98 protein-coding genes, 3 tRNA genes and 5 pseudogenes (2 of these 106 only partly in view) are annotated in these 115,343 nt (G+C 54.8%); 48 read left to right on the top strand and 58 right to left on the bottom strand.

The features are described from left to right. Positions 1-452: the 3' end of a purine nucleoside transporter PunC gene (gene punC, locus H7R56_RS11125; protein ID WP_106926756.1), read on the top strand. It extends 742 nt beyond the left edge of the window; the window shows 452 of its 1,194 coding nt (coding positions 743-1,194); its start codon lies beyond the left edge, outside the window; the stop codon is at positions 450-452. Positions 453-751: 299 nt separating this feature from the next. Beyond that, positions 752-1,900 carry a cyclopropane fatty acyl phospholipid synthase gene (gene cfa / locus H7R56_RS11120; RefSeq protein WP_106926754.1) on the top strand — a complete coding sequence of 383 codons (1,149 nt, stop codon included), beginning with the start codon at positions 752-754 and terminating at the stop codon, positions 1,898-1,900. Positions 1,901-1,942: 42 nt separating this feature from the next. Here the strand turns inward: cfa and H7R56_RS11115 are convergent, their stop codons facing one another. Continuing rightward, positions 1,943-2,578 carry a riboflavin synthase subunit alpha gene (locus tag H7R56_RS11115; RefSeq protein ID WP_106926752.1) on the bottom strand — a complete coding sequence of 212 codons (636 nt, stop codon included), beginning with the start codon at positions 2,576-2,578 and terminating at the stop codon, positions 1,943-1,945. A gap of 251 nt (positions 2,579-2,829) precedes the next feature. On the opposite strand from H7R56_RS11115, the gene mdtK reads away from it, so the two are divergent. Next, positions 2,830-4,203 (top strand): MdtK family multidrug efflux MATE transporter, encoded by a 1,374-nt coding sequence (mdtK, locus tag H7R56_RS11110; RefSeq protein ID WP_106926750.1) that lies wholly within the window; start codon positions 2,830-2,832, stop codon positions 4,201-4,203. A 46-nt stretch (positions 4,204-4,249) separates the two neighbouring features. Here the strand turns inward: mdtK and zinT are convergent, their stop codons facing one another. After that, positions 4,250-4,879, bottom strand: a complete 630-nt coding sequence (zinT, locus tag H7R56_RS11105; protein WP_106927047.1) for a metal-binding protein ZinT — start codon at positions 4,877-4,879, stop codon at positions 4,250-4,252. 298 nt (positions 4,880-5,177) lie between these two features. Between zinT and H7R56_RS11100 the strand changes: the two genes are divergently transcribed. From H7R56_RS11100 to H7R56_RS11090, 3 genes are all read left to right on the top strand, one after another. Next, positions 5,178-5,254: transfer RNA gene (locus H7R56_RS11100), tRNA-Val, on the top strand. A 4-nt stretch (positions 5,255-5,258) separates the two neighbouring features. Beyond that, positions 5,259-5,335: transfer RNA gene (locus H7R56_RS11095), tRNA-Val, on the top strand. 4 nt (positions 5,336-5,339) lie between these two features. Continuing rightward, positions 5,340-5,416, top strand: a tRNA-Val gene (locus H7R56_RS11090). Positions 5,417-5,462: 46 nt separating this feature from the next. On the opposite strand, the gene H7R56_RS11085 is transcribed toward H7R56_RS11090, so the two are convergent. The 5 genes from H7R56_RS11085 to H7R56_RS11065 form a co-directional block, all read right to left on the bottom strand. Then, a complete protein-coding gene (locus H7R56_RS11085; RefSeq protein ID WP_106926748.1) occupies positions 5,463-5,783 on the bottom strand; it encodes a putative quinol monooxygenase in 321 nt (106 codons plus the stop codon). Between the two features lie 124 nt (positions 5,784-5,907). Then, positions 5,908-6,228: a thiosulfate sulfurtransferase PspE gene (gene pspE, locus H7R56_RS11080; RefSeq protein ID WP_374956743.1), complete on the bottom strand. Its 321-nt coding sequence runs from the start codon at positions 6,226-6,228 to the stop codon at positions 5,908-5,910. A gap of 124 nt (positions 6,229-6,352) precedes the next feature. Continuing rightward, positions 6,353-6,775: a cupin domain-containing protein gene (locus H7R56_RS11075; RefSeq protein WP_106926744.1), complete on the bottom strand. Its 423-nt coding sequence runs from the start codon at positions 6,773-6,775 to the stop codon at positions 6,353-6,355. Then, complete coding sequence (locus H7R56_RS11070) at positions 6,775-7,416, bottom strand: carboxymuconolactone decarboxylase family protein (RefSeq protein ID WP_106926742.1); 642 nt, start codon at positions 7,414-7,416, stop codon at positions 6,775-6,777. Before H7R56_RS11070 ends, H7R56_RS11075 begins: the two co-directional genes overlap by 1 nt. A 221-nt stretch (positions 7,417-7,637) precedes the next feature. Beyond that, the gene (locus tag H7R56_RS11065) at positions 7,638-7,844 is read right to left on the bottom strand and encodes a glycogen synthesis protein GlgS (RefSeq protein ID WP_106926740.1); all 207 of its coding nucleotides are present in this window, start codon (positions 7,842-7,844) and stop codon (positions 7,638-7,640) included. A gap of 250 nt (positions 7,845-8,094) precedes the next feature. Between H7R56_RS11065 and H7R56_RS11060 the strand changes: the two genes are divergently transcribed. After that, the gene (locus H7R56_RS11060; RefSeq protein ID WP_106926738.1) at positions 8,095-8,235 is read left to right on the top strand and encodes a hypothetical protein; all 141 of its coding nucleotides are present in this window, start codon (positions 8,095-8,097) and stop codon (positions 8,233-8,235) included. Positions 8,236-8,267: 32 nt separating this feature from the next. Here H7R56_RS11060 and H7R56_RS11055 read toward each other — a convergent pair whose 3' ends face one another. The 7 genes and pseudogenes from H7R56_RS11055 to H7R56_RS11025 all read right to left on the bottom strand — a co-directional run bounded on the left by H7R56_RS11055 (position 8,268) and on the right by H7R56_RS11025 (position 14,902). Then, on the bottom strand, positions 8,268-9,140 hold the full coding sequence (locus H7R56_RS11055; RefSeq protein WP_106926736.1) for an oxygenase MpaB family protein: 873 nt from the start codon (positions 9,138-9,140) through the stop codon (positions 8,268-8,270). A 17-nt stretch (positions 9,141-9,157) separates the two neighbouring features. Next, positions 9,158-10,033 (bottom strand): NAD(P)-dependent oxidoreductase, encoded by an 876-nt coding sequence (locus H7R56_RS11050; protein WP_106926735.1) that lies wholly within the window; start codon positions 10,031-10,033, stop codon positions 9,158-9,160. A gap of 117 nt (positions 10,034-10,150) precedes the next feature. After that, positions 10,151-11,084, bottom strand: a pseudogene (locus H7R56_RS11045) (MurR/RpiR family transcriptional regulator). Beyond that, positions 11,050-12,000 (bottom strand): ABC transporter substrate-binding protein, encoded by a 951-nt coding sequence (locus H7R56_RS11040; protein ID WP_181357995.1) that lies wholly within the window; start codon positions 11,998-12,000, stop codon positions 11,050-11,052. Before H7R56_RS11040 ends, H7R56_RS11045 begins: the two are co-directional and overlap by 35 nt. 6 nt (positions 12,001-12,006) lie before the next feature. Beyond that, positions 12,007-13,059 (bottom strand): FecCD family ABC transporter permease, encoded by a 1,053-nt coding sequence (locus tag H7R56_RS11035; protein ID WP_106926730.1) that lies wholly within the window; start codon positions 13,057-13,059, stop codon positions 12,007-12,009. Next, the gene (locus H7R56_RS11030; RefSeq protein WP_106926728.1) at positions 13,056-14,081 is read right to left on the bottom strand and encodes a FecCD family ABC transporter permease; all 1,026 of its coding nucleotides are present in this window, start codon (positions 14,079-14,081) and stop codon (positions 13,056-13,058) included. Before H7R56_RS11030 ends, H7R56_RS11035 begins: the two co-directional genes overlap by 4 nt. Then, a complete protein-coding gene (locus tag H7R56_RS11025) occupies positions 14,081-14,902 on the bottom strand; it encodes an ABC transporter ATP-binding protein (RefSeq protein WP_106926726.1) in 822 nt (273 codons plus the stop codon). The genes H7R56_RS11030 and H7R56_RS11025 overlap by 1 nt, the downstream gene beginning before the upstream one ends. A gap of 514 nt (positions 14,903-15,416) precedes the next feature. Here H7R56_RS11025 and H7R56_RS11020 point away from each other — a divergent pair. Further along, on the top strand, positions 15,417-17,498 hold the full coding sequence (locus H7R56_RS11020; RefSeq protein WP_223878935.1) for a TonB-dependent siderophore receptor: 2,082 nt from the start codon (positions 15,417-15,419) through the stop codon (positions 17,496-17,498). Between the two features lie 142 nt (positions 17,499-17,640). Beyond that, positions 17,641-18,600 carry a L,D-transpeptidase LdtC gene (gene ldtC, locus H7R56_RS11015; protein ID WP_106926722.1) on the top strand — a complete coding sequence of 320 codons (960 nt, stop codon included), beginning with the start codon at positions 17,641-17,643 and terminating at the stop codon, positions 18,598-18,600. A gap of 90 nt (positions 18,601-18,690) precedes the next feature. Here the strand turns inward: ldtC and bhsA are convergent, their stop codons facing one another. Further along, positions 18,691-18,948, bottom strand: coding sequence for a multiple stress resistance protein BhsA (bhsA, locus tag H7R56_RS11010; protein ID WP_106926720.1), 258 nt, complete (start codon positions 18,946-18,948; stop codon positions 18,691-18,693). Between the two features lie 245 nt (positions 18,949-19,193). Here bhsA and H7R56_RS11005 point away from each other — a divergent pair, with 245 nt between their 5' ends. Next, a complete protein-coding gene (locus tag H7R56_RS11005) occupies positions 19,194-19,829 on the top strand; it encodes a TetR/AcrR family transcriptional regulator (protein ID WP_182928660.1) in 636 nt (211 codons plus the stop codon). Between the two features lie 54 nt (positions 19,830-19,883). Here H7R56_RS11005 and H7R56_RS11000 read toward each other — a convergent pair whose 3' ends face one another. The 11 genes from H7R56_RS11000 to H7R56_RS10950 all read right to left on the bottom strand — a co-directional run bounded on the left by H7R56_RS11000 (position 19,884) and on the right by H7R56_RS10950 (position 29,372). Beyond that, positions 19,884-20,420 carry a glycine zipper 2TM domain-containing protein gene (locus H7R56_RS11000; protein WP_106926716.1) on the bottom strand — a complete coding sequence of 179 codons (537 nt, stop codon included), beginning with the start codon at positions 20,418-20,420 and terminating at the stop codon, positions 19,884-19,886. 262 nt (positions 20,421-20,682) lie between these two features. Then, positions 20,683-21,987, bottom strand: coding sequence for an NAD(P)/FAD-dependent oxidoreductase (locus H7R56_RS10995; protein WP_106926714.1), 1,305 nt, complete (start codon positions 21,985-21,987; stop codon positions 20,683-20,685). A 273-nt stretch (positions 21,988-22,260) separates the two neighbouring features. Beyond that, positions 22,261-22,803, bottom strand: a complete 543-nt coding sequence (gene ycfP / locus H7R56_RS10990) for an alpha/beta hydrolase YcfP (protein ID WP_106926712.1) — start codon at positions 22,801-22,803, stop codon at positions 22,261-22,263. A 38-nt stretch (positions 22,804-22,841) separates the two neighbouring features. Then, entirely contained in the window at positions 22,842-23,855 is a 1,014-nt protein-coding gene (gene nagZ, locus H7R56_RS10985; RefSeq protein WP_182928659.1) for a beta-N-acetylhexosaminidase, read from the bottom strand. Then, on the bottom strand, positions 23,855-24,697 hold the full coding sequence (thiK, locus tag H7R56_RS10980; RefSeq protein ID WP_106926708.1) for a thiamine kinase: 843 nt from the start codon (positions 24,695-24,697) through the stop codon (positions 23,855-23,857). Before thiK ends, nagZ begins: the two co-directional genes overlap by 1 nt. Then, positions 24,678-25,316 carry a penicillin-binding protein activator LpoB gene (lpoB, locus tag H7R56_RS10975; protein ID WP_181358000.1) on the bottom strand — a complete coding sequence of 213 codons (639 nt, stop codon included), beginning with the start codon at positions 25,314-25,316 and terminating at the stop codon, positions 24,678-24,680. The genes thiK and lpoB overlap by 20 nt, the downstream gene beginning before the upstream one ends. A gap of 22 nt (positions 25,317-25,338) precedes the next feature. Next, the gene (locus H7R56_RS10970; RefSeq protein WP_106926704.1) at positions 25,339-25,713 is read right to left on the bottom strand and encodes a YcfL family putative periplasmic lipoprotein; all 375 of its coding nucleotides are present in this window, start codon (positions 25,711-25,713) and stop codon (positions 25,339-25,341) included. A gap of 3 nt (positions 25,714-25,716) precedes the next feature. Next, positions 25,717-26,073 (bottom strand): purine nucleoside phosphoramidase, encoded by a 357-nt coding sequence (gene hinT, locus H7R56_RS10965; RefSeq protein ID WP_106926702.1) that lies wholly within the window; start codon positions 26,071-26,073, stop codon positions 25,717-25,719. A gap of 133 nt (positions 26,074-26,206) precedes the next feature. Further along, positions 26,207-26,521 carry a YdbL family probable chaperone protein gene (locus tag H7R56_RS10960; protein WP_223878932.1) on the bottom strand — a complete coding sequence of 105 codons (315 nt, stop codon included), beginning with the start codon at positions 26,519-26,521 and terminating at the stop codon, positions 26,207-26,209. 20 nt (positions 26,522-26,541) lie between these two features. Then, positions 26,542-26,733 (bottom strand): YnbE family lipoprotein, encoded by a 192-nt coding sequence (locus H7R56_RS10955; protein ID WP_106926698.1) that lies wholly within the window; start codon positions 26,731-26,733, stop codon positions 26,542-26,544. After that, on the bottom strand, positions 26,730-29,372 hold the full coding sequence (locus H7R56_RS10950) for a YdbH family protein (protein ID WP_106926696.1): 2,643 nt from the start codon (positions 29,370-29,372) through the stop codon (positions 26,730-26,732). The genes H7R56_RS10955 and H7R56_RS10950 overlap by 4 nt, the downstream gene beginning before the upstream one ends. A gap of 309 nt (positions 29,373-29,681) precedes the next feature. Here H7R56_RS10950 and H7R56_RS10945 point away from each other — a divergent pair, with 309 nt between their 5' ends. Both H7R56_RS10945 and hslJ read left to right on the top strand, forming a co-directional pair. Further along, positions 29,682-30,671: a 2-hydroxyacid dehydrogenase gene (locus H7R56_RS10945; protein WP_106926694.1), complete on the top strand. Its 990-nt coding sequence runs from the start codon at positions 29,682-29,684 to the stop codon at positions 30,669-30,671. A 125-nt stretch (positions 30,672-30,796) separates the two neighbouring features. Beyond that, a complete protein-coding gene (gene hslJ, locus H7R56_RS10940) occupies positions 30,797-31,237 on the top strand; it encodes a heat shock protein HslJ (protein ID WP_106926692.1) in 441 nt (146 codons plus the stop codon). A gap of 3 nt (positions 31,238-31,240) precedes the next feature. On the opposite strand, the gene H7R56_RS10935 is transcribed toward hslJ, so the two are convergent. Then, positions 31,241-31,507 (bottom strand): putative hemolysin, encoded by a 267-nt coding sequence (locus tag H7R56_RS10935; protein WP_106926690.1) that lies wholly within the window; start codon positions 31,505-31,507, stop codon positions 31,241-31,243. A gap of 308 nt (positions 31,508-31,815) precedes the next feature. On the opposite strand from H7R56_RS10935, the gene nifJ reads away from it, so the two are divergent. Both nifJ and ompC read left to right on the top strand, forming a co-directional pair. Continuing rightward, on the top strand, positions 31,816-35,343 hold the full coding sequence (nifJ, locus tag H7R56_RS10930) for a pyruvate:ferredoxin (flavodoxin) oxidoreductase (RefSeq protein ID WP_106926688.1): 3,528 nt from the start codon (positions 31,816-31,818) through the stop codon (positions 35,341-35,343). 353 nt (positions 35,344-35,696) lie between these two features. Then, entirely contained in the window at positions 35,697-36,842 is a 1,146-nt protein-coding gene (gene ompC, locus H7R56_RS10925) for a porin OmpC (protein ID WP_106926686.1), read from the top strand. Between the two features lie 154 nt (positions 36,843-36,996). Here the strand turns inward: ompC and H7R56_RS10920 are convergent, their stop codons facing one another. From H7R56_RS10920 to H7R56_RS10910, 3 genes are read right to left on the bottom strand one after another with little or no spacing between them, the layout of a single operon-like run. Beyond that, positions 36,997-37,281 (bottom strand): heavy-metal-associated domain-containing protein, encoded by a 285-nt coding sequence (locus H7R56_RS10920; protein ID WP_106926684.1) that lies wholly within the window; start codon positions 37,279-37,281, stop codon positions 36,997-36,999. After that, positions 37,278-37,634, bottom strand: coding sequence for a hypothetical protein (locus H7R56_RS10915; RefSeq protein WP_106926682.1), 357 nt, complete (start codon positions 37,632-37,634; stop codon positions 37,278-37,280). Before H7R56_RS10915 ends, H7R56_RS10920 begins: the two co-directional genes overlap by 4 nt. After that, the gene (locus H7R56_RS10910; protein ID WP_106926680.1) at positions 37,612-38,757 is read right to left on the bottom strand and encodes a transglutaminase-like domain-containing protein; all 1,146 of its coding nucleotides are present in this window, start codon (positions 38,755-38,757) and stop codon (positions 37,612-37,614) included. The genes H7R56_RS10915 and H7R56_RS10910 overlap by 23 nt, the downstream gene beginning before the upstream one ends. A 502-nt stretch (positions 38,758-39,259) precedes the next feature. Between H7R56_RS10910 and H7R56_RS10905 the strand changes: the two genes are divergently transcribed. Next, a complete protein-coding gene (locus H7R56_RS10905) occupies positions 39,260-40,960 on the top strand; it encodes a penicillin-binding transpeptidase domain-containing protein (protein ID WP_374956741.1) in 1,701 nt (566 codons plus the stop codon). Positions 40,961-41,102: 142 nt separating this feature from the next. Here the strand turns inward: H7R56_RS10905 and kdsA are convergent, their stop codons facing one another. The 6 genes from kdsA to hemA are packed head-to-tail and all read right to left on the bottom strand — an operon-like array spanning position 41,103 to position 46,436. Continuing rightward, on the bottom strand, positions 41,103-41,957 hold the full coding sequence (gene kdsA, locus H7R56_RS10900) for a 3-deoxy-8-phosphooctulonate synthase (RefSeq protein WP_106926676.1): 855 nt from the start codon (positions 41,955-41,957) through the stop codon (positions 41,103-41,105). A gap of 51 nt (positions 41,958-42,008) precedes the next feature. Next, positions 42,009-42,818: an invasion regulator SirB1 gene (gene sirB1, locus H7R56_RS10895; protein ID WP_106926674.1), complete on the bottom strand. Its 810-nt coding sequence runs from the start codon at positions 42,816-42,818 to the stop codon at positions 42,009-42,011. Between the two features lie 3 nt (positions 42,819-42,821). Continuing rightward, positions 42,822-43,214: an invasion regulator SirB2 gene (sirB2, locus tag H7R56_RS10890; RefSeq protein ID WP_106926672.1), complete on the bottom strand. Its 393-nt coding sequence runs from the start codon at positions 43,212-43,214 to the stop codon at positions 42,822-42,824. After that, a complete protein-coding gene (prmC, locus tag H7R56_RS10885) occupies positions 43,211-44,062 on the bottom strand; it encodes a peptide chain release factor N(5)-glutamine methyltransferase (RefSeq protein WP_182928692.1) in 852 nt (283 codons plus the stop codon). Before prmC ends, sirB2 begins: the two co-directional genes overlap by 4 nt. Then, entirely contained in the window at positions 44,062-45,144 is a 1,083-nt protein-coding gene (prfA, locus tag H7R56_RS10880) for a peptide chain release factor 1 (RefSeq protein WP_035891560.1), read from the bottom strand. Before prfA ends, prmC begins: the two co-directional genes overlap by 1 nt. Positions 45,145-45,179: 35 nt before the next feature. Next, on the bottom strand, positions 45,180-46,436 hold the full coding sequence (gene hemA, locus H7R56_RS10875) for a glutamyl-tRNA reductase (RefSeq protein WP_106926668.1): 1,257 nt from the start codon (positions 46,434-46,436) through the stop codon (positions 45,180-45,182). 206 nt (positions 46,437-46,642) lie between these two features. Here hemA and lolB point away from each other — a divergent pair, with 206 nt between their 5' ends. From lolB to dauA, 4 genes are all read left to right on the top strand, one after another. Continuing rightward, on the top strand, positions 46,643-47,260 hold the full coding sequence (gene lolB, locus H7R56_RS10870) for a lipoprotein insertase outer membrane protein LolB (protein ID WP_106926666.1): 618 nt from the start codon (positions 46,643-46,645) through the stop codon (positions 47,258-47,260). Further along, a complete protein-coding gene (ispE, locus tag H7R56_RS10865; RefSeq protein WP_181357998.1) occupies positions 47,260-48,108 on the top strand; it encodes a 4-(cytidine 5'-diphospho)-2-C-methyl-D-erythritol kinase in 849 nt (282 codons plus the stop codon). Before lolB ends, ispE begins: the two co-directional genes overlap by 1 nt. 205 nt (positions 48,109-48,313) lie before the next feature. Continuing rightward, positions 48,314-49,261, top strand: coding sequence for a ribose-phosphate diphosphokinase (gene prs, locus H7R56_RS10860; protein WP_003856663.1), 948 nt, complete (start codon positions 48,314-48,316; stop codon positions 49,259-49,261). Positions 49,262-49,384: 123 nt separating this feature from the next. Beyond that, entirely contained in the window at positions 49,385-51,067 is a 1,683-nt protein-coding gene (gene dauA, locus H7R56_RS10855; protein ID WP_106926663.1) for a C4-dicarboxylic acid transporter DauA, read from the top strand. 120 nt (positions 51,068-51,187) lie between these two features. Here the strand turns inward: dauA and H7R56_RS10850 are convergent, their stop codons facing one another. Both H7R56_RS10850 and H7R56_RS10845 read right to left on the bottom strand, forming a co-directional pair. Next, positions 51,188-52,651, bottom strand: coding sequence for a pyridoxal phosphate-dependent decarboxylase family protein (locus H7R56_RS10850; protein WP_106926661.1), 1,464 nt, complete (start codon positions 52,649-52,651; stop codon positions 51,188-51,190). A gap of 15 nt (positions 52,652-52,666) precedes the next feature. After that, positions 52,667-54,052 (bottom strand): diaminobutyrate--2-oxoglutarate transaminase, encoded by a 1,386-nt coding sequence (locus H7R56_RS10845; protein ID WP_106926659.1) that lies wholly within the window; start codon positions 54,050-54,052, stop codon positions 52,667-52,669. A gap of 613 nt (positions 54,053-54,665) precedes the next feature. Between H7R56_RS10845 and lysC the strand changes: the two genes are divergently transcribed. Continuing rightward, positions 54,666-56,030 (top strand): lysine-sensitive aspartokinase 3, encoded by a 1,365-nt coding sequence (lysC, locus tag H7R56_RS10840; protein ID WP_106926657.1) that lies wholly within the window; start codon positions 54,666-54,668, stop codon positions 56,028-56,030. Positions 56,031-56,110: 80 nt separating this feature from the next. Here lysC and ychH read toward each other — a convergent pair whose 3' ends face one another. Further along, positions 56,111-56,395 carry a stress-induced protein YchH gene (gene ychH / locus H7R56_RS10835; protein WP_106926655.1) on the bottom strand — a complete coding sequence of 95 codons (285 nt, stop codon included), beginning with the start codon at positions 56,393-56,395 and terminating at the stop codon, positions 56,111-56,113. Positions 56,396-56,674: 279 nt separating this feature from the next. On the opposite strand from ychH, the gene pth reads away from it, so the two are divergent. The 5 genes from pth (at position 56,675) to H7R56_RS10810 (ending at position 61,340) form a co-directional block, all read left to right on the top strand. After that, entirely contained in the window at positions 56,675-57,259 is a 585-nt protein-coding gene (pth, locus tag H7R56_RS10830) for an aminoacyl-tRNA hydrolase (RefSeq protein ID WP_106926653.1), read from the top strand. A gap of 115 nt (positions 57,260-57,374) precedes the next feature. Beyond that, entirely contained in the window at positions 57,375-58,469 is a 1,095-nt protein-coding gene (ychF, locus tag H7R56_RS10825; protein ID WP_106926651.1) for a redox-regulated ATPase YchF, read from the top strand. Between the two features lie 588 nt (positions 58,470-59,057). After that, positions 59,058-59,315, top strand: a complete 258-nt coding sequence (locus H7R56_RS10820) for a YjhX family toxin (protein ID WP_106926649.1) — start codon at positions 59,058-59,060, stop codon at positions 59,313-59,315. A gap of 7 nt (positions 59,316-59,322) precedes the next feature. Further along, a complete protein-coding gene (locus H7R56_RS10815) occupies positions 59,323-60,963 on the top strand; it encodes a class I SAM-dependent methyltransferase (RefSeq protein WP_106926647.1) in 1,641 nt (546 codons plus the stop codon). Positions 60,964-61,088: 125 nt separating this feature from the next. Then, positions 61,089-61,340 (top strand): zinc ribbon domain-containing protein, encoded by a 252-nt coding sequence (locus tag H7R56_RS10810; protein WP_106926645.1) that lies wholly within the window; start codon positions 61,089-61,091, stop codon positions 61,338-61,340. Positions 61,341-61,458: 118 nt separating this feature from the next. Here the strand turns inward: H7R56_RS10810 and H7R56_RS10805 are convergent, their stop codons facing one another. Next, positions 61,459-62,445, bottom strand: coding sequence for an aldo/keto reductase (locus H7R56_RS10805; RefSeq protein ID WP_106926643.1), 987 nt, complete (start codon positions 62,443-62,445; stop codon positions 61,459-61,461). Positions 62,446-62,462: 17 nt separating this feature from the next. Then, positions 62,463-63,047 carry an NAD(P)H-binding protein gene (locus H7R56_RS10800; protein WP_106926641.1) on the bottom strand — a complete coding sequence of 195 codons (585 nt, stop codon included), beginning with the start codon at positions 63,045-63,047 and terminating at the stop codon, positions 62,463-62,465. 244 nt (positions 63,048-63,291) lie between these two features. Between H7R56_RS10800 and H7R56_RS10795 the strand changes: the two genes are divergently transcribed. The 7 genes from H7R56_RS10795 (at position 63,292) to H7R56_RS10765 (ending at position 71,887) form a co-directional block, all read left to right on the top strand. Beyond that, positions 63,292-64,485 carry a multidrug effflux MFS transporter gene (locus tag H7R56_RS10795; RefSeq protein ID WP_182928657.1) on the top strand — a complete coding sequence of 398 codons (1,194 nt, stop codon included), beginning with the start codon at positions 63,292-63,294 and terminating at the stop codon, positions 64,483-64,485. Positions 64,486-64,705: 220 nt separating this feature from the next. Beyond that, positions 64,706-65,557, top strand: coding sequence for an aldo/keto reductase (locus tag H7R56_RS10790; RefSeq protein ID WP_106926637.1), 852 nt, complete (start codon positions 64,706-64,708; stop codon positions 65,555-65,557). An 11-nt stretch (positions 65,558-65,568) separates the two neighbouring features. Continuing rightward, positions 65,569-66,615, top strand: a complete 1,047-nt coding sequence (locus H7R56_RS10785; RefSeq protein WP_374956742.1) for an NAD(P)-dependent alcohol dehydrogenase — start codon at positions 65,569-65,571, stop codon at positions 66,613-66,615. A 268-nt stretch (positions 66,616-66,883) separates the two neighbouring features. Further along, a complete protein-coding gene (locus H7R56_RS10780) occupies positions 66,884-67,138 on the top strand; it encodes a YdgH/BhsA/McbA family protein (protein ID WP_106926633.1) in 255 nt (84 codons plus the stop codon). A gap of 68 nt (positions 67,139-67,206) precedes the next feature. Continuing rightward, on the top strand, positions 67,207-67,548 hold the full coding sequence (locus H7R56_RS10775; protein ID WP_106926631.1) for a helix-turn-helix domain-containing protein: 342 nt from the start codon (positions 67,207-67,209) through the stop codon (positions 67,546-67,548). 28 nt (positions 67,549-67,576) lie between these two features. After that, on the top strand, positions 67,577-68,746 hold the full coding sequence (locus H7R56_RS10770) for an efflux RND transporter periplasmic adaptor subunit (protein WP_106927043.1): 1,170 nt from the start codon (positions 67,577-67,579) through the stop codon (positions 68,744-68,746). Between the two features lie 6 nt (positions 68,747-68,752). Beyond that, positions 68,753-71,887, top strand: coding sequence for an efflux RND transporter permease subunit (locus tag H7R56_RS10765; RefSeq protein ID WP_106926629.1), 3,135 nt, complete (start codon positions 68,753-68,755; stop codon positions 71,885-71,887). Between the two features lie 35 nt (positions 71,888-71,922). Here H7R56_RS10765 and H7R56_RS10760 read toward each other — a convergent pair whose 3' ends face one another. Then, on the bottom strand, positions 71,923-72,816 hold the full coding sequence (locus H7R56_RS10760; protein ID WP_106926627.1) for a LysR family transcriptional regulator: 894 nt from the start codon (positions 72,814-72,816) through the stop codon (positions 71,923-71,925). A gap of 141 nt (positions 72,817-72,957) precedes the next feature. On the opposite strand from H7R56_RS10760, the gene H7R56_RS10755 reads away from it, so the two are divergent. Continuing rightward, the gene (locus H7R56_RS10755) at positions 72,958-73,728 is read left to right on the top strand and encodes an SDR family oxidoreductase (protein ID WP_106926625.1); all 771 of its coding nucleotides are present in this window, start codon (positions 72,958-72,960) and stop codon (positions 73,726-73,728) included. 173 nt (positions 73,729-73,901) lie between these two features. Here the strand turns inward: H7R56_RS10755 and H7R56_RS10750 are convergent, their stop codons facing one another. Together H7R56_RS10750 and H7R56_RS10745 are read right to left on the bottom strand one after the other, a co-directional pair. Continuing rightward, a complete protein-coding gene (locus H7R56_RS10750) occupies positions 73,902-74,732 on the bottom strand; it encodes an SDR family oxidoreductase (protein ID WP_106926623.1) in 831 nt (276 codons plus the stop codon). Positions 74,733-74,889: 157 nt separating this feature from the next. Then, positions 74,890-75,267 (bottom strand): DapH/DapD/GlmU-related protein, encoded by a 378-nt coding sequence (locus H7R56_RS10745; RefSeq protein ID WP_106927041.1) that lies wholly within the window; start codon positions 75,265-75,267, stop codon positions 74,890-74,892. 72 nt (positions 75,268-75,339) lie between these two features. Between H7R56_RS10745 and H7R56_RS10740 the strand changes: the two genes are divergently transcribed. The 9 genes and pseudogenes from H7R56_RS10740 (at position 75,340) to H7R56_RS10700 (ending at position 85,409) form a co-directional block, all read left to right on the top strand. Beyond that, positions 75,340-76,037 (top strand): IS1 family transposase gene (locus tag H7R56_RS10740; protein ID WP_227674736.1). Its coding sequence is split into 2 segments (ribosomal slippage): positions 75,340-75,589 and positions 75,589-76,037, totalling 699 coding nucleotides; the frame shifts between segments, so codons are not numbered across the junction. Positions 76,038-76,382: 345 nt separating this feature from the next. After that, positions 76,383-77,288, top strand: coding sequence for a LysR family transcriptional regulator (locus H7R56_RS10735; protein WP_106931125.1), 906 nt, complete (start codon positions 76,383-76,385; stop codon positions 77,286-77,288). Positions 77,289-77,382: 94 nt separating this feature from the next. After that, positions 77,383-77,595 (top strand): annotated as a pseudogene (locus H7R56_RS10730) (transposase); the annotation flags it as partial. Between the two features lie 784 nt (positions 77,596-78,379). Then, positions 78,380-79,405 carry an IS630 family transposase gene (locus H7R56_RS10725; protein ID WP_182928691.1) on the top strand — a complete coding sequence of 342 codons (1,026 nt, stop codon included), beginning with the start codon at positions 78,380-78,382 and terminating at the stop codon, positions 79,403-79,405. Positions 79,406-79,461: 56 nt separating this feature from the next. Next, positions 79,462-79,998, top strand: a complete 537-nt coding sequence (locus H7R56_RS10720; protein WP_106930214.1) for a fimbrial protein — start codon at positions 79,462-79,464, stop codon at positions 79,996-79,998. Between the two features lie 54 nt (positions 79,999-80,052). Beyond that, positions 80,053-80,808 (top strand): fimbria/pilus periplasmic chaperone, encoded by a 756-nt coding sequence (locus H7R56_RS10715; protein ID WP_106930217.1) that lies wholly within the window; start codon positions 80,053-80,055, stop codon positions 80,806-80,808. Next, on the top strand, positions 80,789-83,368 hold the full coding sequence (locus H7R56_RS10710; protein ID WP_227674735.1) for a fimbrial outer membrane usher protein: 2,580 nt from the start codon (positions 80,789-80,791) through the stop codon (positions 83,366-83,368). Before H7R56_RS10715 ends, H7R56_RS10710 begins: the two co-directional genes overlap by 20 nt. Positions 83,369-83,374: 6 nt before the next feature. Beyond that, positions 83,375-84,709, top strand: a complete 1,335-nt coding sequence (gene stbD / locus H7R56_RS10705) for a fimbrial usher protein StbD (RefSeq protein WP_106930219.1) — start codon at positions 83,375-83,377, stop codon at positions 84,707-84,709. A 61-nt stretch (positions 84,710-84,770) separates the two neighbouring features. After that, positions 84,771-85,409 (top strand): fimbria/pilus periplasmic chaperone, encoded by a 639-nt coding sequence (locus H7R56_RS10700; RefSeq protein ID WP_181358043.1) that lies wholly within the window; start codon positions 84,771-84,773, stop codon positions 85,407-85,409. Positions 85,410-85,468: 59 nt separating this feature from the next. Here the strand turns inward: H7R56_RS10700 and H7R56_RS10695 are convergent. The 9 genes and pseudogenes from H7R56_RS10695 to H7R56_RS10660 all read right to left on the bottom strand — a co-directional run. After that, a pseudogene (locus H7R56_RS10695) lies at positions 85,469-85,567 on the bottom strand (transposase); the annotation flags it as partial. 66 nt (positions 85,568-85,633) lie between these two features. Further along, positions 85,634-85,867, bottom strand: a pseudogene (locus H7R56_RS28050) (hypothetical protein); the annotation flags it as partial. Continuing rightward, on the bottom strand, positions 85,861-86,115 hold the full coding sequence (locus H7R56_RS10690) for a hypothetical protein (RefSeq protein WP_106930227.1): 255 nt from the start codon (positions 86,113-86,115) through the stop codon (positions 85,861-85,863). The pseudogene H7R56_RS28050 and the gene H7R56_RS10690, both read right to left, overlap by 7 nt. Then, positions 86,112-86,795 carry a hypothetical protein gene (locus tag H7R56_RS10685; protein ID WP_146145739.1) on the bottom strand — a complete coding sequence of 228 codons (684 nt, stop codon included), beginning with the start codon at positions 86,793-86,795 and terminating at the stop codon, positions 86,112-86,114. Before H7R56_RS10685 ends, H7R56_RS10690 begins: the two co-directional genes overlap by 4 nt. Before the next feature lie 384 nt (positions 86,796-87,179). Further along, positions 87,180-87,557 (bottom strand): CDI toxin immunity protein, encoded by a 378-nt coding sequence (locus H7R56_RS10680; RefSeq protein WP_181358044.1) that lies wholly within the window; start codon positions 87,555-87,557, stop codon positions 87,180-87,182. 5 nt (positions 87,558-87,562) lie between these two features. Then, positions 87,563-87,943, bottom strand: a pseudogene (locus H7R56_RS28045) (hypothetical protein); the annotation flags it as partial. Between the two features lie 617 nt (positions 87,944-88,560). Continuing rightward, the gene (locus H7R56_RS10670) at positions 88,561-88,992 is read right to left on the bottom strand and encodes a hypothetical protein (protein ID WP_106930235.1); all 432 of its coding nucleotides are present in this window, start codon (positions 88,990-88,992) and stop codon (positions 88,561-88,563) included. Continuing rightward, positions 88,992-98,900: a hemagglutinin repeat-containing protein gene (locus tag H7R56_RS10665; RefSeq protein WP_182928656.1), complete on the bottom strand. Its 9,909-nt coding sequence runs from the start codon at positions 98,898-98,900 to the stop codon at positions 88,992-88,994. The genes H7R56_RS10670 and H7R56_RS10665 overlap by 1 nt, the downstream gene beginning before the upstream one ends. A gap of 12 nt (positions 98,901-98,912) precedes the next feature. After that, positions 98,913-100,571 (bottom strand): ShlB/FhaC/HecB family hemolysin secretion/activation protein, encoded by a 1,659-nt coding sequence (locus H7R56_RS10660; protein WP_106930239.1) that lies wholly within the window; start codon positions 100,569-100,571, stop codon positions 98,913-98,915. Between the two features lie 497 nt (positions 100,572-101,068). Between H7R56_RS10660 and H7R56_RS10655 the strand changes: the two genes are divergently transcribed. Then, positions 101,069-102,301: an MFS transporter gene (locus tag H7R56_RS10655; protein WP_106930241.1), complete on the top strand. Its 1,233-nt coding sequence runs from the start codon at positions 101,069-101,071 to the stop codon at positions 102,299-102,301. On the opposite strand, the gene H7R56_RS10650 is transcribed toward H7R56_RS10655, so the two are convergent. The 4 genes from H7R56_RS10650 to fdnG form a co-directional block, all read right to left on the bottom strand. Then, a complete protein-coding gene (locus tag H7R56_RS10650) occupies positions 102,261-102,920 on the bottom strand; it encodes an ECs1377 family protein (RefSeq protein WP_106930244.1) in 660 nt (219 codons plus the stop codon). The two genes, H7R56_RS10655 and H7R56_RS10650, sit on opposite strands and share 41 nt — an antisense overlap. A 162-nt stretch (positions 102,921-103,082) precedes the next feature. Beyond that, positions 103,083-103,739: a formate dehydrogenase-N subunit gamma gene (gene fdnI, locus H7R56_RS10645; RefSeq protein ID WP_182928655.1), complete on the bottom strand. Its 657-nt coding sequence runs from the start codon at positions 103,737-103,739 to the stop codon at positions 103,083-103,085. After that, positions 103,732-104,619, bottom strand: a complete 888-nt coding sequence (gene fdxH / locus H7R56_RS10640; RefSeq protein WP_106930250.1) for a formate dehydrogenase subunit beta — start codon at positions 104,617-104,619, stop codon at positions 103,732-103,734. The genes fdnI and fdxH overlap by 8 nt, the downstream gene beginning before the upstream one ends. 11 nt (positions 104,620-104,630) lie before the next feature. Continuing rightward, positions 104,631-107,684, bottom strand: a complete 3,054-nt coding sequence (gene fdnG / locus H7R56_RS10635) for a formate dehydrogenase-N subunit alpha (protein WP_106930253.1) — start codon at positions 107,682-107,684, stop codon at positions 104,631-104,633. A gap of 349 nt (positions 107,685-108,033) precedes the next feature. Between fdnG and H7R56_RS10630 the strand changes: the two genes are divergently transcribed. The 5 genes from H7R56_RS10630 (at position 108,034) to H7R56_RS10610 (ending at position 115,173) form a co-directional block, all read left to right on the top strand. After that, positions 108,034-109,536 (top strand): lipase family protein, encoded by a 1,503-nt coding sequence (locus tag H7R56_RS10630; RefSeq protein WP_106930256.1) that lies wholly within the window; start codon positions 108,034-108,036, stop codon positions 109,534-109,536. A 140-nt stretch (positions 109,537-109,676) separates the two neighbouring features. Further along, positions 109,677-110,753 (top strand): LacI family DNA-binding transcriptional regulator, encoded by a 1,077-nt coding sequence (locus H7R56_RS10625; RefSeq protein ID WP_106930258.1) that lies wholly within the window; start codon positions 109,677-109,679, stop codon positions 110,751-110,753. Between the two features lie 145 nt (positions 110,754-110,898). Then, on the top strand, positions 110,899-113,970 hold the full coding sequence (locus tag H7R56_RS10620; protein ID WP_106930261.1) for a beta-galactosidase: 3,072 nt from the start codon (positions 110,899-110,901) through the stop codon (positions 113,968-113,970). Between the two features lie 140 nt (positions 113,971-114,110). Further along, positions 114,111-114,851 carry an AzlC family ABC transporter permease gene (locus H7R56_RS10615; protein ID WP_106930265.1) on the top strand — a complete coding sequence of 247 codons (741 nt, stop codon included), beginning with the start codon at positions 114,111-114,113 and terminating at the stop codon, positions 114,849-114,851. Between the two features lies 1 nt (position 114,852). Then, entirely contained in the window at positions 114,853-115,173 is a 321-nt protein-coding gene (locus tag H7R56_RS10610) for an AzlD domain-containing protein (protein ID WP_106930267.1), read from the top strand. Positions 115,174-115,195: 22 nt separating this feature from the next. On the opposite strand, the gene H7R56_RS10605 is transcribed toward H7R56_RS10610, so the two are convergent. Further along, positions 115,196-115,343 carry the 3' end of an MFS transporter gene (locus H7R56_RS10605; protein WP_106930269.1) on the bottom strand. The gene runs 1,049 nt beyond the window's last position, so 148 of the gene's 1,197 nt are visible here — the last part of the coding sequence; the start codon falls outside the window, past its right edge; it ends in the stop codon at positions 115,196-115,198.

The raw sequence follows: 115,343 nt of genomic DNA, 5'->3' as shown, positions 1-115,343 counted from the left end.
CAATCGCGTTCCTGATTGGTGGCTACGGTTGTCGCGCCGCACTGCAAAAATGGCAGGGTTCACAGCTGCTGCCATGGCTGCTTGTCGGGTTCGCACTGAGCGTCGTGGGAACCTGGGCCGTCGGCCTGGCCCGGGATGTGTCGCTGAGCGCACTGCTGATTCCGTTCTGCGTGATGGCCACCGCTAACGGCGCTATCTATCCGATCGTCGTGGCACAGGCGCTGAAGCCGTTCCCACAGGCCACCGGTCGCGCGGCGGCGTTGCAAAATACGCTTCAGCTCGGTCTGTGCTTCCTGGCCAGCCTGGCGGTATCGACACTGATTGCGACTCCGCTGCTTACCACTACCAGCGTGATGCTGGTAACCGTAGTGCTGGCCGGTATCGGTTACGGCATGCAGCGCGCCGCCCGTCGCGCCGAACGCCAGGCTGACGCCGCTGCGTCCCACGTCTGAATATTCCTCGCATCAATACCTCCATAAATGATTAGGGCGCTAAGTTTTTTTGTTGAATCAAGGCACTTAGCGTCCTATACTGGATCGGCATCACATAATTAGTATACATTGAACTTATTATGCGGGAGCAGGACGGCTTCCCCTTAAACCACGGATTGGCTTTCGGCAAGGGGTTCTTCCCTTCCTCTGTGCTACGTCGGATAGCAGGCTCACGAATTTTTCGTGACATTTCTCACAAACCAGAAAAAAGCGTCTACGCTGTTTTAAGGTTCTGATCATCAGGTCGGGATGGAGAAGCTATGAGCTCATCGTGTATAGAAGAAGTAAGCGTACCGGATGACGACTGGTATCGTATCGTTAGCGAGCTGCTAAACCGAGCAGGCATTGAAATTAACGGCAATGCCTCCTGCGATATTCAGGTTAAAAATCCGCGTCTTTTTAAACGAGTTTTACAGGAAGGTTCGCTGGGTCTTGGCGAAAGCTATATGGACGGTTGGTGGGAATGCGATCGTCTGGATATCTTCTTCGACAAGGTACTGCGCGCCGGACTTGAAAACCAACTCCCCCATCATTTCAAAGATACGCTGCGCGTGGCCGGTGCGCGTTTGTTTAACCTCCAGAGCCGCAGACGCGCCTGGCAGGTGGGCAAAGAGCACTACGACCTCGGCAACGATCTCTTTAGCCGCATGCTCGACCCTTTCATGCAATACTCCTGCGGCTACTGGAAAGAGGCTGAAAACCTCGAGCAAGCCCAGCAGGCCAAGCTTGAGCTTATCTGCCAGAAGCTGCAGCTGGCGCCGGGAATGCGCGTGCTGGATATCGGCTGCGGATGGGGTGGCCTGGCAGCCTATATGGCGAAAAACTACGGCGTGACCGTCAAGGGCGTCACCATTTCCGCTGAACAGCAGAAGATGGCGCAGGCGCGTTGTGAAGGGCTGGACGTTGAGATTTTGCTCCAGGACTACCGCGACTTAAACGATCAGTTCGACCGCATCGTGTCCGTCGGCATGTTTGAGCACGTTGGGCCAAAAAACTACGACACCTATTTCTCCGTCGTTGACCGCAATCTCAAGCCCGATGGGTTGTTTTTACTGCACACCATTGGTTCGAAAAGAACCGACAACAATGTCGATCCGTGGATCAACAAATACATCTTTCCGAATGGCTGTTTACCGTCCGTGCGCCAGATTGCCGTCGCCAGCGAACCACACTTCGTGATGGAAGACTGGCACAACTTTGGTGCCGACTACGATACCACGCTCATGGCCTGGCATAGCCGTTTCCTCGCCAGCTGGCCGGAAATCGCCGACAATTATTCTGAACGATTCAAACGCATGTTCAGCTACTATCTTAACGCCTGTGCGGGAGCCTTCCGTGCGCGTGATATTCAGCTGTGGCAGGTTATGTTCTCCCGTGGGGTTGAACAAGGTCTGCGCGTCGCGCGGTAATCCGGCATTGACGCCTGCGCCACCCGGCGCAGGCGTTTTCCGTTATTCTGCTACCGCCTGCGCGGCAGCCTCTTTCGCGGCCATCACGCGTTCAACGGTATCCACTACCGCCTGCGTTTGCGGATCGATCTCGATATTCACGCGGTCACCCAGACGTTTTTTTCCCAGCGTCGTGCGCTCCAGCGTCTCTGGAATCAGGTGCACGCAAAAACGCGTCGCCGTGACTTCACCTACCGTCAGGCTAATACCGTCGATGCCGATAAATCCTTTGTAGAGGATATATTTCATCAGCGACGGGTCCTGGATTTTAAACCAAATCTGTTTGTTGTTTTCAGACGTCAGAATTTTAGCCACTTCCGCAGTGGTCATAATATGACCCGACATCAAATGGCCGCCAATTTCGTCGCTGAACTTCGCCGCGCGCTCAACGTTAACGACGTCACCAACCTTCACATCGCCAAGGTTGGTAATACGCAGCGTCTCTTTCATCAGATCGAAGCTAATCTGGTCGCCGTTGATTTCCGTGACCGTTAAGCAACAGCCGTTGTGTGCAACCGAAGCCCCGGTTTCCAACCCGGCCAGCATAGATTCTGGCAGCGCTACTACGTGGGTGCGGAAGTTCGGTTTCTCATCAATAGACACGATTTTTGCCGTGCCCTGCACAATACCCGTGAACATATCGTCAACTCCTATTAATCATCGTGCCGGCATCGCTACCGGTTCATCTGCTACGCACAATAGCAGTTGATAAAACAGGTTGCCACCTTCCGCGCCGCTCCCCCCTTTTTTTGACTAGATTAATAGCAAATCCCCGCTACAATATCGGAGCAATTCCTCTATTTATTCTTCTTGCTGCCGGTTAAGGCGGCTTATCTGTCTCCCGTACACGGCGTACGGCGAGAATAAATAACAACAATACAGGTGTTCACGTGCAGAAGTACTTTAGCGAAGCGCGTCAGTTATTAGCTCTGGCTATCCCGGTTATCCTTGCGCAGGTAGCACAAACGGCCATGGGGTTCGTTGATACGGTGATGGCCGGCGGTTACAGCGCCACCGATATGGCCGCCGTGGCGATCGGCACGTCTATCTGGCTACCCGCCATTCTTTTCGGCCACGGCCTCCTGCTGGCGCTGACGCCGGTTATCGCCCAGCTTAACGGCTCCGGCCGACGCGACCGCGTCGCGCTTCAGGTTCGCCAGGGGTTCTGGCTGGCCGGTTTTGTCTCGCTGCTGATCATGGTTGTCCTGTGGAATGCGGGCCATATTATCCGCGCCATGCATAACATTGACCCGGCGCTGGCCGACAAAGCCGTTGGTTATCTGCGTGCGCTGCTGTGGGGCGCGCCGGGCTATCTCTGCTTCCAGGTAGCACGTAACCAGTGTGAAGGGCTGGCGAAAACCAAGCCCGGCATGGTCATGGGCTTTATCGGCCTGCTGGTGAACATTCCGGTGAACTATATCTTTATTTACGGGCATTTTGGGATGCCGGAACTCGGCGGCGTTGGCTGCGGTGTGGCAACCGCCTCGGTTTATTGGGTGATGTTCTTCAGCATGCTGTACTACGTCCGCCACGCAGGCTCGATGCGAGATATTCGTCACCACGCGCGTTTTAGCGGCCCGGACCTCACCATTCTGAAGCGGCTGACCACTCTGGGGCTGCCGATTGCGCTGGCGCTGTTCTTCGAAGTGACGCTGTTCGCGGTTGTCGCACTGCTGGTCTCTCCGCTGGGGATCGTGGATGTCGCTGGCCATCAGATTGCGCTCAACTTCAGCTCGCTGATGTTCGTTCTGCCGATGTCGCTGGCGGCAGCGGTGACGATTCGCGTAGGCTTCCGTCTGGGCCAGGGTTCAACGCCCGACGCACAGGTTTCTGCCCGCACCGGCCTGGGCGTCGGCGTATGCATGGCCGTCTGTACGGCAGTATTCACGACGCTGATGCGGACCCATATCGCCCTGCTCTATAACGATAACCCGGAAGTGGTGACGCTGGCGGCACAGCTGATGCTGCTGGCAGCGCTGTATCAAATCTCCGACTCCATTCAGGTGATTGGCAGCGGAATTTTGCGCGGTTATAAAGATACTCGCTCCATCTTCTTTATCACCTTTATTGCCTACTGGGTGCTGGGCCTGCCGTGCGGCTATGTGCTCGCGCTGACCGATCTGGTGGTTGAGCGCATGGGTCCGGCGGGTTTCTGGTGGGGCTTCATTATTGGTCTGACCTCGGCCGCAATCATGATGATGCTCAGAATGCGTTTCCTTCAGCGTCAGCCTGCGGCGGTTATTTTACAACGCGCGGCACGCTAATTGCCCCGCCCGCGCCGCCGTGAACCCACGCGGCGCGGGCCGTACCTTAGTGGTGCAGCATCTCTTCTACAACCTGCTTGCTGGTGAGCTGGTACGGATAGTACGTCGGCCAGTTATCCATCTCAGCCAGCAGCGCTTCCTGCGACTGGTTGCCCATAAAGATATGGAAATGTGCGGATTTACGCGGCGCGATCGTGTGATCGCTGAACTGCACGTATTTCGGCGCAGCGCTTTTGGCATCCTGACACTCAAACAAATAGCGCACCCCTTTTTTGCCTGACGCGTAGGTTAACACCTTGTGCCCGGCATAGCGGTACTGGCAGGCGCTGACCTTGTCACCTACGTGAAACTCCATGACGCCGTTTTCAATGCCAATCATGTTCACGTCCGTCGCGTAACCTTTACGGTAATACTCTTTAATCTGCGCGAACGTTTTGCTGTGGTCTTTTTGCGCTTTCTGGCGGAAAACCGGATCGAGCTCGCCGGACAGCAGCAGCGCATTCACCGACTCCCACACGCCGTCCCAGTCCTCAAGCGGGCGATCCTTCACGTCGCTGACGTCAAAAATGCCTTCTGCTGCCTTCTGCTCTTTTTCCGACAACGGCTTGCCGTGATCGTGATGTCCATGGGCCCATGTTTGCCCGCTCATCAGCAGCGCGCCCATCGCTAGCGCCATTTTTCCCAGATGCTTCACTCGCCTCTTCCTTCTGTGATATTGACAGGATGCAAAACGTTATAACATTACATTTCCATTTTCAACCATCGATGACAAAAATGGCCGGCAGCGGCAGGAGTGATAAAAAGCGTCAAAAGTGGGGGGAATAAAAGCCAGCGAGATCAACGTATTTTGTAAAGCGAAGAAAAATGCGTCAGAGATGGGCAAAAGTTCTCCAGTCGCGTGAAATCACACATTTTCCACTTGCCACAACCCGCCGCTGCCGCTAATATTCGTCCCCGTTGCCGCAAGCAACAATGCGTTCGTAGCTCAGTTGGTTAGAGCACCACCTTGACATGGTGGGGGTCGTTGGTTCGAGTCCAATCGAACGCACCATTATGCGTTTATAGCTCAGTTGGTTAGAGCACCACCTTGACATGGTGGGGGTCGTTGGTTCGAGTCCAATTAAACGCACCATTACGCGTTCGTAGCTCAGTTGGTTAGAGCACCACCTTGACATGGTGGGGGTCGTTGGTTCGAGTCCAATCGAACGCACCATATCCTCTCGATATGGCGCCTCTCTCTTCTCTTATGTATCACATCATCACGGCAGCTTTGTTAAGCGCTGTACGCTGATGCCGTCCAGCTTTCCATCCAGCGTTGCCAGAAAATCATCATGGTACGGCATTGCGACGTGCTTTTTCAGATCATCCTCTGATTTCCAGCGCTCGATAAACACGAACGATACCCTGCCCTCGTTCGCCAGCTCACGCACGTCGGGAATGGCCTTACTTTCATGAAGATCGTACTGCAGGCACCCCGCCTCCTGGTGCGTCAGCGGTACCATGGCCTGCGCGGCTTGTCTGATGGTGTCGATATATTCCGGACGGGGGGTGAGAGTGGCAACAATCTTGACTTCGCTCATGTGAGATCCTTCGTGCATTAATGACTACCCCGAGCGGCTTCACGCGGAAACCACCCGGGGACCTGAATTATTCAGGCTAGCAACGGAGTCTCATTTTCGCCAACCCTCGGCTAGCGAACGGCGATTACTTCACCAGCGTTTGTTTTTTCTCAACGTCTTTCAGGCCACCCTCATTGATGGCGTTCTTGTAGCCCATTTTTTGCAGCAGCGTTTCTGCTTTACCCGACTGGTTGCCGGTATTGCAGTACAGGTACAGCGTATCGTTTTTGTCCTGCGTCACTTCGCCAATTCGCGCCGCCAGCTGCTTAAGCGGAATATTCACCGCGCCCTGAACATGCGTTTCCTGATACTGTTCTGGCGTGCGTACATCAATCCAATGCTCAGCGGCCCAGGTCGCGGTAGAGGCCAGCATAACGGTACCGGCAAGCAGGATATTTTTAAGCAGTCGAAGCTGTTTAGACATGATATTTCCTCAAATTAAACGTCACGTCAGATTATAGCCCTCTGATTTATAGGGGATAGCCATCATTCGCGGTAAAAAGGTGACCTGAGTCATGTATCATGACCATTCAGCTCCATGCAAGCCTAGGGCAGCTTGCGTATTCGTCGTCACTCACCGCTTCAAGCCACTCATTTGAGGCTCCCGGCGCCGGGACTTCAACCGCGATATGGGCAAACCAACTATCGTGCGCCGCGCCGTGCCAGTGTTTGGTACCGGCAGGAATATTCACCACATCGCCCGCCTTCAGCTCACGTGCCGCTTCACCCCACGCCTGATACCAGCCCCGCCCACCGGTCACCAGCAAAATCTGCCCGCCCTGATGATGAATGTGCCAGAAGTTACGACAGCCGGGTTCAAACGCTACGTTGCCAATCGTCACTCCCTCACGGGACAGCATGGTCAGGTAGCTGGTTCCGGTGAAATATTGCGCGTAGGCTTCATTTTTTTCACCGCGCGGGAAGGCGCTATTACCATCAAACGGTGTGTTCATCACTGCTCCTGTTGATTAAGAAATTGTTCAAGCACCGCACGCGCGTTTTCAGCCATGGCGGGCAAACATTTTTCTGCCAGTACCGCGATAAACGTCCGCAGTTGCTCCACCGTAATGCCATTATGACGGCTGATGGCGTAGTGACTTTTCAACTGACTTTCCGCCCCTTGAATGGCCGCCAGCGCCGCGATAGTCGCCAGTTCGCGAGTAGGCCAGTCCAGCACATCGCGCTGGAAGATATCGCCAAACAGATGCGCCTTCAGATAAACGTCTATTGCGGGTGCAAAGTCGAACAGCGGCCCGCTAACCGGCTGCCCGACCAGCCGGGTCTGATTATCCGTTCCCGCAACAAGGCTGTTCCAGCCCTCCGGCGGCAGCGTGGCGCTTTTGCCCTCGTCGTCCACCTTCCCCTGCCGTTTGCGCGCGTCCACAACCGACATAAAACAGCCCAATGCATTCAGGCTGCGTGGAAAACCGCAATAGGCGTAGAGCTGAACCAGCACGTCTTTAATTTCATTAATCGTTAAGCCTGCATCAAGCCCTGCATTTAGCGCCTGATCGAGTTTGTCCATCGCGCCGCAGGCGGTAAATGCTGCAATCGGGATTAGCGCCTGCTGGCGAGCGTTCAGTAAGGTGTGCATGTTATGGTCTCCGAAACGGAGCCGTCGCCCCGTCTGAATGTGTGGATGCGAGAATTATAGCGAGCGACGACGATGGCGATTAGCGGGGTAAATCAGAACTGGCCTATGAATAAATTTCATCAATCATGCGGGACGGCAGGAGGGTAAAAAACGAACAGCGCATAACGTCAAGCCCAGGCCCTCAGATACCAATAAAAACGGGCCATTCGGCCCGCTAATGATTAACACACTTCCAGCGCCCGCGTACGGGCCCTCTCAGCCTGCTTTCGGTAATGTTCATACCTTGCACAAAACCAGGCTTTCTGCTGCGCGTTCATGTTGCCCGTTACGGCGCTGATGTCGATGGGATGGCCCAACGCGTGCATATGAGCAAAGCTGCGGGCCAAAAAATCAAAATTGGTTAATGCCTGTGGGTCCTGTTTCTGCATTGCATATCCCTCCGAACTGGTTCATTTTTTAAGGTTATATGCTTTCCTGTTTCCAGTATTCGCCTGTTATCGATATCACTTTGAACAATGCGTGCGCATTCCAGTCGCGCTACGTCACATTTTGACCAAGAGTTCGGCAAAAGAGACAGTTCGTGCTGAATAGACGGTCGGCGGCTGTCTGAGTGGGTACATCAATCAACATTTTTGCAATATACTGTGACAAGTGTAGAACAGAGTGAGTACATGACGAATGGAAATTGATCTCGACAATCTGGTTTTTGATGGATTAGACGAAGCGCAGGAACGTAATGCGGAGCGTCTGGACGATGCGGATAAGAAAGCGCAGGCGATTATCGCCGATGACGACTGCGGCGACGCCTGCAAAATCTGATAAAAAAACCGGCACCCCGTGCCGGTTTTTTATTATCCCTCTCGCTGCATTCGTCGCATCGCGCAGTGGTAGGCACCATTGCGAACCGAACGCCGCAGGATGGCGGCAATCAAACGCACACCGCCGCGTACCGCACGCCGTTCGATCGGGCTCAGCCGTAAATCCAGCATGTCTTGCGCCCAGCCGGGCAGCAGATCGATTCCCGCCTTGATGAAAATCACCCCGGCGGGCTGCGCCAACCGGCCGGGCAGTCGCGTCGTCATGAGCACCCTCGCCACCTCACGCGTCCGTTCGTCGCAGCGCAGCTGTGGGCGCATTCGCGCCAGATAGTCCGCCACCGCGTCCGGCGTCTTCGGCACGTTTCGCGCGCCCAGCCGCTCGGCGATGCTGGCCGATTCGATAAAATACTGGGCCTGTCGCGCAGGACTCACCACCGTACGCCGATAGCGCAGGTGCGAGGCCATAAACGAACGGCATTCCGCAACGTGCACCCAGGTCAGTAAGTCCGGGTCGTTAGCCGCATACGGCGTACCATCGTTATCTACGCCGTTAATTCGCGCGTGAATCGCGTTGACTTTGGCAATCAATCGCTCGGCGTCTGGCTCGGTCGCAAACGTTGTTGCGGAAATGAACTGGCTGGTACGCCGCAGGCGACCGAAAATATCGTCACGAAATGACGAATGATCCCAAACGCCTGCCAGCGCCAAGGGGTGCAGCATTTGCAGCAGCAACGCGCTGATGCCACCGCACAGCATGGAGGTAAAATCGCCGTGCACCGGCCAGATGGCCGACTGCGGGCCAAACAGTCCCGGATCGCCGATAGGATGCTCGAAGTCTATTTCTTTCAACGCCATCCCCGTCAGGCCCAGTACCTGCTGCTCAATACGCTGACGTAGCCACTCCATTGCCCCCTCCCCGCACGTTAGATTTGACGCGCGTTATCAAGCCACGCGTACACCGCCGCCAGATCCTGCTCGGCCAGCCCGCCCTGCGCTGCGTTCTCCCACAGTGTGGCAATATCGCTCATCATCGGCATCGTGCCTTGCGGCGCGTTTGCCAGCGCCAGACGCGCATCCTTCAGCGCATGCTGTAGCTGCATCTGCGGGGTATAGTCGTTCTCGCGGATCATCGCCAGCTTCCCTTTCACGTACGGTGCTGCCAGCGGGCCGCCTTCCAGCGTTTCCCAAAGCTTGTCCGCCGTGAAGCCAAACTGTTTTGCCAGCTGCATGCTTTCCGCCACGCCCTGCATCATGGCAATCAGCCAGGCGTTGATCACCAGCTTCATTTTCTGGCTGTTTCCCACTTCACCGTACCACTGTGTCCCGCGAGAAATCGCGTCAAACACCTGCTGCGCTGCCTCGGCGCGGGTGCGATCGCCGCTGGCCATCACCAGGATCTGCGCATTTTCAGCCGGGGCTTTAGTACCGGATACCGGCGCATCGAGATAGAGCATATCCGGGCGCAGCGCGTGAAGCTGCGCGACCGCATTCGCGGTTTCCTGAATCCCGATAGTCCCCATCTGGCAGAAAGTCGCCCCCTGCTGGCAGGACGGGGCTACGGCGCGGATCAGCGACTGCGTCGCATCGCCGTCGGTCAGCATGGCGATAACTACCTGCGCATCGGCGACCGCCAGCGCGGGGTCATTACACAGCTGTAACCCTGCGTGCTTGAGGTCCTCGCCACGGCCTGGCGTGCGGTTCCAGCCGTATACCGTGAAGCCTTTTTTTAGCAGATTGGTCGCAAATGCGTGCCCCATTGCGCCCAATCCCAGAACCGCTACCGCGGGCAGTGCCTTCATTTCTCTCTCCTCACATGCTCGGTCGTTTTTTGTAGCCTGATGATTTTCCGGTCATAATGCAACCGGTTAGTCCATCATAGTGTCCGCCGTTGAGGTCTGGCATTAGCGAGGGTTGCGCTATTCGCTTTTTCGCCCACCGGATTTGCCGATGGCTTTGTGAAGATCGTTAATGCGTTTCATGGAGCGTAGCGTGCGCTGCGAAGCCGTCGACGCGACCGACAGCACCAGCATCTCCAGGCACACCATCACCGTCCCGTGCAACGGCACACGGCCGTTTTCACCACGTGGAACATGGATGACCACCTGAGACATTTCGCTAAACCGCGAGTCGGTTGCCTGGGTCAACAAAATCGTCGGAATACCCAAACGTGCGGCCTCGCGCAGGGTCGTCAGCCCTTCACGGTGCGGAGACTTTTGCCCCATCATAATCAGCACATCGCCACGCTGTAGTGAAATTAACTGTTCAGCCAGGCTAAATCCGGTGCGATTAAGGACATACGACGGCAGGCCGATACGGTTGAACATTCGCGCGGTATAGTCGGTGAGAATACCCGATGCCCCAATGCCAAACAGCGCAACCTGACGGGCGTCGCTCAGCAGCGCGACGGCGCGAGCGATAGCCGCACGGTTATCCGGTGTGGCCAGTACTTCACAGGCGCGCAGGTGTCCTTCCAGGACAAAATCAATGCTGGCGCTGACGTCGCTGGTTAGCGTCGCCACGGTAGAGGCCATTTTTTCTGATGACGTGATGGTCGGGCCAAACCAGTGCTGCATCGTTTGCTTAAGGTCACGTAGCCCGGCGAAGCCTAGCGCCTGAATGGCGCGCACCACCGTCGCATCTGAGGTTTGCGTCGCCGCTGCAATCTCCATTGCCGTGTGGTCAAGCACCGCTTCGCGGTTATCGTCAATCCAGTGCGCCACGGCTAATAGCCGTGGCGACAGCTGTGCCGCCCGGTTGCGCAGGCGCTCGCCGAACAAATCTACCCGTTTTTTTTCCTTACGCTGCACGCTCTGGCTCATTTGCCCTCCGAGGCAAGCGGTCTTCCGGCAATCTGGGACTGCACCTGCGCCACCAGCAGGCTCAACGCCGCATACGAGTTGGAGATAACTTCATCGCGCGGCAGCAGGACATAGTGCCCGGTACGGCAGGCGCGCATAAAATCGCACCAGCCCGGCATCACTTTTTCCATCTCATTGAGCTCATCCTGCGGTTTACCGCCGGTGTCGGAGCGCCAGGTGGCAAAGACAAAATCCGCGTCCAGATCCGGCATTTGTTCAGCGCTAACGTCGATTCGCTGTCCGTCGGGAATGCGTTCGATCAACGGCGGGAAATGAAAGCCGGCATCGCGCAGGACGCGGCCCAGTGAGTGGTATGAATGATGTACGGTCACTTTGCCATTATTGGCTTGAATGACCGATACGCTGATATTTTGCGTATCCACGGTCTGCTTGAGCTGCGCAATCTGCGTCTGATAGCGGTGGTCAAGCACCGCCAGCCGCGCCTGAGTGCCGGTAAGCTGCGCCAGTTTGCTGTAGATTCGCGGCGCACTGCCCAATAAATGGTCAATACTGACCGTGGGGGCTATTTTTGCCAACTGCTCTATCGGCACATTGCGGTTAGGCTCGGTGATAATCAGGTCAGGCTTTGCCGCCGCCACGGCCTCAAGATCGATATCAGCGGTGCCAATGAACGCGATGTCGCTATTCTCAAAATCCACGCCGGTGAGTTCGGCGCTGGCGCGCAGATAATGGCTACCGTCCGGCCGCGTACGCCCGTGGCTGGCAACCGGCGGCACGCCGAGTTCAATCAGCGGAATGGTAATATCGAGATCGTGCATCGATACAATGCGTTTCGGGTGCTCAGGCACCTGCACCACCCGCCCCAGATCGTCAGTAAATGCCTGCGTTTGCGCGCCAGCAACGGCGCTTATCAGCCACAAAATGGGCAATAACCCTCGAATGGTCATGGATCCTCACAAAGCGTCGCGGCGACGCCACAGCAGTAAAATAAAGAACGGACAGCCGATCAGGGAAATAATGATCCCCGCCGGAATTTGCAGCGGCGCAAACGCCAGGCGCCCAAGGGTATCGGTGAGCAACACCAGCAGTGCGCCAATCAGCGCACTGCCGGAAAGCAGCGCAACCTGCCCCCCGCGCAGTAAGAAGCGCGCCATATGCGGCGCCATCAGTCCGACAAATCCCAGGCTACCGACGCAGGATACGCTCGCCGCCGTCAGCAGCACCGGCGCGAAAAAGCGCAGCAGGGTCAGGCGCGAAAGGCGCACGCCCAGACTGCTGGCAACCGAATTGCCCAGCATCGCCACATCTGCAGCCCGCGCAGTCAGATACAGAATCACGACCGCAGGCAACGCCCACGCGACGGCCACAGCAAGCAGCGGCCAGGTCGCGGCGTGCAGGCTGCCGGCAAGCCAGGTCATCGCCGTCTGGACATCACGTATATCTGCGGTGGTGACAAACAGCCCCATCGCCGCCGACAGCGCCCATGACACGCCAATACCAATCAAAATAAAGCGCGGCCGTGAAAGATCCCGCGCCAGCACAATCACCAGCAGCGCCACCAGGACACCACCGACCATCCCCACCAACGGCCGCCAGGCCAGGCTTAGCGACGGGAAAACGAGGATCAGCGTCAGCACCACAACGCTGGTGCCTTCTTTTACGCCGATAAGCCCAGGGTCGGCCAGACCGTTACGGGCCATCGACTGCATCGCAGCGCCGGCCAGCCCCAGCATACCGCCGCAGAAAATCGCCATCAGCAGGCGCGGCAGGCGGATATCCCGCACGATATAAAGCTGCTGAGCGTTAAGCGACTGGGGATAAAACAACGCTCGCCCTATGTCGCTGGTAGGGATCGGTAACGAACCGCGCGTTACCCCATAGAGCAACAACAGCGCAATCATCACCGCCAGCAGTGCGCTAATTTTTAATAGCCTTGGGCGTAACAAAACCCGCCAGGGGCCTAGCATCAACGGGCGGAAGCCCGCTTTGGTCACCGCGCGCGTCATTTGAAATACCTCACGGCAATAGCGATAAACACCGGAGCCCCGATCAATGCGGTCATCACCCCCGTGGCGAGCTCCTGCGGGGCCAGCAGCCAGCGGGCAAGAATATCGGCCAGCAGCAGCAGCAGCGCGCCGGTCGGTAGCGCCAGCAACAGCCCAACGCGCACATCCTGCCCGGCCCAGCGACGAATCACATGTGGCACAACCAGCCCAATAAATCCGATCGGCCCGGCGATTGACACCGATGCGCCGCACAGCAGCGCAATCGCCACGACGCCCAGTAGCCGGGTCCGCGCCACCGACACGCCCAGCCCGCTGGCAACGCGGTCGCCCAACGCCAGAATATTCAGCCGCGGCGTCAGGCACGCCGCCATCAGCACACCCAATAGTGCCGGGAGGCAGGCCAGCTGTAGCGAGGGAAAATTCATACCGGCTAAATCACCGGCGAGCCAGGTGCGCATCGCCTGGAGCGTCTGCTCATCCAGGATCAAAATAGAGGCCGTTATCGCTGAAGCAAACGCCGATAGCGCCACGCCGCAGAGGGTTATTTTCATGGCCGTCGCCCCCGCGCGTCCGGCGCAGGCCAGCAGCATGACCAGACCAAACAGGGCCGCCGCCCCGCCCGCTGCTGCCAGCGGGCGGCTGATACCCCAGTCGCTAAACGACACCCCTGCCGCCGAGCAGGCCACCACCGCCAGCGTGGCACCGGCGTTCAGGCCGAGGATATGCGGCTCACCTAAAGGATTGCGAATAACGGTTTGTAGCAACAGACCCGCCGCGCCAAGCGACGCGCCGGTGAGCAGCGCCGCCAGCAGTCGGGTTAATCGCAGGCTGACAATAATGCGATGGTCAAAATTACGCGGATCGTAGTGGAATAAGGCCTCCACCACGACGCGCGGCGCAATCATCCGCGCGCCAAGGCCAAGATGGATAATCGCCGCCGCGCACAACAGCGCACCAAGCAGCATCAATGCCGAGAACGGACGGAAAGAACGCGGTCGCGCCAGCATGCTTTGCTCCGACATCAGGACAACGCCGAACGCGCGCAAAACGGCATAAACAACGGTTTGCCGGTCTGCGGGTTATGCAACATCTGCACGTCAACGTCGAACACCTGTTTGATCAGCGTCGGCGTGCACGTTTGCTGCTCATCAATCACGCCCGCAATACGCCCCTGCTTCATAAACACCAGCGTATCGGCGTAGTTAACGGCAAAATTGAGATCGTGCAGTACGGTAATGACCGTGCGCCCATGTTCGCGGGTCAGTTGCTGAAGGAGTTCAAGGATCTCCACCTGGTAGCGCAGATCGAGCCAGGTGGTTGGCTCATCCAGTAAAATGGTAGGGGTTTGCTGCGCCAGGGCCATAGCAATCCAGCAGCGCTGACGCTGGCCGCCGGAAAGACTGTCTACCGCCAGATGCGCATATTCCAGCGTCCCGGTCAGCCGAAGCGCCTCTTCCACCGCCAGCTCGTCCTGCTCTGACCACTGACGAATCAGCCCCTGCCAGGGATAGCGACCACGCGACACCAGTTCAAATACCGTCAAACCTTCCGGGGTCAGCGGCGACTGCGGCAGCAGCCCCAACTGGCGTGCGACCTGCTTTGTCGGTTGCTGATGAATATCGCGACCATCAAGACGTACACAGCCGCCCAGCGGCTTGAGCATGCGCGCAATCGTATTCAGTAAGGTGGACTTACCCGACCCGTTAGCCCCTGCCAGCACCGTCATTTTACCGACGGGCAGCGTCAGGCTGATGTTATCGACAATTCGCTGATTACCGTATCCTGCGCACAGGGATTCCAGCACAATCCCGCTTTCCTGCGGGGTATCTTGCCGCTGAGGCATATTTCGTTCTCTCCGGCCGCAACGACGTGATATCGTTTCGCACTTTAAATAAATCTCATTCTCTTTTGATCATGCAATGACGTAATGTAGTAGTCAAGCTCGCTACATTACCACTTTGCTTCATAAGGTTTTCGAGCGCCGCCGCGTTCCGCCAGACACATCATGAACAATAAAAATATAAATATTCAAATAGTTAAAACAGACCGCCTCGTTACTCTCGCCCCTGAAAGCCTGCGTTACCTGTGTCTTATAAATTTATTCCTCCATGCATTTACTACTACATTTCGTCATGTTTGAATGATTCTCATTACATATCCGGAACGTTTATAACGCTTGTGAACGGATAGATTTTGCGATTCAGGGCAATGATTTTTATACAATTTGTCTGCCGTCCATCGGCAGATTTTTTATGGGAAACAGAGAGATGACACAGTTATCCCCGACGTTCACGGGAACTACCGGGCGCGCACTTTTTTCACTGCTTTTTCTGGGGGCGGTCGCGTCCCCTTCGCTGATGGCGGCGGAAGCACAGCCGCAGGGTGACGCGGCAAAAAAAGAAGAATCCATGACGGTGGTCGGCGCGACCGCGCAGGCAGATCGGGACGTGACGGACGGCTACCAGCCGCTCAGCAGCTCGACGGCCACGTTGACCTCAATGCCTATGCTCGATATTCCGCAGGTGGTGAATACCGTCAGCGATCGGGTACTGGCCGATCAGCATGCCACTTCACTCGATGAAGCGCTGTATAACGTCGCCAACGTTGTGCAAACCAATACCCTCGGCGGCACCCAGGATGCCTTCACCCGTCGCGGCTTTGGCGCAAACCGCGACGGTTCGATTATGACCAACGGCCTACGTACCGTATTGCCGCGCAGTTTTAATGCCGCGACGTCGCGTGTTGAAGTGTTGAAAGGACCCGCCTCGACGCTGTATGGCATACTCGATCCCGGCGGGCTGATTAATGTTGTCACCAAACGCCCGGAACGTACCTTTTCGGGTGATATTTCCGCCACCTCCAGCAGCTTCGGCGGCGGTACCGGACAGATTGACGTCACCGGGCCTATCGACGGTACCCGTCTGACCTATCGCCTGGTTGGTGAATACCAGAATGAAGATTACTGGCGCAGCTTTGGTCAGTCGCGTAGCAGCTTTATTGCCCCTTCCCTGACCTGGTTTGGCGATGACGCCACGGTTAACCTGTCGTGGTCCCACCGGAACTACAATACGCCTTTCGATCGCGGCACAATTTTTGACCTGAATACCGGTCAGGCGGTTAACGTACCGAGTAAAGAACGCTTCGACGAACCGTTTAACATTACCGACGGCAATTCTGACCTCGCGCAGTTGAACGCGGAGTACCGTCTCAATAGCCAATGGACCGCGCGTTTCGACTACAGCTTCAGCCAGGATATGTACAGCGACAACCAGGCGCGCGTGATGGCCTATGACGCCAAAACCGGCGACCTGACCCGCCGCGTCGACGCCACGCAGGGTTCAACCCAGCGCATGCATGCCACGCGGGCAGATTTACAAGGAAACGTGGTGATCGGTGGCTTCTATAATGAGCTGCTCACCGGCATCGCCTATGAGAATTATGACCTGCTGCGCACGGATATGATCCGCTGTAAGAATGTTAAAAAGAGCCTTAATATCTACAATCCGGTGTACGGTACGCTGGATAAATGCACCACCGTGTCGGCTGCCGACAGCGATCAGCGTATTCAGCAGGAAACCTACGCCACCTATTTACAGGACGCGTTATATCTGACGGATAAATGGATTGCGGTCGCGGGCGTGCGCTACCAGTACTACACCCAGTATGCGGGCAAAGGCCGTCCGTTCCAGGCAAATACCGACAGCCAGGATGAAAAACTGACGCCGAAATTCGGCCTGGTGTACAAACTGTCGCCGCAGGTCTCGCTATTCGGTAACGTCGCGCAGTCGTTTATGCCGCAGTCCTCTATTGCCAGCTACATTGGCGATCTGCCGCCGGAAGAAGCAACCTCCTACGAAGTCGGCGCCAAGTTCGACCTCTTCGACGGTGTAACGTCGAACGTGACCTTCTTTGATATCCACAAACGCAACGTGCTGTATACCGAAACCATCGGTGATGAAACCTACGCGAAAACCGCCGGGAAAGTCCGCTCACGGGGGATTGAAGTTGACGTTGCCGGTTCATTGACCGACAACCTGAATATTATCGGCAGCTATGGCTACACCGACGCGAAGGTTCTGGAAGATCCGGACTATGCGGGTAAGCCGCTGCCGAACGTGCCGCGCCATACCGGTTCGCTATTCCTGACCTATGACATTCACAACGTCTACGACAGCAATACCTTAACCGTAGGCGGCGGTGGTCACGCTCTGAGCCGCCGTTCCGGCACCAACGGCGCGGACTACTACTTACCGGGTTATGCCGTCGCGGACGTTTTCGCCGCGTACAAAATGAAGCTGCAATATCCGGTCACCTTGCAGGTTAACGTTAAGAACCTGTTTAACAAGACCTACTACACCTCGTCAATTGCCAGCAATAACCTGGGTAACCAGATTGGCGACCCGCGTGAAGTGCAGTTTACGGTGAAAATGTCCTTCTGATCCTGCCGCCCGGGGCCAGCGTACGTGCAGGCTTCGGGCTTTACATACTCTTTCAATCCATCGTCACTTCCCTACAGTATCCTTACGCATAATAGCCACTTTAACTTTTGGACAACATTTGTGACTTTGAGGGATTAGCGCGATGCGACACACACTGCAACTTTCACGCTGGCTGGCCGGGATTGTGCTTGCCGTCAGCGTTGCGCTGCCGGTCAGCGCCAACACCTGGCCGCTGCCGCCGCCGGGTAGCCGCCTGGTGGGTGAAAACCGCTTCCACGTCGTCGAAAACAACGGCGGTTCACTGGAAGCCATTGCGAAAAAATATAACGTCGGTTTCCTGGCGCTGCTGCAGGCCAATCCAGGCGTTGACCCTTACGTACCGCGTCCCGGCAGCGTGCTGACCATCCCGCTGCAGACGCTGCTGCCGGATGTACCGCGTGAAGGCATTGTGCTTAACCTCGCCGAGCTACGGCTGTATTACTATCCGCCGGGCAGCAATACCGTCACCGTTTACCCTATTGGCATCGGTCAGCTTGGCGGCACCACGGTGACACCGACCATGGTCACCACCGTCTCCGATAAACGCGCCAATCCGACCTGGACGCCGACGGCCAACATCCGCGCACGCTACCGCGCGCAGGGCATCGAGCTGCCTGCTGTCATGCCGGCCGGGCCAGACAACCCGATGGGCCATCACGCCATTCGTCTGGCGGCCTACGGCGGTGTGTACCTGCTGCACGGCACCAATGCCGATTTCGGCATTGGTATGCGCGTGAGCTCCGGCTGTATTCGCCTGCGCGATAACGACATTAAAGCGTTGTACGATAAGGTGTCCCCGGGCACTAAAGTGAACATTATTAATACGCCGATCAAAGCGTCTATTGAGCCAAACGGCGTGCATCTGGTCGAGGTCCACCAGCCGTTGTCTGAGCATATTGATGACGATCCGAAAACGCTGCCGATTGTGCTGAATGCCAGCATGCAGGCGTTTAGCCAAAGCGCGGGTACCGATGCGGAAGTGATGAATAAAGTCATGACCGTGCGTTCCGGTATGCCGGTCGATGTGACCCGCCATCACGGCGTCACGCAGCAAAATATGTAGAAAAAACGCTGAAAAGTAAAAGGCCCTGAGCGGGATACGCTCAGGGCCTTTTTTATTGCAGTGACATAAGCATTATGAGGGTTTTAACGCTTATTTATAGATTACCGCAGTGCCGTGGAGGGAGTTCGGACCGCTAACAGAGGTGATGCGGAAAGATTTCGCACCCATTTCGTCAGCTTTCTGCGCTAATTCTTGTTCCAGGGATGCCAGGTTCGGGCCTGCGGACGCGGCAATGTTGCCGACTTTATGCTGGTCTGCCGGAGTGGATTGCACTTCAACAGCGGCAAAACTTGCAAATGACAGAGAGCTCAGTACAGCGGCGATGGCCAGGGTTTTTACGTTTTTCATGATTGTTACCTTGCAGATGAATTTTGTAGGTCAGACGTTATTAACTTAACGATCGATAAGATAATAATAATGAGATCCAGGTCACACGTCAACGTATTTTTATAACGACCGTTTATTTATTATAAATTCATATATTTTTCATACAAATATGATGAATTCGTATTTCTCGGCGGAAGCGCTAGCCCCCGTCGCAGATTATTTTTATAATGACCGTTCACTAATCACCGACTGAGGTAGGCGGCACGATGACAACTGACACGCAAGGTTGCGCGAAAAAAGGCCGTGGGCGACCTAAAGTATTCGACCGGGAAGCGGCGCTTGATAAAGCGATGACGCTATTCTGGCAGTATGGTTACGAAGCAACATCCCTCTCCGACCTTGTCGAGGCTACGGGGGCAAAGGCACCGACGCTGTACGCTGAATTTGTGAATAAAGAGGGGCTGTTCCGCGCCGTTCTCGATCACTATATCAGCCGCTTTGCATCGAAGAATGAAGCCTGTCTGTTTTGCGAAGAACAGACGCTCATTGAAGCGTTACGCAACTATTTCACCGCTGTCGCAACCTGCTTTACCAGCAAGGACACGCCGGCGGGCTGCTTTACGATTAACACGTCGGCGGCCCTGGCAGCGTCTTCTAAAGAGATCGCGAAGACTATCAAGTCACGCCACGCGGTACAGGAGCAGACGCTGAGCCAGTTCCTGCAGCTGCGGCAAGCGCGCGGGGAAATCCCGGCAGAGAAAAACGTCGCCGAACTGGCGCTGTTCCTGGGCTGTATTTTACAGGGCATGTCAATCAGCGCTCGCGAAGGGGCAAGCTTTGAAACGCTGATGCAAATTACGGAAACCACCCTGCGTCTGTGGCCGCAGATGATTACCGCATAAAAAAACGCCCCGCAGTCGGGGAGACGACGGGGCGAATCGCACACTCATGCTTTTTTAGGCTTTATTCAGTACCAGCTGGCCGTTGCTGTCCAGCGGGATCTGGCTACCAGGCTGTTTATCCATGCGGATTTTTCCCTGCTGGTCGCCGATTTTATAAGTCACATCATAGCCGAGCGTCTTCTCAGACTTGTCATACACCGTCTTACAACGCTGCTCGGTGGTGGTGTAGGTATCGTTGTTCTGCATCGCACCCTGCACCTGATTACCGGCATAGCCGCCGCCCAGCGCACCGACGACGGTGGCAACGTCTTTACCTCGCCCGCCGCCGAACTGATGACCAATGACACCGCCTGCCACCGCGCCCAGCACTGAGCCAGCGATACGATTTTCATCCTGGACCGCACGACGGTGGGTGACCGTCACGTTGCGGCACTCTTTACGCGGGTTTTTTACGGTTTCCTTGATGGGCGTAGCGGAGATCACCTGCGCATACTGCGGGCCGCGATCGAAGACATTCATACTCGCCACGGCAGCCACCCCAAGCGCGGCGGCGACGCCAATACCCATACCCGCCAACATTGATTTATTCACGGGACATCCTCCTTTGTTGCTATTGGTAACAATTGTGCAACTTAAGGTAAATGACCGCTATCAGACAAAAGCCCAAAAGCAGGATTTTCTCTGGAGAAAGAGGTGTTTGAGAGAATTCTGAAGGCCAACGAGAGGATAAACACGGGTAACGATTTGAAACCTGGAAAGCGTGGCACCATCAGGCTACGTTGGCATGCATTGCCGAATAGCGCTGTGCCAATCCGGCCTGCACGCATCAGAACATGCAGGCCGGGTGCAGAGATTAGTGCAGCTTCAGACGCGGGCGAATGACGCGGTTGATACTTCCCACCAGCATCATCAGACCGGTTTTGCAGTAACCGTGCAGCGCAATCTGGTGCATACGATACAGCGAGATATACACCATACGGGCAATACGCCCTTCTACCATCATTGAGCCGCGCATCAGGTTGCCCATCAGGCTGCCAACGGTCGAGTAGTTGGACAGTGACACCAGAGAGCCGTGATCCTTATAGGTGTACGGCTTCAGCTCTTTACCTTTCATCTGCGCCAGAATGTTATTCAGCGCACAGGTTGCCATCTGGTGTGCAGCCTGGGCGCGCGGCGGCACAAAGCCCCCTTCAGGACGCGCGCAGGATGCGCAGTCGCCGATCGCATAGATATCCGGGTCGCGGGTGGTTTGCAGCGTCGGCTCCACCACCAGCTGATTAATGCGGTTGGTTTCCAGCCCGCCGATCTCTTTCATAAAGTCCGGCGCTTTGATGCCTGCCGCCCACACCATCAGATCGGCCTGAATATATTCGCCGTCTTTGGTGTGCAAACCGCCCTGGTCAGCGCTGGTCACCATCGTTTGGGTCAGTACGCGCACGCCCATTTTAGTCAGTTCGCTGTGCGCTGCGCCGGAAATGCGCGGCGGCAGCGCGGGCAGAATGCGTTCGCCGGCTTCCACCAGCGTGACGTTCAGCGCTTCATTGCTCAGGCCTTTATAGCCGTAGCTGTGCAGCTGTTTCACCGCGTTGTGCAGCTCAGCCGACAGCTCAACGCCGGTCGCCCCGCCGCCGACAATCGCAATGTTGACCTTGCCATTCGCGCCAAGGTTAGCCGAATATTTCAGGAACAGGTTCAGCATTTCCTGGTGGAAACGACGCGCCTGATGCGGGTTATCGAGGAAGATACAGTGCTCTTTCACGCCCGGGGTGTTGAAATCGTTCGAGGTGCTGCCCAGCGCCATCACCAGCGTGTCATACGCCAGCTTACGCTCCGGCACCAGCAGCTCGCCTTTTTCATCGCGCAGCTCGGCCAGCGTAATGGTTTTTGCTTCGCGGTTGATGTCCATCACCGAACCCAGCTGGAACTGGAAATGATGATTACGCGCATGCGCCAGATAGCTCAGCGCATCTACGCCTTCGTCGAGCGAACCGGTCGCCACTTCGTGCAGCAGCGGCTTCCACAGGTGGCTATGGTTACGGTCTACCAGCGTAATTTTCGCTTTTTTACCGCGGCCAAGTTTGTGCCCCAGCTGAGTCGCCAGTTCCAGGCCGCCAGCGCCGCCACCTACAATTACAATTTTCTTCATTGGCGTAGTCACGAGACCCCCTTAAAATTTATTAACCAATTGTTAATTAAAAGTTATAAATATAGCCTTTAATTAACAACAAGTTACTAACAAGAAACCATTCAGCTGCAATGAGAATAACATGAATGGTGCATTGGTCATACCAAAATTGATGTGTATCAAGTTTTATCGCGCAGAAGTTGAACGAACGGCGGCTAAGCCCGCAAAAAACGCCCGTGCCAGGTTAAAAATTAACAAAAAAAAGCCCCGGCGACTCGACGACGCCGGGGCTTTTCCGATCCGCGTTTAACCTAACGTTTTAAACGCTTTGATTCGCTGCAGGTGCGGCGAGATATTCTTGAACTTATGGCCCTGCTGTTCGTCCCAGATGATCTCGTAGTAATGATGCAGCATGTCAGCTGAACGCTGGCTATCCAGCGCGTCATCATGACGAGAGAGAATGGCCAGGCAACGATCGCGGTTTTTCTCACGGAAGTTATTGACGCACTTAGTGGCAATATCCACGTACTCTTCCGGGCGATCTATCTTGCCGTCCATGTTCTCGTTGGGGAACAGATTCGGGTTAAACATCACCTGGCGAATATCACACAGGAAACCGATACGTTCGGCCCAATAACCACCCAGCCCCACGCCGCAAATCAGCGGACGCTCATCGGCGTTCAGCTGCAGCATTTTGTCCACTTCTTTAAGCAGATGCTGCATGTCATGCTTCGGATGCCGCGTGCTGTAGCTGATCAACCGTACATCCGGGTCGATAAACTGCAGCTGCAGCACTTTTTCATGGTTACCAGGGCTATTCGAGTCAAAACCGTGTAAATAGATAATCATCGCGTCCTCACCACACCATTACTCCCACACCGGGAGGGTTAATGACCAGCCTTCACATCCTGCCAGCGTTCATGGAGTTGTTCCAACTGAGCGCTAACCGTTTTCCAGCGGGCGGAGTCCATCAGTTCCTGACGGCTAAATGAACCTTTATGATACAACTTCGTAACACGCTCTGCGTTGATCGGTGACAGGTTATCCAGCACGCTCACCGCACCTTTACGATTATTGCAGACGAGGATCATATCGCAACCGGCATCGAGCGACGCCTGGCCGCGCTCGGCGTAGCTCCCCATAATTGCCGCGCCTTCCATCGACAGATCGTCAGAGAAAATAGCGCCGTTGAACCCCAGCTCGCCGCGCAGTACGGTTTGCAGCCAATGGGCGGAACCGCTGGCTGGACGCGGATCGACCGCATCATAAATAACGTGCGCCGGCATAATCGCGTCCAGCGCATTCTCGGTAATTAACGTCCTGAACACCGCCATATCTTTTGCACGGATGTCCGCTTCCGGACGAGGATCGTGCGGCGTCTCTTTGTGCGAGTCGGCGGTGACCGCGCCGTGGCCCGGGAAATGTTTACCGGTGGTTTTCATACCGGCACTGTGCATACCGTCAATAAAATGGCGTGCCATCGCCAGCGCCTTTTGCGGGTCTTCATGATAGGAGCGCTCGCCGATGGCGGTGCAAATGTGCCCAACGTCCAGCACCGGCGCGAAGCTGATATCAATATCCATGGCGATCATTTCGCTGGCCATCAACCAGCCCGCCTCGGCCGCCATGCGCCCCCCTTGCTCTTCGCCCAGAACGGCGGCAAAAGACTGCGCGGCCGGCAGGCGGGTGAAACCTTCACGGAAGCGCTGCACGCGGCCGCCTTCCTGATCCACGGCCACCACCAGATGGTTACGCGACGCGCTGCGAATCTGGCGTACCAGCTCACGTAGCTGCGCCGGATCGTGATAGTTACGGGTAAACAGAATTAAGCCACCCACCAGCGGGTGCGCCAGAATCTCACGTTCTTCGGCATCCAGCTCGTAGCCTTCCACATCCAACATTACTGGCCCCACACGGCCTCCTTATCATTCTTAAGCTGCTGCCAGGTTTTATTGGCCAGCGTGATAAATTGTTCGTCACCGGTCCGCTGCCAGCGACACTCGAACCAGCCCGCCATCAGCATCAGTACCCATGGTCGCCAGCGCATTGTCTGACGCCAAAGCCGTTCCGGCGGTATTCTCGCCAGCATGGCGTAGGCCTGCACCAACTGAAGACGCTGTTGATTGTCCTTCGTCCACACGGCCGCCAGCTCCAGGGCAACATCACCGTCACCGGCGTATTCCCAGTCGATCAGACGTAAACCGTCTACCGTGTGCACAATATTGCCCGCGTGGACATCCATATGCAGCGGCGCCAGCCGTAACGGGCGCGGCTCCCCCTGCTGACGCAGGCGCTGCAAACAGCGAAGCCAGCGCGGGGTTCGTCGCGACGGGCTACACTGCTGCCAGTACTGCTCAAGCAGCGGCAACAAAGCGAGCCGCCAGCCGAATCGGCGCTGCTGGTGTAAATCATACAGGAGAGTGGCCAGCGGTCGAGGCGCCGGGAGCACGCTTTTGATCTCTCCGGCTAAAAAATCGACCGCCATCCAGCCGGGTGTATAAAAGATAGGCTTTGGCGCCAGCGTCGACGGTAGCTGACGCAGCGCATGATACTGGCGAAGGAATTCGCTTTCCGGCGCATCGGGCGCGTGATGCTGGCGTAGCACCAGCCGCCTTTCGCCGCATTGCAGAATACAGCTGCTGCCGCTCAGCCCTGAGGTTTCAGGGCTGGCGACGACGTGATAATGCGGAAATTCGCGTGACAACAGCGCGTCACGCGAGAGCTTACTGTTGCGCAACCGCACCCTTACCTGACCAGACGATTTCACCGCTTTGCACCAGCATCAGCTGCATTTGCAGCGTCGGCGCATTGACGTTGCCGGTGGCGTTGGTATACAGCACATACTGGGCGCCGACGTTGCGGGCAATCCCCATCGCTTTACTGCGCGAACCCAGGCTATCCTGCGGCGACAGGCCCAGCTGTTGTTTCGCTACCGCCAGCTGCTGCGCAGAGACCAGCGTGAACTTGCCGTTCCCCGCCAGCGCATTACGCAGCGCGGTGGTGGCTTCGCCCGCGTTCAGCGAACCGTTGGTGCGGTTGTTGACGCTATCGACCAGCAGAATGCTGCCCGCGTTAACGCCGCCGGTTTGCAGCATTTTTGCGACCAGCGGCTGCGTTGCGCCGTTCCAGTCGTAATGACGCACACGCGGCGTAGGCTGCGCTGGCGTTTCTCCGCCGTGCTCAATCGGCCCCGGCTGCTGCGGAATCGTCGGCACCGTCGGTACCGTTGGCACCGGCTGCTGCGGCTCAACAGGCTGCTGTGGCTGCTGCGGATTCGCCGTCTCTACCGGTGCAGGCTGTTGACGTACCGTACACCCGGCAAGCACGATTGCCAGCGAAGCAATCAACGCATAGCGACCCAATTTACTCATTCCTGTTTACCCCTCAGAGATAAAGATGCAGTCGGGCTTTATGCGCCCCCAAACCGTTAGCCGTCCCGTACAGGGTGACCGAGCCCATCGCGGGGATCGTCACGCTGCGCGGCGCCTCCAGCGGGTGCATTTCCAGCCCTCTGGCGTCATACCAATAAAAACGATAATGAACGGTGACCGGCTCTCGCCTTTCATTGAACAGCTTTGCACTGGCGGTGGCCTGAATGTCCGACAGCGTCAGTTCAGGCTGTTCTGCGCTGATCCCGGCGGCCAGAACGTTGGACTCCATCACCAGCGTCTGCTGTTCACCGACGGCGATTTCCGGGCGTGAATGACACCCGGATAGCAGCGCCGTAGCCAGCAAAAGAACCAGACATGCCGATTTCATAAGTTAGCCTTTATGTGCCAGCATCGGCCCCAGCGGGCGCCCGCCCAGCAGGTGCATATGAATGTGGTAAACTTCCTGGCCGCCGTGACGGTTGCAGTTCATGATCAGGCGGTAGCCATCTTCGGCAATCCCTTCATCCTGCGCAATTTTGGCCGCCACCGTGACCATCCGCCCCAGCGTTTGCTCATGCTCCGCGCTAACGTCATTAGTGGTGGCAATCAGCGTATTTGGCACAATCAGAATGTGGGTTGGGGCCTGCGGAGAGATATCACGAAAAGCGGTCACCAGTTCATCCTGATACACCATGTCCGACGGGATTTCCCGACGAATAATTTTGCTGAAAATGGTTTCTTCTGCCATAACGAATTCCTTTATTATTGTCCTATGCCGTCGGTAAAAGCGTGGCCGACAAACAGGTTAGATGCCAGGATTATGAGCGAGTTACAGCCCTTCTTTCAACCGGAATAGACTTTTTCTTATCCCTGCCAGTATGTTACTTGCGCACCCACTGACCGTTAATCCCCTGCACATATTCCCCAGGCTGCGCTTTTTCAATCAGTTTTTTTCCAGCGAGCCGCGCCACGTCCTGCGGCGGCAGGTTATGACTTTGCGCAAGCTGCTGATAACTCTCACTACGGGCCTGATTAATCTTTTTCACCAGCGCCAGCGTTTCACTGTCCTGCGCGATCGGCGCCAGATAGCCGCCCTGCGTTTCGCCTACCCGCCCCTGTGTGCGGGCGTCCGACAGCGTTAATGCCATCGCCTGCGCGCCGATCAGGCCCCCCAGCAAAACCGCGATTATACGCATTTGTCTTATCATCACCGGCCTCAGAATAGATCGCTACGCGATTTGAGCAGATCCTCAACGTCCTTATCGGCCTTGATGCGGATTTCATGCTCAATCTTGACGTTCATATTGATGGTAATCGGCTCTTTCGGCGCCGCCACCTCTATACGCGGTACACAGCCCGATAGCAATGCCGTTGCCGCGACGGCCAGCATGGCGATGGATAATTTCATTGTTGCTCCTTACATTCCTTGCCGCTACGACACGGCACCCCGGGAAGGGTCGCGTGTTGCTCAAGCCATGACTGAAGTTTGTCGCCAAAGCGCAGGCTTCGCCACAAATCAAAAACATTCTCCTGGTGCGTATAGTTGAGCTGCACCGTACTGCGTTTTTCATCCACCACCCCGGTACCGGTAACCGTGGCCTGAAGCGATAACTGTCCCAGACTATCGAGGTTAATGCGCGTCCACGAGCGTGAGATTTCCAGGTAGCGCAGCCAGTTGATGGCGGCGCCAGCGGCGATGTTGTCCGCAGCAACCGCATCGGCAGTGTCTTTATCAAGCCGGAGGGTCATCGGGCCCGGGTTATGCAGCCAGCCGTCTTTAATAATCCACTGACTGTCGTTCAGCCACAGCGGCAGCGCGCCATCGACCGCTCCGGACATTGCAAACTGTTTCGGGTTAACCGCGCTCACCAGTTCACTGGTCGAAATATGCTGTAAACGCAGCAGCGCCGCATCATGCTGCGGCAACCGCAGCTGCTGCATCGTCACCTTGCCGCCAAGCACATCAACGCTGACGTCGCTCAGCTGCAATGGCGATGCTTCGCTCCACGGCCAGGTGCCCTGAAGGTCGGCGGTCACGTTACGTGCGGTCACCTGGTTAACAATTTCGGCGATACGCAGCGAAACCGGACGTCGCGTCCCCAACTGCCAGACGCCCGACTTCAGACGGAACGGCAGCACAAAATCAACGCCATTAATTTCGTTATCCGGCATCCACGCGCTGCCGCTGCGCAGCACGCCGTGGCCGCCTGCTTCAAAGCCTTGGCCAGCGGCGGCGGAAAAGGCGACCTGTGCGTACAGCGACCCTTCGCGTAGCTTCATTTTCCAGTCCGGCGGCACCAGCGGCTGGAATACCGTCAGCGACTGCTTGGGCCACCACGCCTGGCCGCGCAGACGCTCACCGTCCCAGCGCCCGGTTACGCGCACCGGGCCGATAGCCTGCGCCTTGAGGTCACCTTTAAACTGAAAGAATGTGGGATCGCGCCCTTCCACGCTGAAGGTTAACGCCGAGGCTGGCAGTACGCTGCCGCCGGTAAAACGGGTTTCGCTGGCGTCCAGCGCCAATGCGCCGGTAAAGGACGGATGCTGTTCATTGCGGATCCAGTGAATCGGCTGCTCCAGCTTCAGGCGCGGCTTATCAATAGTCATGGTGCCGTACTGGAGCTTATCAAAACCGGTCGATAACGTATTGAGGACAATCGCGCTGTCGCGCCACTCTCCGGTGCCGGTCACATCCCACCGAGCCTGCATCGGAGTGAAATGACCGTCGCCCCAGTAGCGCCACTGCCAGGTGCCTTTATCCGGCATAAAGTTGTCGGCCTGCCCATCAAGGTGCAGCACAAAATCCCCTGTCTGCTGCTCGTGGGCACGAAGGATCGCCTGCAGGCGGCCATCAATCCCCTGAGTGGAGATTTTCACCCCCGCCAGCGGCCAGCGCACGTCGTCAATATTGAGCGCATCAATCACTCGCCCGCGTGAACGCAGCAGTGCCCCGGGCTGGAACGCCAGCACCGGCGTCATCAGCGGGCCGCTGAGATGTGCGGGCAGTTTGGCGTAGAAAATCAGATCGCCCTGCTTGGCTTCCCCCACCAGCTGAAGCGGCATGTCGCTGTTGTCCATACTGAGCACGCCGGGCCCCATGTTCAACACCGCCACGCCTTTGCCGGCATCGCCGGAGGTGAGCACGCTAAGACGACCGCTTACCTGCGTCTTATCTACCCCCTGCTGCCAGTTTTCCAGCTTCACGCCTACGCGCCCGCTCAGCGGAATACCGGCCTGATAAGGCCAGTTCCAGCGGCCATCGCTGATGGTGAGCCGTTGTTCGGTTAAGGTCCACGGCAAATCGACCAGCGGATCGTCTTCACCGCGGGCCATCATCACCAGTTGACCTTGATTACCGTCCCAGTTGAGCTCGGCGTCAACCGGAGACGGCACCTGAGGCACCTGAAACGTCGACTCGAGATGCCCTTTGATCGGTAAGCTATCCGGCACCAGCGGCAGCGTAAATTCCCCCAGCAGCTTTACCGGCGGTTCCCCGTCAAGCAGGCTAGCGCGAAACTCGCTGACCGTCAGCGCCTGCCCGTGCAGGCGGGCACGCAGTGCGACCTGCTCGCCCTCATACGCGATGTCCTGGCGCTGCGGGGTGAGCGAAGACGTTAGCTTGCCCTGCCATTTTTGCCACGGCGAAATGCTGAGCGAATCAATCGTCAGCCAGGTGTTGGGCAGCATTGACTGCCACTCCGCCAGCGTGCGCGGCGCACCGGGCACGGCATCGTTTTGCGGCAGTTTAGTAAAGCAGAGTGAGTTGAGGTTGACCGCCGCGGCGTGCAGTCGCCAGCGGCTTGGGTGTGACAGGGTCACTTCTTTGAGCGTCGCCAGTTCGCAGTCGCCTACCAGATAGCGAAGATCGGGAATGCGTAGCGCCGAGCGGGTCAGCCGCGGGCTTTCATTAAAGGCAATGCGCGTTCCGGCCGGAAGCCAGATGCCCACCAGCGTAGGAACCCAGTACCCCAACGTCATCACCAGCGTGAGCGGCAGCAGTACTAAAAGCAGGAGTAGCGCAATGATGGCTTTATATTTACCCTTCATGGGTGCAGTCATATCCAGATTGAAAAAGCAGTCATGCCTGGCCGCACAGCGGGCGGTCCAAAGGCGCATATTGTGTCATGTCAGACCAGATAGTGAAACCGCTGTGATGGATTAAGCGTAGCTGCTGCATAATAAAATGTGAGGAATTTCAGTTGATTCTGATTGAGATTACCTCTACGCGCCCCCATTTAAACGACCTATACTCATGCGTATATCTTTACGTATCCTTAGCATTCAAAACATTTTTATATTTTGTAAGATTTTTTGAATTATGCTAACTTGACTCTAAAATCATTGGAGAAAAGTCTCATGAAAATCGCCGTTTACAGTACAAAGCAGTACGATAAAAAGTATCTGCAAAATGTTAATCAGGCATATGGATTTGAGCTTGAGTTTTTTGATTTCCTGTTAACGGAGAAAACCGCCAAAACGGCCCATGGCTGTGAAGCGGTGTGTATTTTCGTTAACGATGACGGTAGCCGTCCGGTGCTGGAAGAGTTAAAAGCCAACGGCGTGAAGTACATTGCGCTGCGCTGCGCGGGCTTCAACAACGTCGATCTCGACGCGGCGAAAGAGCTGGGGCTGCGCGTGGTGCGCGTGCCGGCCTATGACCCGGAAGCCGTTGCCGAACACGCTATCGGCCTGATGATGACCCTGAACCGCCGCATTCACCGCGCCTATCAGCGCACCCGCGATGCCAACTTCTCACTGGAAGGGCTGACCGGTTTCACCATGTTCGGTAAAACCGCTGGCGTGATCGGCACCGGGAAGATCGGCGTTGCCGCCCTGCGTATTCTCAAAGGTTTCGGCATGCGCCTGCTGGCCTTTGACCCGTATCCAAGCGCTGCCGCGCTTGAACTGGGCGTGGAGTATGTCGACCTGCCGACGCTGTTTGCCGAGTCGGACATTATTTCACTGCACTGCCCGCTGACGCCGGAGAACTACCACCTGCTGAACGCCAGCGCATTTGAGAAAATGAAGAACGGCGTGATGATTGTTAACACCAGTCGTGGCGCCCTGATTGACTCCCAGGCGGCGATTGAGGCCCTGAAAACGCAGAAAATCGGCGCGCTGGGGATGGACGTCTATGAAAATGAACGCGATCTGTTCTTTGAAGATAAGTCGAATGACGTGATTCAGGATGACGTATTCCGTCGTCTTTCCGCCTGTCACAACGTGCTGTTTACCGGCCACCAGGCGTTCCTGACTGCGGAAGCCTTGACCAGCATCTCAGAAACCACGCTGCAAAACCTGCAGCAAATCGACACCGGCGCTGATTGCCCTAACGCTATCGCCTGATGTCCACCGCTCCCCGGCAACAACGGCCGGGGAGCATTTTCGGATAAGCCCCACAGACACGCCCCGCGTTAAAGTTAGACTTCAATATATTCACCAAACCAATAATTCAGAAGAAGTACTGTGCCATGAAGAACCTGTTTTTCCTGCTGGCGGCGGCCGCCCTTCTCTCAGGCTGCGTTTACAACAGCAAAATGTCGACCAACGGCGAGAGCCTTGCGCATCATCGCTTTGTGTTAGAAAGCGTGAACGGTAAGGCGGTCAGCAGCCATAGCGCTCCACTCGAGCTGAGCTTTGGCGAAAGACAGCCGATTCTGGAGCGGATTTATATTTCAGGCAGTATGTGCAACGGTTTTTCCGGCACCGCGACGTTACATAAAGGCGAGCTGAAGGCCACCGATCTGGCGATGACCCGAAAACTGTGCAGCGACCCACAGCTTAATTCGCTGGACGGAACGCTGAGCACCATGTTGCGCCAGGGCGCGCAGGTTGATTTAACCGAGCAGCAGCTGACCCTCGCCACGGCAGACCAGACGCTGATTTATCGCCTGGCCGATTTAGTGCATTAACGCTTAGTAATTACCGCAGGTGCCAACGGCAAGCGACTGTTCGCTGCAGCGTTTGCCGTTTGGCAGCGCGCACATACCGATACTGGAGCCGTCCAGCTGGCGCGCGGCAGAAAGTGAGCCGCCAATCATCGCGCAGTTGGCTTCACCAGTGCTGGACATCGCCGCTCTGATTCCCGGCGTAACGTGTGCGGCAGTCGCCTGCTGAACGGGCTCACTGCTGCACGCAGATAATAATAGCGCCGCACACCCCACTAAAAACGCAGCTCGCATCTCTTCTCTCCGTATTGCAAAAATAAGAACAAACCTAAGCATCATAGGCAGCGCGAGCCGCTCCGTCGAGAGACGAAGTGCGCATTTATGCGCTGTAGAAACATTTTCTGGCAATTTTGTGGCGAAAATCATTCGCCTCATTGATATCGACGCCCCCTTAGGACACAAAAGCAAAAATGATTCAGCCCGAGGTTTGCTAGACTTTCCTTAACATCATCCTCAAGAGCGATGTGTCAATGACGAACAATTTCCCGGTTGGCGGCGCTCCCGCGGACCACTTTTTTGCGCAATGTAAGGTGTCATAATCCATGATCACAATTGATGGTAATGGCGCGGTCGCCTCGGTGGCGTTCCGTACCAGCGAAGTCATCGCCATTTATCCGATCACGCCAAGCTCAACCATGGCTGAACAGGCTGACGCCTGGGCGGGCAACGGGCTTAAGAACGTCTGGGGCGACGTGCCGCGCGTGGTCGAGATGCAGTCGGAGGCAGGCGCGATTGCCGCCGTACACGGGGCGCTACAAACGGGTGCCCTGTCAACGTCCTTTACCTCATCGCAGGGCCTCCTGCTGATGATCCCCACGCTGTATAAGCTCGCCGGACAGCTGACGCCTTTTGTGTTGCACGTTGCAGCACGTACCGTCGCCACCCACGCGCTGTCGATTTTTGGCGACCATTCTGATGTCATGGCCGTACGCCAGACCGGCTGTGCGATGCTGTGCGCCAGCAGCGTGCAGGAAGCGCAGGACTTTGCGCTGATTGCCCATATCGCTACGCTGAAAAGCCGCGTACCGTTTATTCACTTCTTTGATGGTTTCCGCACCTCACACGAGATCAACAAGATCGTGCCGTTGGCCGACGATACGATTCGCAGCCTGTTACCGCAGGAAGACATCACCGCTCACCGCGCCCGCGCCCTCAATCCTGAACACCCGGTTATCCGCGGTACCTCGGCAAACCCGGACACTTATTTCCAGTCTCGTGAAGCCACTAACCCGTGGTACAACGCGGTTTACGACCACGTTGAGCAGGCGATGGATGATTTTGCCGATGCCACCGGCCGGCGTTACAAACCGTTCGAATACTACGGTCATCCGCAGGCTGAACGCGTCATTGTGATTATGGGGTCAGCGATTGGTACCTGCGAGGAAGTGGTAGATGAACTGCTGAGCCGCGGTGAGAAGGTCGGCGTACTGAAAGTTCGCCTGTATCGCCCGTTCTCCGCAGCGCACCTTCTGCAGGCGCTACCGGAAAGCGTGCGCAGCGTGGCGGTCCTCGATCGCACTAAAGAGCCGGGGGCTCAGGCCGAACCGCTGTATCTCGACGTCATGACCGCGCTAGCGGAAGCCTTTAACCAGGGCGAGCGCGAAACGCTGCCGCGCGTGATTGGCGGCCGCTACGGGCTCTCTTCAAAAGAGTTCGGCCCGGACTGCGTGCTGTCTATTTTCAACGAATTGACGGCGGCCAAGCCGAAGCCACGCTTCACCGTCGGTATCTACGATGACGTAACCCATCTCTCCTTGCCGCAGGTAGAAAACACTTTACCGTCGCGCGCACGTCTGGAAGCGCTGTTCTACGGACTGGGCAGCGACGGCAGCGTCTCTGCGACCAAAAACAACATTAAGATTATCGGTAACTCCACGCCATGGTTTGCGCAAGGGTACTTCGTCTATGACTCCAAAAAGGCGGGCGGCCTGACGGTCTCTCACCTGCGCGTCAGCGACGAGCCGATCCGTTCTGCCTATCTGGTGGCACAGGCCGATTTTGTCGGCTGCCATCAGCTGCAGTTTATCGATAAATACCAGATGGCCGAGCGCCTGAAGCCCGGCGGTATTTTCCTGCTCAATACGCCCTACAGCGCCGATGAAGTCTGGGCGCGCTTGCCGCAGGAAGTGCAGGCCGTACTGAACCAGAAACAGGCGCGCTTCTACGTGATCAATGCGGCGAAAATCGCCCGTGAATGCGGCCTGGCGGCGCGAATTAATACCGTTATGCAGATGGCCTTCTTCCACCTCACGCAGATTCTGCCGGGCGATAGCGCGCTAATGGAGTTGCAAAACGCCATTGCCAAAAGCTACAGCAGCAAAGGTCAGGATCTGGTTGAGCGTAACTGGCAGGCGCTGGCGCTGGCCCGTGAATCGCTGTTTGAGGTTCCGCTACAGCAGGTTAACGCCAGCAGCCCTAATCGCCCGCCGGTGGTCTCCGACGCCGCTCCGGACTTTGTCAAAACGGTCACCGCGGCGATGCTGGCCGGTCTTGGCGACGCGCTGCCGGTATCTGCCCTGCCGCCGGATGGTACCTGGCCTGTCGGCACCACCCGCTGGGAAAAACGCAACATTGCCGAAGAGATTCCTATCTGGAAAGAAGATCTTTGCACCCAGTGTAACCACTGCGTTGCCGCCTGCCCGCACTCGGCCATCCGCGCGAAGGTGGTGTCGCCGGAAGCCATGGATAACGCCCCGGCCTCCCTACACTCTCTCGACGTGAAGTCGCGCGACATGCGCGGTCAGAAATATGTCTTACAGGTGGCGCCAGAGGACTGCACCGGCTGTAATCTGTGCGTTGAAGTCTGTCCGGCAAAAGACCGACAGAATCCGGATATCAAAGCCATCAACATGATGTCGCGTCTGGAACACGTAGAAGAAGAGAAAGTGAACTATGACTTCTTCCTCGAACTGCCGGAAATCGACCGCAGCAAGCTGGAGCGCATTGATATTCGTACCTCCCAGCTTATCACTCCGCTGTTTGAATACTCCGGCGCCTGCTCCGGCTGCGGCGAAACGCCGTATATCAAACTGCTGACTCAGCTATACGGCGACCGTATGCTGATTGCCAACGCCACCGGCTGTTCTTCCATTTACGGTGGTAACCTGCCTTCGACGCCGTACACCACCGATGCTAACGGCCGCGGGCCGGCGTGGGCTAACTCCCTGTTTGAAGACAACGCCGAGTTTGGCCTGGGCTTCCGCTTAACGGTCGATCAACATCGTCAGCGCGTGATGCGCCTGCTGGACGGTTTTGCCGAGCATATTCCGGCAGAACTCAACGACGCGCTGCACGCGGATGCAACGCCAGAAGTGCGTCGTGAGCAGGTTGCCGCCTTACGCAGCGCGCTTAGCGGCGTAGAAGGCGCCGAAGAGCTGCTGACCGATGCGGACGCATTGGTTGAGAAATCCATCTGGCTTATTGGCGGCGACGGCTGGGCCTACGACATCGGTTTCGGCGGTCTGGACCATGTCATGAGTCTGACCGAAAACGTCAATATTCTGGTGCTTGATACCCAGTGTTATTCCAACACCGGCGGGCAAGCCTCAAAAGCGACCCCGCTCGGCGCGGTCACCAAATTTGGTGAGCACGGCAAGCGCAAGGCGCGTAAGGATTTGGGCGTCAGCATGATGATGTACGGTCATGTGTACGTGGCGCAAATTTCGCTCGGCGCACAGCTTAACCAGACGGTGAAAGCTATCCAGGAAGCGGAGTCCTACCCGGGGCCATCGATTATCATCGCCTATAGCCCATGCGAGGAGCACGGTTACGATCTGGCGCTCAGCCACGATCAGATGCGTCAGCTCACCGCGACCGGATTCTGGCCGCTGTTCCGCTTTGACCCGCGTCGCGCCGATGAAGGCAAGATTCCGCTGGCGCTGGACTCACGTCCGCCGTCAGACGCGCTGGCCGAAACGCTGATGAACGAGCAGCGTTTCCGTCGCCTGAACAGCCAGCAGCCAGAGGTGGCAGAGCAGCTGTGGAAAGACGCTGCAGAGGATCTGCAAAAACGCTACGACTTCCTTGCCATGATGGCCGGAAAAGCGGAAAAACCAGCGCCACAGGAATAACCGCTCTAAGGTCATTCTGAAACCATAAAAAAGCCCGAATAGTTATTCGGGCTTGTCATTTAAGATAACGAATAAGAATAATGACACACGGCAACATAAATAAATCACGGAAGAATAAAGGCATATAACGGCCGCAACTTACGTTATATATCGTTACTTGTATAATTTTAAATTTGTATATATTTTGATAAATCATTCACCAAAATTATTACCATTTCAATTGACTCACCTCCTTTAGATTTTACTTATCGCGTTACAAATATTATTTACCCTCTCGAATTTTTCTCTATTAGCATGGCCATACTTCCTGTATCGGGAAGCGCACAAATAAAAATACTAAAGGAATATACTCAATGAACAGAAAAGTACTGGCCCTCATCATTCCTGCCCTGCTCACCGTAGGCGCAGCCCATGCCGCAGAAGTTTATAATAAAGACGGCAATAAATTAGACATCTACGGCAAGGTAGATGGTCTGCATTATTTTTCTAATAATTCCGGCTCTGATGGCGATCAGAGCTATGTTCGTTTCGGTTTCAAGGGCGAAACACAAATTAACGAGATGCTGACCGGTTACGGCCAGTGGGAATACAACGTTCAGGCCAATACCGAAGAAAGCGATACGGGCAACGCGTGGACCCGTCTGGGATTCGCGGGCCTGCGCTTCGGTAATTACGGCTCATTCGACTACGGTCGTAACTATGGCGTATTGTACGACGTTGAAGGCTGGACCGACATGCTGCCAGAGTTCGGCGGCGACACTTACACCAACGCGGATAACTTTATGACTGGCCGCGCCAACGGCGTAGCGACTTATCGCAACAACGACTTCTTCGGTCTGGTCGACGGTCTGAACTTTGCTCTGCAGTATCAGGGTAAAAATGAAAACCAGGGTGGCGAAGGCGACAATAGCTATGGCACAAACAACCGTTCTGACGGCAATGTCCGTAAAGACAACGGTGACGGCTTCGGTCTGTCCACCTCTTACAATCTGGGGATGGGCGTGAGCGCTTCGGCCGCGTACGCGACTTCCGATCGTACTAACGCGCAGAAAACAGATACCACTGCCGATGGCGATAAAGCAGACGCATGGACCGTCGCTCTGAAATACGACGCCAATAACCTTTACCTTGCATCTATGTATTCAGAAACGCGTAATATGACGCCATACGGTGATGATAACGGCGTGGCCAACAAAACGCAGAACATTGAAGTTACCGCACAATACCAGTTCGATTTTGGTCTGCGCCCGGCAATCTCTTATCTGCAATCTAAAGGTAAGGATTTATACACCGGCAACAACAATGTAAAAGCAAACGCAGTCGGCGACAAAGACCTGGTGAAATACCTGGATCTGGGCGCGACTTATTACTTTAATAAGAATATGTCCACCTACGTGGATTATAAAATCAACCTGCTTGACGGCAACGATACCTTCTATCAGGAAAACGGTATCAACACCGATAACGTTGTCGCGATGGGTCTGGTTTACCAGTTCTAAGACGATATAAGAACCCGCCGCTAATGCCGATCGGTCAGGAACGGTAGGCCGGATAAGGCGTTTTACGCCGCCATCCGGCAATCAGCGCGCAGTGTGCCGGATGCTAATCCGGCCTGCGCAAGCATGACGGTCATTGCCGGCGGGTTTTCTTTATTTACTGCACCACGCTTTCGCCGTGGATTTCCCCTTTGAATCCGGTTTTAGCAATGGCCGCTAATAGCCGCTGATTATCAAAGTTTTCGGGCACCACCACCTGCGCCTGACGCGTTTTCAGCGAAGCCTTAGCCTTAATAACGCCCTCGGTACTGCGCAAAGCCTGGTTAATGGAAATCACACACAGCGGGCAGTTCATTTCGCCAACATCAATGGTGACCAGCTTATCGGCCGCCCAGCCAAACGGCGTAAACATCAGCAGCGCCAGACAAATCGCTTTTTTCATTCCATCCACTCCCAGACCCAGGGCAAAACGTAAGGATAAGTGATTAACGCCAGCACCAGCGGCACCGCCAGCCAGTACAACCACACCAGCACCCGACGGCTTACCACGTTCACGCATACCGGCTTAGCCGACAGATGCAAGCGCCAGAACCCGCGCGCCATCAGCCCCAGAGCGACGATCACCATCGGAATCTGTAGCCACGAGGCACCGGGAATACCCACCAGCCCCGCCGCCGATATGCCAAACACCAGATACAACAGCGGCCCGATGCAGCACAGCGTTGATGCGCCGGCGGCGATCACCGCCGCCAGCAGCGTCAGCAGCCCGCCCTTAATGCTGTTCGACGCTGACATAATCGTAACTAAAGGCGGCCGGATCGTAGAAGTTCAGCGGATCGCCATCCACTTCGGCGTAAGGGTAGCCCAGATTGTTCACGTCGCCCTGCTCTGCGGCAGGTGACAGCGCGAAATCCCGCGCGTGGTTAAAGCCGACCCAGTTCATTTCCCAGTTACCAAACAGGTAATCGTTCACTGCCGTCACCGCCGGATCGCCGTTCTCTTTTTTCTCCGTCAAACGCATTTTGGTCACATCCGCCGGATCTGCGGGCATCCAGCCAAAACCAGCCAGCCAGAACATGGCGCGGCAGTGTTGACCACCGCTGATTTTGGCCACACCTTTATCGTCGGCGCTGCCGAAGGCTTTCGTCGAGTAGCCGTTCAGCTTACGGCTGGCACCTAAGCGGATGCCGAACATTTCACGCGCCGGAATGCCGACCGCGCGGCACAGCGCCACAAACACCGAGTTGATATCGGTACATTTGCCGCCCAGCTTGTTGGTTTTGAGAATTTCGCCGACGTCGCCGGTGCCGCAGCCAATCACCGCATCATCACGATGCATATGGGTGCTCACCCAGTTGTGAATCAGACGCGCCTGCTTGAGCGGCGCTTTTTCATCGGCAATAATTTTCAGCGCAGTCTCTTTCACCAGGCCATCAACCGGAATGTGCGGCGTGGCCAGCAGGAAAGGCTTGATCTCGTCGGGGATCACGGCGCCGGCGACCGGCAGCTGCCAATCAGCCAGGCGATTGTCTTTCAGCACCTCCCAGTCGCGCGTTTCAATGTCCATTTCGACTTTGATATCCAGCGCCCCGTCAGATGATGGCCAGGTCACAAACAGCACTTTCGCACCATAGCGATTATTAGCATTTAACGTCGCGCTCTGGTAATTACCGCTGAAAGAGAGGTTCAGCAGCTGCTGGAAGGCGGTATCTTCTGGGATAGGGATCCACAAATTCACCTTGCCAGAAGAACCTTGCGGGGCCTTCAGGCTATAGGTTTGCGTCATCACAAAACGGCGGTATTTGCCGGAAGAAGAGACGGCAGGCTGCGCTTTCGCTTCAGTTTTGGCAAAAACCGGACTGACCAGACCCAGCGTGGACAGGGCCGCAGCGCCTTTCAGGAAGTTACGCCTTTGCATTGTGTATCCTTCATCACCAGAAAAAGCTGGCGCTTCACCCCGCACCTGCGGAGGCTGGGCGCTATTATGCGGCCATGTATTCAGCACGACAATGGATATGAGGATGCAAACGGCATCATCGGTTAAAATCACGCCCCGCCTGCGTAATGTTATAACAACTCGAAAAAGATGAGCAAACCTGCGGATGGCTCCTATAATATTCAGCCAGCATGAAGTAAATAACGGAAAAGCACGCTCACCGAAATTCAACCCCAGGTAAATTTATTGGCACACGCTTGCGTAATTTCTCATCAATTATTGTTAATCAGCTCACCGGCAATACGCCATTAGCGCTGAAATAATATGTTAACTTAATGGCTTGTTATCAATGACGTTACCTGTAAACTGTTTCACGAGTTCGCCTGACAATGGGTTTTAAATTGCATCGTGGCAGCCGTTGATAAATCACGACTGGCGGCAATTGATTATAAAAAATAAAAATTCATGTGGTTTTATGTTACAAATGAAAAGAAAATCAACAGAAAAGCAAAATAAAGACTCATTTATTACGTCTCGTTACACAATAATCTGTCTTGGTATTCTTGGCTGCCTCGGCGTTTTACTGGTAAGGGTCGCCGATCTGCAGTTTCTGAACCACCCGATGCTGGCAAAAGAGGCGGATCAGCGCTCGCTGCGCACCGTGGTACTGCCCACCAACCGCGGTACGCTGGTCGATCGCGATGGCGAAGCATTGGCCATGAGCGTCCCGTCGCGTGACGTGGTGGTCGATCCGGTGAAAATCGTTGAGGCCAGCCCCAATTTTCGCGATGCAAAATGGCAATATCTCGCCGCAGCGCTGAATACCACCACCGATCAAATTGCGAACAAAATTTACCAGAATTCCCGGCGTCATTTTCTTTTCCTTGAGCGAAAAGTTGAGCTCGGGATTGCTAAGGATATCGCCGATCTGCATATAAAGGGCATCAGCGAAATTTATGACGACAGCCGCTTCTACCCAATGGGCGAAGCGGCAGCCCCACTAATAGGTATTGTGGGCGCCGATAATACGGGGCTCAACGGTGTTGAAAAAGGCTACGATACTATTTTACAGGGTGAGCCGGGCAAAGAAATTTATCGCAAGGATGCCAACGGCGATATTATCAGCGTTCTGGATTACGATGCGCCGAAACAGCCACCTACCGTTCAGCTCAGTATCGATAAATTCGATCAGTACACGCTGTACAGCAAACTTCGTGAAGGCGTTCTGCTGAACAAGGCCGACTCCGGCGCGGCGGTGCTGGTGAAAATCGACACCGGCGAAATCCTGGCGATGGCTTCGTATCCCTCTTACAACCCCAATAACTTTGATAACGCCACCCCATTGCAAATGCGTGACGTGGCGATTAACGACAGCTTTGAGCCCGGTTCAACGGTGAAGCCATTAGTGATCATCGAAGGCCTGGAAAGGCATATTATTCAGCCCAATACCCTGCTTGATACCACGCCCTACCGCGTCAACGGGCACCTGATCCGCGACGTGGGTCACTGGCCGCAGCTCACGCCGACCGGTATTCTGCAAAAATCGAGCGATATTGGCGTGTCGCATATTGCGCTGGCCATGCCGGCCCAGGCGCTGGTTGATACCTACCACGCTTTTGGGCTGGGTAAGCCAACCGGTCTGGGATTGACCGGCGAAAGCGTTGGCTACTTCCCGCTGCATCGCCAGCAGTGGGCCGATATCGAACGCGCCACCTTCTCCTTTGGCTATGGGCTCCGCGTGACGCCGCTGCAAATTGCACGTGAATATGCCACCCTCGGGTCATTTGGTATCTATCGCCCGCTATCCATTACCAAAGTGACTCCGCCGGTTATCGGCCAGCAGATTGCCGATCCGTCAATTGTCAAAACGGTGGTGCACATGATGGAGAGCGACGTGCTGCCCGGCGGCAGCGGCGTACGCGCAGCGGTGCCGGGATACCGTCTGGCAACCAAAACGGGGACCGCGGAAAAGCTGGGTGACAGCGGCAAATATGACGGCGGCTACGTGAACTACACCGCTGGCGTCGCGCCGGTCAGCCATCCGGAAGTGGCGCTGGTCGTCGTGGTGAATAACCCGACGGCCGGTACCCACTTCGGGGGGTCGGTAGCAGCACCAATATTTGGCAACATTATGGGGCCCGTGCTGAAAAATATGAATATTGCCCCGGACGCGCTGTTGCAGTAGCTCATACCATCAGGCTGCCGCACGGCGGCGTGCGCCCGAAATGGGCCGCTGGGGTCATAGCCAGCGGCCTTTTTTGTTATCAATGACGCAAAAAAAACCGCCCCGTTGAACGCGGAGCGGTTTTTTCAGACCTCAGCAATGATTACTTGCTGGTATCCAGTTCGTCGAAACCTTTCACCAGATCGTCAATTGCTTTCATCTGCCTCAGGAACGGTTCCAGCTTCGCCAGCGGCAGCGCGGACGGGCCGTCGCAGCGCGCATGGTCCGGATCCGGATGCGCTTCAATGAACAGACCGGCAATTCCCACCGCCATACCGGCGCGCGCCAGTTCGGTGACCTGCGCACGACGGCCGCCGCTTGCGGCGCCAAACGGGTCGCGGCACTGCAGCGAGTGGGTGACGTCGAAGATAACCGGCGAGTTGTTGGACGCTTTTTTCATTACGCCAAAGCCCAGCATATCAACGACCAGGTTGTCATAACCGAAGTTAGAACCACGGTCGCAAAGAATCACTTTGTCGTTGCCGCCTTCGATGAATTTGTCCACGATGTTACCCATCTGGCCCGGGCTAACAAACTGCGGCTTCTTCACGTTAATGACCGCGCCGGTTTTGGCCATGGCTTCCACCAGGTCAGTCTGACGAGCGAGGAACGCTGGCAGCTGAATCACGTCCACCACGTCGGCAACCGGCTGCGCCTGGCTGGCTTCGTGCACGTCAGTGATGATTTTCACGCCGAAGGTTTGCTTCAGCTCCTGGAAAATTTTCATCCCCTCTTCCAGGCCTGGGCCGCGGTAAGAGTGGATAGAGGAACGGTTGGCTTTATCAAATGAAGCTTTAAACACGTAAGGGATGCCCAGCTTCTGGGTCACGGTCACGTAGTGTTCGCAAATACGCATCGCCAGGTCGCGTGACTCCAGCACGTTCATGCCGCCAAACAGAACAAACGGCAGATCGTTTGCTACCTTGATATCACCAATGCTAACCACTTTTTCTTTCATAAGATCGCCTTGTTAGGGTATTTCCGCGATTATAACCGGGATTTTTCCCGTTTAGTGAAGAGTAATTTGTTTATGCGCGATGGTGTTAATCTGCGCGCGAATCATTTCGCTGATCGGGTCTTCCGGACATTGCTCAACGAAATAGTTTAAATCGTTCAGTGCGATGTGCTCACATTCCAGCTGGGCATAAATCAGCCCGCGGTCGCGAATTTCGTAGGGATCTTCCGGGTTAAACTGCAACAACGCCTCGCTGGTACGCAGCGCCAGCTCCATCTGCCGCTCTTCCATGAGCGCCGATTTCAGCGTGTCGAGCAGTTTACGCACCACTTCGGCGTTATCCGCTTCATCGAGATCCTCATTGAACAGCTCCGCCATCGGGCTGATGTTGCCCTTCAGCCACACGTCGAGCGTATGCTCGTCAAGCGTGTCGCCGTTAAACGGGTTGATCAGCCACAGCTCTTCGTTGTCGACGTCGGCGCGCAGCAGCAGCTGGGTCGGGAAAATCACCGGCACCACCGGAATATCCAGATGCCCGGCGATCCACAGCACAATCGCACCGAGCGCCACGGCGCTGCCCTGACGATTTTTCAGCACCTGATCCAGCCACAGCGCATCCGACAAGCGGTAGACGCCGGAGGAGTCGCCAAAGTTCCACTCGTGGTAGAACAACTCAATCAGGCGTTCCATCTGGCGCGTCAGCGTCCAGGAAGGGCTGATCTCTTCCCGCGCCAGCGCCACCAGGCACTCGAGCTGCTCGCGCACCTTCTGCGACGGGAAATCATCACGAATTAATTCGGAAATAAGGATCATGCCGTCGCACAGCGGCGCTTTATTAAATTCAAAATCAGCCAGTGACTTCATACCCTACCCCAACAGCGGAACTTTAGTGATGGCGAGTTTAACGATGATGCACAACACCATCAGCGCCAGCAAAAACGCAATAAACTTGCTCTGCTGGCTGCGCGGACGACGACGTCCAAGCGCGACAAACCCCAAAAAGATGTAAATGATAACGCCAAACAGTTTCTCCGTCAGCCATCCCCCCTCTTCGGTAAAGGGAAAATAGCGCGTCATCACCATCAGCGCGACGCCGCTGAGCAGCAGCACGCTGTCAACCGCGTGCGGTAAAATGCGCACCCAGCGCGCCTCAAACAGGGCGCTGCGGTGGTGCATCCACCAATAGCGCAGTGCGAAAAAGGAGACGGAAACCACCGCCGACGCGATGTGCAAATAGAGCACAAACTGGAAAAAACTCATGCCTGTGCCTCCGGAGCGCCAGGCCACTGCGCCAGCGTCAGACGATCGTTGTCACCATAGTCACGGCAGGTTTGCACCTGCGCATAGCCGGCTGAGGTAAAGAGCGCGCGAACCGCCGCCCCCTGCCGCCAGCCATGTTCCAGCAGCATATAGCCGCCGGGCTCCAGCCAGTCACGCCCCTGGTTAACGATATGGGCTAAATCGGCCAGACCGCTATCCCCGGCCACCAGCGCGGTTTTCGGTTCAAAGCGCACGTCGCCCTGGCTAAGATGTTCGTCCTGTTCATCAATGTACGGCGGGTTGCTGACAATCATGGCAAAACGCTGTGGGCTCAACGCGCTGAACCAATCGCTTTGCATTATCGTCACGTTCGTTATCCCAAGATGGTCCGCGTTACGCTGCGCCAGGGCCGCCGCATCGGCAATATAATCGACGGCTGTCAGCTGGCAGTCCGGCCGTTCGCTGGCCAGAGCCAGGGCCACCGCGCCGGTGCCGGTACCGAGATCGAGGATCCGGCACGGCCTCTGCGGCAGACGCGCCAGCGCCTGTTCAACCAGGCACTCGGTATCCGGGCGAGGGATCAGGGTCGCTGGAGAGACAAACAGCGGCAGCGACCAGAACTCACGGCTACCCACCAGGTGGGCAATGGGCTCGCCGTTTTGTCGCCGTGCCAGCAGCTGCGTTAGCGTTTCCGCCTGTGCCGCGCTCAGCGTCGTTTCATCAAACGCGAGAATTTGCGTGCGCGATTTACCGATCACATGCCCTAACAGGATCTCCGCATCGCGACGCGGGCTTTCCCCACCCTGCAGCGTCGCGATAGCCTGCTGTAGCCACTCTCTCCAGGTCATCATTCCTGCTCGGACAGCGCCGCCAGCTGGTCAGCCTGGTATTCCTGCACGATAGGCTCAATCAGCATATCCAGCTTGCCTTCCATCGTTTCGTCCAGGCGGTAAAGCGTCAGGTTGATGCGGTGATCGGTCACGCGCCCCTGCGGGAAGTTGTAGGTACGGTTACGATCGCTACGATCGCCGCTGCCCAGCAGGTTGCGGCGTTCAGAGGCTTCCGCCTGCTGACGGCGGGCAATCTCTGCCGCGCGAATACGCGAGCCCAGCACTGACATCGCTTTGGCTTTGTTTTTGTGCTGCGAACGTTCGTCCTGGCACTCCACCACAATGCCGGTCGGCAGGTGGGTAATACGGATAGCCGAGTCGGTGGTGTTAACGTGCTGACCGCCCGCGCCCGAAGAACGGAAGGTATCGATACGCAGGTCCGCCGGGTTGATATCCGGCAATTCCGCTTCCGGCACCTCTGGCAACACGGCCACGGTACAGGCGGAGGTATGAATACGCCCCTGAGATTCGGTGGCCGGAACGCGCTGTACGCGATGGCCACCGGACTCAAACTTCAGGCGACCGTAAACGCCTTCACCGCTGATTTTGGCGATCACTTCTTTGTAACCACCGTGCTCACCTTCGTTGGCGCTCATGATCTCAACACGCCAGCGGCGCGATTCAGCGTAGCGGCTGTACATGCGGAACAGGTCGCCGGCAAACAGCGCTGCTTCATCACCGCCGGTACCGGCGCGTACTTCAAGGAAAGCATTGCGTTCGTCGTCCGGATCGCGAGGCAGCAGGAGCACCTGAAGCTGTTGCTCCAGTTCTTCTTCTTTGGCTTTGGCTTCCTGCAACTCTTCCTGCGCCATTTCGCGCATTTCCGGGTCGTCGAGCATCATCTGGGCAGTTTCAATATCGTCCTGAACCTGGCGCCAGTCGGTATAACAGCGAGCCACGTCGCCCAGCTGTGCGTATTCGCGGGACAGCGCGCGGAAACGGTCCTGATCGGCAATAGTTGCTGCGTCTCCGAGCAGCGCCTGAACTTCTTCATGGCGCTCGTAGAGAGCTTCCAGTTTAGCAACAATAGAAGGCTTCATTGGCGTAAATGCACCTTGTTATAAATAGAGTTGTGCTACTCCAGCCCGAGGCTGTTGCGCAGAATATGCAGGCGTTCGTCATCCCCGTCACGGGCGGCCTGCTGAAGAGATTTGGTTGGCGCGTGGATCAGGCGGTTGGTTAACTTGCGCGCCAGATCCTGCATGATGACCTGCGGATCGCCACCCTGTTCGAGCGCGGCGATCGCTTTAGCGGTGAGTTCCTCACGCGCCGTTTCAGCCTGGGAGCGATAATCACGAATGATGTCGCTGGCGCTTTGCGCGCGTAGCCAGGCCATAAACTCACTGGTTTCCTGCTCGACGATGGTTTCAGCCTGTACCGCCGCGGCTTTACGCTGCGCAAGGTTATTCTGAATAATGTTTTGCAGGTCGTCCACGCTGTAGAGATAGGCGTTAGCGAGTTTCCCCACCTCCGGCTCTACGTCACGTGGCACGGCAATATCCACCAGCAGCATCGGCTGGTTGCGACGCGCTTTCAGCGCGCGCTCCACCATCCCTTTACCGATAATTGGCAGCGGGCTGGCGGTAGAACTGATAATGATGTCGGCCTCTTTCAGGCGTTCATCGACGTCGCTCAGCGCGATCACCTCAGCGCCGACCTCATCGGCCAGTACCTGTGCGCGTTCGCGGGTACGGTTGGCAATCACCATTTTTTTCACGTGATGTTCGCGCAGATGGCGCGCCACCAGCTCGATGGTTTCACCCGCACCCACCAACAGTACGGTGACCGACGAGAGCGATTCGAAAATCTGTCGCGCCAGGGTACAGGCCGCAAACGCCACCGACACCGCGCTGGCGCCGATATCCGTTTCCGTGCGCACGCGCTTGGCAACAGAGAAGGATTTCTGGAACATGCGTTCCAGCTCGCTGACGTGCAGATGCCCGCGGCTGGAATCAGCAAACGCTTTTTTTACCTGCCCTAAGATTTGCGGCTCGCCCAACACCAGCGAGTCCAGCCCGCTGGCAACGCGCATCAGATGGCTGACGGCGTCGTTGTCCTGGTGCCAATAAAGGCTCTGGCGCAGTTCTTCTTCATTCAGGCCGTGGTAATCGCACAGCCAGCGGATAATCGCTTCATGCTGATTATCCTGCTCTTCTACGCTGAGATAGAGCTCGGTGCGGTTACAGGTCGACAGGACCACGCCCCCCTGTACCATTGGCTGAGCCAGCAGGCTCTCCAGCGCCTGGTCAAGCGTATCTGGCGAAAACGTGACGCGTTCTCGCAGCGCTACCGGGGCTGTTTTATGATTGATGCCAAGAGCTAAAAGGGTCATTGTGCGGGAGTAGTACCAGCGTTGATAAGGTTAGTCTGAGCGCATCATACAGGATGCGCGAGATCAATAAAAGGGAGGCTCCCCTTTTGGAGTAATAGGCAAGCTGGGTTAATTTTATGATTTAAGACAACTTGAGCGTAGACGCTGCCCACGGGCGACGCTAGCATTAAGCGTTATAATCGTAACGCACATCAAGGATTGTCATCATGGCCCTGCCTCGCCTGATTCGTTTGCTGCCTCTCGCAGCACTGGTTCTTACCGCCTGTACCGTTAATGCACCGAAAGGCCCTGGTAAAAGCCCCACCTCGCCGCAGTGGCAGCAGCACCAGCAGGAAGTGCGCCAACTGAGTCAATATCAGACGCGCGGCGCTTTCGCCTATTTGTCCGACCAGCAAAAAGTGTATGCCCGTTTCTTCTGGCAGCAAACCGGCCAGGATAACTATCGTCTGCTGCTGACCAACCCGCTGGGCAGCACCGAAATGGAACTGATTGGCCGACCGGGCTCCGCGCAGCTAACCGACAATAAAGGCCAGCGCTATACCGATACCGACGGCGAAGAAATGGTGGGCAAACTGACCGGTATGCCGATTCCGCTGAACAGCCTGCGCCAGTGGATCCTCGGCCTGCCGGGCAACGCTACCGACTATACGCTCGACGACCAGTACCGCCTGAGCGAGTTGCACTACACCGAAAACGGTAAGACCTGGAAAGTGGTCTACAGCGGCTATGACAGCAAAACCCAGCCAGCGCTGCCGTCTAACATGGAGCTGACCGAAGGCAGTCAGCGCATCAAGCTGCGCATGGATAACTGGATTGTAAGATGATGACCACCTGGCCCTCACCTGCCAAGCTCAACCTGTTTTTATACATCACCGGGCAGCGCCCTGACGGCTATCATACGTTGCAGACGCTGTTCCAGTTCCTCGACTACGGCGACACGCTGACGATTGTGCCGCGCTCGGACGGGCAGCTACGGCTGCTCACGCCGGTCAAGGGCGTGCCGAATGAAGAAAACCTGATTATTCGCGCCGCGCGGCTGTTGATGAAAACGGCGGCGGCATCGCAGCGCCTGCCAGCCGGTAGCGGTGCCGATATCAGCATTGAAAAACGTTTGCCGATGGGCGGCGGTCTCGGCGGTGGTTCATCCAACGCAGCGACCGTGCTGGTGGCGCTTAACCACCTGTGGCGATGCGGGCTGTCGGAAGACGAGCTGGCGGCTATCGGGCTGACGCTCGGTGCCGACGTGCCGGTGTTTGTTCGCGGCCATGCGGCATTTGCCGAAGGGGTTGGCGAAGTGCTCACCCCGGTTGAGGTGGCGGAAAAATGGTACCTGGTTGCCCATCCCGGGGTCAGTATCCCGACCCCGGTCATTTTTCGCGATCCGGAGCTGCCACGAAATACCCCGGTCAGGTCAATAGAAACGTTATTAAAATGTGAATTCGGCAATGATTGCGAGGTTATCGCAAGAAAACGTTTTCGCGAGGTTGATGATGTGCTTTCCTGGCTGTTAGAATACGCGCCGTCGCGCCTGACTGGAACAGGAGCCTGTGTCTTTGCTGAATTCGACACGGAACTCGCTGCCCGCCAGGTGCTTGAGCAAGCCCCGGAATGGTTGCAAGGCTTTGTGGCAAAAGGTGTTAACCTCTCGCCATTGAAGCAAGCCCTGCTCTGAATCATTCGGTTTCCGTCAGTATTGCTGACGAAAGAAGAATGGTGATGAGTACCAAGCCGGGCAAACTGAGCTCCGGTGACAACGTCACCCTGTTCCAGACGTTGCATCGCGCTCTTTAATACACCGCCTGGATGAAATCGCGCCTGGCCCGCACAGTTTTTGGCCCGTTTCATCCACCACTGGACGCATGCCTGAGGTTCTTCTCGTGCCTGATATGAAGCTTTTTGCTGGTAACGCCACCCCGGAACTAGCACAACGTATTGCCAACCGCCTGTACACTTCTCTCGGCGACGCCGCTGTAGGTCGCTTTAGCGACGGCGAAGTCAGCGTACAAATCAATGAAAACGTACGCGGTGGTGATATTTTCATCATCCAGTCCACTTGTGCCCCAACTAACGACAACCTGATGGAATTAGTCGTTATGGTTGATGCCCTGCGCCGTGCTTCCGCAGGCCGTATCACCGCCGTTATCCCTTACTTCGGTTATGCTCGCCAGGACCGTCGCGTTCGCTCTGCTCGTGTACCTATCACCGCTAAAGTTGTTGCTGACTTCCTGTCCAGCGTAGGCGTTGACCGCGTACTGACCGTAGACCTGCACGCTGAACAGATCCAGGGCTTCTTCGATGTCCCGGTGGATAACGTATTCGGTAGCCCAATCCTGCTCGAAGATATGCTGCAGCTGAACCTGGATAACCCAATCGTGGTTTCTCCGGACATCGGCGGCGTGGTTCGCGCTCGCGCTATCGCTAAGCTGCTGAACGATACCGACATGGCTATCATCGACAAACGTCGCCCGCGTGCGAACGTGTCTCAGGTTATGCATATCATCGGCGACGTTGCCGGTCGTGACTGCGTGCTGGTTGATGACATGATCGATACCGGCGGCACGCTGTGCAAAGCGGCTGAAGCGCTGAAAGAGCGTGGTGCTAAACGCGTATTCGCCTACGCAACTCACCCGATCTTCTCCGGCAACGCGGTAAACAACCTGCGTAACTCCGTCATCGACGAAGTGGTTGTCTGCGATACCATCCCGTTAAGCGATGAGATCAAAGCGCTGCCGAACGTTCGCACCCTGACCCTGTCCGGGATGCTGGCCGAAGCGATTCGTCGTATCAGCAACGAAGAATCCATCTCTGCCATGTTCGAACATTAATCGAATCTGGTTAAAAAACCCGCTGCGGCGGGTTTTTTTGTCTATAGTATTTATTTGTATGATTTATGCCAACTTCACTGCCATTCACGTGACAGATGATGCGCTCATGGATGAAACAGTATTGTGAATAAATTATTCTCCTCCGATATCATGCCTTTCCGCGCGCTGATCGACGCCTGCTGGAAAGAGAAGTACAGCTCGGCGCGCTTTATGCGCGACCTGATTGCCGGGATCACCGTCGGTATCATTGCCATTCCGCTGGCGATGGCGTTGGCTATTGGCAGCGGGGTTGCGCCACAGTACGGCCTGTATACCTCGGCCGTCGCGGGGATCGTTATCGCCCTGAGTGGTGGCTCCCGCTTTAGCGTATCCGGCCCCACCGCGGCCTTCGTGGTGATCCTCTATCCCGTTTCGCAGCAGTTTGGTCTCGCAGGCCTGCTGGTGGCGACCCTGATGTCCGGAATATTCCTGATCCTCTTTGGCCTGGCCCGCTTTGGCCGCCTGATCGAATATATTCCGCTGTCGGTGACGCTTGGCTTCACCTCGGGGATTGGTATTACCATCGGGACCATGCAGATTAAAGACTTCCTCGGTCTGCAAATGACGCACGTTCCGGAACACTACTTACAGAAGGTGGGCGCGCTGGTAATGGCGCTGCCGACCATCAACGTTGGCGATGCGGCTATTGGCATCGTCACCCTCGGCACGCTGATCCTCTGGCCACGCCTCGGCCTGCGCCTGCCGGGCCACCTGCCTGCGCTTATCGCCGGCTGCGTGGTCATGCTGTTGGTCAACCTGCTCGGCGGACACGTTGCGACCATTGGTTCCCAGTTCCACTACGTGCTGGCCGACGGCTCTCAGGGCAACGGCATTCCGCAGCTGCTGCCGCAGTTTGTGCTGCCGTGGGATCTCCCGGGCTCCAGCTTCACGCTGAGCTGGGCATCGCTGCATGCGCTGCTGCCCGCCGCATTTTCGATGGCCATGCTCGGGGCCATCGAATCGCTGCTGTGCGCGGTGGTGCTTGACGGCATGACCGGCACCAAACACAAGGCTAACAGCGAACTGGTTGGTCAGGGTCTGGGCAACATTGTCGCCCCGTTCTTCGGTGGTATTACCGCCACTGCCGCGATCGCGCGTTCCGCGGCTAACGTTCGCGCAGGTGCCACCTCACCGGTTTCCGCGGTTATTCACGCTATTCTGGTGATTCTGGCGCTGCTGATCCTCGCGCCGGTGCTGTCCTGGCTGCCGCTGTCGGCGATGGCCGCCCTGCTGCTGATGGTGGCATGGAATATGAGCGAGGCGCATAAGGTCGTGTATCTGCTGCGCAAAGCGCCAAAAGACGACATTATTGTGATGCTGATTTGCATGTCGCTGACCGTGCTGTTTGATATGGTCATCGCTATCAGCGTCGGCATCGTGCTGGCTTCGCTGTTGTTTATGCGCCGGATTGCGCGTATGACGCGTCTGTCGGCGGTTAACGTGTCGGTGCCGGATGATGTGCTGGTACTGCGCGTCATTGGCCCGCTGTTTTTTGCCGCTGCAGAAGGTTTATTCAGCGATCTGGAAACGCGCATTGCCGGTAAACGCATTGTGGTGCTGAAATGGGACGCGGTCCCGGTACTGGATGCCGGTGGCCTGGATGCCTTCCAGCGGTTTGTGAAAAAACTGCCTGAAGGCTGCGAGCTGCGGGTATCTAACCTGGAATTCCAGCCGCTGCGCACCATGGCGCGCGCGGGTATTCAGCCGATTCCTGGCCGTCTGGCATTCTTCCCAAACAAAGATGCCGCCCTGGCAGACATCCTCTGACCGTAGCCCAGCCAAGCAAAGCGCCGCCGGGAATCGCACCGTAGCCTCCCCGGCGTCGCGTGACATCACAGGCAAAAAAAATGGCTCCCTCGGGAGCCATTTTTATCGCAACGTGATTGCTTACGCTTTCAGCAACTGCTCAGCGGTGTCTTTCACGCTCCCCAGCAGAACTTTAACGTCCTCCAGGCACACCGTCGGGTTCAGCAGCGTCAGCTTCAGGCAGGTGATGCCATCCGATTCAGTCACGCCGACGTTGGCGCTCCCCGAAGCCAGCAGAACGTCACCAATACGCTGGTTCAGCAGCGCAACGAACGCCATGTCATCGCTTTCAGGACGGAAGCGGAACAGCACGCTTGCCAGCTGCGGCTCCATCACCAGCTCCAGATGCGGCTGAGTTTTGACAAACGCAGCCACATCACGCGCCAGCGTGACGCCGTTATCAATGATTTCGGCGTACTGCTTTTTGCCCAGCGCTTCAAGACCCATCCACAGCTTCAGCGCATCGAAACGGCGCGTGGTCTGCAGCGACTTCGACACCAGATTCGGCACGCCAGCCTCTTCATCGAATTCTGAGTTCAGGTACGCCGCCTGATAGCGCATCAGCTCGTAGTGACGCGCATCTTTAAGCAGGAACGCGCCGCAGCTGATGGTCTGGAAGAACTGCTTGTGGAAGTCCAGCGTCACGGAGTCCGCCAGCTCAAGACCGTTCAGGAAGTCGCGATACTTCTCAGACAGCAGTAACGCCCCGCCCCACGCTGCATCCACGTGCATCCAGATCTGATGCTCCGCCGCCAGCGCCGCGATATCCGCTAACGGATCGATGGCGCCAGCATCGGTGGTCCCGGCGGTGGCGACAATCGCCATCACCTGCTCGCCGTTGGCTTTCGCCTGAGCCAGCTTGGCTTTCAGGTCAGCCAGATCCATACGCGAGAATGCATCGGTCTTCACCTGAGTGACGGAACGGTAGCCCAGCCCCATCAGCGCCATGTTCTTCTGCACGGAGAAGTGCGCGCTTTCAGAGCAGAACACTTTGATTTTGCTCAGGTCACCGGTCAGACCATTCTGCTGAATGGAATGCCCCTGGCGGGCGAAGAAGGCATCGCGCGCCAGCATCAGGCCCATCAGGTTGCTCTGGGTACCGCCGCTGGTAAACACGCCGGCGTCGCCCGCCGTATAGCCCACCTGCTCGCGCAGCCATTCGATCAGCTTGATCTCAATGATGGTGGCGGACGGGCTCTGGTCCCAGGAGTCCATGCTCTGGTTGGTGGCGTTGATCAGCACTTCCGCCGCCTGGCTAATCACCAGGCTCGGGCAGTGCAGGTGCGCCACGCACTGGGCATGGTGGACTAACAGGCTGTCTTTCAGAAAGTATTCAACCGCACGCTCAATAGCGGCCTGGTTGCCCAGGCCCTGAGACGTAAAGTTCAGGTTGATGCGTTCGCGCAGTTGCTCAACGGTTTTGCCCTGATACATCTCAGGCTGCTTCAACCATTCAACGACCGCTCGCGTACTCTGCTCGATAGCATCCTGATAGGCGGCAATGCTTTGCGCCGAGCCGGACAGAATCGGGTTTACGTCTGACATTCGATCCAACTCCGTTTAAACCGGCTTCACGCCAGCGCCCAGCAGGGCGTTTTCGAATTTATCGAGGAACACTTCCAGCTCAGCGTTGGTGATCAGCAGAGACGGCAGCAGACGCAGTACGCAACCGTTGCGGCCCCCACGCTCCAGAATCAGCCCATTTTCGAAGCATTTTTTCTGCAGCAGCGCGGACAATTCGCCATCGGCCGGGTAGCAGCCCATATGATCCTGCGCTTCGTTCGGCTTCACGATCTCAATACCAATCATCAGACCCAGACCACGTACATGACCAATCACCGGGTAGCGTTTCTGCAGGTCAGCCAGCTTGCCTTTCAGCCACTCGCCCTGGGCAGCCACTTTATCGGCAATGTTGTCGTCTTTGAGGATCTTCAGCGTCATCAGGCCGGTCGCCATCGCCAGCTGGTTGCCACGGAAGGTGCCGGTGTGGTGGCCCGGGGCCCATGCGTCGAACTGCTTTTTAATGCCCAGAACCGCCAGCGGCAGACCGCCGCCAACCGCTTTGGACATCACAATGATATCTGGCTCAATGCCAGCGTGTTCGAAGGCGAACAGCTTACCGGTACGTGCGAAACCAGCCTGAACTTCATCGATGATCAGCAGAATGCCGTGTTCCTGAGTCACTTTACGAATACGTTGCAGCCACTCAACCGGCGCCGGGTTCACGCCGCCTTCGCCCTGCACGGCTTCAAGGATCACGGCCGCAGGTTTACGCACGCCACTTTCAACGTCGTTAATCAGGTTTTCGAAGTAATAGGTTAATGCTTTGACGCCAGCCTCGCCGCCGATACCCAGCGGGCAGCGGTACTCATGCGGATACGGCATGAACTGCACTTCCGCCATCATGTTGCTGACGGCTTCTTTCGGTGACAGGTTGCCGGTCACGGACAGCGCGCCGTGGGTCATCCCGTGGTAACCGCCGGAGAAGCTGATCACGCTGGAACGGCCGGTCACTTTTTTCGCCAGCTTCAGGGCCGCTTCAACGGCATCTGCGCCGGACGGACCGGTGAATTGCAGGCAATATTCTTTGCCCTGCCCCGGTAATAAGGACAGTAAATAAGATGAAAATTCATCTTTTAATGGGGTAGTAAGATCAAGCGTATGTAACGGTAAGCCGCTTGTGATGACACTTTGAATGCTCTGCAGCACTTCAGGATGATTATGACCAAGCGCCAGGGTTCCGGCACCTGCCAGGCAATCAAGATATTGATTATTTTCTACGTCAGTAATCCAGACGCCCTGCGCTTTAGCGATGGCTAATGGCAGTTTACGTGGATAGCTGCGGACATTAGATTCAAACTCAGCCTGTCTTGCTAAAAAGGTATCATTGCTCTGTGGTAATGAATTAGCACTTAAAGTATCAATACGGACTTTATCCGTCATCATATCACTCCTACAACCAGGTGTAGATTAACGCCTGATTGAATAAATGGTTATAAGGATTACCTGTAAAAAAGCGCGGCTAATATATGTTGTTTTAGCGTTGGACTCAATCATTTATTTTAAGGTCTGAAACATCGTTTAATTTTCATTTAAAATCAATGAGTAACACCGACGCAGCGCCCTCAATTTTATTAAATTTTGTTACCATTTGTCTTAAAGACCTCTCCGCAGAAGCCTCCCGCATGATGTATTAAAAGCCATCTTATTTTCATGGTTTTATTATTCACTTACACGAATTTACCATTAATAATGTAAGCACTAACCGCCGAATGCATGATTTTTCACTTGTTTATGCTGAAATAAAATAAAAAAGTCGATCCCTCTGGATAAATCACTTACTATGGCGCGCTTATTTGCAGGCTCTGTAAATAAAGAACTAATGCGCATCACCCGGTAACGCGTACAGGCGAAACACGTTATCGACAACAGGAGCCTTTCCTGGGTTGTCATCAGAAATGTTCGCGGGCGGACATTTCGTAAGGCGAAGACGCTTCCCTTATGCCGAGAATGAAAATTTTCTAGCCATGCTTTCATGGCGCCCTGATATGAGATTGTTATGACACGCATTTATCCACAATTCATCGTTGCCAAATTTGGCGGCACCAGCGTCGCTGATTTTGACGCGATGAACCGCAGTGCCAGCATTGTTCTTGCTGATCCCAACGTTCGTTTAGTCGTTCTTTCTGCTTCGGCAGGCGTGACCAACCTGCTGGTCGAACTTTCTGAAGGTCTGGAAAGCCATCGGCAATTAGACAAGCTCGAGACGTTACGTACTATCCAGTACAACATTATTTCCCGCCTGAAGCAGCCTTCGGTTATCAGCAAGGAAATCGATAATCTCCTCGACAATATCGGCCGCCTGGCGCAAACCGCCGCGGCGTCGCCTTCCACCGCGCTGAGTGATGAACTCGTGAGCCACGGCGAGCTGATGTCTTCGCTGCTCTTTACCGAGGTCATGCGCGAGCGCGAGGTCGAAGCCAGCTGGTTTGATGCGCGCAGCGTGATTCGCACTAACGCCAACTACGGTTGCGCTGAGCCGGACGTCGCCGCGCTGGCTGAACTGGCCGAAATGCACCTGCGCCCACGCCTTGAGCAGGCCATCATGATTACCCAGGGGTTTATTGGCCGCGATGCCAGCGGGCACACCACGACGCTCGGCCGCGGTGGGAGCGACTATACCGCGTCGCTGCTCGGCGAAGCCCTCCACGCGGCACGGGTGGATATCTGGACCGACGTGGCCGGTATTTATACAACCGACCCGCGTATTGCGCCTAATGCCAAACGGATCGACCGCATCTCGTTTGCCGAAGCGAGCGATATGGCAGCCTACGGCGCGAAAGTGCTACACCCCGCCACGCTGATGCCGGCGATGCGCAAAAACATTCCGGTGTTCGTTGGCTCCAGCAAAAATATCGCCGCTGGCGGTACGCTGGTTTGCTGCACGACGGACAACCCGCCGCGCTACCGTGCGGTGGCGGTGCGCCGCAAGCAAACGCTGCTGCGTTTGCACAGCCTGGATGCACAACCGTCCTGCCATTTCTTAGCGCAGATGTTTGCGCTGTTAGCGCGTCATTCGGTGGCCGCCGATCTGGTGACAACCTCCGAAAACAGCATTGCGCTCGCGCTGGACTCCACTCACGCCACCTCGGGTGAAGATCACACGCTGACCACATCGTTATTTACCGAGCTGTCTTCCCACTGTCGCGTAGAAGTGGAAACCGGCCTGGCGCTGGTGACGCTGGTCGGCAATCAGCTTACGCAGGTCTCTGGCGTGTTTAAGGATGTTTTTGCCTGGCTTGAGACGCATGCGGTTCGTATGGTCTGCCACGGCGCCTCCAGCAATAATCTTTGCATTCTGCTGCCCGCGGATGAAGCCGATAGCGCCGTTAAGGCCCTGCATTTGCGGCTGTTTGAGTCATAAGGTGATAAAAACAAAAAGTCCCGGTCTTAACGGCCAGGACTTTGTTAACTGTCTCAGTGGCTCCTTCACGGAGCCCTTATTTAGCCAGGACGGTGTGATGACCCACCGCCGCGACGGCAGCGCTTGTCGTAGTGACGAACCCACCAGTACCGATCGCTCACCTGCTCGTGCCCGCCGACACGCGCCCCGGCCAGCCAAAGAATCGCGCCGACGAAGATGCTGAGTACGGCCCCGTGCGCAAAGAATTGCGGGAGGTCAAGCTGCGGCAGCTGGTTTAAAATAGAATAACCGACGCCGACGACCATCACGAGCAGGCCTAACCCCATGAGCACATTACCGAGTAACGAAGCGTTTTTGCGTTTCATAGTGTCACCTCCGTAGATTGGCTTTGGGTTTCGGGATATATCCCTATTCCATGTGTGTAAAGTATAGACAACACCGCTGTGGATAAGTGCGCTACCGATCACAAATAGGCACATATCATCAACATAACTTTACATTTAAGTTACTGATATGCTTTTCAATGCGCATTATCACTCTGGAAAACTATTCCGTTTTTTACGCTTTCAGCGCTTATTTTTGTCAAGCAGCCCGTCACGACGTAAACTAGCCGCCGGAAAGATTGCCCACTCAGGAACAATAACGTGACGATTAAACTGATTGTCGGCCTCGCAAACCCCGGCGCAGAGTACGCGGGGACGCGCCATAACGCTGGCGCCTGGTACGTCGATTTACTGGCTGAACGCTTTCGTGCCCCGCTGCGCGAAGAGAGTAAATTTTTTGGCTACACCTCGCGCATTAACCTAGCGGGGGAAGATGTCCGCCTGCTGGTGCCCACCACTTTTATGAACCTTAGCGGCAAAGCCGTGGCGGCGCTGGCAACCTTCTATCGCATTAATCCAGATGAAATTCTGGTGGCCCACGACGAACTGGATCTCCCGCCTGGCGTCGCGAAGTTTAAGCTGGGCGGCGGCCACGGCGGTCATAATGGGTTAAAAGATATCATCAGCAAATTAGGCAATAACCCTAATTTTCATCGCTTACGTATCGGGATCGGCCATCCGGGCGATAAAAGTAAAGTTGTCGGTTTTGTCCTCGGCAAACCGCAGGCAGCAGAACAGAAGCTGATCGACGATGCGGTAGACGAAGCGGCGCGCTGCACCGAAATCTGGCTGAAAGACGGGCTGACTAAAGCCACGAACCGATTACACGCTTTTAAGGCGCAATAGACCGACGACTGCGGTATTTTTTCCGTATGACGTGTATAATGCGCAAAGTTATTTACTTTTCTACAATCTGTTCAAGCTAACAGGTTGAATATCAAAAGATTAAGGTGATTTAAACATGGGATTCAAATGCGGTATCGTCGGTTTGCCAAACGTAGGCAAATCCACCCTGTTCAACGCGCTCACGAAAGCCGGTATTGAAGCGGCGAACTTCCCGTTCTGTACTATCGAGCCGAACACAGGCGTCGTACCGATGCCCGATCCGCGTCTGGACCAGCTGGCGGAAATCGTTAAACCGCAGCGTATCCTGCCGACCACCATGGAATTCGTTGATATCGCGGGCCTGGTAAAAGGCGCGTCCAAAGGTGAAGGCCTGGGTAACCAGTTCCTGACCAACATCCGCGAAACCGAAGCGATCGGCCACGTTGTACGCTGCTTCGAAAACGACAACATCATCCACGTTAATAACAAAGTGGACCCGGCTGACGATATCGACGTTATCAACACCGAGCTGGCGCTGTCTGACCTTGATACCTGCGAGCGCGCCCTGCACCGCGTTCAGAAGAAAGCCAAAGGCGGCGATAAAGACGCAAAAGCCGAACAGGCCGCGCTGGAAAAATGCCTGCCGCAGCTGGAAAACGCCGGTATGCTGCGCGCGCTGAAAACCCTGACGGACGAAGATAAAGCGGCCATCAAATACCTGAGCTTCCTGACCCTGAAGCCAACCATGTATATCGCTAACGTCAACGAAGATGGTTTCGAGAACAACCCGTACCTCGACAAAGTGCGTGAAATCGCCGCTGCCGAAGGTTCCGTTGTGGTTGCCGTATGCGCCGCCGTTGAAGCCGACATCGCAGAACTCGACGATGCTGACCGTGAAGAATTCATGGCCGAAATGGGCCTGGAAGAGCCGGGCCTGAACCGCGTGATCCGCGCCGGTTACGAACTGCTTAACCTGCAAACCTACTTCACCGCAGGCGTAAAAGAAGTGCGCGCATGGACCATCCCGGTCGGCGCTACCGCGCCGCAGGCAGCCGGTAAAATCCACACCGACTTCGAAAAAGGCTTTATCCGCGCGCAGACCATCGCGTTTGAAGACTTTATCACCTACAAAGGTGAACAAGGCGCGAAAGAAGCCGGCAAGATGCGTGCTGAAGGGAAAGATTACATCGTCAAAGATGGCGACGTGATGAACTTCCTGTTTAACGTCTAAATAAAATGTGTTGTCTTATGAGGTTTCGCTGAATCTCATAGAATCGCAAATAACCACAAAATCCACGCAGTTGCGTGGATTTTTTTATTTCATAGCGTCTCAACTCATCCCGTACCAACGCGGTCAAAAATGCGTACATGGATGGGGACAACATTCTTCCATCTTCATTTTAACTGAGTACAATAACGGTATAATAAATATACAAGATCCCATTATGCTCGCTGATACGCAATGCCGAGCTGCCAAGCCGAAAGAAAAACGCTAAAGCGGTGACCATTTTAGTTGACCACTACACAGACCCTTTACAGCGAAGAATCTCCGTCGATTTAATAAGGGAGCCCTCACTGGCCCCTGTCAGGATCACACTTTTCAGCTCAGGATATTCACTTATAAAAACCAGGTGTTATTATCCATCCTGTAAATACCTTTCAACTCAACCCGAGGCTTTGATGCTGGAGAATGTAATCATCCGATAATCAGTTACTCGACCTTTTCAGGCCGAACTGATTATCAATGCGCCGAAATCGAATGCGGGCACCGCTGTGTGTTTGCACGTTTTGCACATGATGATTAAACAGGTTTTCCAGTATGAATTTATCCCGTCAGGAACAACGTACCTTACACGTTCTCGCCAAAGGTGGTCGCATTGCGCACGTCCGCGATGCATCTGGCCGCGTCACCGCCGTTGAATGCTACACCCGCGAAGGGCTGTTGCTGACCGACTGCACCCTTGCCACCTTCAAAAAACTCAAAACCAAAAAACTGATCAAGTCCGTCAACGGTCAGCCCTACCGCATCAACACCAGCGGGCTGAATAACGTTCGCGCACAGCTTGATAACCGCTAAGGAGAGCATGATGGATATCAGCACCCTTATTTCCTCATCCCGACACATCCAGCTGTCAGCGGAGGAAAGTAAAATCCCCTGGGACGAACCGGCCTTCAGCCAGCGCATGCTGGCAAACCATTTGTCGCAGGACCACGACTGGGCCAGCCGCAGGCAGGAGGTCATTAAGCAGCAGGTCGAGTGGATCGCCAGCCAGTTACCCCCTGGCGCACATATCCTCGATCTCGGCTGCGGTCCCGGCTTTTATACCCACCGCTTAGCGGAGCGCGGATTTCACTGCACCGGCGTGGATTTCTCGCCGGCATCCGTGAGCTGGGCCCGTCAGCAGGCGCAGAACGCCGGATTGCATATCGACTATGTTCAGCAGGATGTCCGCGCATACTGGCCGGATAAATCGTTCGATTTCATCATGATGACATTCGGGGAACTGAATGTGTTTAGCACGGCGGATGCGCGCTCACTCGTCAGCCGCTGCGCGCTGTGGCTGGAAACGGGTGGCAGGCTGCTCACTGAAGTCCATACTTTCGACGAAGTTAAGCGTCAGGGAATGGCTGAAGCGAACTGGCAACGCTGTCAGGACGGGCTGTTTCTGGGCGTCCCTCATCTGCTTCTGACGGAACATGGCTGGGATGAAGCCGCGCAGACCAGCTCAACGCTGTTCTGGGCCATAGAGGAAAACGGTCGAACCACCCGTTTCGGCAGCCAGATGACGGCCTGGCGCGATGACGAATGCATCAGCCTGCTCGACAATGCCGGGTTTACCCTGCTTCCTCCTCCTGAAAGCTACGACTGGCCAGTCAGCGAGACATTTGAAGGGAAGCTGTTTGTTCTGCTGGCTGAAAAAGCAAATATCTCAGAGAAACACTCTCTTAATGCTCAACGCAATAAAAGGAATTCCAGATTGGATATCCCACGTATTTTTACCATCAGTGAAAGCGAACACCGCATCCACAACCCGTTCACCGAAGAGAAGTACGCCACGCTGGGCCGTGTGCTGCGCATGAAACCGGAGACCCGCATTCTTGACCTCGGCAGCGGCTCGGGCGAGATGCTCTGTACCTGGGCCCGGGACCACGCCATTACCGGTGTCGGTATCGATATGAGCCAGTTGTTCAGCGAGCAAGCCAGACGCCGCGCCGAAGAGCTCGGCGTCAGCGACCGGGTTCAGTTCATCCATAACGACGCCGCCGGATACGTTACAGAAGAGAAATGCGATGTGGCGGCCTGTGTCGGTGCGACATGGATAGCCGGTGGGTTTGCCGGGACCGTCGGGCTGCTAGCTCAAAGCCTGAAACCGGGTGGGATCATGCTTATCGGTGAACCCTACTGGCGTCAGCAACCTGCGACGGACGAGATTGCCCAGGCCTGTGGCGTCAGCTCGACGACCGATTTTATGACGCTACCAGGGCTTGTCAGCGCGTTCGACGACCTCGGCTATGACGTGGTGGAAATGGTACTGGCAGATCAGGAAGGCTGGGACCGCTATGAGGCCGCGAAATGGCTGACCATGCGCCGCTGGCTGGAGGCCAATCCTGATGACGACTTCGCAGCGGAAGTCAGGGCCGAGCTAACACTCTCGCCGAAACGCCACGTAACGTACGCGCGGGAATACTTTGGCTGGGGCGTGTTCGCGCTCATTGCCAGGTAACAACAAGCCCCGGTATTTCTGACTGGAGATGCCGGGGCTTAGCCATTGTTTTGATCTGATGCATCACCTGCACAATACATATTCTGTATTTTTATTAATCAGGATGTCACCATAAGGAGCATCATATGTCACAACATGAACAGTTCTGTCAGGCTTGCGGGATGCCGATGTCTGCACCTGATGCACACAGTGCCAGCGATCGATATTGCGCATACTGCATCGACAGCAACGGCAATCTAAAACCCTGGGAAGACGCGGTATCAGGCTTAGCCAGCTTCCTTGATTCCTGGCAAAAAGTCGGCCCGGAAGAAGCCCGGAAACGGGCAAAACGTTATCTGACGGCAATGCCCGCCTGGGCTCATAAAGCGGAAGAGTGAAATGTATTTCTGCTGCTCAATCAGCATTGAAGCACATGCCGTACGTCAGTATTTGTGACTATAACTCAACCAGCCAGTTTCCTGGCTGGTTGCACACTCACACAAATCAGCGCTGCCATCATTCCGACATCGAAAGCAAACCATCATCCAGTCGATTCCCCTGGATTTTTATGCCTGCTAACAAAGCATCCATATTAGCCAAATCCTCTTCGCTCAATTCAAGATCAATCGCTTTAATGTTGTCGTCTATATAGGAAACTTTATCCATCCCGGGAATCGGTACGATCCATGGTTTTTGTGCCAATAACCATGCCAGAGCTACCTGTACAGGTGTCGCTCCTTTACTGGCTGCGACCTCCCGGAGCATGCTGACTAACGGCATATTCGCTTTTATTGCCTCTGGGGTGAAGCGCGGAAAGTTTGCACGTAAATCAGTCGCGCTATCGAATTTTGTTGAGGAATCAATCGTTCCCGTCAGGAATCCGGTCCCCAGAGGTCCCCAGGGCACAAACCCGATTCCCAATTCCTCACAAACGGGCAATACTTCTGCTTCAGGCTCACGGGTCCACAAAGAGTACTGGTTTTGCACGGCTGCGACTGGCATGACTGCATGTGCCCGACGAATGGTTGCAGCACCAACTTCGGATAAACCATAGTGACGGATCTTACCTTCCTTTATTAAATCTCCCAGCGTACCTGCAACATCTTCAATAGGGACATTCGGATCCACACGGTGCTGATAAAAGAGATCGATATAATCTGTTTTCAGGCTTTTCAGGGATGCTTCAGCAACAGCGCGGATATTTTCAGGACGACTATCAACGCCCGTTGTCACACCATTTTCCAGTTTGAAACCAAATTTGGTCGCAATAAGCGCTTTTTCACGATGTGCAGATAACGCCTTACCCACAAGTTTTTCATTCGTATAGGGGCCATAGGCCTGAGCAGTGTCAAAAAAGTTAATCCCCCTGTCGAGCGCAGCATGAAGAACGTTAATCCCGGTCCGATCATCAACGGCGCTACCGGTTCCAAAGCTTAAATTCATTGCCCCCATGCCTAATGCTGATACGGTTAATCCGCTACGACCTAACTGACGATATTTCATATTAATTTCCTTACTCATTAAACGCGGGCGATGCCCAGGCTGTCATGTACATAAAGTGATGGTTCAATCACCATACGGTTAATTAGATCGGCAATACTTAGCCGGGAAACGCTGCTGCCCCGAAAGGGTTCATTTCTGTGCGTTAGTCCATATTCAACTTCATGCCCATTGGAAAACCACGCAGGCCGGATGATGGTATGATCGAGCCCTGCATTTTCTATAATTTTTGCTGATTCCCGATAAGGCGCCAAAATACTGCCGTATTTCTCTCCCGGCACTTCATCATATATTCCCATTGAGCTAATGAAGATCAAACGACGCACGCCCGTTGATTTCATTGCACGAATAATCGTCGCGGCCTGCTCCTTCATATTTCCGGATAAATTGGCGTACACAATATCTTTACCGCGCATGGCGAGCCTGAGTTGTTCATCATTGAGAACATCCCCTTCAATCAGGGTCACCCTGGCGGTATCCGGGTTTTGCAGGCGTGCACTGTTACGTAAATACAGCGTTAACTGAGCCTGGCTGTTATCCAGTAAGTAGCGGGTAACCACTCGGGCAAGAGAGCCCGCAGCCCCCAGAATCAATACGTTTGTCATTCTTCCCTTCCTCATTTCAAATCACTGAGGGCAATACTAGAGGGTGTGATTGTGTTTGTATGTGGATTTATACCGCATTCAGAATTCTCAATTATGGGATAATCAAAACCACTTTGATGAGCGACAGGTGATAAAAGGTTATATTCATGAGCGCGACTCATAACGCTTATCCAGCCTACGATGATTATTAATTGCCGCCGGGTCGCTATTATTGAACGCAGTATCCTTCCTTAAGCAGGCATGTATGAACCGTTCTCCCTCCGTTAAGACAACCGGACTACTTTTTATTATGATCCTCAGCGCCCTGATGGCGTTTACGTCCTTGTCTACCGATATTTATCTTCCCGCAATGCCCATTATGGCGAAGGAATTGCAGGGTGATGCAGAATTAACTATCACCGGCTTTTTGATTGGCTTTTGTCTGGCGCAGCTTATCTGGGGGCCGATCAGCGATCGCTTCGGTCGTCGCCCTCCCCTGATAATTGGCATGGTGTTATTTATTATCGGTTCAGCAGGATGCGCGCTTTCTACTGATATCACGCATATCGTTTTCTGGCGGGTATTTCAGGCGCTGGGGGCCTGCACCGGCCCGATGCTAGCGCGCGCGATGATTCGTGATCTGTTTAGCCGTACTCGCGCCGCCCAGATGCTTTCAACATTAACCATTGTCATGGCGATTGCCCCTATTGTTGGCCCACTGCTTGGTGGGCAGATGATTAAATTCACCTCATGGCATGCCATTTTCTGGTTGTTGACGGCCATTGGCGTATTCATGCTGCTGTCACTCTACTGGCTGCCTGAGACATTGCCGCTTGAACGTCGTATATCGTCCTCAATTGGTGGTGCGTTCCGGACATATTATCGGTTGATCCGTAACGTGAACTTTATGAAGTTCACCCTTTGTCTGACGTTTTATTATGTGGCCGTTTATGCATTTATTGCAGGCTCTCCTTTTGTCTATATCACGTATTTCCATGTAGATCCGCAGCATTACGGTTGGTTGTTTGCCGTCAACATTGTTGGCGTAATGGGGCTAAGTGCGGTTAACCGTCGCCTGGTACAACGTTACCCACTGGAAACGCTCTTAAAAAGCGCCGTGCTGATTGCCGCTACAGCGTCCCTGGTGCTGGCGGTTGCGACAAAACTGAATGTCGGTGGAATCGCCCTGATTGCTCTCGCAATTTTCATCCTGTTTTCAATGAATGGCGTTATTGCCGCCACCGCAACGGCCGCCGCTCTGGATTCGGCACCGAATGCTGCAGGGTCGGCTTCAGCACTGATTGGTTCACTCCAGTACGGCAGTGGCATCGTTTCATCATTGCTGTTAGCGATGTTCAGCGATGGAACCCCCTGGACGATGGGCTGGATTATCACCCTTTTCACTTTGGCCAGCGCAGCAATGGCGCTGACCACCCGAATGAGTAAGGCCGGTCATTAACTATTTTTGCCAAAGAAGGCATCAAGCTGCCCCATCGCTGCATTGACATAGCGCGGTACCCGCAAGTTTCTTAAAGACAACAATCTCCAGTAGCCATGCAGAAGCAGTGTTCATCGCTCATTTATGAGTACTGCTAATTAACCTTAGAAAATTTTACCCTCTAATCAAATAAATAAGGCTGCGCTAAGCTCTTTTCACACCCAGGATTGAGGATATTCATGTGCAAACGGTAAAACTGAACAACGGCATTGAAATGCCCCTGGCAGGCTTCGGCGTTTTCCAGATGACGGACGCGGCTGAATGTGAGCGTGCGGTGATTGACGCCATAGAAACGGGTTATCGTCTGATTGATACTGCCGCCGCCTATCAGAACGAAACTCAGGTCGGAAATGCCATAAAGCGTAGCGGTGTTAATCGCGAAGAGCTGTTTATCACCACCAAACTATGGGTACAGGACGTGAATTATGAGGGCGCAAAGGCCCAGTTTGAGCGTTCAATTAACCGACTCCAGCTGGACTATATCGACCTGTATTTAATCCACCAACCCTACAATGATGTCCACGGTGCCTGGCGAGCAATGGAAGAATTGCTCGCTGCCGGGCGAATTCGCGCCATTGGCGTCAGTAATTTTCATCCGGACAGGCTTGCCGATCTCATCGCGTTCAATAACGTCGTACCGGCGGTCAATCAAATTGAAGTGAACCCTTTTAATCAGCAACTCCACGCTGCACCGTGGATGCTAAGCCGACAGGTCCAGCCTGAAGCCTGGGCGCCTTTCGCCGAAGGAAAGAATGGACTGTTTGAACATCCGGTTCTGGCGGCCATCGCTCAGAAATACGGCAAGAGCATTGGGCAAGTTATCCTGCGCTGGCTCTACCAGCGAAGCATTATATCGCTGGCCAAAACGGTCAAAAAAGCGCGCATGGCAGAAAATATCGCTATTTTTGATTTTGAGATAAGCGGTGACGATATGCAGAAAATAACCGCTATCGATACCGCGACAAGCGCATTTTTCTCCCACCGTGATCCGGCGCGAGTGGAATGGATTGCAGACTGGAAACTGGATATTTGAGGTAAATCATGATTAAAACCGTAAAAGCGTTGGGTACCGATGCCGCAAACAACCCCTTGCGGGAATTCAGCATCAAACGCCGTGGATTATTAAATGATGATGTGGAAATAGAAATTCTCTACTGCGGCATCTGCCACTCTGATTTACATCAAATCAAAAATGATTTTGGCGGCACTCATTATCCGGTTATTCCCGGGCATGAAATCGTTGGCCGGGTGATTGCTGTTGGTAATGATGTCACCCAATTTAAACCGGGTGATTTTGCCGCTGTCGGCTGCATTGTTGATTCCTGCGGCGAGTGCCCTGCCTGCCGCCACGATCTGGAGCAATTCTGCGAATCGGGTACGACATTGTCATTTAATACGCCAGATAAACATCTGGGCGGCATGACCTACGGTGGATTCTCACAAACCTATGTTTGCCGGGAAAGCTACACGTTGAAAATGCCTGATAACTTAGATCTTGCCGCCGCCGCGCCATTACTTTGTGCCGGTATTACCGTCTATTCGCCACTCAAACACTGGCAAGCCGGTGCCGGTAAAGTAGTGGGGATCCTGGGCATTGGCGGGCTTGGGCATGTTGCGATAAAAATAGCAAAAGCCATGGGCGCACATGTTGTGGTCTTTACGACATCGCAGGCTAAAGTCGAGGATGCGCATCGCTTAGGCGCACACGAAGCGGTACTCTCTTCCGATACAGAACAAATGGCAAAATTTGTCGGCAAACTGGATCTGATTTTAGATACCGTATCAGCAAAGCATGACATTAATGCGTATCTGAAATTATTAAAAATTGATGGTTCCGTGGTGCTTGTCGGGCTGCCCCCAGAACCTATTGAAATTTCCGCATTTAATGTCGTGAAAGGCCGTCGTAGCTTCTCAGAATCCAATATTGGCGGCATTGCTGAAACCCAGGAGATGCTTAATTTCTGTGCCGAGAACAATATTACCGCAGATATCGAACTGATTGATGCCAGCCAGATAAATGACGCATTCAGCAGGCTGGAAAAAGGTGATGTGAAATACCGCTTTGTGATAGATATGACAACATTGAAATAATCAGTGTCTTGCTATGCAGCCTTCGGGCTGCTTTTTTTCGCTAACCCTATGAGCCCCCCCTGCACCACCTTATGATCTCACATCAACAATAACAGTATTTTCTGTGATGGTAATAGCACAATTCGGATGTAAAACTCCTGTAGCACAGTTAATTTATGTTTTTTATTCATAGGCGCTTGCGTTCTGGCTATCTTAATCAACCGCGCTCAACCCCTTATGATGTCCTCGTTCCGTCATATTGTTGAAAATATTACTTACGAGGTTTCTCATGAAAAGTACCGTATTGATTCTCTCCGCACTTTTATCTCTGTTTACCATTAACAGCGCATTTTCCGCACAGGCAATCGCCAGTGATGCCGGTAAAGTAAAAATGGGCGTGGTATCCGCCAGTGGTGCCAGCACGCTGGACGATCTCGTCGCCCAACTCTCAACACAAGCAGATAAACAGGGCGCCTCTTCTTTTAAAGTGCTGTCGGCGACAGGCAATAATAAACTGCATGGCGTAGCAGAGATTTATCAATAATCCTGCCCGGTTCATGTTCGCGGGTTCATTTAATCCTCTGACCGGTTATAAACAGAGTGAAGCTGATAATGATTAAACTCGAGCAACTGCTAACCGAAATAACCCAATGGATAGACGACAATATCCATCAACCACTCAGTATCAATGATGTTGCCGCGCGCGCGGGATACTCAAAATGGCATCTCCAGCGCGTTTTCTTTCAGACGAAGGGACAGAATATTGCGGCATATATTCGGGATAAGAAACTGGCGTTAGCGGCAAACGATCTCATCGTTAGCCGCGATAAGGTGCTTGATATCGGCTTTCGCTATGGTTTTGAATCCCAGCAGTCCTTCACCCGTTCATTCTCTAAGAAATACAACGTTCCACCTCAAGCGTATCGCCGCTTATATACCGAAAAGCATTTTTAAACTGCACTGATAATAAGAGTCAAATATGATGAAAAGTTCGGTGGCTTATTCGCCTCTGGCTATGCTATGCATTTTTGCTATGACGACAGGGTTGGCTGGATGCGACAGTAAGGACGCATCTTCTGCCAGCAACGATATTCCTCCCGATGTTATTGTCGAGACAATAAAAGCAACGCCCCTGACCCTGACCCAAGATCTCCCGGCAAGAACGGTGGCATCCCGTATTGCGGAAATCCGCCCGCAGGTTTCAGGGATTGTGCTGTCCCGTGATTTTACCGAAGGCAGCGACGTTAAAGCCGGTCAGCCGCTCTACCATATCGACCCGGCAACCTTCCGCGCTTCCGTCGATAATGCCCGGGCCACAGTCAACCAGGCGAAGGCCCAGTCACAGCTCGCCCAGACGACGCTTTCCCGCTATCGCGCACTGAGCGGCAAGGATTATATCAGCCGTCAGGATCTCGATCAGGCTCAGGCCACTGCCCACCAGTCGCGTGCGGCTATCGATGCAGCCAGCGCCGCCCTTCGCTCTGCTGAAATCGATCTGGCTCACAGCACGGTGACATCACCACTGAATGGCCGCATCGGGTTATCGAGCGTAACGGAGGGGGCACTGGTTCAGAACGGTCAAAGTCGCGCGCTGGCTACCGTGCAGCAACTCGATCCGATGTACGTTGATATCACCCAGCCGGGCGAAGCATGGCTGCGATTACAGAGTGCGCTGGCGAACGGCCAGATTAAGCAGGAAAACGGCAAAGTACCTGTCCATGTGCTCATGCAGGACGGAAGCCCGTATCCGCTGAACGGCACGCTGGCGTTCTCTGATGTCACGGTGGATCAGACCACGGGCGCAATTACCCTACGCGCCATTATTCCTAACCCGAATCATCAACTGCTACCCGGCATGTTTGTTCGCGCCCGTCTTGAAGAAGGTATCGCTCCAGACGCACTGCTGGTTGCCCAGCAGGCGGTCACCCGCACACCACGCGGTGACGCCACGACGCTCGTTGTCGATAAGCAAAATCGGGTACAGCCCCGCGCGATAACCGTGGCGGGAACATCTGGCGATCGCTGGCAGGTCACCGAAGGCCTTCAGGCGGGTGAACGGGTCATTGTTTCAGGCAGTCAACGCGCTAAACCCGGCGAGGTTGTGACTCCGCATGAACGCGTCACGCGATCCGGTTCGTCTTCACAGGAATAATCATCCATGTCTAAATTATTTATTAACCGCCCTATTTTCGCCTGGGTGCTGGCTATTATCGTGATGATTGCCGGGGGGATTGCGATTATGGGATTACCCGTGGAGCAATACCCGGACGTCGCGCCAACGGCGGTACAGATCCGCGTGAGCTATCCTGGTGCCGATGCCACCACGCTGCAAAACAGCGTGACGCAGGTGATTGAGCAGAACATGACGGGTCTGGATGGCCTGATGTACATGTCCTCAACCAGTGACTCCTCCGGGACGCTGCAACTGACCCTCTCCTTTAAAAACGGCACCGACCCGGATATCGCACAGGTTCAGGTGCAGAATAAGCTTCAGGTCGCCACGCCCCTGTTGCCGCAGGAAGTGCAGCAACAGGGGATTACGGTGATGAAATCCTCCAGCACCTTCTTCCTGGTCCCCGGCTTTGTTGACGAAGCCGGGCGCATGAGCATGGAAGACATCGCCGACTTCGTGGCATCGACCATTAAAGATCCGATCAGCCGTATTGACGGCGTGGGCGACACGACGCTGTTTGGTTCACAGTACGCGATGCGCATCTGGCTGGATCCCAACAAGCTCAACAACTATCAGCTAACCCCTGTTGATGTCAGCAATGCCCTTAAGGTACAGAACGCGCAGATCGCAGCAGGCCAACTGGGCGGTGCGCCCGCAATGAAAGGCCAACAGTTAAATGCGTCCATCATTGCGCAAACCCGCCTCACCTCGCCGGAAGAGTTCGGGAACATTTTGCTGAAGGTCAACAGCGATGGCTCGCAGGTCACACTACATGATGTGGCGCGGATCGAACGCGGCGGCGAGAACTACCAGTTTGTGGTGAAAATAAACGGCAAACCGGCTTCCGCGTTGGGGATCCAGCTCGCCAGCGGAGCAAACGCCATGGATACCGCCAAAGCTATTCGCGCGAAACTGGCTGAACTGGAGCCATATTATCCGCAAGGGTTAAAGGTCGTTTACCCTTATGACACCACGCCGTTTATCAGCATCTCGATTCATGAGGTGGTGAAGACGCTGTTTGAGGCGATTATCCTCGTCTTCCTCGTGATGTATCTGTTCCTGCAAAGCTTCCGTGCGACGCTTATTCCCACTATCGCGGTGCCGGTCGTGCTGCTGGGGACGTTCGGCATCCTGAGCGCGCTGGGCTACTCGATCAATACCCTGACAATGTTCGGGATGGTGCTGGCCATCGGCCTGCTGGTTGATGACGCCATTGTGGTGGTAGAGAACGTTGAGCGCGTGATGGCCGAAGAAGGCCTCAAGCCCCGTGCGGCGACGCGAAAATCGATGGAGCAGATCCAGGGCGCACTGGTGGGGATTGCGCTGGTCCTGTCCGCGGTATTTATTCCGATGGCCTTTTTTGGCGGCAGTACGGGCGTCATTTATCGCCAGTTCTCCATCACTATCGTTTCGGCGATGGTGCTGTCAGTGCTGGTTGCACTCACCCTGACGCCCGCACTTTGCGCCACCATCCTGAAACCGGTCAAACCTGGTGAACACGCTAAAGATCGTGGGCTGTTTGGCTGGTTCAACCGCCGCTTCGATGCCAGCAGCTCACACTACTCGCGTGCCGTTGCCCGTATGCTGAACGGTACCGGGCGCTATTTGATCGTCTACGGCGTGATCGTGCTCGGTATGGCCTGGCTGTTTGCCCGTCTGCCGACCGCGTTTCTGCCGTCAGAAGATCAGGGCGTCCTGGCGACGCAGGCGGTTCTGCCTGCTGGCGCCACGCAGGAACGTTCGCAGCAGATTCTGGACAACATTAACGACTGGTATCTGAGTGATGAGAAACACAACGTTGCCAACGTGCTCACCGTCAACGGCTTTGGTTTTGCCGGGCGCGGGCAAAATATTGGTATCGCTTTTATCGGCCTGAAAGACTGGTCTGAGCGTGACGGTAGCGAAAACAGCGTTGATGCCATCGCCGCCCGGGCTAACCAGGCGTTTTCGAAGCTGATCGATGCACAGATTGCCGCATTCAACCTGCCGCCTATCATCGCGCTGGGCAACGCCACCGGCTTTGATTTTGAGTTGATCGATCAGGCGGGTCTGGGGCATGAAAAGCTGATGGAAGCGCGTAACACTCTGCTACAGATGGCGCAGCAGCACCCAGACGTGCTGATGGCCGTGCGGCCAAACGGCATGGAAGATACGCCGCAGTATCGGGTCAATATCGATCAACATAAGGCGTCCGCGCTGGGGGTTTCGCTGGATGATATCAACACCACGTTAAGCACCGCGTGGGCGGGGAGTTACATCAATGACTTTATGGACAGAGGCAGGGTTAAAAAGGTCTATGTGATGAGCGATGCGGCATGGCGCATGATGCCTGACGATCTCAATAACTGGTACGTTCGCGCCGGTAACGGCAAGATGGTGCCCTTTGCAAGCTTTGCTGACGCACAGTGGATTTACGGCTCTCCGCGCCTTGAACGGTATAACGGCCTTTCTTCGCTGGAAATTCTGGGGCAACCCGCACCGGGTCGAAGTTCAGGCGAGGCTATGGCATTGATGGAGCAGTTGGCATCGCAGTTACCGAAAGGGATCGGCCACGACTGGACCGGGATGTCGTATCAGGAACGCTTGAGCGGCCAGCAGGCTCCGGCGCTTTATGCCCTGTCGTTGATTATCGTTTTCCTGTGCCTGGCGGCGCTGTATGAAAGCTGGTCCATTCCGTTCGCCGTGATGCTGGTAGTACCGCTTGGCGTCGTCGGTGCGCTGCTCGCGACAACCTTGCGTGGCCTCAATAACGACGTCTATTTCGTGGTCGGCCTGCTGACCACCATCGGTTTATCGGCGAAGAATGCGATTCTGATCGTTGAATTTGCCAACGACATGATGGTGAAGGAAGGCAAAGGTTTAATTGAAGCAACGCTTGAGGCGGCACATAGGCGTCTGCGCCCGATATTAATGACCTCGCTAGCCTTTATTCTCGGGGTTCTGCCGCTGGCATTAAGCCGTGGTGCGGGTTCTGGCGCCCAGAATGCCGTCGGCACTGGCGTAATTGGTGGGATGGTCGCGGCAACGCTGCTGGCTATCTACTTTGTGCCCGTGTTCTTTGTTGTGGTACGCCGCCGCTTTACCGGCAAGCGTGTCACTGATGACGAGGATGATGAGTAATTAAACCCACCGGAGCGCCTGCTCCGGTGATTTTTTTACGCGCTATAGCGTAACGCGTCAATCATCAACGCAAAGGCAGGAGGATGCTGCTTTCGGCTGGGATAGTAAAGATAATAGCCGGGGAATACCGGACTCCATTCCTGCAATACCTCAATCAATGCCCCCGATTCAAGCTGCGGCTGAATCACATCTTCAGGAACGAACGAAAGGCCGAAGCCGTCTTCGGCCGCATCGATTCTTTCCGAGAGATGATTAAAGGTAAGCTGGCCGTCTACCTTCACCTGAAGCGGTTTTCCGTCCTTTTCAAACTCCCACTGATATAAACCACCCAGCGTCGGAAGACGCATATTAATACAACGATGGTGCTGAAGATCGTGTGGCGTATCAGGAATGCCATAGCGGGTAAAATAGTCAGGCGATCCCACAACAACCAGCCGCAGGTCAGGCCCGATGCGCACCGCAACCATGTCTTTATCGACGCTTTCTCCCAGTCGAACGCCCGCATCAAATCGCCCTTCGACGATATTTACAAAGCCGTTATCCACCACCAGTTCAACATTAATCTCGGGATACTCGCGCAGGAACGGTTTAAGTTTCGGCCACACCAGACTTTTCGCCGCATGCTCTCCGGCAGAGATACGGATATTCCCGGCGGCTATGCCATTAAGCTGCACCAGTTGCTCCAGCTCTTGCTCCAGCTCTGTCAGGCGAGGCTCCAGACAGGCGATGATCCTCTCCCCCGCGTCCGTGGGCGCCACGCTGCGCGTGGTGCGGGTCAGCAGACGGATATTAAGCCTGGCCTCCAGCGCCTTCATGGCATGGCTCAGGGCTGACTGGGAAACACCAAGTTTAGCCGCCGCTCGGGTAAAACTTCGCTCCCGCGCCACGGCCAGAAAGAGCTGAAGTTCATTAAAATTTTCTTTAAGCACGCGTAACCCCTGGGTGTTTTAGCTAAAAAATTAATCATGAGAAGGGTTCATAGACGCAATCATTTTAGCCCCGTTACTCTCAATAATCACAGTTGATACACTTATCACAGTGAAATTTTCCGATTAGAAAAAAGGTTCATAATGAAAGTCTTAATTGTCGGTGCGACCGGCAGCATTGGTCGTCATGTTGTAGAAATGTCGATAAAAATGGGTCATCAACCGAAAGCACTGGTCCGTTCCCCACAAAAAAGCAAATTGCTGCCACAGGGGGTCGAGATTGTTAATGGCGATGTCTCTGTCTCGGAAACATTGACCGGTATTGGTGATGATATTGATGCCGTTATTTTCACCCTCGGATCCGATGGATTAGGGCGCATTGGCGCGCGGGCCATTGACTACGGCGGCGTCAGAAATATTCTGCAACGCCTAAAACATCGGCCAGTCAAAGTCGTGCTGATGACCGCTATCGGCGTGACAGAAAGAGAAGGTTCCTATAACCGTCAGACACAAGCGCATGACTGGAAGCGACGCGCAGAACGCCTGGTTCGCGCCAGCGGGCATCCTTATACCATCGTCAGGCCCGGTTGGTTTGATTACAACAAACCGAATGAACAAAAAATCGTTATGCTACAGGGCGACAGACGTCACTCAGGCACTCCGGCTGATGGCGTAATTTCCCGTAAACACATTGCCCGGGTACTGGTTTGCGCATTAACGGACGACGACGCTAAGAATAAAACGCTGGAACTGATTACCGAAAACGGGAAAGAGCAGCAGAGCCTTACCCCACTTTTTTCAGCCCTGCAACAGGACAGCGCAGATAAAAATGATGGTATTCACGATATAAACAATATGCCCCTGGACTCAGAGCCTGAGTGCGTTATTCGCGATCTTAGTACGCTGGCGCAATAAGGAACAACATAAAAGAGGCGGCATATTCTACCGCCCCTTTTCATCACACCGTCAGTGACGCCATATCAATCACGAATCGATATTTAACATCCCTCTTCAGCATCAGATTCAAATCCCCCAAATACCCCACAAGCCACGTAGCGGCCATCATGTCGCGGGAAGAGTAGGCGGGTTTATTGCGGGCGTAATTCGCCATATTTGTAAGACGCCGTAGCGCCACCATCAATCAGCAGATCGCTGCCGGTGACGTAGGTACCATTAGGCCCAAACAGAAACTCTGCCAGCGCACCAATTTCATCCGGTGTGCCGACCCGGCCTGCTGGCGATTTATCCAGCATATTGCGATAAAACGCACCGCGTTCCGCACTATTAAGTTCGTCATAGGCCAGCGGCGTAAAGATAATCCCGGCGCTGATGCAGTTAATTCTCGCTCCACGCTTGCCCCACTTCACCGCTTCAGACATCACGCGCAGCGCATTACAACGCTTGGAAATCTGATAGGCGTATAAGCTGTCTTCAATGTCTTTCACCAGCGGCAGCTCAAGCAGCTTTTCCGGCGGTAACGTGGCTAAGGCATCCGCCTGGGCCTGAGTCAACGCATCAACGGCTAAGCGATGGCTGGACTGCGAGCCAATCACCACACAGGAGCCGCCATGCGCAATCACCTTGCCAAACTCCTCAAAAAGTACGGCGGTACCGTACAAATCAACCCGAAGAAGATCCTGTGCTTTGGCCTGTGAAGGTGAAAGCCCGGCCGTATGAATAACGCCTTTAATCTCACCTAAGGCACAGGCTGACTTCACCAGTGCCTGAACCGACTGCCGAGAACTGACATCGACCGTCGTCGTGCTTACCTCAAACCCCGCACGAGAAAGCGTATTTTCAGCCTGCTGGGCGTTCTCTGTTTTAATATCAGCCAGAAGAATATGTTTGCCGACGCTGACGCGTCGCGCAATGGCCTGGGCAATAGAGCCACTACCAATAACAACAATGACATCTTTCATTTTTATCTCTCTTTCATGATGCTAACTGAAGAAGCATAGCGGCTGGACAAGCGTTGGTTAAGGCTGCCAAAGAACATGCCCTTATGAACCTTGTTCATGAATAAACATCTTGAGTACAGAGATTTCTTTTTGGTTACCCGCACGACATTCGGCACGATTAATCCAAACGCTTCAGGACTCGGGCTGGAGAACCACCGACAACAACATTCGGTTCCACATCTTTAGTGACCACCGCGCCACCAGCAATAACGGCATTCTCACCTACAGTTACGCCGGGCAGAATAAGCGCCCGGGCACCGATCCATACATTACGTTTGATATGAATCGGTTTGCACAGCAGGGTAAAACGATCGTCGAAATCATGATTGGTGGTTGTCAGCGTAACCTGGGGGCCTATCTGGACATCATCTTCAATGACAATCCCACCAGCAGACATCATGGTGCAATTATGGTTAATGAATACATTTTTCCCGACCTGAACCTGGCGACCAAAATCGATATAGACAGGCGGTAAAATCTGGCTGGTACTCTCCATTTCCCGGCCAAAAAGTGGGTGATGCTGCCAACTTACTGATTTAGTGTATGATGGTGTTTTTGAGGTGCTCCAGTGGCTTCTGTTTCTATCAGCTGTCCCTCCTGTTCAGCTACTGACGGGGTGGTGCGTAACGGCAAAAGCACTGCCGGACATCAGCGCTATCTCTGCTCTCACTGCCGTAAAACATGGCAACTACAGTTCACTTACACCGCCTCTCAGCCCGGTACGCACCAGAAAATCATTGATATGGCCATGAATGGCGTCGGATGTCGCGCCAGTGCACGCATTATGGGCGTTGGCCTCAACACGGTTTTACGTCACTTAAAAAACTCAGGCCGCAGTCGGTAACCTCGCGCATACAACCGGGCAGTGATGTGATTGTCTGCGCTGAAATGGACGAACAGTGGGGCTACGTCGGTGCTAAATCACGTCAGCGCTGGCTGTTTTACGCGTATGACAGGATACGGAGGACGGTTGTGGCGCACGTCTTCGGTGAACGCACTCTGGCCACACTGGAGCGTCTTATGAGCCTGCTGTCACCCTTTGACGTGGTGATATGGATGACGGATGGCTGGCCGCTGTATGAATCCCGCCTGAAGGGAAAGCTGCACGTAATCAGCAAGCGATATACGCAGCGAATTGAGCGGCATAACCTGAATCTGAGGCAGCACCTGGCACGGCTGGGACGGAAGTCGCTGTCGTTCTCAAAATCGGTGGAGCTGCATGACAAAGTCATCGGGCATTATCTGAACATAAAACACTATCAATAAGTTGGAGTCATTACCAAAAAGTGCGGTAAATAACGGGTGCAAAGAACCGTCCAAAAATGCATATTCTGCCCGATTAATTGACGCATTAAGTGCCCATGACTGGCTCATATCCTGAATAGCTTCACGGTATTCTGGAGACCGCATGTTGACCGGTTCGCCTGCGGATAACTTTTGGTATAGCGCTGTATCTGACATCTTTTTTCCTGTTGCAATGAAGGATGATCTCGTTTCGATAGAGATATTATCCGTTTGCATTAACCACAAAACCATGAATTGTTTTTGCTTTCAGTATTCCATTTTTTGATACAATTGTGATATTCAAGGTACAGCAAAGGACATCTACAGATGTTAGATAAACTCGATGCATTAAAGATTTTCTGTACAGCGGCAGAAACATTGAAATTTCGAGAAACCGCGAATCGACTTGGGCTTGCGCCTCAGATGGTGACAAGGGCTATTGCTGAGCTTGAACAACAGCTGGGGGAAGTTCTGTTCCTGCGCAACACCCGGCAAATGACGTTAACCCCTTTCGGACAGCAACTGTGGCCAAAGGCCGAATTACTTCTTTCCGAAAGTGAGTCTTTGTTCGCGGGTGGGAAAAAACAAAACAGCCAGGATATGACCGGCCGCGTGCGCGTTACATTGCCGCCGCTGTTCGAAAATCAGGATATTGTGCGTCACCTGCTCCGTTCGCTTGAACCTTACCCTGACCTAACGATTGAATGGCTCCCTGCTGATGCGCATCTCAATATTATTGATGAGCAAATCGACATTGGGATTCGAATAGGTGCAATTCCGGATAATCGATTTATCGTAAAAACGATTCGACCCGTTGGCATCAGTATCGTTGCTGCACCCGATTTAGTTAAGCGGCTAGGAATGCCTGATTCTTTGAAAACATTGCAGTATGAATACCCCCTTAGCGCTTTAAGTAACAGTAACTCCGGCCGTGTATGGCCCTGGCAGTTTGCTGATGGCAATTCATTTTTTCCTGCAAAGCCCAAATTTATCGCCAGTGATATCGGCAGCGAACTGGCTGCCGCACTTGCAGGAAGAACCTGTAGCCAATTGCCGGATATCACCGTTCGCCCATATTTACAGCGCGGGGAACTGGTTAATATTTTCCCTGAGCTGAATTATTCCCCCTGGCAGCTATACATATTCCGGCCGCACCAGCCCTTGATTCCTATGCGTATTCGGGTTGTCTTTGATCATTTGACAAAAATCCTTCATGAACTGTTCAGAGAATAGAGGGCTTACTGACATTGTAAGCATCCCGGTAAAACGGCCCATTCACTTTTAGAGAGCTTCCGACATACCGATCGTGTTCCCTGAGGCGATCGCCATACGTAAAGCCCGATTCACTGAACTCCAGATCATCGTTGTCCTGAAGTCTGTTGAAGCCGGACGTACAGTCAAGAGTGTCTGCCGCGAAGCAGGGATTTCTGAAGTCTCGTACTCCAGCTGGAAAGTAAAGCACGGTGGGATGGAAGCCACGGAGATCAAAAAGATGATACGTCTACCAGGACCGAAAACGGCTCTGCTGGCTCTGTTCAGCATGAGCATAATAACCAGCAATAAAAGGGGGTATGCCAGAAAAGCGCCGAAAGATAAACCTCCAGCCGGAAAAATCTTCACCTCGTGCGTTAACGAAATTATCTGTCCCCCTCATCCAAATAAAAAACCTCTCCTGCAAAATTATTGATTTATCTTACTTAATCAAATACCCACAAAAAAGTCATTGCGCCTTAATAAAAAAACCTGCGCTGACAATTGGAAACTGAGCCGACAGTTTTATTACATTAGTGCACTAATTCCTGTTCGGCAAAAATCATTACCCGGACAAATCATGATTTAAATCAACTTCTCCCCTAAAAGCAGGATGTTTCTCCTGTGGTAATATTCTTATAAAAGTGCGAATAACCCTAATTTTATAGATAAAAAGCCTTCTTCACGCAGTCAAAAAAATTTCATATTCCCATATCACACACAAACAATAACCAATTGATTTAATTAGAATAAATCTATAAATTACAATAAAAATTTAAATATACCGCGACGAAAATAATAAATCCATCTTATATACCCCAACCTTTTTAACTTTTAAAACCGATAGTTTTTACCTATCACCTACAAACCACCCATTTACTCAAACGATTAGAACAAATGTTACTCCCGTGTGAATATCAGCCGCAATGAGAATTATTCCACAGGAAGGATTAACAAAAAACTTTTAGAAAACGCACTTCCATTATTCCGACGTCAACAAATCAGTCTCTTGTATATACCCGTGATCATTGAAGACGCTTGATTTTTCAGCAACAGGAGATCATGCTGTCCCCATGAAAATCTTTATCACTGACCAACAAAAAGCTGAACTTGAGCGTCTTCATGACTCCAGTCGTGATAAGCGCGTTTGCGATCGCATTAAAGCCATTCTTCTGGCCTCCGAGGGCTGGAGTTCGGCCATGATCGCTCAGGCTTTACGCCTGCATCAGACTACTGTTGACCACCATATCAGCGAGTTTCTGAACAAAGGCAAGCTGAAGCCCGAAAATGGCGGCTCAGACAGCAAACTCAGCGCTGAACAAATGGCTTTTTTAATCAGCCACTTATCCGACAATTTATTTTACCATACCCGTGATATTGTCGCGTTTGTCGCGCGGACATGGAACATCGTTTTCAGCATTCCGGGAATGAATAAGTGGCTGCACCGGAACGGCTTCACCTATAAAAAACCGTCAGGCGTCCCGCATAAATTCAGTGAAGAGAAACAAAAGCAATTCATTGAATATTATGAGGAACTCAAAGCCACCGCAGGTGATGAACCGGTTCTTTTTATTGATGCTGTCCATCCGACTCAGGCCACCAAAATAGGTTATGGCTGGATACGTAAAGGCCAGAGAAAAGCGGTAAAAACAACAGGTAGTCGTACACGGCTGAATATCATGGGGGCGCTGAATCTGAAGGCCCCGGAACATCCGCTAATCTGCGAATATAAAACGGTTAATGAATACAACGTATCTCGTTTTTTCAATGAGATACGTAAAATTTATCCAGATTATCAGCAGAAAGTTCATGTTATTCTGGATGGTGCTGGTTATCACCGTTCACAGTTAGTGAAAGACTGGGCGGAGGTGGTAAATATAAAACTTCATTACCTCCCGCCGTACAGCCCGAACCTGAATCCGATAGAACGAATGTGGAAGTTAATGAACGAACATGCCCGGAATAACCGCTACTTCAGCAACAGCAGGGAGTTCAGGGATGCAATATCTGAATTTTTCAGCCATACGTTACCGGGGATAGCGGGTTTTCTGACGTCCCGAATTAACGATCATTTTCAGGTGCTCAAACCTGCATCTTGAGGTTTATTGGGTATAAACAAAGTTATTTTATCCACAACGAATGGAGTCTTCACATCATGAAATTAAACCGCGCAATTCTTTCTATCGTGGTTTTCTCTGCTATCTCCTCAATGAATGCTTTTGCGTCCGACAATACCATTACATTTTTGGGTGAAGTTGCTGATGAAACCTGTTCCGTCACCGTTAACGGTGTTGCGGCATCGCCAACGGTATTATTACCGACAGTTTCAGCGTCATCCTTAACCAATGCTGCTGATACCGCCGGACAAACGACTTTTGACATTGGTGTTTCCGAATGTACCGGTTCATCTTCGGGTGTCACTATTTCTACCGTATTTGTGGGGAACAACGTGAGCAGCGGCACCGGCAACTTAATCAATACCGGTACAGCGGGCAACGTGGAAATTCAGGTACTGGATACCAGCGATGCAGCAATTGATTTCAGAAATAACTTTAACGGTGCCGGTGACTTAAGCCTGGCTGCTGATGAAACATCGGCCAGCGCGACCTATACCGCGCAGTACTACTCGACGGGTGGTGCGACAACCGGGACCGTTGAATCCTCAATGCAATATTCCGTTTCATATCAGTAATAAATATATGGTGAGAGTATCTCTCACCATATTTATTATTCATCAGGAGTCATTATGAATTATTTCAGTCGTTCATTGCAGACTGTTAGTGTAGCGGCCTTTCTGATGATGTCTGGTTATATATCCCAGGCAGATGCCAGCGTCACCATGGTCGGCACACGCATTATTTACCACGCAGAGGAAAAATCAGTCGATGTGACCTTGAAAAATAAAGACCAATTTCCCTATGTTATCTCTACCTGGTTTGACGAGGGCGTTATGACGGATGGCCCAAGTAAATCAGTGCGCGTGCCATTTATTGTCACACCACCCGCGTTCCGCATTCAGCCCAATAATGGCCAGGTTATCCGCATCGTATTTACCGGTGATAAAAAATTACCTCAGGATCGCGAGTCATTATTCTATTTTAATTTTTTACAGGTTCCACCCTCGAATAATCAAGGGGGAACCGCGACAACCAAACAGAACAGCCTGTTAGTGATGTTACGTAACCGGGTTAAGCTTTTTTACCGCCCCGCCGGGCTGGCTACCGACGCGAAAGACATGCTGGATAACCTTAAAGTCGCGGCCGCTCATCATAATAATAAAGCGGGCGTGGTCATCCGCAATGAACAACCCTACTACGTGACGATTACCGGGTTAAAGATTGCCGGAACGTCGAAAATCTACGCGCCTAAGAACGATATGATTGCCCCGTTCTCCAGTGAAATCTACGTCTTCCCTGGCGATCGTCCTTCCGCAGTGAACAGCGTAGAAGTGACGCTGATTAACGATCAGGGAGCACGGATCAGTGAAAACTATCCGCTATAGCTTTCGGTGGCTGGTAAAACCACAGGGGCTTTCCCTTGTGGTGACCATGCTGTTACCGGCATCTGCGTGGGCGGAATATTACTTTGACCCCTCGCTATTACAGGGTTCTAGCGTTGGGCAGGACGTGGATATCAGCCGTTTTAACCAGGCGAGCGACGCTCTGGCGCCCGGGGATTATTTACTGGATATCTATGTCAACCAGCAGCTGATTCGCAACAAGGTGAAAATCAGCCTTAGCGCGCTACCGGCGCAGCCTGATACCATCGAACCTTGCCTGCCCGCAGAAATCGTCGATGCCAGCGCCATTCGGGTCAAGAAAACATCCGCAGAGCCATCTACCGGCTGTTTTTTCATTAGCCAACTGGGGCCAAAAATAAACTGGAACATCGATACCAGCAAATTAAGACTGGATATGACGATCCCCCAGGCCGGGCTATACCATAACCCCCGCGGCTATATTCCCGTATCGGAATTGGATGCGGGTGCCAGCGCGCTGTATTTACGTCATAACACCAACTTCTATCATACCGAAAATACCGCCAGCCATTTTCGGTATGATTATCTGTGGAGCAATATTAACGGCGGCATTAACGCCGGATTATGGCAACTCAACCACCAGGGGAATTTGCGCTACTCGGACAACTCGCTTGCCGGTGCGAGCTATAAATACAATAGCGTCAGAACCTGGGTACAACGCCCGCTGCCTATTATTGATAGCGTCGTCTCGTTTGGCGATAACTACACCAACAGTAGCCTCTTCGGTAGCCTGTCATTCAACGGTATTAAATTAAGCACCGACCAGCGGATGTGGCCGCAGGGGAAACGCGGCTATGCACCTGAAGTCCGCGGTATTGCCGCCACTACCGCGCGAGTCCGGGTCAGCCAGCAGGATAAAGTGATTTATGAAACCACGGTGCCACCGGGAGCCTTCGTCATTAATGACCTGTATAACACCAAAAGTCAGGGCGATCTTAAGGTTGATGTCATTGAGGCCAATGGTCAGGTGTCGACCTTTACCGTGCCTTATTCAGCCGTTCCTGACTCTGTTCGTCCTGGTAGCTGGAACTATGAACTGGCGATGGGCCATGTCCGCAGCTATTACAGCGTAGAAAATAAATTCTTAGAAGGCGTCATTCAGCGCGGGGTCAATAACTACCTGACTGCCAACATCGGTACGCGCATCGCTGAAAACTACACCGCCGGACTGCTGGGCGGCGTTATTGCCACCCCCGTCGGCGCGTTTGGCTTGAACAGCGTGTATTCCCAGGCCAAAGCGGAAAACAATAAAGATGAACACGGTTGGCGCATTGAAGCCAGCTACAGTAAAACCTTTACCACCGGAACCAATCTGGTATTGGCGGCATATCGTTATTCAACCAGTGGATACCGCGATTTACAGGATGTGCTTGGCGTTCGGCGTCAGGAAAAAAGCGGCGTCACCTATTATTCAGACACCCTCCAGCAGCGTAATAACCTGTCGGCGACCATTGGTCAGCCGTTGGGAGATTGGGGAATGCTGAATCTGACCGGGAGTACTGCCGATTATTATAATAACAACTCACGCATCACCCAATTGCAGATGGGTTACAGCACCAGCTGGCGCAATATCAACATTAACCTGAACGTCGCCCGCCAGCGGAACGTCTACTCCAGCAGCTATTACACCAGCGTCAACGACCGCGACTTCAATACCGACAACAAACGCAAATATACCGAAAATACCCTCTCGCTTGGCTTCTCAATTCCGCTGGATTTCGGCAACAGCCGCTCGCAGCTGACGTTTGATATGAACAAAAGCAACAATAACCGCTCAGCAACAACCGGCCTGAGCGGGACCTTCGGCGAAAACAACAGCACCAGCTATTCCATGTATGCCGGGATGAGTGATGAGGATCAGGGCGGAAACACGACTATCCTCGGCGGTAATATTGAACGACGCACGTCACTCGGTTCATTACGCGGCTCGGTTTCCAAAGGCCAGGACTACCGCCAGTTTGGACTTGGCTCCTCCGGCACGCTGGTTTTCCACAGCGGAGGCGTCACCGCAGGGCCGTACACCAGCGATACCTTTGCGCTTATAGAAGCACCAGGGGCGCAGGGCGCAGCGATCAGAAATGGTCAGGGGGCGGTGGTGGATCGCTTTGGCTATGCGCTATTACCGTCACTCACCCCCTATCGTTACAACAATGTCAGTCTTGATGTACAGAATATGAATGACGATGTCGAGCTACAGGGAGGCAGCATGCGCGTTGTGCCTTACGCAGGGGCTATCTCGCGGGTGAAATTTGACACCATTAGCGGCAAAGCAGTGCTTATCAATACCTTGCTCCCCGGCGGCGGCCAGCCGCCAATGGGAGCAGAGGTCACTAACAACAGTGGTTCTTCGGTGGGGATTGTGGGTCAGGGTGGCCAGATATACGCCCGTCTGGCCGCTGAGTCTGGTTCGCTGTACGTGATGTGGGGGAAAAAGAACAGCCAGCGCTGTAGGGTTGATTACCGCTTACCGTCCCGGAGCGGAGAAAGCCTTTACCAATTAGACCTGCCCTGCCATCAGGAGTAAACGATAATGAAGCTCAAATTTTATTTATGCGGTTTACTGCTGGCGGGCGTATTGCCGACTATTGGACACGCAACCTGTATAAGCGTCACCGCAACCTCCAGCTTATCGGCCACGGCCATTCAGGCGGGCTATACGGCGGCGTCATGGATAGGCACAACGGACGACCAGGTTCAGGGCAGCCTCGGATTGCCCGGCGTCATTACCCTAAGCAGCGGCTCCGGTTTTCAGACCGAAGGGACATTATTAGCCAGCTCTTCTGCAACCTTTGTCCCCAGCGGGCGTACCGGCGGTTATTCAGCATCGCAGGTCTTGTTCCGCTGCGACGTCGCCGATCTCGGTTCGCTTTACGAATATTATGCGACCAACGGTGATGATGCCTACGGCGGAATGTACGCGGTCAGCAGCATAGACGGCGCCTATTACACCTACGTACGCAACGTCGCAGTCAGGCTGACGAATCTGAAAACTGGCGAGTACTATACCCGTTTATGGAAACGCCGGGAAATTACCGCCAGCGACGTATTCAATGACGGAACCTACATCTATGTTCCCGCCAGCGCCTTCAGCGATGTGTATGTCGAGCTATTCAAGGTGGATAGCACCACCTATGGTCTGAATACCAGCGCATCTTATTCTTATGACTATGCAGGCCCGGCCGGTTACATCGCTTTTCAGGGAGGAGGCTTCAGCCCTGCCCTGGTCGTAGGTGCAGATAGCATGTACAACTATAGCGGCTGGTATGCCCAGTGGGCCGGCGGATGGAGCCTGACCCGACAATCAAGATTCGTCCGGGGTGCGGCATGCCGTATTAGCGACTATCCCGCACAGGTTTATCTGCCGACCATCACGGTGGCCGAACTGAATTCCGGCAGCACCAGTCAGTCGCCCTTCACTATCAATGTGGAATGTGAGTCGGGCGCCAAATCGGGTACTGCGCAATCCACCGCCTCCTCTGCCAATGTGGCTATGGGTTTTTTGGTGAACAACGCCACGGCGGCCAGCGCCGCAACCAAACTGGGTCTGACGACCAGTTCCGGGGCTTATACCTGGCTACTGGATAATAACTATGGCCAGAGCGGCGTCGCCTCCGGTGTGGGCATTCGTATTTACAGCGATAACCTGGGTAGTGCCCCCTTAAATCTGCTACCCAATAAAGTCTCAACGGCAACCGGGAACAGCGGAGGATGGTATGCCTATCAGGACCTGACGACGCTGACTTCGAGCGGTTCAGTAGATACCTATACCGGTAATTTTACCGCCTCCCTGGAGGCCATTACCGGGCAAACCGTGACATCAGGAACCGTGTATGCGCAATTGCAGGTTTTGGTCAGTTTTCAGTGATTTTGTTCGCTTTTTCGCACCCGCAGCGCTATTTTTCGTCTCACTGTCATCTCTGGCGGTAGTGAATTTAGAAGTCACGCGGGTGGTGTTTAATGGCGACGATCGTACGCTGTCTTTAACGCTGGCGAATTCCGACCTGCAGCCCACGCTGGTACAGGTCTGGACGGATAACGGCGACCCGCTGCTTGCGCCAGATAAAGTCATTACCCCAATGGTGGCGATTCCGCCGGTGTTCAGCATGGCCCCCGGTGAGATGCGCTCTATCAAACTGCTGCTGACATCCCGCCAGGCGTTGTCGAGCAATAAGGAATCCCTGCTGTGGCTGAATATTTTTCAAATTCCGCCGCAAACCCAGCAGGATCGGCAGGCACCGCAAAAAGTGCTGCTGCCCATGAGGATCAGGCTGAAGGTCTTTATTCGCCCTCAGGGCATCAATGCTCCGATAGAAAGCGATGGCCACAAACTCAGCTTCACGCTACAACAGGATGAGCCACCAAAACTCATCGTCCATAATCCAACGCCATGGCATATGACACTGTCGGATATTACCTGCGGCCATTATACGGCTGAAACCAGCATGGTGCCCCCGCAGTCCAGCCAGCCAATTATGCTAAACGGCAGCAAAGGCACATGTAAAACATTGCAATATAACTTGATTAACGACTCAGGAAATCGCTGGCAATATTCAACTAATCTGTAGTGAATAGATCAAAGCTGTAATATTTCAACTATGAGGTCGATGGTTTAAGCATCCCCATAAATCCCTGCTTCGCGGCAGACATTCTTAACGGTGCGTGCGGCTTCAACAGACTTCAGGGCAGCGATGATCTGGTGCTCAGTGAATCGGGCTTTATGCATGGCGATCGCCTCAGGGGGCACAATCAGTATGTCGGAAGATCTCTAAGAGTGAATGGGCCGTTTTAGCGGGATGCTTACAATATCCAGACCACCTTCGGCCAGTTCCTTATCCCAGGCAAGCGCGGAAGCCGGGTTATCTTTCAGGGTCTCATCTAGTTTCAGGCTTTGGTTATCGCTGACTTTCTTCCATTTATCGATGACAGCCTAGCAGTCGCCACCCGATTTACGGCAGTCCGACAGTTCTTTATCAAAGGTCAGCGACTGATTGGTACTCAGATAGTTATTCTCAACAACTATCTTTTCCCATGACGCTCATGCAACTTATTTTTCAACCATACTCCGGCACCCAATACTACTCCGGCTATGCTTCCTTTTTTTAATGCGATATATAATGCCTCTTCCCATAAAAAATGGAATTTCCCATCATTGAAATAGAAAATTGTCGATACTCCTAGTTGGCATATAAAAAGAACAACGGAAATTAACACAGTACAATACAAAACCAAGAAGATAAGCCATGGAATACCAACCCTGCTGAAAAGATTCATTGCTTCTTCTCCCGCTTGTCTAACTCATCTTTTACAGCGTTTCCTGTAAGTTCAGAAGCAGTAGCACCTGTAACCGCACCAATAACATCCTTTGTCACTTGATCGGTTACTGGAGACAATGAATCAACAACTTTACCTCCTAAACTACCAACCACACTACCAAAACCATTACTTCTCACAGAGTTAGTCGGTTCCTCCCCTTTAATCGCACTGCCAATCGCAGCGCCCCCCATATTGATTGCAGCGGATGCTTTCCAGCTTTTTCCTGTGGTAGCTGCCGATGTTATACCGGCCATGATGGCATCGACAAAACTGAATGGCTCATCGCCACTGAGCTGGACACCTGTATTCACCGCCGTGCCTATTGCAGCATTGACAGCCATACCTTCTCTTATTGTGGTTCCCCGTACGCTACTGCCAAATATCAGAGGGGAATCACCGATACTGGCATTCGATTTATGATAGCCCCAAGTATTTACAGTGCTCTGAGCTTGATTCAATACAGCATTGTCAGGATTACGCTCATAGCCGGGATAGTCAAAAAGATTCTGTACCATTTGTTTAGCTTTATCAGCTCCATAAACTGATTGCATTTCAGCTGCATACACTCGTACATAAGCATTCAATTCAACGCGTTCTGATTCCGACAATGAAGTTGGATCACGGCGAAATTTGCCCATAAGAGCATCACTACGTTTATCAGCATTTTCAATCTTAATCAGCTCGTTAGCTGTAGCTAACGACTTATCACCGGCCTTAATTTTCTCAACGGCTTTATCGAGTCTGTCTGAAGATGTCGTACCAAGGAAATTATTCTCAACAACAACTCTCTCTGACGCACATTGTGGTAATGATGGGAATTTTCCCTTGCATTTTAGTTAGTTATATTGTTTCCCGACTGTTGTATTTCCGGTCCGGAAAATTTTTGCCTCGACGAACCTTTTTCTCCTGAACACGCTACCGCCCGGTGCCTCCATTTTATTCTATAAAATAGTATGTTAATGGATATTAACGCTCACTGATGCAGAGTTTCAGAAAAAATCATCGAATAAAGTAAATTATTTTTACTTCAACCTAACGCCAAGACGTATTTTATCTGTTGGAAATAAAGGTTGTAGAATCACATTGTCGTTAAAAATAAACAGTTTTGGTGACAATGCTGTTACATCATAAATATTTTCAAAAACTAGCCTTAGGCTTGTCTTAAAAATAGGTATGTCTGCATTATCTGCAATGACGTATACATCATCGTTTTTTAGGGCTGCCTCATTCGACAAGTCGTTAACGGTCTCGAAATCTTTAAAGTCAATTTCCGACCATAATATATTCCCGTTAGCAGATGGGTATTTATTAAAAATACCCATCACGCTCACTTGATCTTTTTCACTAAGCACATTGAAATCAGCGCTAAGTGCTTCTTTACATTCATCAAATAGAGTCATGGGCCCTACCTGTTCAATTGTTTCAATATGGTCTCAAAGGACTTTTCATTACCATCAAATGGAATTACTTGTTTAACCGCCTTTCCGGGGCCTTTTCCTTGAGAATAATCCCATATATTGATATGAGTGCCTTTTTCAGGATCATAGTCTACTCGCCAGCCAAGTTTACCATCGCTGGACTGACGACCAATAACTTTTCCATTTCCAGCGCTTACCTCTAACCGACCGATGACGGGCTTTGAATCATCCCCTAAGTTACCTACAATGTCTAAAGCTTTATTACGAGCACTTTCCCAGTTCTTCTCTGGTTTAAGCACCGTTTCAATTCGGTTGTTAGGCTGATTATTAGATTTAGCCTTACTAATTCCAGCAGCAGCACCCGCCGCATTAGCTATAGCTGCATGGCCAAAAATATTCACCAGCTCGGCGGACGTTTCTTCTGAACCGCCAAACATCTGCGCACGATAAATCAGCGTATTAATCGAACCATCAAAGTTTGACTGAGCTCCTCTCAGGTTTGCCCATTCCAGCTTCTCTGCCTGAGTTAAAGAGTCTATCCCTTCATTGCGAGCCTTGGCCGCCAGTTCATCACTCCTGGCACTACTTTCGGCCTTCCATTCTTTCATTTCTTTCGCAACCGCAACACAATCTGCTGCGCTGGAACAATTTTTTATTTTCTCCTGAACAATGTCATATTCTTTGGCATAGTTCTTACGGACATCGGTTTTACAGCTACTGTCGCTGCCACAGGCAACAATTTCTTCGCTACGGCTTTGTTGTTGTGGCTGGCTCAGGTGATTATTCTCAACAACAACTCGTTCCGACACGGTTATTGAGGACGAACAGGTATTTTCCCAGCGCAGTCAGCAGGTTATAGCTTGTTTTTACTGATGCGTTTTTATGCTGTCAACATTTTGCCCCGACGCGCGTTTTTGGCCTGAATGCACTTACGCGTAGCTGTTAAAAAGTCATTCGTTAATGCATAAAGTAAAATCGGGATTTTTTATTGCATTAGCGTCACTCGGCACAGTTGATCATGTTGATTAAACTGAAGATGCAGCTCATAATTTCCAGTTTGGTATTTTATCCAGCGATTGAGATATCCCAAGAGCATATCCATTCCCCCTCCCCCCATGGCAGAAGGAGATCCTAACACTTGGATAATATCTGACTCGCATCCATTAGCAGGTAAAGGTACCTCCCCTAGGTATACGGAGAATCCTTCATCAGCTTGCATATACAAGCTAATTTGATTCACTTGGTTGTCTTCTAACAAAAGTAAAACACCTGAGTTGAAGAATGAGTAATAGCTTCGGTCACCTAAAATACCCTCATCGAAAACAGGTAATTCATTTAGTTTTTGAGGAAGATAAACAAACTCATTGCTTGTCTTCGAACACCCTAGTATTTCGATAAGATCATTCCATGCCAACATTATTTAATGACTCCTGTTTGCCTATTCCTGTCAATGATCTGTTTTATAGCATCATCAACCAGAACCGGATCATAACCACGTTCTATCATATTGGTTCTCAAAGCATTGGTATCACGACAAACGGCCCCACACAGATCTAGCGCATCTTGCTGAACTTGAGCTACTGTGTTTTTGCCACCATAAGTGGGCCCTGCCTGATGAACATTCTTGGGAACCTCTACTGCTGTGGCATTTTGATATAAAGCTTTTTCTTCTGTCGGGGTTAGTTTTCTACCTAACTCATTTTCCTTTGCTGTTCTCAGTGCGGCAAAGGAAGGTATGTGGTCATGTTCTAATCCATCACCAACAACTTCACCTTTCTTGAGGTTGTTATATGAGCCAACATCAAGTGCCTTAACAGCCTGAATTTCATCACTGGCTTTATTGATAAGCTTAGACGCGGTTTCAAGATCGCCAGCTTTCAGGGCTTTTTCAGCCCCCTTGATAAACTTACCAGCCGTATCTCCCAGCCCCGGAAAAATACCAATAACGGCCGCCAGATACCCCAGTGCACTGTCCGCTTCCGCAAAACTTTTGTAATCACCATAAACAGGCAAATACTCGCTGCCAGCTTCTGCAAAACCTGCCAGCAGTTCATCCCGGTGCGCATCCATTTTCGCACCACAAGCTTCGGTGCTCAGCCCGGCACAGTTTTTCGCCTTAAACTCCTCAGTCGCTTTAACCAGTGCATCCTGGGCTTTCTGATACTTCTCTGACTGCGACATGCCGGAGTGCTGATTCTCAGCAATATCACTGAGCGCATTATTCTCAACCGCATTCTTCCCGGCGCTCGCCCCCGCCGCCGCCGCCGATGTGCTATCTCCCGCCAGCCCGCCGGCAATGCCCGCTGATACGCTCGCCAGTGAGCTGATGGTCTGCTTTTGCGACTCCGTCAGGTCTGACATCTTCACGCCAGGGTAATAAATATCCGCAATAGCGCGTGCAACCAGCTCACCTGTTGCCGCGCCCGCAGCGCCTGATACTGCACTGTTACCCTGCAATGCCGCAACCGCACCGCCCAAAATGGCATGGGCCACCGTGTTAACAGCGGTATTATCTTCCGTAGTTTCCTTCACCAGACGAGCCAGTTCCGGTGCTGATGCACTGGCCAGAACACCCGCCAGGTTGCCACCACCGGCAAGCGCGGTTAGCGCCGCCGTTGCCGCCTGGATACCACGTTGCACCGCGCCACCGGTTCCCATCCCCGTCGCAGCAAACGCTTCATTGTAGTAGTTCTGGTAAAGCTGATTACTGATATCTTCTGGCTTTGGCGTTTTATCCGGATTCTCTTTCTGCCATTGCGCTTTCGCTGCATCCAGCTCTTCAGGTTCAGCCCTGCTCATGCGATCCTTCGCGGCTTTAATCGCATTCAGCTCACCCTGAGTCCTGGCAATATCCGCGGCCTGATTGCCAATGTCGCTAATAAGTCCGATTGCCTTCAGGCGGTTCTGCTCTTTCTCCTTGTCGAAAATAGGGCTGATGCTGTCATTGGCATGCTCCGTATCACGGCTCAGGTTCGCCACATCCTGCTGCTGATTTTCCGTATTGCGGATGGTGATGGTACCGTTAGCCACCGCAGCCTGAGTCGTACCTTCAGCATGTCCGCTGCTTCCCGCAGCAGAAATCATCCCACCTGGCATATTGCCTTTGAACTGGTCGCCACCAAAGTCGCCGGCACCGCTCAGGCTGATACCCGAGTGCTGCGTTTTGAAATCCGCTTCATTATAGATATCGCTGAAACCAAGCGTTCCGGTATCGAGGCTGTTTTTATCTGCGCTGGCCGTTGAGGCGATAACCGCGCCGTCCAGTTGGGTATGGTTGCCGACGGTGATATCAAAACCGCCCTGGCCGGCATACAGACCTGTCTGCTCGGCGACGGAGTCAAATCGGCTCTTCATTTTGTCCTGACTGGCGCTGATATAGCCTGAGCCGGTCATCGTACCGAAAGTGAAGCTCCCGCCTGCGGCAACGCTGCTTTGCTTACTGTCATACTGGTTGCTGTTCTGCTGGCTGCTCAGCAGCAGGTCGCGGCCGATATCGGCGATGAGGGTATTACCGCTGACCTGGGCTCCATTGAGTACCGTGTCGCGTCCACTGGTAAGCGTAACGGTTTTCCCGCTGTCGATAGTGGTCTCGGTCCAGTCGGTACCGTTGCCTTTGTCTTTGCCGCTGGCGGCATTGACGTTGGCAAATACGCTGATACCAGCCCCTTTACCTGCACCAATACTGACCCCAACGCCGCCGCCACTGCTGCTGTTTTTCCCGCTGGACTGCTGGGTATTGGCCGCACCGCTCAACAGGATGTCGTTTTGTGCGCTCAGGAGCGTGTCGCCACCGGCTTTAAGCTGGCTGCCGGCAATCACGATATTGCCGCTGTTGTCACCCTTGTTTTTACCCGTGGCAATCACCGACAGGTTATTCCCGGCATTCAGCGTGCTGCCGGAAACGTCATCGCTTTCGGTATGCTGCTGCGATTTTGATTTCTGGGTCGTCAGCGACAGACTTACACCCATCGCGTTCGGGTCGCCGGTGGCGGAAGCGACGGCGGCGGCCTGCCCTGCCTGTACGCCAGAAAGTGCCGTTTTGGTGGCCTGCAGGGCTTTCAGACGACTATCGCTGGTCTCTTTCGTTTCCTGCGCATTGGAGACCGCGTTATTAATGGCGCTGCCCACCGTACCGGAGAGCGCCAGGGTCAGCCCGCTTTTCTTCTGCTCAAAGGTTTCATCGAGGGTGCGTTTGTCGTGCCCCGGTTCGATGATGACGCTGTTGCCGCTAAGGCTTAAATCCTGCCCGGCGATAAGGTCAGCGCCACCGACGTGAAGCTGGTTTCCGGCGGAAATCGCCACGCTACCGCCCGTCGAGCCTACGGTACTGAAGCTCTGACTCTGGGTGGTTCCTTTTTCACGCAAGTCATGGGTTGATTTGCTGCTGCCGATGGTCAGGCCGATGCCACCGGTGCCCATCAGACCGCTTTTCTTCGTCTCTTTAAACCGCCAGGAGGTGTCTGTGTTGGTGGCCGCAACGATATCAACGTTGTTACCTGCCCCCAGCGCCACGGCGTTATCACCCACCACGGAAGAGCCTTTCACCTGCAGATTGTTACCCGCCTGAACGGTAACGTTATCACCAGAAAGCAGCGTGCCCGCCTCACGGGTCGCACGGTCTTCTTCAATAGTATGAGTCGTCTTCTTGCTGAGGAAACCTTTTTTGGTTTTGGTCTGCTCGAAGTAGTGATAATCGCTTTCCGTTGCCGTGGTCAGGTTAACATCACGATCGGCGGCAACGCCAATATCACCCTGCGCGGCCACCTGCGCGGCTTCGCTGTTTACGTCACGACCGGCGATAATCGTGGTGTTGCCACCGCTGGCAATCTCCGTGCCCTGCTGGCGAACGGACTCATCAATGACGGTTTTCTTTCTCTCACGCGTACTGCTGCCATTAACGGTGGCTTCCGCCAGCAGATTCACGTCACGCCCGGCCTGAATACCGACATTTCCTTCCGCCGCGATGCCTGCCGCCTGGCTGGTCACGTCCTGCCCGGCGACCAGCGTCACGTTGTCGCCCGCTGAAATCGTGGTTCTGTCTGCGCTGCTCTGATGGTTTTCGCTGCTGCCCGTGCGGCTGGTCTGCCCGTTGCCCGCCGCGTTCAGATTCAGGTCATTGCCTGCCACCAGTTGCGCGGTTTGGCCTGCGTCAATGGCGCTCGCTGTGACATTCAGGTCATTACCTGCCTGCATCGCCGCGTTACCGTCCGCGATGATGCTGCTGCCCAGGTTCGATGTGGAAGTCGAAAGGTTGTCTTGTTTACCCAGGAAGCCTGACTGGCTGCTGCTGTCGGTCATCTGGTTAGCGGCGATGTTGATGTTATTGCCTGCGCCCATTGCGAGGTCGCCGCCTGCGGTTACGTTCGCTCCGGTGATATTGATGTCATTTGCCGCCGCCATGTACAGACCATCGCTGGCGGTAATGCTAGCGGTTTGCCCGACATCAGTGCCGCTGACGCTAACATTGCCGTGGCGGCTGTTGCCACCTACGCTCCACTGTTCGGTGCGAGTGACGTTATTGATGCTGCCGCCGGTGCTTTCCAGCTGTACGGTTTTGCCAGAAATCGCTGAGCTAATGTTGTTGATGTCACCCAGAGCGCTCAGCTCCAGCCCACCGCCCGCGCTGATAAGCCCGGCATTGAGGTTATTGATGCTGTTGCGACTGTCGATGGACAAACCATTTTGGGCAATCAGCGAACTGCCGCCGTTGGTGACGTTGCCGCTCGCCAGTTGCACATTATTACCGCTAATCACGCTGCCATTTTGTACGCTGACATCTTTCGGGGAGAGATAGACCTTCGGCACCATCACAATCTGCCCGTTGATGGTAGTGCTTTCCCACCACAGGATGCTGTGGTCGAGCGTCGCAATCTGTTCGGCTGTAAGCGCAACGCCAAACGTCAGGCCGAGCGCGGTTTGCGCTGCGGCCGCGCTGTCCATCAGGTAGCGCATTTGATCAAGATCGGAACCGAGGCCGTTGATATAGCGGCTACCGGTCTGGTTCAGTACGTAGTTACTGACATAGCGGGTATCAAACACAGCGTCGCCGAGGAAACGGTAGTCGTTGTCAGGATCAAGACCCAGACGATCCAGCATATAGGACGAGCCGAGGAACTGGCTGACGTCGGTATACTGGCTACCTGTCTCGCGTGGGGCTGCGCCAGGGGTCATGCCCAGCAGCTTATACAAATCACCAAACAGCGACGGATCGAGCTGACCGAGGCCATCGAGTTTTGGGTTAACGGTGATCAGATACGGGCTGTCCGGATCGGTCGCGGTGACGAAGTAGCCGTTGTCACCGGAAGGAAGCGGCCATGCACTGGTATCCACAGCATCCAGCGTTTGTCCTCCACTCATGTTCAGAAGTGCACCGGAAATCTGATCGCGCCATTCCAGTGAGTCAATCGGGAGCGTCGCGGTATCGGCCAGTGTCTGACCCTGTTCTGGAGTGCCAACAGTCTGTTGGCTCAATGCATTCAGAGCCGGTGCAACAATTGTGTTGCTGACACGATCGCCCTGAGCAGTAATATTTTCATTGCTGACAAAATCAGTAAAGTTAGTCGTTGCGCCAGCCCCGGCCTGGATCACTGCCCGGAAAAGCTCACCATTGATACTCTCAGTCACGTTACCTTTCAGCACATACGGTACCGTATTTTCATAAGTAGTATTGCGGTGCGTAGGTGAGTAGCCTGGAGTAAGGCCACTTCCTCCGGTGATGACGCGTTCATACTGGTACACAGCATACTCAGTATACGTTCCACTCTGATAACTCTGGTTAGTCAGTGTATTCCCGGTCAGTATGAGGTTTTGATCCGCCAGTATTGCACTGGCCTGATTGTTAAGCTGTTGTGCAACAATCGTCATATCACGCCCTGAAGCGATACGCGCGCTCCCGCCTTGGGCACTCACCTGGTTTTCAGTCTGATTTAATGCGAACTGTCTCGTCGCGTACCCGGCTATTGGGGCATAGTAGTAACGTGTATCTTCATAGGCAAAACAGTATGCCCCGCCACAGGAGCCCTCATACGAATACGAACTGGTTTTCTTCTGGGTTACCGTATCCGCGCCGAGTACCGCCACTGGAATATTAGCAGTGGCTTGTCCAAGCCACGGGTATGTGGTTGTCAGATTCGTTGTCTGGATGGTTGATGTCAACCCGGTGCGTTCGTTAAGCAAATGTCCGGTTTTAATGGTGATATCGCCGTGAATAGTCTCAATATTCCCGGAGCTATTCACCACCTCGGCATTCGCCGTACCGCTGGCATCTCTCTGCATCACCAGGTTATTGCCCACCAGCATATCCCCCCGCAGGTTCTGAATACTGTTGGCAAACAACGACAGATTGTTACCCGCGTACAGCAGCGCGGTATTGATAAGTGAACCCGTTGCCGCCAGCACCATATTGCCCGCCGTACCGGTGAACCCGTCGAGCGTAATATTGCCGCGGCTGGTCAGGTTAACGTCGCCACCCGTCTGCAGGCTGCCGCTGCTATTCATCGCAATCTGACTGCCGCTCAATACCGTGGTGCCCGTACCTGCCGTCAGCTGTCCGCTGTTGGTCAGTCTGCCCACGGCGTTCAGCGTGATACCGTCGCCCTGCAAGGTGCCGGCATTGGTCATATCGCCCTGGCTACTGACTGCAAGCTGTTTATTCGAAGCGATAACGCCCTGCGCGGTGAAGCTGTTTGTGAGCTTCAGCGTCAGGTTGCCGAGCGCCACCAACTGGCCAGCGCCGCTGAGCGACACCATTTCAGCGAGCATATCCCCGCCGCTGAACACCTTCCCGCCCGCGTTATTAAGGCTGTTCCCCTTAAGCGTCAGCCCCTGGTTGCCCAGCAGCGTACCGCTGTTGGTGACGGTCTGCATGTTCACGTTCAACTGTGCGGCCTGGAAGGTGCCGCCGTTGCTCAGGCTGTTACCGGTCAGCGTTGCCTGGTTTGCCGCCATCACGGTGCCGTTGCTGGCAAGCTTCGCCACGTTCAGCATAAGGTTAGTGGCCTGTAGCCAGCCGCTGCCGCTGTAGTCCGGCGTGGTAAACGTCAGGTCACCGCCGGAGAGAATGTTGCCGCCGTTGCGGGCCTGCGTTACCGCACTGAGCGTGGTCTGACCGTTGCCCTGAATCGTGCCGTCGTTGGTCAGTTCAGGCGCAGTGAGGTTTAATGCATTCTGGCTGAGCAGCACGCCGCCCGCCTGGTTGGTCAGGGCATTCAACAGCGTGAGCGTCAGGCCGCTGTCGCCCTGCACGCGTCCGCTGTTGGTCAGCGAACCGGCGCTGATTTGGCTTTCCGCGCCCTGAACCTGCCCGCTGTTGCTGACATCACCCGCATTGACGGTAAGCGCACCACCGGCCAGCATTTTGCCCTGCTGCTGCAGGGTGCCGCTGAGCATCACGTTCAGGCCGTTAACGCCGCTGATTTCGCCGTCATTGCTGAGCGAGTCACCGTTCACCGCCAGGGTACTGGCGCTGATCAGCCCCTGGTTGCTCAGCGCTTTACCCGCCAGACGTGCCTCGCCCAGCGCGGTGATTTTGCTGCCGGTAGCGGCGTTCAGGTCGCCGCTCAGGGTCAGGGCTAAATCCAGCGCGCTCTGAATCGCCCCACTGTTGGTCAGGCCGCTGCCGTCTAAGGCTATAGTTTGTCCCTGAAGCCGGCCGCTGTTGTTGACCTCTCCCGCGCTCAGCGTCAGTGATTTCTGGCTGAGCAGGTCTCCGCGGTTATTCAGTGCGCCCGAGCTGTTCAGCGTCAGTCCATGCAGGCCCGTCATCGTTCCGCTGTTGTCGATGCGGTTATGACCAAGTGAAAGCGTGTCGCTCTGAAGCGTGCCGTCGCTGGAGAATACGTCTCCGGCAAGCGACATGTCACCTGCCGCCAGAATGCTGCCGTGGTTAGTCAGCGCAGGCGCAGTCAGACCGAAATGGCCCTGGCTCATCAGATCGCCGTCGTTAATCAGTGACTCACCCAGCGTGGCGTTGAGACGACCGGTTGCCAGCGCCGAGCCGCGGTTCACCCAGCTCTCCGCCTGAACATTCAGGTTTTGCCCCTGCACAGTCCCCGCGGTATCCAGTGTGTTACCGTTGAGGGCGAGATCGCCCGCCGTCAGCCAGCGCCCGCTGCCGCCCTGTGAGAGCGTGTCCCCGGTCAGCGTCAGCGCTCCGGTCCCCTGCAACAGGCCATCTCCGCTCAGCGTCGTCGCGTTGACGTCCAGCGTCTCAGCGATGATTTTGCCGGGATAACGGAGTGAACCAGAGCGTAACGTCAGAGCGCTGTCGCTGGTAATCAGCCCACCGTTGCGAATGTCCGGAATAACCAGCGTCAGATTGGCCGCGCTGTAGAGGGTACCGTTCTGCTGGTTGTCCAGCGTCTGCGCGTCAATCAGGAGGGCGTTATCTCCCTGCATCAGACCGCTGTTGGTCAGCCGCTGCGACTGGGTGTTCAGGCTGGAAGCCACGAGCACACCGCTATTGCTCAGCGCCGGTGCGCTAAGGCTCAGCGCTGCCGCGCTGCTTTTGCCGGTGTGGGTCAGCTGTTCGCGGGTGTTGGCCGTCATGGCGTTTTGTGCGGCCTGCGTACCCGCCAGCGTCACTTCCCGGGCGCTGAGACTGAGATTATTGCCGCTCTGCAGCTGTGCGCCCGCCGCCGTAGTGAGCCGGTCGCTCTGAAGCTGGAGATCGCCGTCTGCGCTGATCTCCCCGTCCAGCGTCGTCGTCGTGGCGCTGAGCGTCATGGCCGCATGGCTGTGAGTGAGCGAGTTTTCACCGGAGCTCAGGGTCTGCGCATTCACCGTCAGCCCGTTGCCACCGGACAGCACACCGTTTTGCGTCACAGCCTGCGCGTTCAGCACCAGCGCATCATCGCTGACCACTGAGCCTGTATTGATCAGCGTGCCGAGGGTGGTGATATCCGCGTAGCCCTTCGCGCCGATACTGCCGCTTTGAGTAAAATCCTGAGCATTGACCGTCAGACCGCCGCCGCTCAGCAGGGAGCCAGCGTTACGGAGGGCTGAGCTGTCCACCGTCAGGGCAGCGCCCTGTACGGAGCCGTTGTTATTCAGCGTGTCGGCGCTCAGCTGCGCCCGGTTATGCGCCAGCAGACTGCCGTCCTGCGTCAGGGTGTTGCTGCTTACCGTCAGGTTTTGCCCGGCGGTCATTTGCCCCTGCGTTTTCAGCGTATCGTGAGCATTTACCGCAATATCACGGGCAGCGTTAATCTCGCTGGCGGCATCCTGGCTGATGTTTTTCGCCGTCAGCGTCGCTCCCCCTCCGACGGTCAGCTTTTCGTTCACATGCGAAATCGTGCCGCTGGCATTCAGTACCAGCTCGCCATCGCTGGCCAGGGTGCCGTTGCTCAGGGCAATGTCGCCCTGGCTGCTCAGTGAAAGATTACCGTTGGCTTTGTGCGCGCCCGTCAGCGCAAGTTCTTCACCTTTTGCCGATAACGTCCCGCTGGCAAGGCTGTTGTGAACGGTGAGTTTACCGTTGGCGTCCAGGGTGATGTCGCCCTGGCGGGCATTCAGATCGCCGAGGTTCACCCCAACCCCTTTCTCGCTGGACACCAGGTGAATGCGGTTGGCGTACATTCCGCCCAGCGCGCCGGTATCCACCGCCACCGTAGGCGCCGGGCCTTCACCCTGCTGCGCCTGCACGCTGCCATCACTGCCAACGCGGTTGGCCCCGGCAATGACCTTTAAATCCTTAGCATGAATGGCGGCGTTCACTTCGGTTGCACGGGAAATGATCGACAACGCATCGCTGCCGCTGGCGTCAATCCCCTGGCCCTCAATGGTGATACTGCCTTTTTTCACGTCCAGCGTCTGTAAATTGCCGCTGGCGTCAAAAACAGGTTTCCCGGTCGTCAGGGTGGCCTGTGGCGTGTTGATAAACCCGCAACCGTTACAGGTAATGCCGTACGGGTTGGCGACCATCACGTTTGCCGCCTTGCCCGCCACTTCCGTATAGCCCTGCAGCTGTGAACGGTTGCCGCCGATCACTTCGTTAATGATGCCTTTCGCTTCCTTGCCCGCTTTCAGGTTGGCGTTGCCGTTAATCAATCCGCCGAGCTGTGTTTGAGCAAGTTTGTCCGCGGCGTTATTGAGGATCAGCCCCTCTTTGCCCACGTTGTAATCCGTAAACTGGTTGTGTGAAATCCCGGCCTCGTTCGGCGTGGCAATATTGACTATCGGCACACCGTTCGCTGCATTATCCGTGGCGGTATTGCCCGTTGGCGTCAGCGTGGCGGCAACGGCGGGCAGCAACGGCTGCGTGGCGAGCAGGCCGCTCACCAGGTAGCTGAGCAGACGGTAGGTGAAGCGAACGGGAGGCTGATTCATGACGGTAATCCCTTAAAACGCGACGGCAACGCGGTAGTAAATACTGACGTGATCCGGCTCAAGCCAGTGCGGATAATCAAGTGGCAGCCCAACGGTGAACGAGGTCGATACCCAGCGGTTAGCGGTACTCAGCCCTGCGGCAGTGCCCCAGAGCGTGCCTGCGGCATAGGCATCAAGCCTGTTGGAATGCAGCCAGCCGCCGTCGACGGCGGCTAATGCGCTGACCTGGCCGATGACCGGCAGCGTGAACAGCGTGTAGCTGAGTTCGTTTCGCCAGTACGCGCCATTGTCACCGGAAATGCTTTGCTCTTTGAACCCGCGCACCGAACTTTCGCCGCCGAGGGTCATGCGCTCGCTGCCATACAGGCGATCCGGCGACCACTGCCCATAGACGCTTGCCAGCCACCAGAGGTTGTCGGCCACCGGGCGCTGAAAGCTGGCGTTCAGGCTCCATTTGCGGAACTGCGCTTTCGGTAAGTCACCGTTTTTACTGCCGTCGCGTTCGGCATCCAGCCACGGCATGCCGCGACTGAAGGTCGGGTTAAACGTCCCGACGCCCCCCCACATTTTCTGAGTGTGATTCAGGCCGAACAGCAGGCTGGTGAGTTTACGACTGCTGCTTTGCAGCAGGATATCGTCGAGGTAGTTATGGTTGATACGATGGCTTAATCCGAGGGAGACGCCCGTTTTGATATCCCCGTTGCGGAACAGCACCCGCGACAAATTCACGCGGTGTGTTTCGGTATCGCCACTCGAACGCCATAAGTAGCCGTTATGCTCGATGGTACTGAGGTAATTGTTCCAGCTGTAGCTGTAATCCAGCAGGCTGTAGCCATAAGGTACGCTGACGCCCGCTGCAAAATTTTGTGCATCTTTTGCGTTCGAAAACGCGCTGCTACGGCCGCCGTAAATAAACCATCTATCGGCAAGGCCCAACAGGTTATTGCCATTCAGCCCGGCGTTAATTTGCCCGACGCCCGTACTTTTCTGGCCGCTGTTGTCAACGCTGACGGAGCCCGACAGCGGGAATTCAGGGGCCGCCGTCAAATGCACTATCGACCATCCCTGCTTATCGCCCGGCAGTATTTCAATCTGAACCGGCGTGGTACGGGCGCGGTTAATTTGCTCCATACCTTGTTCAATATCACGCAGGTTAAGGATCTTGCCTTCGAGCCCTGGAAACGTCATGTTCAGCTCGCGCCCGGACGCACCGTCCATGCGGATTTTCTCCAGCCGGCCTTCCAGAATCGCCAGATGCAGCTCACCCGAGCGTAAATCCTGCTCGGTCAGAAAAGCGCGGCTGGTGATATATCCCTGGCTGATATACCAGTCAGAAACCTGATTGGTGAGTTGATTGATGCGGGCGATATCCAGGCACTGATTCAGCCAGGGGGAGAGTAATTTCTGCTGCCTGCGGGCATCCATCAACGTGGCGCCATCAAGGACGATACGATTGACGGTAAAACACGGCCCGGATGACGATACAGGTTGTTCAGGCTGAGAGGAACGAAGTGGCACAGCGCGCTCCAGTGATTCGCGCTGCTGCTGGTTCTGAAGGAGCAACTGCTGTTGCTGCTGTTCGATGCTGTTACGATCGGCAGGTGACAGCGGGGCTGCCCAAATGGGTTGACTAACTGCCAGTATGATCCCTGCCTGATATAACGCTTTCATCCCTTATCCTGTATATCGTTGTTATTATCGAAACAAATATGTTTAGTAATATTTATTTGCAATTTTGATTACTTTACAAGCGGAATAGAAATCTTTAAACAGCAACACTATGAATATGGATAACTTTTTGCCTTCTACGTGACGTGAGTCTCGTTGATAAATTCACCGGGATCGCGTTTTTCAACGTCGCCAGAGGTGGACGAAGGCTTCAGCAGTCTGCACTGCGTCATCCGGCCGTAGCGTACTATTTCGACGCGGTGCATCGACAATCAATAGCGACCCGAACGATGAAAACTTTACCGCTTGTGTCAATTATTCCATCACCCGCGAGAAAGCGACTGGCCAGGCATTGATGACGGCTCCCTCACGACATCCGCGGCCAAAAGTCTCACAACCCTACCTCACGTATTGAATTTACGTGATATTCTAGCGGCCGCTTTTTCGCATAACCGACCAAGCGAATCAGTTCGTTCGCCAACCCACAGCCTAGTGCCACAATGAATACGTATAATAAAAAAGTTCATGCTTACCGCTTTCCCGCCTTCCGCCGCCTTTTCACTGCCCGTTTGCTCACCGTTCTGGGCAACAGCATTGCGCCCATCGCGCTGGCGTTTGCCGTCCTCGATATGGGCGGTACCGTCTCGGAACTGGGGATTGTGGTGGCCTCGCGGTCTATCTTTAACGTTGTCTTTCTGCTGCTGGGCGGCGTGCTGGCTGACCGCTATTCGCGCAGTCGCGTGCTGGTTTACTCCTCGCTGACCGCCGCCGTGTCGCAGGCCATCGTGGCGTGGTCAGTGCTGGACGGCTCGGCTTCGGTGCTAAGCCTGGCGCTGCTCGGCGCGCTGAACGGCGCGGCGGCGGGTATCGCATTGCCCGCTTCATCCGCGCTGATCCCCCAGACGGTACCGGCACAAAACTTACGCGAGGCAAACGGTTTAATTCAGTTGGGTATCTACGGCGGTACGGTGATCGGTGCCTCGCTGGGCGGGATTCTGGCCAGCGCGATTGGCCCTGGATGGGGGCTGGCCGTTGATGCGCTGGGCTTTGCCGCTTCTGCGCCGCTCTATTTTTTGATTCGCGCCAGCGCGATTAAAACGGGCGAGGCGCAAAGCCATATTCTGCAGGACTTAAAAGAAGGCTGGAAAGAGTTCGCCAGCCGCCCGTGGGTGTGGGCTATCGTGGTTCAGTTTACGATAATCAATGCGGCATTCAGCGGGGTGGTGATGGTGCTGGGACCGGCCATCGCTGACGCCTCGTTTGGGCGCACCCGCTGGGGGATTATCATTGCCGCCCAAAGCGTCGGCCTGATAGCGGGGACCAGCCTCGCCCTGCGCTGGCGCCCGCGTCGCGATCTGTTTATTGGCATGATACTGGTCGGGCTTTGTGCCGTACCCATTATGCTGCTCAGCCAGCAGGCCTCCGCATCGTGGCTGACCGGCGCCTTCTTCATCACCGGCGTGGCCTTCGGCCTGTTCGGCGTATCCTGGGCACATTCGCTGCAAACGCATATCCCGGCGGAAAAACTCGCCCGAGTTTATGCCTACGACGCCGTCGGATCCTTCGTGGCCATTCCGTTTGGTGAACTGGTTGCCGGGCCGCTGGCCATGCAGTATGGCAGCAGCCGGGTGCTGATGGTCGCCGCCGTTGCGGTGGTTGTCGCCACCGCAGCCGCCAGCCTGGTACCGGCTATCAGGCGGCTTGAGAACGCCGTGCGGGTGCAGCCACGCTGAGCTGATAAAACGGCACCCGCCGGGTGGTGGTGGTCAGCGTGTCGAACACGTCCGTTTCGCCGGTGGTAATGCGCATGCCGGTTTTGCGCAACCGCTGAATATCGGCAGCCATACGCTGGATCCCAAACCAGAACAGGCCGTCCAGCGCGGTCACGGTCAGCCCCTGCTCCAGCGCCAGGCGCAGACGCTCGCGCGGCTGTTTTATTTGCTGGGCGATTTCGCGATACGGCAGCTCACCGTGCCCCTGGGCATCGCTGCGGCGAATGCGGGTAGAGAGATGATACTGAAACGTATCCGGCACGTCGTTCAGCGCGCTTTTCAGGCTGTATACGCAGCCGAAACGCTTGCCGTTAAACACCGCGCTTTTCTGGCTCAGCGGCAACGCCTCGCGTACGCTGGCAATCAGTTGGGGGGCACGAATCAGTAACAGGCGGAAAGGCAGCTCGAAGCTGGTGACATAATCGACGTTCAGCAGCGCAATACGCAGGCGCTCTTCGGCCCCCGCGCCGGTGGTACGGCATTCCTCCATCACATCAGCCCACTGCTGCGTCAGGCGCGCACTCTCGCTGGCTTCCGTAAAGCGGTATTTCTCAATCTGGTAGTCAATGCGCCCGCTCACCGTCGATACCCTTCTGGTTATGTGATTCAACGTTGCTCACTTTACCAGCGCGGCACGATCATCGGAAGCCCGTTCGGGGAGAATGATCAATCATTTCAATCGCCAGGCGGCGCGAAGACACACGTCGCGCCCCGGAAAGCAGGCGCGACGGTTCAGACAGGCTTAACGGGATTCAGCATCCTGCTGCGCGGCGTTTTCCGCGTCTTCAATCTGGCGATACCAGCGCGGATGGTGTTTGCGCGCCCAGCGGCGGCTCACCTTCCCTTCGATCATCCCTTTAATCGATCCTTTCACCCAGAACGCCATATACATATGGATGAGGATCGCATGGATCAGAATAACCGCCGCCGTCGCGTGGATCAGCAGACTATAGCGCACAACCGGAATCGGGAAGTACGCGGCAAGATACGGCCGCCAGATAATCAGACCGGTCGTCAGCAGCACAAAAATCATGCTCATAATGGTCCAGAACATCATTTTCTGCCCGGCGTTGTACTTGCCGACGTAGGCAACCTTGTGTTCGTTACCTTTGAGGACTTCAACAATCCCTTTGACCCACGGAATGTCCTGCTTATCCGGGATGTTGTGATGGACGAAGCGCACAAACATAAACATCAGCGCCACAAAGATCGCCACGCCGAAGAAGGGGTGCAGAATACGCCCCATCTGCGGTGTCCCGAAGGTTTCCGTCAGCCATTGCAGGGTCGGGAAAAACAACGCAATGCCTGAAAGCGACACCAGGAAAAAGCAGATCACCACGGTCCAGTGACAGGCACGATCGATAAATTTCGTACGCAGGATCATTTTGCTCTTATTCATGAGAGTCCTCCTCTTCGTCGTCATCGCTCTCTTTGTTCGGCCCTATGCCCACGTAGTGGTAGATAAGCCCGGCAAAGGTGGCGATAAACCCGGCGGCGGAGAGCGGCTTCAGAATGCCTTTCCACAGATTGACCGAGGTATCAATTTTCGGCTCCGTGGGCAGGTTGTGGTACAGCCCAGGCTGGTCGGCGTGATGCAGCACGTACATCACGTGCGTTCCACCAACGCCCTGAGGGTTGTACAGCCCGGCGTTGGCATAACCGCGCGATTTCAGCTCTTCAATGCGCGCGTCGGCCAGCGTCAACATTTCCGCCTTGGTGCCAAAGTGAATCGCACCGGTCGGGCAGGTTTTCACGCAGGCCGGCTCCTGGCCGACGCTGATGCGATCGACGCACAGCGTGCATTTATAGACGCGATTATCTTCCGGGTTAAGGCGCGGAATATTGAACGGGCAGCCGGCAATACAGTAGCCGCAGCCGATACAGTGTTCTGACTGAAAATCGACGATCCCGTTGGCATACTGAATAATCGCGCCCGCCGATGGGCAGGCCTTCAGACAGCCGGGATCCGCGCAGTGCATACAGCCGTCTTTACGAATCAGCCACTCCAGCCGTCCGTTAACGGCGGTTTCGCTAAAACGCATCACCGTCCATGACTTGGCGCTCAGATCGGTAGGGTTATCGTACACCCCGACGCATTCTCCCACGCTATCGCGAATGTCGTTCCACTCGGCGCAGGCCACCTGGCACCCTTTGCAACCGATGCAGGTGGTGACGTCAATGAGCTTCGCCACCTCCTGTTTATAGTTGCGCGCCTGCGGCGGCGGCGTCATACCGTTGGTCGCCGAACGTTTGATAATATCCTGTGATTCCATAGACATAATTCGCCTCCTTACGCCTTCTCAACGTTAACTAAAAACGCCTTAAATTCCGGCGTCTGTGAGTTGGCGTCGCCGACCGACGGCGTCAGCGTATTGGCCAGGAACCCTTTGCGGGTCGTCCCCTCAAAGCCCCAGTGGCAGGGAATACCGATGGTCGGTACCGCTTTCCCGGCAACGGTCAGGGTTTGCAGGCGCGCGGTCACCACCGCTTTGGCTTTGATAAAGCCGCGCTGCGAAGAGACTTTGACCCAATCACCGGCCTTAATGCCCTTTTCCTGCGCCAGCTGTTCGCCAATCTCAACGAACTGCTGCGGCTGCGCGATGGCGTTCAAACGCGCGTGTTTGGTCCAGTGGCGGAACAATTCGGTGATGGAATACGTGGTGCCAACGTACGGAAACGCCTGCGCGTTACCGAGCGTTTTTTTATCGCTTTCAAACAGACGCACCACCGGGCTATGCACCACATTCGGATGCAGCGGATTGGTACCAATCGGCGTTTCCATCGGCTCGTAGTGCTCCGGGAACGGTCCGTCTGCCAGCTTGTTGAGCGCAAACAGGTGCCCCATGCCATCCGGCAGCATAATGAATGGCCCGACCTTTTCTTCTGGCGCCGACGTCGGCGGGAAGTCCGGGACGTCCAGCCCCTGCCATTTTTTACCGTTCCACTGCATCAGCGGACGTTTTGCATCCCACGGTTTACCCTGCGCGTCGGCGGAGGCACGGTTATAGAGAATGCGACGATTGAGCGGCCAGGCCCATGACCAGTTGTTCACCGCACCGAGCCCCGATGGATCGGCGTTATCGCGGTTCGCCATCTGGTTGCCCTGCTCCGTCCAGCTCCCGGCGTAGATCCAGCACAGACTGCTGGTCGAGCCGTCATCACGCAGATGGGCAAAGGTACTCAACTGCTGCCCGGCTTTCGCCAGCAGGTTGCCCTCTTTATCATAGATATCTTTCAGCGCGCGACCGTTGCTTTCGCGGGCGATCTCTTCCGGCAGCGGATCGTGCGGATTAGCATAACGCCAGTCAATGGCCATCAGCGGCTCCGGCGCCACGCCGCCCTCTTCGCGATACAGCTCGCGCAGGCGCAGGAACAGATGCGCGAGAATTTTGCTATCGTGCAGCGCTTCGCCCGGCGGATTGGCGGCCGTGTAGTGCCATTGAAGCCAGCGTGATGAGTTAGCCACCGAGCCATTTTCTTCGGCAAAGCAGGCGGTCGGCAGACGGAACACTTCGGTCTGGATTTTACTGCTATCCACGTCGTTCATTTCGTCGTGGTTCTGCCAGAAGCTGGCGGTCTCGGTGGCAAGCGGGTCCATGACCACCATAAATTTCAACTTCGAGAATGCCTCGACGGCTTTGTTTTTATTCGGGAAAGATGCCAGCGCGTTGAAACCCTGTACCAGCAGCCCGTTAAACTGGCCGCCGACCATCATGTCGACCTGGCTGAGCACGTCGTACTTTTTATCCCACTTCGGCAGGTAGTCGTAGCCCCACTGGTTTTCCGCCGTGGCGGCATCACCGTAAAAGCCCTTCAGCAGGCTGACCATAAATGCCGGAGTGTTCTGCCAGAAGTTAACCTGGCCTGGCAGCGTCGTTTTCGGCGTAGCCTGCGCCAGCAACGCATCAAGGGTGGTCTGTTTTTCACTCGGCAGCGGCAGGTAGCCCGGCAGCGAGCCATCCAGCAGGCCAAGATCGGTGTAGCCCTGAACGTTTGAGTGGCCGCGCAGCGCGTTAATCCCGCCGCCCATCATGCCGATATTGCCCAACAGCAGTTGCACAATCGCCGCGGTGCGGATGATCTGCGCGCCGTTGGTGTGATGCGTCCAGCCCAGCGCGTAGAGAATTGACGCCGTTTTATTGACGGCTGCGGTTTCGGCCAGCGTCTGCGCCACGCGCAGAAATTCTTCGCGCGGCGTGCCGCAGACAGTTTCCACCATTTCCGGGGTGTAGCGGCTGACGTGCGCTTTGAGCAAATTAAACACGCAGCGCGGATGGCTTAGCGTATCATCACGCTGTACCTGACCGTCGGCGTCGAGCGCATAGGCCCAACTGCTGCGATCGTACTGGCGGGTCGCTTCGTCATAACCGCTGAACAAACCATCATCAAAACGGTAGTCCTCGCGGACAATCAGGCTGGCGTTGGTGAATTCACGCACGTACTGATGCTGAATTTTATCGTGGCTTAACAGATAATTGACGATGCCGGACAGGAAAGCCACGTCGCTGCCTGGGCGCAGCGGCGCATACAGGTCGGCGACGGCCGCCGAGCGGTTAAAGCGCGGGTCAACCACCATCAGCTTCGCGCCGCGGCTTTTCTTCGCCTCAATGACCCACTTGAACCCCACCGGGTGCGCTTCTGCGGCGTTGCCGCCCATAATCAGAATCACATCGGCGTTGCGAATATCAATCCAGTTGTTGGTCATCGCACCGCGACCAAAGCTCGGCGCCAACGCGGAGACGGTCGGGCCATGGCACAGACGCGCCTGGTTCTCAACCGCCACCATGCCCAGGCCGCGCGCAAATTTATTGTCGATAATCCCGGTTTCGTTACTGGCCGCTGAGGAACACAGCATACTGGTTGTCGCCCAGCGGTTTACCGTCACGCCCGCCGCGTTTTTGACGACAAAGTTGGCGTCACGATCGTCTTTGAGTAAACGCGCGATGCGCGTAAACGCGTCGTCCCAGCTTATCCGCTGCCATTTATCGCTGCCCGGTGCACGGTACTCCGGGTAGAGCAGCCGGTTGTCGCTGTTGATAAAATCGACCACGCCAGCGCCTTTGGGGCACAGCGAACCGCGGCTGACCGGATGATCCGCATCGCCTTCAACGTGGTAGATACTTTCGCTCACATTTTTAGCGTTATCGCCGAGGCTATACATAAGCATGCCGCAGCCAACGGAGCAGTAGGTACAGTTGTTACGCGTCTCTTTTGCTTTTAAGAGTTTGTATTGACGGGTTTCCGCCTGAACGGAAAATGAGGATAGAAAACCAAGAGAGGCGACAGTTGTCCCTGCCAGACCGCCCGCACACATTCGGAAGAATTGCCTCCGATTAAGCTCCATATAACCTCCAGCTTAAACTTAAGACTAGAAAAGGGGGCTCATTATCGGCCTATCTCGGCAAGATAACCACCAATCTATTGTGGTTATCTGTCAACTACCTACTAGCGGTTAGGCGCCACACGGTTTTCCCGATAAGCGAACGCCTGTTAAAAACAGCGTAAATCTGGGTTAAAACATAATATTTTCAATTCAATTAGCGCCTGAGCAGAAGGATCTCACGTTTTTCCAGGGCTTGCCCTATCGCTGTTCCTCATCACGTACAATCCGCGCAATACATCAGACACTCACCTGACGTTATTCGAATACGATGCGTCAAATAGCGTTTCTTAGAAAGCTTAAAGGACATAATATGCTGGCAGGTGCCCCTTTCTCTGTTCTCGTGACCATTATTATCACCGGTATTCTACTCGCGCCGATCATGCTTTTTGCGACCTCCTGTCTCTATTTCCTTTGCCGACACTACAAGGGCAGCGCGCTCTATATTCTGAAAACCCTCGCAATAGGTCTATTGACCCTACCGGTCGCCCTGCTCATTTTAATGCTTGCCGTCGGTTACTTATTCCTGACTATCTACTTCAACGCTAAACAATGGTCCAAACGGCTTTATCGCCGCGTAACGCCAGCGCGCGCTGATAAAATCCCTGACGGCACAATCAGCGATGAGGACATCGGCGCCAGCACGATTATCATCCATCTTGTACACGGCACCTTCGAAACGGAAGCATCATGGACAAAGCCGGGATCCGCCATGAGACAGGCTATCGCAGACAAACTTCCGACGGCCAAATTCATGCGCTTTTGCTGGAGCGGCGCGAATACGCCGAAGGCCAGAACCCTGGCCGCGAAGGAGCTCGCGGCGAAAATTGAACGTTCTCCCAGCCAGCATCATTATATTATTGCTCACAGCCACGGCGGCAATATCGTTCGCGAAATGTCGCATACTTACCCGAATATCGCGGGTAAAGTCCGCGGCGCGTGTTTACTTTCCACCCCGTTCCTGTACAGAAAAACATTATCGCGTTCGGCAGGGAAACTACTGAGTACCAACGTCTTTGGCTTCACCTTTGCCGTCATGCTGCCAATCGCCGTCATCGCAGAAATAATAGGCATTACCGATTATATTTTTCTTGCGTTAGCGGTGCCGTTGGCTGCACTACTTGAAATAGGGCTGACCGCTCGTTGCAGAAAGTCATATGCAAATGAGGCGGAAAGTGAAGCGGAAAATGACTCCGTGAATTATCGCCGGGTCGCTATATTTCACGCCATCGGCGATGAGGCCGATTCTGCATTAAGATTTGCCAGTTTCGCACACGAATCCTGCTTTGGCGTGCTAGCCCAATTAAACGCCGCCTCCAGGGAGGCGCATAAAAATCGCCATACGCCTTTTATTCTCAGCTACCTGATTTTCATTTTACTCAGCCTCTATAATGCTGCGGTTGGCCAGTTTGACTGGCTTGCCGTCTTTCTCATTGGCGCAATCAGCGTGGGGCTCACGCACCTCTATACGGTCATCAAGAAAAAGCAGGAGATGGCTAACATCCTTATAACGGCCGCACTGCCCATCAACATTTTTTCATTCTGGCTCGCGGCGGCCAAAGCGTTGGCCTACGGGGATTGGCGATTGATATTTTGCCCGGAAATGTTTGTCTCTTCCTCGGAAACACCGACGGGATCGCACGTAATAGAAAAACTGGCGCCCGCCAGCGACGCGGAGATGGTGCATTCCACGCATTCACATCCCGAAGCCGTATTAAATGTTGCGCATTGGCTGGCGGATTGCGTTACCCCTGTCCGCTGTCAGCATGAGATTGACTGCGATCGGTGTGGCGAAACGCTGCGTCATTCACGGTAATTGATCCAGGCACGGCGGGGTTCAGCGCAGAGTCGCCGCCGCGCCACCGTGCGCCTTTTAACAACAAATGCTATGATATCCCAACGTTTTTCGCAGCCCGACCGCCATGTTCAACATGCAAAACGACAAGGAATCCCGGCATGAAACCGAAGTCTGTCACGCTTTATGATGTCGCCGAGCGCGCCAACGTCTCTTATCAGACGGTCTCACGGGTCATCAATCAGGCCGCTCATGTCTCAGAGAGAACGCGGCTCAAGGTGGAAGCGGCGATGGATGCGCTGAACTATATTCCGAACCGGATGGCGCAGCAGCTGGCGGGCAAGCTGAGCCATACGCTGGGCTTTGCCACCAGCAACCTCGCGCTGCATGCGCCGTCGCAGATTGTCGCCGCCGCTAAATCGCGCGCCGGGGAACGGCAGTTTAACGTCGTGATTTCCATGACCGAACAGTCAGGAGCGGAAGCCAGCAAGGCCGCTGTCAGTCAACTGCTGTCACAGCGCGTTGATGGCATCCTGATCAATATTCCCATGGAAGACGATCGGGCACAGGAGATCGTGCGTCTGTGCGGCGCAATACCGGTGCTGTTTCTGGATATCTCGCCGTCCACCGACATGCATCACATCGTTTTCGACCCGCAGATGGGGGCGCGTCTTGGCGTTGAGCACCTGGTCGCATTAGGGCATCAGCATATTGCCCTGCTCACCGGCCCACTCAGCTCGGTATCAGCACGTCTTCGTTTTGAGGGCTGGCAGGCGTGTCTTGCCGCACACCAGCTTGCCCCAGCGGCGATCGTGCACGGTGACTGGAGCTCGCTGTCGGGTTATCAGCACGTGACCCGATTGCTTCACGACGGAATTGTCCCCAGCGCCATACTGGTCGGTAACGATCAGATGGCGCTAGGCGCGCTGCGGGCGCTGCATGAGTTCGGTCTGCCGGTACCGGGCGCCGTCTCGGTGGTGGGCTATGACGATACGGAGGATAGCGCCTGCTTTACGCCGCCGCTCACCACCATCAAGCAGGATTTTAAAACGTTGGGCAATATCGCCGTTGAGCGTTTGCTGGCGTTGATCGAAGGCCAGGACGCCGTCTCTGAACTGCTGCCGGTTAGCCTTATCGAACGGAAAACCACCGCGGCGCCGCAGACTGAGTCCCCCTCAGCGCAGCAGCTTGCTGACGCGTTATCCCGCCTCGCCCGCCAGGTCGCACGACTGAAATAGCCCGCTGCGCCATGGCGGAGCGCCGTGGCGAATATTTGTGAGTTTTATCACCCTCTCTCGCGCTCGGGCTGTACAAGTGCGGGCGCGCCTCGCATAGTAACCCTGATTGTGAGCGAATCACAAAAATACTCAAGGATACTGCAAAATGCGCCAACAACCTCTCTCGTTAGCCGCCATCCTCGCCCGCCGCGACTGGGAAAACCCCGCCGTCACCCAGCTTAACGCGCTGGCCGCCCATCCACCGTTTGCCAGCTGGCGCAGCGCCGATGCGGCGCTGCACGATACCGCCTCGACGTCACAGCAAAGTCTGAACGGGCGCTGGCAATTCAGCTATTTTACGCGGCCAGAGTCGGTACCCGAGAGTTGGACTGAGTGCGACCTGCCTGAATCTGATGAGATTGTGGTTCCCTCCAACTGGCAAATGGCAGGCTACGACGCGCCGATTTACACCAACGTGACCTACCCGATCCCGGTCAATCCGCCCTTCGTGCCACAGGATAACCCCACCGGATGTTACTCGCTCACATTTCACGTCAATCCTGACTGGCTGAACAGCGGTCAAACGCGGGTCATTTTTGATGGCGTCAATTCCGCCTTCCATCTGTGGTGTAACGGCCAGTGGGTGGGCTATGCGCAGGACAGCCGACTGCCGTCTGAGTTTGACTTGAGCCGCCTGCTGGTTGCCGGTGAAAACCGCCTGGCGGTGATGGTGCTGCGCTGGAGCGATGGCAGCTATCTGGAAGACCAGGATATGTGGCGCATGAGCGGCATTTTCCGTGACGTCACGCTGCTGCATAAGCCGGATATGCGCCTGTGCGACGTCCAGCTGCTTCCCCATCTTAACGCCGATTTCAACCGCGCCACGCTGGAGGCGCAGGTCGTCGTCGAAGGCGATATCACCGACGATACGCGCATTGCCGTTCAGCTCTGGCAGGAAGGCCGCCTGGTGGCCGAATGCGAACAGGCGCTGGGGAGCGAGATTATTGACGAGCGCGGGTGCTACAACGATCGCACCACGCTGCGCCTGACGGTAGACAACCCGGCGTTGTGGAGTGCGGAAGTGCCGACGCTGTACCGGACCGTGGTCCTGCTCAAGCGCGGCACAACGCTGGTGGAAGCAGAGGCCTATGATACCGGCTTCAGAAAGGTTGAAATCAGCAACGGTCTGCTCAAGGTTAACGGCCAGCCGCTGCTGATTCGCGGCGTTAACCGTCACGAACATCATCCGGATAACGGCCAGGTTATGGATATGGAAACCATGCGCCGCGATATCCTGCTGATGAAGCAAAATAACTTTAACGCCGTGCGCTGCTCCCACTACCCTAACCACCCGCAGTGGTATCGTTTGTGCGATATCTACGGGCTGTACGTGGTGGATGAGGCCAACATTGAAACGCACGGCATGGTGCCAATGAACCGGCTGACCGACGATCCGCGCTGGTTGCCGGCCATGAGCGAACGCGTCACGCGAATGGTACAGCGCGATCGCAATCACCCCTCGATTATCATCTGGTCGCTGGGCAACGAATCCGGGCACGGCGCCAACCACGACGCGCTCTATCGCTGGATAAAATCCAACGACCCTAGCCGCCCGGTGCAGTACGAAGGCGGCGGCGCCAACAGCGCGGCGACCGATATTATCTGCCCGATGTACGCTCGCGTTGACCAGGATCAGCCCTTCCCGCAGGTGCCGAAATGGTCGATTAAAAAATGGATCGGTATGCCGGATGAAACCCGGCCGCTCATCCTTTGCGAATACGCTCATGCGATGGGCAACAGCCTCGGCGGTTTCCATAAATACTGGCAAGCTTTCCGCCAGTATCCACGCCTGCAGGGCGGGTTTATCTGGGATTGGGTCGATCAGTCGCTCAACAAGCGCGATGCCAATGGCCAGTGCTTCTCAGCCTACGGCGGCGATTTTGGCGATACGCCAAACGACCGCCAGTTTTGCATGAACGGCCTCGTGTTTGCCGATCGTACGCCACATCCGGCGCTGTACGAGGCGCGTCATGCGCAGCAGTTCTTCCAGTTCCAGTGGCTTGCTGATAACCAACTGACGATCGCCAGCGAGTATCTGTTCCGCGCGACCGATAACGAACGGCTGTTCTGGGCGCTAAAACAGGAGGGCGAAACCCTGGCTAGCGGCAGCGTCGCGCTGAATATTGCACCGCGTGGCCAGCAGACAATCACGCTGGCGCTGCCGGAAATCAGCCGCAGCGGCCCGCTCTGGCTGAACGTCGAGGTGCGCCAGACTGCCGCAACGCCATGGAGCGACGCGGGCCACGTTTGTGCCCATACGCAGTGGCAGCTGCCGGGCCAATTGGAATACACGCCAGCCGCTGAACGCGGTAGCGTGCCGGTGCTGGCGCAAAGCGACAGCCACTACACCATCACGCATGGCGCTCAGCGTTGGTACTTCGATCGCACCAGCGGTTTGCTGAGCCAATGGGTCTGCGACGGTGAAAATGTGCTGTTATCGCCCTTACAGGATCAGTTCACCCGCGCGCCGCTGGACAACGATATTGGCGTCAGCGAAGTCACGCGTATCGATCCCAACGCCTGGGTCGAGCGCTGGAAAGCAGCCGGTCACTACGACATAACCTGCCGCCTGGCCCGGCTCCACGCCGATACGCTGGCGCGAGGCGTATTACTGCAGTCAGAGCATCACTGGCTGGCCCACGGCAGGCTGCTGTTTATCAGCCGCAAAAGCTATCTCATCGATGACCAGGGTGAGCTCCAGATAAACGTCGAGGTTGACGTGTCTCGCAGCACGCCCCCGCCCGCGCGGATTGGCCTGACCTGCCAGCTCGCGGAGATCGCAGCAGAAGTGAGCTGGCAGGGGCTGGGCCCGCACGAGAACTACCCTGACCGTTGCGCCAGCGCGCGCTACGATCTCTGGCAGCTTCCGCTGGCGGCGATGTATACCCCGTACGTTTTCCCCAGCGAAAACGGCCTGCGCTGCGGCACCACGCGTCTGACATACGGTGCGAACAGTTGGCGCGGCGATTTCCACTTTAACCTCAGCCGTTACGGCCAGGCGCAGCTGCGGGAGACCTCGCATCGCCACCTGCTGGTCGAAGAGGCCGGAAGCTGGCTGAACATCGACGGTTTCCATATGGGCGTCGGCGGCGATGACTCCTGGAGTCCAAGCGTGTCGGAGGAGTATTTGCTCCAGCGGCCGCACTATCAGTACAGCCTGCGCTGGGCCCGGCGCTAAACCACACCGCGGCGGCCCGTTGTGCCGCCGCATTTCCCCTCGCCAACGTCGATTTTCCGCGTGCGCCCGCTTCCGTCATATGATAATCGTATGTGTACGAACACATATAATTATCGCGCTTTATATCACGGGAATCATTAATGCTGATGAAAACAGCGGCGTCGTCCAATCACGAGGCCAGAGTACAGTTTCGCGCCGGGGTAGTGGCCTGCTTCCCTACCATTCCCGGCTACTGGAGTATTGGCTTTGCCGCTGGCGCCATCGGCACGCTGGCGGGCTTTACCACCCTGCAAACGGCGCTGCTGGCCAGTCTGTTGTACGCAGGTTCGGCGCAGTTTCTGTTCTATTCCCTGTGGGCCGCTGGCGCGGAGGTCGCCTCGGTGGTGGTCAGCGTCCTGCTGGTCAACTTACGCTATCTGCTGATGAGCTCGGCCATGAGCGTCTTCTTTCGCGAACACAGCACGCTGCAAAAAGTGGCCAGCGGCCTGCTGTTGACCGATGAAACCTTCGGCGTCGCCGTTCAGTACGGCGGCACGCACGGCAAAGTGCCGTTTGCATGGATGCTGGGGATTAACGTGGCCGCCTGGCTAAACTGGATCCTCGCCTGCATCGTCGGTGCCGGGCTTGCCTCGGCGCTGCCGCCTGCGCTGATGGAAGGGCTGAGCTTCAGTCTTGTGTCGATGTTTATCGGGCTGGTGCTCATGCTCTGGTTCACCAGCCGCCGTCGGGGGCTGGAAACCGCCGCCATTGCGATTTCAGTGCTGATTACGCTGATGCTGTCAGGCCACGTCGATACCAGCGTGGTGGTGATCGTCGCGGCCTCGGTTTCCGCAACCCTCGCAACGCTGGGGCTACGCCTGTTCAGCAAAGGGGAGCACTAAGATGCAGCGTTCAATTCTGTTTGCCATTATCGCCTCCGCCGTGGTTACCGCACTCATGCGCACCGTCCCCATTCTGCTGCTCTCGCGATTCCGCATGCCGCCCGCGCTACAGCAGTGGCTCAGCTTTATCCCCGCCGCCATTATGTCGGCGATTATTGCCGCCGAGCTGGTGGGTAAACCCGCGTTAACCGCTGGCGGTATCAGTATCTCACTGCTGGCCGCAGCGGCGGCAACGCTGGTCGGTATCCTCAGCCGTAGCCTGTTCGCCACGGTCATTGCGGGCATGGTGGCCTTTACCGGGCTGAGCTATCTGCTCGCCTGATAGCCCCCAAACGCTGGCCGGTTTACTCGGCCACCGCGCCTTTCCCCCGCACGCCAGCCAACACGACCATCATCGCCGCCACCAGCAGTACGCCGCTGGCGGTGAAAATGCCGCTCGCGCCGTTCAGATCGAACACCAGCCCGCCGCCTGCCGCACCGGCGCTGATGGCC

Source organism: Klebsiella sp. WP3-W18-ESBL-02 (assembly GCF_014168815.1).
Lineage (GTDB): Bacteria > Pseudomonadota > Gammaproteobacteria > Enterobacterales > Enterobacteriaceae > Kluyvera > Kluyvera ascorbata_B.
The sequence above is the reverse complement of the archived record's forward strand: the minus strand, read 5'-3'. Positions and strand labels throughout refer to the sequence as shown.

Excerpts from the sequence above, each read along its gene's own strand:
- H7R56_RS10905 (WP_374956741.1), top strand. The coding sequence starts at position 39,260 with ATGAAAAGAAAATCAACAGAAAAGCAAAATAAAGACTCATTTATTACG.
- zinT (WP_106927047.1), bottom strand. The coding sequence starts at position 4,879 with ATGGCGCTAGCGATGGGCGCGCTGCTGATGAGCGGGCAAACATGGGCC.
- H7R56_RS10950 (WP_106926696.1), bottom strand. The coding sequence starts at position 29,372 with ATGAAGGGTAAATATAAAGCCATCATTGCGCTACTCCTGCTTTTAGTA.
- H7R56_RS10915 (WP_106926682.1), bottom strand. The coding sequence starts at position 37,634 with ATGTCAGCGTCGAACAGCATTAAGGGCGGGCTGCTGACGCTGCTGGCG.
- stbD (WP_106930219.1), top strand. The coding sequence starts at position 83,375 with ATGAAGCTCAAATTTTATTTATGCGGTTTACTGCTGGCGGGCGTATTG.
- H7R56_RS11050 (WP_106926735.1), bottom strand. The coding sequence starts at position 10,033 with ATGAAGGCACTGCCCGCGGTAGCGGTTCTGGGATTGGGCGCAATGGGG.
- H7R56_RS10625 (WP_106930258.1), top strand. The coding sequence starts at position 109,677 with ATGAAACCGAAGTCTGTCACGCTTTATGATGTCGCCGAGCGCGCCAAC.
- nifJ (WP_106926688.1), top strand. The coding sequence starts at position 31,816 with ATGATCACAATTGATGGTAATGGCGCGGTCGCCTCGGTGGCGTTCCGT.
- H7R56_RS10755 (WP_106926625.1), top strand. The coding sequence starts at position 72,958 with ATGAAAGTCTTAATTGTCGGTGCGACCGGCAGCATTGGTCGTCATGTT.
- H7R56_RS10795 (WP_182928657.1), top strand. The coding sequence starts at position 63,292 with ATGAACCGTTCTCCCTCCGTTAAGACAACCGGACTACTTTTTATTATG.
- prmC (WP_182928692.1), bottom strand. The coding sequence starts at position 44,062 with ATGACCTGGAGAGAGTGGCTACAGCAGGCTATCGCGACGCTGCAGGGT.
- ompC (WP_106926686.1), top strand. The coding sequence starts at position 35,697 with ATGAACAGAAAAGTACTGGCCCTCATCATTCCTGCCCTGCTCACCGTA.
- H7R56_RS11115 (WP_106926752.1), bottom strand. The coding sequence starts at position 2,578 with ATGTTCACGGGTATTGTGCAGGGCACGGCAAAAATCGTGTCTATTGAT.
- H7R56_RS10655 (WP_106930241.1), top strand. The coding sequence starts at position 101,069 with ATGAATACGTATAATAAAAAAGTTCATGCTTACCGCTTTCCCGCCTTC.
- sirB1 (WP_106926674.1), bottom strand. The coding sequence starts at position 42,818 with ATGAAGTCACTGGCTGATTTTGAATTTAATAAAGCGCCGCTGTGCGAC.
- H7R56_RS11075 (WP_106926744.1), bottom strand. The coding sequence starts at position 6,775 with ATGAACACACCGTTTGATGGTAATAGCGCCTTCCCGCGCGGTGAAAAA.
- hslJ (WP_106926692.1), top strand. The coding sequence starts at position 30,797 with ATGAAGAACCTGTTTTTCCTGCTGGCGGCGGCCGCCCTTCTCTCAGGC.
- H7R56_RS10610 (WP_106930267.1), top strand. The coding sequence starts at position 114,853 with ATGCAGCGTTCAATTCTGTTTGCCATTATCGCCTCCGCCGTGGTTACC.
- H7R56_RS11060 (WP_106926738.1), top strand. The coding sequence starts at position 8,095 with ATGGAAATTGATCTCGACAATCTGGTTTTTGATGGATTAGACGAAGCG.
- H7R56_RS10850 (WP_106926661.1), bottom strand. The coding sequence starts at position 52,651 with ATGTCAGACGTAAACCCGATTCTGTCCGGCTCGGCGCAAAGCATTGCC.
- lolB (WP_106926666.1), top strand. The coding sequence starts at position 46,643 with ATGGCCCTGCCTCGCCTGATTCGTTTGCTGCCTCTCGCAGCACTGGTT.
- H7R56_RS10680 (WP_181358044.1), bottom strand. The coding sequence starts at position 87,557 with ATGACTCTATTTGATGAATGTAAAGAAGCACTTAGCGCTGATTTCAAT.
- H7R56_RS10670 (WP_106930235.1), bottom strand. The coding sequence starts at position 88,992 with ATGTTGGCATGGAATGATCTTATCGAAATACTAGGGTGTTCGAAGACA.
- kdsA (WP_106926676.1), bottom strand. The coding sequence starts at position 41,957 with ATGAAAGAAAAAGTGGTTAGCATTGGTGATATCAAGGTAGCAAACGAT.
- fdnI (WP_182928655.1), bottom strand. The coding sequence starts at position 103,739 with ATGAATAAGAGCAAAATGATCCTGCGTACGAAATTTATCGATCGTGCC.
- H7R56_RS10910 (WP_106926680.1), bottom strand. The coding sequence starts at position 38,757 with ATGCAAAGGCGTAACTTCCTGAAAGGCGCTGCGGCCCTGTCCACGCTG.
- fdnG (WP_106930253.1), bottom strand. The coding sequence starts at position 107,684 with ATGGAGCTTAATCGGAGGCAATTCTTCCGAATGTGTGCGGGCGGTCTG.
- H7R56_RS10765 (WP_106926629.1), top strand. The coding sequence starts at position 68,753 with ATGTCTAAATTATTTATTAACCGCCCTATTTTCGCCTGGGTGCTGGCT.
- fdxH (WP_106930250.1), bottom strand. The coding sequence starts at position 104,619 with ATGTCTATGGAATCACAGGATATTATCAAACGTTCGGCGACCAACGGT.
- H7R56_RS11035 (WP_106926730.1), bottom strand. The coding sequence starts at position 13,059 with ATGACGCGCGCGGTGACCAAAGCGGGCTTCCGCCCGTTGATGCTAGGC.
- ychH (WP_106926655.1), bottom strand. The coding sequence starts at position 56,395 with ATGAAACGCAAAAACGCTTCGTTACTCGGTAATGTGCTCATGGGGTTA.
- nagZ (WP_182928659.1), bottom strand. The coding sequence starts at position 23,855 with ATGTTGGATGTGGAAGGCTACGAGCTGGATGCCGAAGAACGTGAGATT.
- H7R56_RS11085 (WP_106926748.1), bottom strand. The coding sequence starts at position 5,783 with ATGAGCGAAGTCAAGATTGTTGCCACTCTCACCCCCCGTCCGGAATAT.
- H7R56_RS10720 (WP_106930214.1), top strand. The coding sequence starts at position 79,462 with ATGAAATTAAACCGCGCAATTCTTTCTATCGTGGTTTTCTCTGCTATC.
- hinT (WP_106926702.1), bottom strand. The coding sequence starts at position 26,073 with ATGGCAGAAGAAACCATTTTCAGCAAAATTATTCGTCGGGAAATCCCG.
- H7R56_RS11025 (WP_106926726.1), bottom strand. The coding sequence starts at position 14,902 with ATGCCTCAGCGGCAAGATACCCCGCAGGAAAGCGGGATTGTGCTGGAA.
- H7R56_RS11055 (WP_106926736.1), bottom strand. The coding sequence starts at position 9,140 with ATGGAGTGGCTACGTCAGCGTATTGAGCAGCAGGTACTGGGCCTGACG.
- ychF (WP_106926651.1), top strand. The coding sequence starts at position 57,375 with ATGGGATTCAAATGCGGTATCGTCGGTTTGCCAAACGTAGGCAAATCC.
- H7R56_RS11020 (WP_223878935.1), top strand. The coding sequence starts at position 15,417 with ATGGCGGCGGAAGCACAGCCGCAGGGTGACGCGGCAAAAAAAGAAGAA.
- H7R56_RS10945 (WP_106926694.1), top strand. The coding sequence starts at position 29,682 with ATGAAAATCGCCGTTTACAGTACAAAGCAGTACGATAAAAAGTATCTG.
- H7R56_RS10805 (WP_106926643.1), bottom strand. The coding sequence starts at position 62,445 with ATGAAATATCGTCAGTTAGGTCGTAGCGGATTAACCGTATCAGCATTA.
- bhsA (WP_106926720.1), bottom strand. The coding sequence starts at position 18,948 with ATGAAAAACGTAAAAACCCTGGCCATCGCCGCTGTACTGAGCTCTCTG.
- H7R56_RS10775 (WP_106926631.1), top strand. The coding sequence starts at position 67,207 with ATGATTAAACTCGAGCAACTGCTAACCGAAATAACCCAATGGATAGAC.
- ispE (WP_181357998.1), top strand. The coding sequence starts at position 47,260 with ATGACCACCTGGCCCTCACCTGCCAAGCTCAACCTGTTTTTATACATC.
- H7R56_RS10615 (WP_106930265.1), top strand. The coding sequence starts at position 114,111 with ATGCTGATGAAAACAGCGGCGTCGTCCAATCACGAGGCCAGAGTACAG.
- cfa (WP_106926754.1), top strand. The coding sequence starts at position 752 with ATGAGCTCATCGTGTATAGAAGAAGTAAGCGTACCGGATGACGACTGG.
- H7R56_RS11070 (WP_106926742.1), bottom strand. The coding sequence starts at position 7,416 with ATGCACACCTTACTGAACGCTCGCCAGCAGGCGCTAATCCCGATTGCA.
- H7R56_RS10690 (WP_106930227.1), bottom strand. The coding sequence starts at position 86,115 with ATGAATCTTTTCAGCAGGGTTGGTATTCCATGGCTTATCTTCTTGGTT.
- H7R56_RS10665 (WP_182928656.1), bottom strand. The coding sequence starts at position 98,900 with ATGAATCAGCCTCCCGTTCGCTTCACCTACCGTCTGCTCAGCTACCTG.
- ycfP (WP_106926712.1), bottom strand. The coding sequence starts at position 22,803 with ATGATTATCTATTTACACGGTTTTGACTCGAATAGCCCTGGTAACCAT.
- H7R56_RS10685 (WP_146145739.1), bottom strand. The coding sequence starts at position 86,795 with ATGGGCAAATTTCGCCGTGATCCAACTTCATTGTCGGAATCAGAACGC.
- H7R56_RS10800 (WP_106926641.1), bottom strand. The coding sequence starts at position 63,047 with ATGACAAACGTATTGATTCTGGGGGCTGCGGGCTCTCTTGCCCGAGTG.
- sirB2 (WP_106926672.1), bottom strand. The coding sequence starts at position 43,214 with ATGAGTTTTTTCCAGTTTGTGCTCTATTTGCACATCGCGTCGGCGGTG.
- H7R56_RS11065 (WP_106926740.1), bottom strand. The coding sequence starts at position 7,844 with ATGCAGAAACAGGACCCACAGGCATTAACCAATTTTGATTTTTTGGCC.
- H7R56_RS10620 (WP_106930261.1), top strand. The coding sequence starts at position 110,899 with ATGCGCCAACAACCTCTCTCGTTAGCCGCCATCCTCGCCCGCCGCGAC.
- H7R56_RS11005 (WP_182928660.1), top strand. The coding sequence starts at position 19,194 with ATGACAACTGACACGCAAGGTTGCGCGAAAAAAGGCCGTGGGCGACCT.
- H7R56_RS10955 (WP_106926698.1), bottom strand. The coding sequence starts at position 26,733 with ATGAAATTATCCATCGCCATGCTGGCCGTCGCGGCAACGGCATTGCTA.
- H7R56_RS10735 (WP_106931125.1), top strand. The coding sequence starts at position 76,383 with ATGTTAGATAAACTCGATGCATTAAAGATTTTCTGTACAGCGGCAGAA.
- H7R56_RS10970 (WP_106926704.1), bottom strand. The coding sequence starts at position 25,713 with ATGAAATCGGCATGTCTGGTTCTTTTGCTGGCTACGGCGCTGCTATCC.
- H7R56_RS10935 (WP_106926690.1), bottom strand. The coding sequence starts at position 31,507 with ATGCGAGCTGCGTTTTTAGTGGGGTGTGCGGCGCTATTATTATCTGCG.
- H7R56_RS10920 (WP_106926684.1), bottom strand. The coding sequence starts at position 37,281 with ATGAAAAAAGCGATTTGTCTGGCGCTGCTGATGTTTACGCCGTTTGGC.
- H7R56_RS10845 (WP_106926659.1), bottom strand. The coding sequence starts at position 54,052 with ATGATGACGGATAAAGTCCGTATTGATACTTTAAGTGCTAATTCATTA.
- H7R56_RS10810 (WP_106926645.1), top strand. The coding sequence starts at position 61,089 with ATGTCACAACATGAACAGTTCTGTCAGGCTTGCGGGATGCCGATGTCT.
- H7R56_RS10815 (WP_106926647.1), top strand. The coding sequence starts at position 59,323 with ATGATGGATATCAGCACCCTTATTTCCTCATCCCGACACATCCAGCTG.
- H7R56_RS10630 (WP_106930256.1), top strand. The coding sequence starts at position 108,034 with ATGCTGGCAGGTGCCCCTTTCTCTGTTCTCGTGACCATTATTATCACC.
- H7R56_RS10660 (WP_106930239.1), bottom strand. The coding sequence starts at position 100,571 with ATGAAAGCGTTATATCAGGCAGGGATCATACTGGCAGTTAGTCAACCC.
- H7R56_RS11040 (WP_181357995.1), bottom strand. The coding sequence starts at position 12,000 with ATGACCATTCGAGGGTTATTGCCCATTTTGTGGCTGATAAGCGCCGTT.
- lysC (WP_106926657.1), top strand. The coding sequence starts at position 54,666 with ATGACACGCATTTATCCACAATTCATCGTTGCCAAATTTGGCGGCACC.
- H7R56_RS10960 (WP_223878932.1), bottom strand. The coding sequence starts at position 26,521 with ATGCGTATAATCGCGGTTTTGCTGGGGGGCCTGATCGGCGCGCAGGCG.
- H7R56_RS10820 (WP_106926649.1), top strand. The coding sequence starts at position 59,058 with ATGAATTTATCCCGTCAGGAACAACGTACCTTACACGTTCTCGCCAAA.
- H7R56_RS10780 (WP_106926633.1), top strand. The coding sequence starts at position 66,884 with ATGAAAAGTACCGTATTGATTCTCTCCGCACTTTTATCTCTGTTTACC.
- H7R56_RS11030 (WP_106926728.1), bottom strand. The coding sequence starts at position 14,081 with ATGTCGGAGCAAAGCATGCTGGCGCGACCGCGTTCTTTCCGTCCGTTC.
- ldtC (WP_106926722.1), top strand. The coding sequence starts at position 17,641 with ATGCGACACACACTGCAACTTTCACGCTGGCTGGCCGGGATTGTGCTT.
- H7R56_RS10715 (WP_106930217.1), top strand. The coding sequence starts at position 80,053 with ATGAATTATTTCAGTCGTTCATTGCAGACTGTTAGTGTAGCGGCCTTT.
- H7R56_RS10770 (WP_106927043.1), top strand. The coding sequence starts at position 67,577 with ATGAAAAGTTCGGTGGCTTATTCGCCTCTGGCTATGCTATGCATTTTT.
- H7R56_RS10750 (WP_106926623.1), bottom strand. The coding sequence starts at position 74,732 with ATGAAAGATGTCATTGTTGTTATTGGTAGTGGCTCTATTGCCCAGGCC.
- H7R56_RS10725 (WP_182928691.1), top strand. The coding sequence starts at position 78,380 with ATGAAAATCTTTATCACTGACCAACAAAAAGCTGAACTTGAGCGTCTT.
- hemA (WP_106926668.1), bottom strand. The coding sequence starts at position 46,436 with ATGACCCTTTTAGCTCTTGGCATCAATCATAAAACAGCCCCGGTAGCG.
- prfA (WP_035891560.1), bottom strand. The coding sequence starts at position 45,144 with ATGAAGCCTTCTATTGTTGCTAAACTGGAAGCTCTCTACGAGCGCCAT.
- H7R56_RS10745 (WP_106927041.1), bottom strand. The coding sequence starts at position 75,267 with ATGGAGAGTACCAGCCAGATTTTACCGCCTGTCTATATCGATTTTGGT.